Source organism: Rhizobium sp. LjRoot258 (assembly GCF_964254185.1).
In the GTDB taxonomy this organism is placed as follows: domain Bacteria; phylum Pseudomonadota; class Alphaproteobacteria; order Rhizobiales; family Rhizobiaceae; genus Rhizobium.
This window is the reverse complement of record NZ_CAXUST020000003.1, coordinates 678952-794294: the sequence shown is the minus strand read 5'-3', so window position 1 is coordinate 794294 and position 115343 is coordinate 678952. Positions and strand designations below refer to the sequence as shown.

The following is a 115343-nucleotide window of genomic DNA, read 5'->3' as shown; positions in this document are numbered from 1 at the left end:
CCTTATCTTCGATTTCGAATCCCAGATACTCGCTCAGCTTGTGACTACGATAGATCGGCGCACCGTCAGGCGCTAGGCAGTAGATCAACGCCGGCAGCGTCTCGACGAGTTGATGGAGCGAATGCTCACTATCACGCAACGACTGTTGAGTTCGCATCTCGTCATCGACATCGATGGATAGGCCATACCATTCCACTATCGCATCATCGGCATCGCGCAGCGCCTCGAACCGATCGTCAGTCCACCGAAATAAGCCATCCTTTCCGCGTCGGCGATATCTCATAGAAAATGCTTCGCCTGACCGAATGCACCGAATTGCCTGATCTCTCACTTGCTCGACATCGTCGGGATGGATCAAATCCAATGCCGCTTTGGCGAACTCAGCGAAGTCCGTCTTCGTCAATCCTGCTTGTTCCAGAAATCGCTTGCTGACGTAGGAGAGTGCTCCTTCAGGCGTCCAACTGCAGATGTTTACCGGCAGCGCATCGATCAGTCGTTGCAAGTGCCATTCGGATCGCTTGAAAGCTTCCTCTGTACGAACCTGGTCGTTGACGTCGTGACAGAGGCCGTACCACTGGACGATGCGGCCGTCGTGGTCCCGCATGGATTCCGCTCGGCTGGACATCCATCTGTAAACCCCGTCAAAACGACGTAGGCGGTATCTCATGAAGAAGCTTTCTCCCGTGACAAGGCTCTGATTCAGAGTGCTTCCGAATTCAGCCGCGTCGTCGGGATGAATTGCCATCTCGATCATGGCGTCCAGTCGGCTCAGACCGGGCCTTTCGATGTCTGTGACGTTTCGGCCGAGATAGTCGATCATTCTCCGGTTGAAGAAGATCGGCTCGCCCTCAGGTGTCAGACGCCACAAGTGGCCGGGAACCGTGTCGACGAGTTGCGAAAGTTCAAGCTCCCGGTCGTGCAACGTCTCAACGGTTGCCCGGAAGCTGTCGATGTCGATCGACGTGCCATACCATCCGAGAATCTCGCCGGTGCCATCCCGCACAGCCCTTCCGGAGCTTCGAACCCAACCGTAGCCGGCCCGGCGTCGGATACGAAACTCACTGTCGAAGGGTTGTCCGGAATGAATGGAGTGACGCCATTCTCCGGCAACGCGTTCATAGTCATCGGGATAGAGCAGTTGCTTCCAAGCGACCTCTCCCTCGCTCCAACAAGCGTTCAACTCGTCTGGCGTCTTGCCTAGAGCCGCTTGTAAGGCAGGTGAGAGGTAAATCCACCTGCCGCTCGCATCGAATGCCCAACCGACGCCGGTCAAGTTTTCAACGGTCTTTGCGGCCTCGATAGGCGAATTGCCAGCTGTGACAGTATCAGGCGTCATCGGTTGCTCTCCATCCGGAGCTTCGCTGTGATCGCTCGACATGTTTTACGCCCGCGCCGCGCTTCAGTCCAACGTAGGCACACGATTGGCTGACGACGCACAAGTTCCTTCCGCAACGGAAGGCCATCGACCGCGGGCATCCTTCGACAGGTCCAGGACAGAAAACGATGGGATCGCAAGGGGGCATCGAGGCGGCTGTCACCGATCAAACGTACGTATAGCTTTTGCGCCAACGTGGAGATGCTAGCGTTGCGGGCCGGTGTTTCGGCACTGGAACAAGACTTAGCAATAGGAGTTCGGAATGAACGTCAATTCCATAACCACGACATCCGAAGAGGCCGGGCATGGCTACGTGACATCGATGGACGGCACCCGCATCTTCTACAAGGACTGGGGGCCGAAGGAGGCGCAGCCGATCGTGTTCCATCATGGGTGGCCCCTCAGCGGCGACGACTGGGACGCCCAGATGCTCTTCTTTCTGGGAAAAGGCTACCGTGTTATCGCTCACGATCGTCGCGGACACGGCCGATCGGAACAGGTCGGCGGCGGCCATGATATGGATCATTACGCTGCCGATGTTGCCGCCGTCGTGGAACATCTGGACTTGCGGAACGCTGTTCATATCGGTCATTCGACGGGCGGTGGCGAAGCTACCCGCTATGTCGCCCGCTATGGCAAAGGCCGCGTTCTGAAGCTGGTACTCATCGGCGCAGTGCCGCCCATCATGGTGAAGACACCCGACAATCCAGGCGGACTTCCGACCGAGGCATTCGACGGATACCGTGCTGCGCTGGCGTCGAACAGAGCCCAGTTCTATTACGACGTAGCCAGCGGGCCTTTCTACGGTTTCAATCGGCCCGCCACCGTTGCCTCTGAGCCGATTATCCAGAATTGGGTGAGACAAAGCATGATGGGCGCGGCAAACGCTCACTACCTGGGTATCAAGGCTTTCTCGGAAACCGACTTTACGGAAGATCTGAAAACGATCGAGGTTCCGACTCTCGTTCTCCATGGTGATGACGATCAGGTCGTCCCGATTGATGATTCCGCCCCCCTCTCCGCCAAGCTTCTGAAGAACGCGACACTGAAGATCTACAAGGGACTGCCGCACGGGATGGTGACGACCCATGCAGATATCATCAATCTCGATCTGCTGAGATTCATTGCCGTATAATAATAATGCGGAGGGTGCTTCAAGCATCCTCCGCGCCATTCGGTTCAGCCCGCGCTTTGCGGGCGCCCTCAGTTCCTTTGCAGTTTTTCGGCCTTGCGAACCAGATCGGCAAGGGAACGGCTCTGCATTTTGCGCATCACGCTCATCCGATGCAGCTTCACGGTCATTTCGCTGATCCCGAGCTGATAGGCGACCTGCTTGTTCATAAGCCCGCTGACGACGCCGAACATCACTTCCTGCTCTCGCGGGGTCAGCGTATCGACCAGCGTCCGAATCTGCTCGCGTTCGGTTTCAACTTTGCGTCTCTCGCCGTCCAGGCGAATGGCGTGATCTACAGCGTCGAGCAGATCCCGCGTAACGAACGGTTTGGTGAGGAAATCGGTAGCGCCGGCTTTCATTGCCCTGACGCTGGCCGGAACGTCGGCATGGGCCGTCAGGAAAATGACCGGCATCTTACTTCCGAGCGAGATCAACTGGCTCTGGACATCGAGGCCGGTGCCTCCGGGCATTCGAAGGTCGACAACGATACAGCCAGGGGCGGTCGTATCGGCCGTGCTCATGAACTCAGGTCCACTGGAGTAAGCGGAAGCCCGCCTATTCGTTACCATGAAGAGGTCGAGAAGAGCGTCTCGCATGTGCTTGTCATCATCGATGACATAGACAATAGGTTCGGCGGACAAATCCTGTTTCGTATCTAGCTTTTCCATGATCGATCCTCCACTCGCTTGCGGCGCACTCTCCTATGAGGGGCGGAATGACGTCGATGCCAAGTGGGTGCCGCCGCTGGGGTCTAATTATCACGAACGCCAAGCCTAGTGATGATAAACCTTGGTTTACTTGCTCTCCACCGCCTGACCCATGCATGCGTGCAGCGACAGCGGAACTGTTCATCAACCGACCAACTCCGAAAAAGGAGTGACGCGCCGCGGTCCAATGGCGATGTTCTCCGTCAGGATCTCTCCGGTTTCCAGTTCCAGGGCCGGCACGTATCCTTTCGGGGTGACGGTACCGAAACCGCGCCCGCCTGCTGTCAGTTTCGTTGCGAGGTCGACGCGCTCAATCTCGAAATCGACATCGGCTTCCCTCAACGCGATGTGGTCTGCCAGGCTGCATGCCACAGGAGAGTAGTAGAGCTTCATCGGACGGTTCCTTTGTTGTTCGGTGAACGTGACGGGGCACGATTCAAGAACCGGGCGGCCTTGCTAGGATCGCTTCCACTAATATTTGTTGGGTGCGCCTGACCGAAAATGGGGGCTAGGAACTACCGTCCACGACGTCATTGAATTCCGGGTGCGTCTGCAGGAAGTTCTGCATGAACGAGCACCGGATCACGGCCTTTTGGCCTCTTTCCCGGAGATTATCGAAGACGCCTTTGATGAGGGCGGCACCGATGCCCTGCCCCTCGAATTCCGGAACCTCGACGTGGACGAAGACAAGTCGTTCGCCGTCCACCTCATAGTATGCCGCGGCCAACATTCCTGCATGTATCTGGCGCTCAAACCGATGCATTTCAGGGTTGTCTCTCACCTTGGAATCCATCGTTTTGTCCTTCCGAGCTGGTCTTATAGGGTCGCTGGGGTCACGAACCGTCTGGGGCTGGCGGGTGAGGATACAGTCCGATGAGCGAGGCCGTAATCCAAACGTAAGTTTACTTGCTGGCCATTCTCTCCCGCCGTACCTAGGCCGCGGGCGGACAGGTGGCTTCCGGGGGGCGCGTGCGCCGAATGGCCGACTGGGTGGCGCAGACAGACCGGTCGAGAGGCACGGATGTGTTCGGCCGGAAATCAGCGGAGAAGACGATCGTTAGACAAGTTCGACGTGGCGGCGTCGCTTTTTGAGATCGAGGCCGATGGGATGCCGCACGGTATGATTCGTCGCGCAACCGAGCCGTTTTCACGACTAAGACGACAGGACTGGGCGGACTTGGCCTGACAATCATGAGCCGCTTCGCAATGAAGCCGGAGGAAGCTTCCGTCTCGAGAGCAAGTTCGGCTTCGGGACGCGCGCAACGTGTCGCTGCCGGTAGTCTGAAGAGAGCAGCTTAAATCGACGTCTACCCCAAGTCACAGGTTTGATGGTGACTGCGTATCACACCCCCATAAAGTTTTGGGGCTGCACTTCTTACCAGAGGGGCTATAAACTCCGCATCCAGTGCGCCCTTAATTGTGTAGAATCGTGAGCGGGGCCGTAGGAAATTTGCCAGCAAACCAGCAACGGTGGATGGAGTAATCGACAACGCGGAGGATCGTATGTCGAGTAGACAGGCGCGAACGAGGACAATGTCCACTTCAACGGACTCCGGCGGCGGCACCTCAGATTTGACGGCGCAGCTCGCTGAGAGCATACCGGCGCATCTTTGGTCTGCTGATCCGCTTGGCAGGTTCACCTATATGAACCAGAGCATGCAAGCATACTTCGGCACGACACTTGATGAGGTCGCATTCTTCTTGCGAGGAGACCAATTCGGATGGCGGCGATATATTCATCCCGACGATTATGAGAGCGTTGCGGCGAAATGGGGGCACAGCCTAGAGACGGGGGCGCACTTCGACAGCGAGCACCGCCTGCGTCGGGACGATGGCGAATATCGTTGGTTTCGAGCATCGGGCAGACCGTCGTACGATGGCCGAGGTTTTATCAATGCATGGTTTGGGCAGACGATCGACATCGAAGAGCAGAGGCGCGCCGAGGAGGATCTGCGCAATCGGACGGCCGAGCTGTCATTGCTGGTCGATATGGTCCCGAGCAACTTGTGGCGACTTACACCAGACGGGACTACCACACTGGTGAACAAGCGCATGGCTGACTTTCTCGGTCTGGAAGTCTTGGACCAGACAACTCTCGAGACCGTGATGGATACAATCTTCCATCCGGACGACGCGGCACCCGTAGGGAATGAGTTGGGGCGTTGCCTGCTGACGGGCGAAAGCTTCGCCATGAGGTATCGACTCCTTCGGGCCGACGGCATGTACAGGTGGATGTCGGGCCGCGCTGAGCCGATGCGCGACAAGGATGGGCAGATCGTCACGTGGTTCGGCCTCTGCCACGAGATTCATGATCAGGTGCAAGCGGAAGACGCCTTGCGGCGCTCGGCCGCGAAGCTTGCCCATGCGACGCAAGCTGCAAACCTGGCCGAGCTGTCCGCCTCTATCGCACACGAGGTCAATCAGCCTTTGGCGGCGATTGCGGCCGATTCAGACGCCTGCACTCGCTGGCTTTGCGTCGATCCTCCGAACGTGGAGCGGGCAAAGCTCGCTGCCGAACGCATCACGACGGCGGCGGTATCCGCAGGGGATGTCGTCCGGCGGATCCGCGCCCTGTTCCAACACATTTCGCAACCTCGAACGCTTGAAAACGCAAACCTCCTCATAGAGGAAGTCTGCCGCCTCATGGCCGACGAAGTTGGCGCGAACGCCGTTCGGATCACAACGGATCTGGATCCGAATCCGCCGATGATCGCCCTTGATCGCGTACAGATACAACAGGTTCTGATGAACCTCATCCGGAACGGTATCCAGGCGATGGATAAGACGGAGGATGGCGCGCGTTCACTGGACATCCGCTCATGTCGCGATGGGTCCGGAGCTGTGCGAATTGAGGTTCGAGACGCCGGGAGCGGGTTCAGCGACATCGAGCGTGTCTTCGAGCCCTTCTTCACGACCAAAAAGGATGGCATGGGGATGGGGCTCGCGATCTGTCGTTCGATCGTGGAGTCCCATGGAGGCCAATTCCGGATGACCAACAACGACGCCAGGGGCGCGACCGTTGCCTTCACCCTTTCGATGGAAGAAGATCTGTCGTCCGGGCCCCAAGGCGGCCTCGGCTGATGACGATCATCGCAAGAATCCAGGCGACAGCCGTCATCGCGACGCAAACCGCACTAAGGCTCGTATAGCCGCTCGCCGCGATCACAACGCCGCCCAAGACCGGGCCGGCTGCGAAACCCAACAAGTAGGCTGATCCCGCCGCTGCTGCCCAACGCCCGCTACGGTCGATAGCCGCGGCAAGGCCGAAGAGGTAGGGCATCGAGAAGTAGTAAAGGATAACCGATCCCACGAGGGCGATCACATAAGCTGTGGAATTTTGCAAAAGGCACAGCACCAAGGCGATAAGCGCATAGCCGAGACAGAACGCGGAAATGGGCATCGCCCTTCCCAAGCGAACGTTCAGCGCCGTGGCCGCTGCGGCGCCGATGAGACCGACGAACGAGGCGATGGTCAACGTGTATCCGACTGCGGTGGTCTCCATTCCTGAACGCTCGCCCAAGGGAGCGCTGAAAGCGTAAAGAGCGGCGGACATTGCAACGAAGAGGAGGATAGCGGCTAAGAGCAATGTGCCGACCAGGGGTGAAATGGTCTCAGCATCCAAGGCAGCTTCCTCTTCCTTGAACGGTCGGGTATCCGGAACAAGGAGAAGCAGCGGAGCAAGTGCGAGGGTAACTCCGCCCAACAACGCAAAGACACCCCGATGCGCAAATGCGGCTGTCAGTTCGCCACCGATGCTGAAGAGTGGGACACTTCCAAGGGCCCAGGCCAGTTGGAAGAAACCGAAAACCTTTTCGGGATTGCGGCAGTGGGAGGCGACGATGCTTAATGACATCGCATAAAGCGCTCCTTCTCCGACGCCTGCCAGGGTCCGCAACAAAATCATGGCGGTCCATCCGCCAGCAATGATCGAAGCTCCTTGAGCCAACAACGTCAACCCTACAGCCGCAATGCAGACACGCCGATAGGAGAACCGGGGCAAAACGGGGGCGATCGAGATCGCGGTGAAAGCGAGCGCAAGAAGTTCCACGGAGGTGACAATGCCCGCGTCGCGCTCTGACAACGACAAACCGTCCATCAACCCGGCAATAACAAACGGCGACATTTGAGCGAACAGTCCGCCGATCACCTGGGCGGCAATGACGCCGACAACGAGGGCCGCTGGGTCGCGCGCCGCAGACGGGTTTGAGATATTGATCATGAAACGATTGCCATGCCGCCGGTCTACGAGTGAGAGCGGCAAATGTACGCGTTCGCGTTCAGCAGGTAAATCGTATTAAGGTCGCATGTCCGCCTAAGTCCGAGGCGCGGTCTTCCGCGCCCCGTCCCTAGCTATTCAAACTCAGGCAGCAGCTTTCGCGCGCTGCGCGAACCAGGTCTTGACGTCCAGCCGTCCGAGCTTGGCGGTGCCCAGCGGGACCAGGGATTGGTCGTCGACGAGTGAGCCGAAATACCTGGCTTCCTTGTCGACCACGACGGTCCGAGCGTCATGAGTGGCGGCAAGATAGCCGGTCAGGAAGTCGCTCATCGGCTTCTTGTCCGGACCTGCGATCTCGATCGTCTGGTTTGCCGCAATACCGGTGGCCGCCTCGGCGACGAAGCCGGCGACGTCGTCCGCCGCGATCGGCTGGAACGCTCCAGGTGAAGCGTGGACGGTCTTGTCGACCGTTGCGCTGTCGGCGATGCCGCCCAGGAATTCCATGAACTGCGTCGACCTGACGATCGTGTAGGGAACGCCGCCCTTCTTGACAATGTCTTCCTGAGCGACCTTTCCAGGGAAGTAGCCGTTGTCGGGTGATCTCTCGATGCCGACGATGGAAAGCGCGACGTGATGGCGAACACCCGTCGCCTTTTCTGCGTTGATGAGACTTGAGGTCGATTGTTTGAAGAACGAAAGCACGTCGGCGGGCGCGAATGAAGGCGAGTTGGCAAGATCGATCACCACCGCTGCACCGGCAAGTGCGCCGGAAAGCCCCTCGCCCGTCAGGGTGTTTACTCCGGTGGACGGAGAGGCCTGCACGACGTCATGTCCCTGGTTTCTCAGGAGAGCGGCAACTTTCGTTCCAATGAGGCCCGAGCCTCCGATGATGACGATTTTCATGTTTTCGACCTTTCGCTTCGTGATCCTTCGCGGATCATCCGGTTTTCGTAATCGGGTAGCGGCGAAGGGCTGCCGTGCCCCCCGCCGCATCGCAGCGACAACCTTAGTTGTCGGGATACACCAGCTTGGTTTCATCGGTGTCGACTACAAAGACTGCGAGAAGCTTCGCAGGCTCGGTTTCGCTAGCATTGGCGCTCACCTGGTGATGGTCGCCGGGGACTTCCATCCAGTTTTCACCAGTCTTGTAGACCTTCACCTCGCCACCGTTGACCTGGCTTTTGATTGAGCCCTCGATAACGGTTGCATAGATGAAGGCGCTCTTGGGGTGCATGTGCGAGGGGTTGTAGCCACCGGGGCCATACTCGACCAGAACGCCGCGCATGCTCTTGCCGGGGACGTTCGGAAGCTTGTGGTCGAACACCACGGTAACATTGGCATTGTGCGATTTATCCGCAGCCGCGGCGGGAACCGCGATCATAGCCGCGCATAGCAAACCGATTGCCAGCGTTCGCATGGATTATCTCCTTCTCGAGATGATTGATTACGCGCAGATCGTAGGCGATGCCCGCATCGGATGGATAGCTATACGAAGGTTAGCCGTGTCACCTGAACGTCACTTCGAACCTTGCGGATGGACCTCATCGAAGATGCGTACGAGATCTGCGACAGACCGGGCGTCAAGCTTCTTCATCATCCGACCACGGTGCAGTTTGACCATGATCTCGCTTATTCCCATCTCGTAGGCGATCTGCTTGTTCATCAGACCCTTGGACACGAATCCGAACACTTCCGCTTCCCGCGGCGTCAGGCTGGCAATGCTGTCTTGGGCATGAAGCAACGATGCATATTTGCCGCGCAGTTCGGCGTTGCGATCCAAAGCGAGTTTCGTTGCCTTGATCAGACTTTCCGAGCTGAACGGTTTCAATAGATAGTCGAAAGCGCCGGCCTTCATGGCAGATACGCTTGTCGCAACGCTGGCGTTTCCCGTCATGAAAATGATCGGAAGCGGATGACCGAGACCTGTCAGTTTTTCCTGAAGCTCTAAGCCTGTCATCCCAGGCATTCTAATGTCGAGGAGGATGCAGCCGGGCTGCGTCAGATCGGCGTGCTCGAGGAAATCGATGGCACTCTCGAACGCAGCCGCCCGCTGTCCTATCGAGTCAAAGAAATTGAGAAGCGACGCTCGCAAGTGAGCGTCATCGTCGATGATGTGAACCGTGGCGAGCGGGTGCTTCGAACTGCCAGTTTCAGGCATATGGGCCTCCCGATCGTTGCGCCGAGAGCAACAATCGCACCGAAAGACTATGTCAGGTCATGCAGCATTCGCATCCAATGACGCCGTCCTGTCAATGCATTTAGCTTCCCAAGGTGGTGAGCGAACCGATTAAGTCAGGTGTTCACATGGTTCCGATGTATCTGGAACATCGACCTTATTCGGTTGAGCAGGTCCAGACGCCGACGCTCATGCTGGATCGACGGCGTCGTCGATCTCTCTCCTATCCGCTCCCTGTGAGCCAGGTTCGCGGCCAGGTCTTCGGCAAGCTCCGGCCGATCCCGCAGCAGTGGAGCAAAGGCGTCCTTGTCGATCTCGTACACGATGACGCGCGTGACAGCTTGCAGCGTGTGGTTTTCCTCCATACCGGCAAGCGATCCCCGTTCGCCGAAAAAGTCTCCTGGTGCCAACCTGGCGATTTCGTCGTTATCCTTCTTCATTGCCACGATGCCTGCCTGCACAATCATGAGTGTCGCGAGTGCCTCGCCCTCCCGGACGATTTCGGTGCCGGGGGCAAATATTCGTCGGGTTGCGGAGGTTGCGAGAGCGACGCGCTCGTCACTGCTCAAGACAGAGAAGATGGGGATGGCCTCGATAAGGCCGAGCGCTGTTGGGGCCGTAGGCTGCTCCTCAAGTCGAGCGTTGCACCCCGCAAACACCGAGCTTTCCAGTGGCGTCGCCAGTTGCAAGCCGTTGGCCCTGCAATGACGATAAACGAGATCGATGACTTCGCTGCGGGCCTCGCCGCGCTGCGCCGGGCTCGTGACGCGGAACTGCAATTCGGCGGTGACTGCGCTGGCGTCGATACCGACGAGCACGACGTTCGGACGGGGTTGCTTCACGATCATGTTGCTGCTGTCGAGCACTGTGCGCATCACCTCCATGATTGTTCGAGGCATCCGCGTCGGAGCCACCCTCACCCGCAGCGTGATTTGATGGTTCTCGTCCGGCTGGCTGACATTGGTAAGGCCCAATTTGGCGAGAACGCTGTTTGGCAGGACGACGACATTGTGAGCGCCGGTAAGGAGGTAGGTCGAGCGCCAGTTGCTGGCCATCACCCTTCCCTCGGTACCGTCGCTCAACTCGATCCAGTCGCCGATCACGTACGGACGTCCAAGCGTTAGTGCGATGCCCGAGAACACGTCACCGAGGGTGTTTTGCAACGCCAGTCCGAGGATGATGGCGATGACCCCGGACGTCGCCATTAACGTTCCGATCGGGACGCCAAAGACGAAGGCCAGGATCGAAAGCAACACGCCGAGGTACACGACGGCCACGATCAGGTCCTGGATCAGCCTCGCCTCTCGCGGACGATGATCGAGGACGATGTAGATCCGCACGAAACCGATGACGGCCCAGGACAAATGGACCCACCAGAGGATCTTCGCCGAAACAAGCAGCGCGTTCGCCCCGTCGAGGCTGCCAGGCTCGTAATGGAAGGGAAAGGCATGAGCATAGGCCAGAACCGCCGTCATCACCGCAAAGAACGCGATCTGCACGATGAGCCGGGCGGTTGGGCGGGACGGGCCTTGCACATGCCACACGACAATCCCGGCGACGCCCAGGACACTGATAGCCAGCGGCAACAATGGAACTTCGTGACCCATATCAAATCTCGCGAGGAAATTCCCACCATACGCACGGCCTGCTGGGGAGGCTATCAAACGAAGGTTTGCCCCTATGGTCTCCGGGCGGCTGCCTGAGGCTGTCGATCACTGATGGCATGCGAGGAAGGTGCGAAGTCAATCGTTCCCTAAAGGTTTGGCTTTGGTGCGATCAATTACCTCTTGTGCCGCGCGTGCTTCGATCGCCATGGCTTGGTATCGCTCAAAGTACTGCAAGCCTGTCGGTTACCGAGAAACGGCGGGTCGAACGGTCAATCAGCCGGACACCCAATCTTTCTTCCAATGCGGCGATCCGACGGCAGAGCGTAGACCGCGGCATGCCAAGTTCCCGTTCGGCGGCAGCGAAACTTTTTGAACAGCCGACGGCGACAAATAGCCGGAGATCGTTCCAATCTCGCATACGATTTCTCCGACTTCAGACCGATTGGTCCGGTGACGGTCCACAGCCTGAGTATCCAAATCATTCGTTGGGTGTTTCGTCAGGAACCGAAATGGGAAGCGTGACCCGAAAATTCGCGCCTTTGACTTCATTGGCCACGCTGATGGTGCCGCCATGGTCATCGACGATGGATCGACATATCGCCAGGCCAATCCCCATGCTGTCCGTTTTCGTCGAGAAGAAGCCGTTGAAGATCCGATCAAGATGCCCGGAAGGAATGCCTCCACCGGTATCGCGTACAGACAGGGTCATGGTTCCTCGTTCGTCGATCGACGTTTCGACGAAGATCTCTCGCATTTCTGGGGCAGAGACGGAGATGGCTTGTATACTGTTGAGCAGTAGATTTACGACCACCTGCTGGAGCTGGATGCGGTCACCCAAGACAATAGGAAGCCGATCATCGAGGCGTGATGAAACGGCAATGGCTTGGACCTGACTTTCAGCCGCCACGATGGCCAAAGCCCCTTCGACAACGGCATTGACGTCGACTTGCTGTCGCACGGGATCCCGCTTGACGGTCATGTCCTGGATCCGGCTGATCACCTGGTTGGCTCGGTGCGAGTTCTCCATGATTCTTGCCATGATCGCCTTCACCTTGGCAATGTTCGGCTCGTCGCGATCCAGCCAACGTGTTCCGGTGTCCGCATCGGTGACGATCACCGACAGGGGTTGCCGCACCTCGTGCGCAATCGTCATGACCAGCTCACCAAGCGCCGAAACACGGGCTGCATGCGCGAAATCCGATTCGACTTTGCGGAGCTGCCGCTCGGCTCTGCGCTGCGCCGTGACATCGACCATCATTATCAGCGCGAGGTCCGGGTTGTCAGGTGTTTGAGGGAACGTCACGAAGAGCAGGACATCGAGGAGCCGGCCATCGAAAGCGCGGAGTTTCATCTCCTCGATATAATTGCAGCGCTCGTTGAAACGGGCCGCGATGATGCGCGTGGCGGTTTCCGGGCTCGCGGAAAACAGATATCGAACAGGCCCCAGGAGTTCTCCTTTCCCGGAAGCATTAAGCAGCCTGATCGCGCTGTCGTTGACGCCCGTCACGAGGACCGACTCCTTGGCCAGCTCCACGCACCCCGGCGTTTCTTTGCAATGACCAACGATATCGCCAACTCCCGACGCTTTCAGTCCTTCAAAGGCCTCGGCCATCATCCGCGCATCTATCTGCCAGAGTGGGAGCGGCACGTTGTTGATCAGATTACGATAGCGCGTTTCGCTGCCCTTCAGCTCCCGATAGACCTGAGGGTCGATCTGCAGGCAAGGCTCACTTGTGGCTTCGGGAGTGGCGGCGAGACGACCGCTTTCGACGATGCTGAGGATCGCCCCTGCCTGATCGCGATGTACCTGGACGCCCAGCCGCAGCTCAACGAATTCGCCGGCCGCCGTCTTTCTACGAGCCCTGCCCTGCCATAGGCTCTTTGCGACGACCGCAGACCAATCGACGCCGTCTTCGCCGACGAACTCAGCCAGCCGCCTGCCGACAACTTCGGTTTCAGCCCATCCGTAGGTAGTTTGCGAGGCCAAATTCCAATGGAGGATCCTGCGATCCGCACTGTAAACGATGACGCGCTCGCTCGTCATATCGGATACCGACGCCTGGAGCGGATCGACTGGGAGTGTTGCCGACTTGGAGTTCCGAGATGGCGCGTGATCCATGATACCTCACGATCTGGACGGGCGGCCACCCAGGTAGAAGGCGATACCGCTCAATCGGTTATCGGCGCAAGCCAGATCCGACCGTCGCGCGACTACGCTTCGACATCTGACTGCTTGGGTGAACAGGTACGGTACTATACCGTACCTGTCAAATCCACAAACTCTTCACAAGTTATCGCTAGAAAGTCTCAATCGGTCATTTCCTGCTGACCGCGCCGTGAAGAAATGTCTCGACTGCCTGGCTCACCACAATGACGAGATCCCTCCCACTCGGAATTGGGCCCCCTAGCAGGGCAGCGAAGTGGATCTGCCCTCGGACGAGAGCCAGAAACTGCCCTGCAGCCAGTTTGGGGTTACCGATCGGCTCCGCAGGCTGGCGCTGGTTCTGTTCTTCAAAATAGTCCGCCAAGAGTTGCGAAACGCGGTTCGTCGAGTCTTGTAGAAATCGTTCCCCGAGTTTCGGTAAATGTGGCGCTTCAGAGCTGACGGCGCGGAACAGCGACAAGCCGTCCGGCGAAATGACGGTGCGCAGATAGCCTTCTCCAAAAGTCATTAAGGTTTGACGAAGGTCGCGATTATGCTTGACCTTAAGCCCTTCCATCGTGCGGTCAGCGACACCTGTCACCACCGCAAAAAACAGTTCGTCTTTGCTCGGGAAATACCTGTAAAGGGTCCTTTTGGAGCCGCCGATGATCGCTATTACATCGTCCATCGACGTCCGGGAGAACCCTTTCTCGAAAAAGACCGAAGCGGAGGCGGCGATGATCTCCTCTCGCCTGCTTTCCTCTTTTGGTGACAGTGCATTATGGGCAGGCGTTTTCAAAAGAACTCTCTGAAAAAGGGAGCGCGGTACCGTTCAGTACCACACGATCGCAGGCAGACCAAGCCGTTGACCGGCTTGGTAGCGACGGCTTTCGGGAATTTGGACGATCACTCGAGGCGGCGTCGGAACAGCCAAGAGGCCGCACCCAGCGTCACGATGGCAATCGCCAGGAGGGGCAAGGTCTGCCGCACCACTTCGGACAACGGAATGTCCTTCAGGAATATGCCTTTCACGATGACGAGAAAGTACCGCAGCGGATTGACGACGGTGATCGGTTGTAACCAATCCGGCATGTTTTCGATGGGTGTCGCGAAGCCGGATAGAAGCGTCGCGGGGACAAGAAAGAGAAATGCGCCGAGGATCGCCTGTTGCTGGGTCATCGACAGCGCGGAGATGAAAAGACCGATCCCCGCGATCGAGGCGAGATAGAACAGCGAACTTGCGTAAAGCAGGATGAGCGATCCGCGCAACGGAACCGCGAAGATGAAGACAGCCGCGAGAATGTAGACGGTCATGTGAAAGAGCCCGATCAGCATCGGTGGGGTGAGCTTGCCGATCACGATCTCATGCGTGCGGAGCGGAGAGACCATCAACTGGTCGAAGGTGCCGAGCTCCCGCTCGCGCGCAATGGACAGCGCGGTCACAATCAGTCCGATCAGAAGCGCGATGTTGGCAATGAGATTGGGTACCATGAACCACTGATAGATCAGGTTTGGATTGAACCAATAGCGCGGTACGGTTTCTATCACTGTCGCCGCCTTCCGCTGGCCCGCCGGTGTCTCGGCTGCCAGGCCGAGCACGATCTGGGTGATGTAGCCGGAAACGATCTGGGCAGCATTCGAGCGACGTCCGTCCAACAGAACCTGCAGGTCCGCGGGCTCACCGGCTTCGATAGCACGAGAGAAATCCGGGCCGACGGTTATGGCGGCCGTCACCCTCTGGCGGTCGATCGCCTCGCGTACCACCTGCGGACTGTCCGTGAGCATGACCTGCCTGAAACGTGGCGACCCCTGGATGCGTGCGACAAGCTCCTCGCTCCAATGTCCTGCATCTCGATTGAGCAGCATCACGTCGACATTGCGAACCTCCAGCGTCGCCGCATAGGAGAACACCACGAGCTGCACGATTGGCGGCCCGATCAGAATGGCACGGCCCTTCGGGTCACGAAGCACCGCCAGCAACTCCTTCAGCACGAGGGCTATCAGTCTCGACCACCACATCTCAGGCAATCCTTTTGCGCGTGCTGCGGGCAGCGAGGATGAAAAAGACAGAGCCGATCAGGAACATTGCTCCGATGGAGCGAAAGAACATCGGCCATATGTCACCGGCCAGGAAAACCGTCTGCAGACAAGGGATCAGATAGCGGGTGGGCACCACGAAGGTGATCCACTGGATGACTTGTGGCATCGAATTGATCTCGAACAGAAATCCGGACAGCAAGAAGGACGGCAGGAACGCCGTTATCAGCGCCATCTGCGAGGCCAGGAACTGGTTCTTCGTCACTGCCGAGATCAGCAGCCCCTGCCCCAGCGCCGGAACGAGGAAGACTGCAGACAGCAGGTAGAGCGCGCCTATGGAGCCGCGAAACGGGACGCCGAAAACGAACACCGCGAGAAGGACACACAGCGTCATCGATGCGAGCGCGAGCACGAAATATGGAAGGATCTTGCCAGCGAGGAGTTCGATTGCCGTAACAGGGGTCGCCATGATCGCCTCCATCGTGCCGCGCTCCCACTCGCGGGCGACAACCAGCGACGTCAGCAAGGTCCCGACAAGCGTCATGATGATCGCGATGGAGCCGGGAACGAGAAAGGAGCGGCTCGTCAATTCAGGATTGAACCAGAAACGCTGTTCGACCTTGATAGGCGGTCCATCAGCCGCAGTCTCCGACTGTCGAAGCTGCCGCCACGTCGCCACAGCCCCCTGGACGTAGTTCTGCACGAAATTCGCCGTGTTCGGATCGGAGCCGTCGACGATCACCTGGATCTGAGGATGGGTTCCGGCCGTGTATTTGTCCGTAAAATCAGCCGGGATGACGATGATGCCTCGAATCCGCGCGAGGACCAGATCTTCCTCGAATTCGCGGCGGTCGCGTCCCGTCGTCACCGAAAAATAGCGCGAAGCCTGGAAGCTCGCTGCAAGATCGCTGGTGACGGGCGTCACATCCTCAATGACGGCCCCGACGCGCGTCTCCTTCGTGTCTAGGGAGATGCCGTAGCCGAACAGGAAGAGCAGGATCAGCGGCAGCACGAACGCGATCAGAATGCTGCTCGGATCTCGGATGACCTGAAGGCTTTCCTTTCGAACAAGCGCGACAAATCGAAGGGCGCGGCCCGATTGCGGTGCGTTGCGGTGGCCGGTCATTTGGCGTCCCTCGTTTCCGAGCCTTGCACGAGTGCGATGAAGGCGTCTTCCATCGTCGGATCGGGGTTTTCCTCCGTGACGACGCTGGCCTTGAGCTCGTCCGGGGAGCCGAGAGCGATCGATCGGCCGCGATAGATCAGGGAGATGCGGTCGCAGTATTCGGCTTCGTCCATGAAATGCGTCGTGACGAGGACGGTCACGCCTTTTTCGACCAGACCGTTGATATGGGTCCAGAACTCGCGCCGGGTAATAGGATCGACACCCGAGGTGGGTTCGTCGAGAAACAGGGCCTGCGGTTCGTGCATCACCGCACATGCAAGCGCCAGCCGCTGCTTCAGACCGAGGGGAAGGTCCTTTGCCGACATCGACAGGCGCGGTCCGAAGTCGAAAATCGACGTCATCAACTCGATACGCTCACGCTTCTTGCTACCTGTGAGACCGTAAACCCCCGCGAAGAACTGAAGGTTCTGCCGAACGCTCAGATCGCCGTACAGAGAGAACTTCTGCGCCATGTATCCCAGACGGTTGCGCGCCTGCGCGGCATCACGGCGCAGATCGAAGCCCGCCACACGTCCCTCGCCGCCCGTTGGCTTCAACAGACCGCAGAGCATCTTGAAGGTGGTCGATTTGCCGGCACCGTTCGGTCCAAGCAGCCCGAATATCTCACCGCTCGGAATGTCGAAGGTGATGTTGTCGGCTGCGGTGAAGTCGCCGAACCGCTTGACCAGTCCCTTGGCTTCGATGACCGGCCCCTCTCGCCTGGCGACCAGGGAAGCCTGAGCCTCCGCGAGCCTGGAGCGTCCGCCCGGCCCTCCACCCAGCATGTCCACAAAGGCGTCTTCGAAGCGGGGCTCGGCGGGGCCCACTTTGGCGTCACCACTGGCCGCAAATCGCGCTTCACGACCCGGCGTCGTTACCAGCCTTATCGCCTCGCCCTGGATCCCGCCATCGACAATGCCGTCTTCATCGAGCAGCTTTGCCAGCATCGTGCGCCTTCGCCCGGAGACGCCGGTCACCCTGAACACGCGACCCTTAACCCGATCAGTCATTTGCTGCGGCTTGCCCGAGAACAGCAGCTTGCCCTCGTTCAGCAGTAGAACGCGATCACAGGCTTCCGCTTCATCGAGATAGGCGGTCGACCAGACGACGCCCACGCCCTCCTTGATCAGGTCTTCGACCATCTTCCAGAGGTCGCGCCGGGAGATGGGATCGACGCCGACGCCAGGCTCGTCGAGAAGCAACAAGCGAGGCTTCTTCAAGAGAGCGCAAGCAAGACCGAGTTTCTGCTTCATTCCTCCGGAGAGCTTTCCGGACAGGCGTGTTGAAAAACGCTTCAGGTCGGTAAATGTGAGCAGTTCGTCGAAAATGGTCGCCCTGTCCTGCTTCGCAAGACCGCGCAAGTCGGCATAGAGCTCGAGGTTTTCCTGGACCGAGAGGTCCTCATACAGGCCGAAGCGCTGCGGCATGTAGCCGATGGCCGCCTGGATGTCGGCCGAGCGTTCGCGCGTGCCGAAGCCCAGAACTTCGACCCCTCCGCTGTCCGGCACCATCAGGCCGGTCATCAAGCGGATCAGGGTCGTCTTTCCAGCGCCGTCCGGCCCCACCAGCCCTGTGATCTCACCGCCACGAATGGAGCCAGACACCTGGTCGAGCGCCGGCTTTCCCTGCCCGAAGCGCTTGGTCACACCGTCGAGGCGGACGAAGTCGGCAGCAAGGGTGGTTTCGGCTACGACGTTCATTTCGTCGCCGCCTTGATTTCCGGAAAGCGAAGTGTCACAGGCATGCCCTGGCGAAGATCCTTGCCGGGCGCGTCGATGACGACGCGCAGTCGATAGACGAGATCGGTACGTAGCTCGGGTGTCTCCACGGACTTCGGAGTGAATTCCGCGACTGGAGAAATGAAGCCGATCGTTCCATCGTAGGTCTTATCGGGATCGGTATCGGACGCGGTTTTGACCTTCATCCCCGGATAGATCCGGCCGAGATCGACTTCGCCGATGTAGCTACGCACCCAGACAGGCGCTGTCAGCGACAGGACGTACACCGGATCGGATGACGATACGATTGCGCCCGGCTCCTTGATGCGCGACAGGATGACGCCGTCATTGGGTGCGCGCAGCTCGGTATCCGATAGAGAAGTTCTGGCCGTGAGAAGTGCGGCCTCCGCTGCCTTCACCTGTGCGGCGGCAGTGGCGATGTCTTCGACGCGACTACCCTCTTGCAGGAAGGCAAGCGCCTGCTTCGTCATATCCGAACGCGCTGCAGCCATCGCTCTCGCTGCAGTCGCCTCGTCCAGTCCGGCCTCGGAAATGGTCCCTTGCGGCCGTAGTCGCCGCGCCCGGTCGTAGGCCAAACTTGCCTTTTCGAGGTCCGCCACGCTTGCGTCATGAGTGGCCCGTGCCTGCGCGATCTCGGTCTGACGTGGGCCAGCGACCAGTTTCTCGTGCGTCGCGCGCAGGGCGGCGACGTTCGCTTCCCCCGAGCTCACGGCATGATCGTACGTATCCTTGTCGAGGCGCGCCAGAATGTCGCCGCGCTTTATGACGTCGCCTTCATCGACCATCGCTTCCTCGATGCGACCATTTACGCGGAACGCAAGCGAGACCTGGCGGATGTCGATGTTGCCGTAGAGGACCAGTTCCTCGTCAGCGTTACGCGCAATCCCTAGGGCGGCGGGGACGTCGTACTTCCAGGCGGCAGCTCCCAAGGCGGCCAACACGATCACGATCGGTATGGCTTTGTTCATTTCTTTCTCCTGTGGCGAAGCCGATGATGCAACTCGCAAAAGCTCGTCGCAGCTTTATCCCGACCTTCCGGAGGATGAGGTCCCCAAGCGTCTATCCATAGGACGAGGCATGGTTTTCGCGTCGGGAGTGCAACGGGTACTTAGCTCTCGAAGCGATCTCCCCTGCTAGCCCAACGTTGGTTTACGTTGACGGGGTCTGGCCAAGAAAACGGACGGTCGGCACGTCCCAAAACCCATTGACGCCAAAGATTGTTGCGGTTGCAACATTGGAACGTCATGCACGCAGCGCGATCCTGCAATTGGCGAACGGCATGGGCGAAGCTCGACCCTACCGGCTCACTGGACGAAACCGAGCTTCGCGAGGGTCTTGAGAGACTCCTTACCGGTCAGTGTAGGTAACCTTGACGCCAACTATGCCGAACGTCTCCGGACAAAACAGACGTCCGGCTGATCCGCGTACGGTATGGGTTGCCGATCCCGCATCCGTTGAGCGAGCGGCAGGCCGGACAGTCGGCCTCCGTGCTGGCAGTCGAGACCGATTGAAGGGAGGCTTCTCTATTCCGCAATCGTGAATAGCTCGATCGGATCGGCAAAACCCTTCAGGCGGTGAAATTTGGTGGAGACAATGTTGTCGGCCCCGGAGCTACGACGGAACGTGTCGGACATGAGAACCGACTTTCCGAGCCCCCCGCAGGCAGTCTGTATCCTGCTGAGCAGATTGACGTCCGAACCGATGACCGTGAAATCCAGCCTCCGTCCGGAGCCGATGTTCCCATAGCTCACCTTGCCATAGTGCAATCCCACTGTTGCATCGACGCGGGCACCGTTCTGTTCGAATCCGGCAAGATTGGCGAAGATCTCAGCGGTTGCTGCCAACGCGTGTCGACACGCAACCACAGCGTCGGATGTCGGGAAGAATGCGAGTGCCGCATCCCCCATGAACTTCAGCACTTCCCCGCCGTTGCCCGTGATCGCAGGGATCACCGCATCGAAGTAGGCGTTGAGCAGTTCCAGCACCTTTTCGTCAGGCAGACGGTTCGAGAGTTCGGTGAATCCCTTCATGTCGCAAAGCAGAAGTGCTGCCTGCATCGTCTCGATCTCGCCTTGACGGATTTTGCCGGCGAGGATTCGTTGAGCCGTCATCGGCCCGATGTACGTATCGAGCAAGGACAGCTCGGCGTGACGCATGACCCGCATTTCGCAGGTATTGCGCAACGAAGGCAGGATCCGCTCGATGACACGGATTTCGGACAGCGTGAAGCCGCCTGGCCGCTTCGTCCCAAATCCCGCCGCACTCACCGGTCCGTCGACGTTGCAGAGCGGCGCAATCATGAGCTGGACCAAATTCCGTCCCGCGAACACGTCGATATGCTGCCATGGAGACTGTCGGTCGCCCGCATCAACGATCATCGGCTCACGTGACTCCATCACCTTGACCAGTGGGCTTGAGGCGAACTCGACCTTGATCCCGTGATCCCTGTCATGGATCTCGACGGGTTCGGAAGGAGCCCATGCGACCGTTCGGCCGAGGATCTCGGGATGAAGGGTCATCAGATGGAGCGTAAGTCTGTCGATCGGGAGGCCGATCTGCCGTAACCTGAGACCCAGACCCGCAACCAGGCCGGCTTCGTCGATCGAATGGCACTCGTCGCCGGCGAGCCATTCCAGGACGGCAAGGATGGAGCCAGGATCGACATTGGGCCCGACGCTCCCGCGGTGTCTCCGGGAAATCGGTTCTCGTGTGATCGTGTTCATGGTGATCTCCAATGAAAGAACACAAGGGGTAAAACACCAGCATTTGCGGGCTTTTCCTTGGGTTCTGTTGTTATTTGACCGGCATTTTCGCCGATCGGCTAAATCTCTTCCCTCCGCCGGACAGTTGTTTGCGTCCTTCGGTTCTCGAACCATTCTCCAATGCGTGACCCTGATGCTTGTGGCTTCGGTCACAGAGTGGCGTTCGGCTCCCGGCTTCCCATTCTCCTTGAGGAGCGCAGCCCAGATCCTGCCGGGCTCGCTAAAACACCATCAGGACAGCCGGGATATCGTCGACGCGCCTTCCGTGGTGCCAGTGCCGCGCGGCTCGTAAGCGCGCTGGTCACGCAGAATCTGGAAGGCGATCGTCAAAAGCTTGCGCGCGATGGCAACTCGCGCCTTGTTCACTCCTCTGATCTTCAATTGTTCATACTGGGCGCGAAGCTGCGCATCGGTGGCGATGGCGGGGGTGACGGCTTCGACGAAGGCCCAGCGCAGCCACTTGTTGCCCTGCTTGATGATCTTGCCGTGGAAGGTCTTGCCGCCGGAGGAATAGGTCGAGGGCACGAGCCCGGCATAGGCGGCAAGCTTCTTCGGGTTGCGGAAGCGCGATATGTCGTCGATCTCGGCATCGATCAGCCGGGCGAAGAACTCGCCAATGCCGGGGATCGTCTTCAACAGCTTGACGTTGGCATTGGCCTTGGTCATCGCCCGGATCGTTGCTTCCGACTGCTTGATCCTGATGTCAATGTCGCCGATGAAGTCGAGGCCACGGTCGATCTGGATGCGGTCGATCTCTGAGACGTTGACCTGCGCTAGCTGGACACGGCCGGCCCTGCCGAACAGATCGCCGAGCTTCTTGAGCTGGGCTGTCTGCTCCGGATAGCGATCAAACACCGTGACGATGCGGTTCTTCGTCATTGTGCGCAGCCGCACGTAAAACATCCGTTCGCGCAGCGCGACGCGAAGCTCCCGAGATTTTTCGCCGGGTGCCCAGGCCTCCGGCACCAGGTCGGCTCTAAGCAGATGCGCCAGCACCGTCGCATCGATCTTGTCGGTCTTGATCTTGGCGTCGGCAATCGCCTTGACCTTCCACGGATGGGCGAGAACGACATCATCACAAATGTCGTCGAGCCAGTCATACATCACCATCCAGTTGCGGGTGGCCTCGACCACGGCATGCGAGTTCTCCCGATACCGCTCCAAAAAGCCGCCAAGCGACTGACGGTCATTCTTCACACGGCCAGAGCGCAGCGTTTTACCCGCCGAATCCTGCACCACCAGATGGCTGTAGGATTTGTGGTAGTCGACGCCGATATGGTATTCATAAGAGGCAGTCATGCTTCCAACTCCCTTATTGAGATCTTCGAAACCCCAATAAGGTAAGCCGAAAGGCTGGAAGTGTGACTGTCCCTCGATCATCACCTGCATCTCAGTGATCCGTTCTCTCAGCGGGCGCGGCCTCTTTCATGCCACCTCCTTGAGAATTGCTGTTCAGTGTGCGCCGCCGCCAGACATCTGGCCGCTTGGCTTTTTGAGGAGAAGCGTTGCGAACAAAGCAACGACGAGACCCGCGCCAAGCAGAAAGAACGCATCGCTGAAAGCCATGATGTTGGCCTGCTTACGCACGCTGGACGCAATGGCGACAATGGCTTTATGGGTGGCTGTGGCCTGGTCGCTGACGCCGTGATTCATGAAGTAAGTTGTCAGTTTGGCGACGCGATTTCGCGTGGCTTCTTCGAAGATGCTGATCGAGTTCGTGAGGATGTTGGAATGGAACTGCTCACGCTTCGATATGAAGGTCTGAAGCGAGGCGATTCCGACCGCGCCACCGAGGTTGCGCATCATGTTGAACAACGCCGATGCGGAGCCTGCATTCTCCTGTTCGATGCCAGCAGTCGCAACGACCGAGAGCGGCGCGAAGACAAGGGCTTGCCCGATGGCACGGATGACATTCGGCCAGAAAAGCTGGTCGGCCGCATAGTCTCCGGTCATGTGGACGTTCATGAAATTCGAGGCAGCGAAGAGGGCGAAGCCAATGGCGATCAGCAACCGGACGTCGATCAGCTTCATCAGCTTGGGAACGAGCGGAATGAGAATTAGCTGCGGGATACCGGTCCAGGCAAGCACCATGCCGATCTGTTCTGAATTGTAGCCCTGGATTCTCGCCAGATAGATCGGCAGCACGAACGCAGACCCATAGAGCGCGATGCCGAGCATAGTGTTCGCCAAGATGCCGAAGCCGAAGTTACGGCGCGCGAGGAGCCTCAGATTCAGAAGCGGGTTAGCGGTCTTGAACTCGATGATCAGGAAAAGCGTCAGAGAGACTGCGGCGACGATCGAGAGCTTGACGATGAACTCGGATCCGAACCAATCTTCCTTGTTGCCCTCCTCCAACACCGTTTGAAGGGCGGCAAGGCCAATCGCCAAGGTGGCGATGCCGGGCCAGTCCCCTTTGGCAAGCAGGCCTAGATTCATAGGAGCTTCGTCGAGCGAGGCCCAGAGCAGAGCGACCATCAGCAAACCGGGGACGAGGTTCACGTAGAAGATGAATTCCCAGCCGTAATTCTCCGTCAGATATCCGCCAATGGTCGGCCCGATCGCTGGAGCGAACGTGGCCGAAAGCGCAAAGAGTGCCAATCCGATCGGTTGCTTCGGTTTCGGCAGTAGGGTGATGATGATCGTGAAGGCCATGGGGATCAGGACACCACCAGCAAAGCCCTGGATGGCACGGAGCACGATCATCTGTTCGAGGTTTGTGGCGAACGCACAAGCAACGGAAAAGACCAGGAACAGGAGGGCGTTGGTCAGGAGATACTTCCGGAGGGAGAAGACCTGAGCGAGCCAGCCGCTGAGGGGGATGACCACGATTTCCGCAATGAGATATGAAGTCGAGATCCAGCCGCCGTCATCCTTGCCGGCACCGATCGCGCCCTGAATGTCGGCGAGCGACGCGTTGACGATCTGGATATTGAGGACGGCCATGAACGCGCCCAAGGTCGATCCGACGACCGCGCACCACATCCGGAGAGGGCTCATCCCGGTTTTGGCGGATTGAGACGATACAGCCTGCGACGGCTCTTTGTTGTTCGCTACGAGCTTAAGTGTAGCCATGACATTGCTCCTTCCGCAGTTGCGGAATCTTCACCACGGTATTTCTGTGATCGGAAAAGAGAGACGGTTACCCGCCAGCGCCCGTTACTTCGCTTCCGAGAGTCGCGCGAGTCTTGTGTTGATTTCCGGCTCTACGGACATTCCGGACCGGAGCTGAGCCGCGCGGGCTTCGTCATCGATGATGATCTTCACCGGGATTCGCTGGACGATCTTTGTGAAGTTGCCCGTCGCATTGTCCGGGGGAAGCAGGGAGAACTCGAGGCCGCTCGCTGGCGAGACGCTGTCCACGTGCCCTTTCACTTCGAGGCCTGGAAAGCTATCCACCTTGATGTCCACCGGCTGCCCCGCCCGAACGTAGGTGAGTTGCGTTTCCTTGAAGTTGGCAACGACATAGACTGAATGCAGGGGCACCACCGCCATCAACTGCGTGCCAGCGGTGACATACTGTCCAACGCGGATCGAGCGTGCGCCGACTGTTCCGTCGACCGCTGCGACGATACTCGTGTAAGAGAGGTTCAGTTCGGCCTGTTGTGCCGCCGCGGCGGCTCGTTCCCGTTGAGCGACCGCCTGGTCGCGCTGGCTCTTGAGAACCGGCACCCTGTCGTGCGCGGCAATCAACGCAGCCTGGTCGCGTTGGACTGCGGCGGTCGCCTGATCCATCAGAGAGCGGCTCTGTTCCGCACGCGACTGCGTCCCCGCCCCGGTGCTGATCAGGCGCGTATTCCTCTGGGCCTCGGACTTTGCAAAGACAAGCGAAGCATTCGATGCATCGACCGACGCCTGAGCCTGACCGATGACCGATCTCTGCAGTTCGATCTGAGCGTCGATATTCGTGATCGCAGCCTCCGACGCCTTCACGTCGGCCCGCGCCTGATTCAGTGCCGCCTGGAAGTCACGATCGTCGATCCGCGCAAGAACCTGCCCTGCAGTTACGGCGTCGTTGTCATTAACGAGCACCTCCTTGACGTAGCCGGCCACCTTCGGAGCAACCGTCGTGTAGTCTGCCTTTACATAGGCGTTATCGGTGGACTCGATAAATCGGCCGACGGTCCAGTAGTGGTGGCCGAAGTGGACGCCATACGCCCCTCCGGCTAGCAGGACCAAGGCAAGCACACCCTTCTTGACGGCAGATTTCCGGCGGGGAGCGGCAACAGGCGTGGACGCGACCTGTTCGGCGGGTGTTGCTGCGGGATCGTCTCCGTTTATGCCGGGATCCGTGGACTCGAATTCTTCCTTACGGGGTAGTTCAACCATTGCAATCTCCTGCGATCATCGCTCGCGAGCAATCTCTCGCGTCCTAAGTGCCCTATGTCGCAGCCATTTATAATTCCCATCTCACTTTAAAGATTATCCGCTCAGAGTGGATAATCCTCGGATCTCTTCTGCTCGGCCGAGGTTGAGGACGCGCGCCACTTTTTGATTTTCGTTGATCACGGGCTCGGACGAATTTGGGCGCGAGGCCGAACCAGGCTGATGAAAAGGGCCGTCGTCTAAAGGCTGGCTGATCTCGAACAGATGCACCCGCGCTGCCGGAGAACCAGCCGGCGCGGCGCGGGCGCGAGATGATCCGACCTGCTAGCGGTACTGAAAACCGAGGTCTAAGTCGGCGAGGATACAGGCGATGAGGCAGCGATCGACTGGCTGTTCAAACGCATGCAGTCGTCTAGTTCGGCCCTAACCCAATAAGCGGTCAGTAGTCCCAGAAGACTGGCACCCAACGAAAGTGGTCGCCGGTGACCGCCACATGGCCGACGGACGGGAACGGCAGATGAGTGGCCACCAGCAGTTCACCGTTCGCCGCCAACTCCCGCAAAAGACGCACCCGGACGCGGGCTGCCTCCTCGGGGTCATGTTCGAAGCCGTTGTACCAGTCGGGGTGTTCGAACCCGACCGCGAACACGGCGTCGCCGGCGAAGGTCAGTCGTTCGCCGCCGGACGCCAGGCGGACCACGCTGTGCCCTGGGGTGTGGCCGCCGGTGCGATGGACGACTACCCCCGGTGCCACCTCGTATTCCTCATCGAATAGCCGTAGCTGACCACGGTACTCCTTCGAGAACTGCTTGGCGGCCGCCCGAAGCGCGTCCGGGAACCCCGGCGGCATGGAGACGTGAGAAAAATCGGGAGCCTCCCAGAACTTGATTTCGGCGGCCGCCACGTGGATGCGCAGGTCCGGACGCAGGCTGTCCTTCACCCCGTCGATGAGCAGCCCGCCAATGTGGTCCATGTGCAGGTGGGTAAGCACCACGTCGGTCACGGACGCAAGATCGATGCCGGCGGCCTCCAGCCGTTTGATCAACTGCCCGGCCCGCGGCAAGTTCAGGTCCGGGTCCAACCCTAGCCCAGCGTCGATGAGTATGGTCTGCTCGCCGCTGCGCACCACGACGACGTTCAGCGCCCAATCATAAGCGTCCGGCGGCAGGAACATATCGTCCAACCAGGCAGCCCGGTCCGCGGCGTCGGCATTGTGTCCCAACATCTTGGTTGGCAGCGGCAGCACCCCGTCGCTGACCACCAGGACATCGATTTCGCCGATCCGCAGCGCGTAGCGCGATGGAACCAACTCGCCAGTTCCCGGCTTGCCGAGATGAAAGGTGTTTTCCAAGCTGCTATTTGTCTGCTGCGGATTCTTACGGGGTCTTGTTTCTGCCTGCGACATGACGCGCTCCTGTTTTGCGTGAAGACTAGCCTGTCACTCTCCACCCGGTAGGACGCTGATGTCACATACCGTCATGGATCCGGCGCTCGAACCTATGTTTCTGAAAGTGTGGCTGTCGAGCGCTCCTTGGTGGCGGCTCCAGCAACCCTACAACCACCCTCAAACGCCTGTAATCCAAACTTAGGTTTGGGATTGGCCGCTCACCGCAGGCGCTGGGGCAAGACTAGGATCGGGCGTGGCTAGCTCCGTTTGGCGTTGATAGCCAGGCCAACGATGGCACGTTCAACTGTTAGGACTGAACGAACGCAGGCCTGCGTCAAGATCCCAGGAACTGTGCCGACGCATGATGGAAAGCCGGCTTGACCGTACCGCCGATCGTGCGTTTCATTCAGCCGAAGGACCATCCGGATGACTGGCTACGTCGCCGCGCGTCGGCCGTATCGGCACGGTCATTTCTCGCCTTCCCGGCAGCAAGGATTTGATGCGGCTAAGCAGCCATTTCCGCTGTTCGATCCCACTAAATTTTGTGTATGTGTCGGGCCGGGAGACACCTCCCTCAAAGCGTCCGGGTTCGACCGAAAGTCCGAAGCAGAAGGTTGATCGAGACCGCGACTTTGTCAATGTCACGAACGTCCTGGGAGTATCGCCCGGTATAAAGCTTGACGATCATCTTATCGCGGGCCGAACCGCTAAGATCGAAATGGAGGTGCAAGTAGAAGGCCTCCTTGTCGCCCAGGCGAGCAATGCTCCTTCGTCTTTGGGTGACCATCCTTAATTCCGTTTTGAAAGGCGAAAAACCCTCGAGCGACAGCGTGACATCGGCGGATGCAAAGCGCGTCTCCGGCGGCACGGCAACAACTGCCTTGTCGAGCGCCAGACTGACCATGCGGCCGGGAACGCCGTCGACGTGAACCGCTTCATCAAGTTTGAACGCATCGAAGAGCCGTCGCGGTTTCTCGAAGCAGATCAAGGACGCGATAGCGAGAACGACAATGTTGATGCCCGACCAGCAAGCCGCAATCGGTGAGAACTGCGCCTCGACATGGGAGGTCTCAGGCACAATATTGATGACAAGACCGATGGCCGTCGCCAATATCAACACCGCTATCCAGGCAAGGCTGTATCCATCATATCCAATCGCCTCGTTGCCGCTGCCCTTCGGGGTCACCCTGAACGGTTTGCCGAAGGGACGCACCACACTGGAAATGACAGTTGGCAACATCCGAAACGTCGCAAAAGCTCCGACTGCACTCGATACGACGGGCAAATACCGCGTCGGTGTTATCCAGAGCATTAAAAGGAAATAGGCCGTCAGCAACGGCACCTGATTGGAGATATAGTCCGCAGCGTTGGTGAAGTAGAGCGGCAACAAGCCGAACCAGAGATATATGATCGGGATGATCAATATCGCAAAGCGCACCAGATACTGCACCAACCACGACAGCGGAAGGAACATGATGCGTTGAAAAAGTGACAGACCAGGGCCGCGCAGTGGGCCGTTGTGAAGATAGAGTGTTTGAATTCCCCCCTGGCACCAGCGCTCGCGCTGTACGAAATAGCCAGTCAAATTCTCAGCGGCCAATCCCATCGACAGGCGCTCATTGAGGTAACGGGTCTTGTAACCCTTGTTGAGCATGGAAAGGGTGGTCAACAGATCCTCTGTGATGGATTCCGTCGGAAAACCCCCAATCTCATCGATCGCCTTGCGTCGCGCGATCGAGCATGACCCACAGCAGAAACTGACGTCCCAGATATCTCGGCTCGGTGCAATTTCATCAAAGAACAAACGCTGCTCGTCCGGCCAGATATTTTCCAGACCGAGATTTGACTGCACCGGATCGGTATTGAAGAAATGCTGCGGCGTTTGGACGATGCCGATGGTCGCATCGGAAAAGAAGGGCAGCGTGCGGCGCAGGAAGTGACGATAGGGCACGAAGTCAGCATCGAATATCGCGATGAAGTCGCCGGAGCTGACCTTCAGACCGTTGTTCATGTTGCCGGCTTTGGCATGGCTGTTGTCGGGGCGTGTGACATGGATTGCTCCCCTCTCCCTGCAGTACGCCTTGAGCCAATCACGACGCTGATCGTCGAGCACGTAGACTTTCAGCTTGTCTTGCGGATAATCGAGCGCAAGCGCCCCAATGATCGTCCGTTCCAGGACGTCGAGCGGCTCGTTATAGGTAGGAATGAACACATCCACCGTGGGCAATTCATCCTCGTCACCTCTAAAGAAGTCTCGCGCGAGACCGTCCGCTTCTGCGCTCCGGTCCACGTATCGACTCATCAAGACCAGGAAGAGCACGACTTCAAAGAACGCGAGAATTTCTACGATGAACAGAAACCAGACCCAGTAGAAGTTGAGGCCATCGTTGGGATAAGGGAGTACCGTCTCGAATAGCCGCCAGAGTATATAGCGCAATGCGATGGCGCCAACGACAGCGCATGTGATTGCACGCGTCCAGCTCTGGTTACGAGACCAGTTGAAAGGTCCAAGCAAAAAGAACCCCAAAACCAAAAACGTCGGCGCCAGTGCTATAAGATACTGAACCACAAGCCTTCCACCCAGTGCCATATGCCGATGTTAGGTTTGGGCAGGCGTACCTGAACAGAACGCCCCACCTGGCAAAAGTTCGGAAAATCCGTATTGAGAGCGGAGGGAGCCAGGCCCACGCGTATTCGATCGTTGCGTTTGGTAGTTTCGGGCTGATTGGCTGCCAGCGTGTCCTTCTCGGCGACCGCGGAGCTGCCTCTTACCGATAACACCACGCCTTTGAAGACGTCGCCTGCGCCTAGCAAGCGCACCTCTGCAGCAAGGCCAGGATAAATCTCTTGGTAGTCGACTTCCGGAACAAGGATATCGACGAACAGATCGCTGCAATCGAGGATGCGCATCAGCTCGGTATTGAGGATGACGTTCGAGCCGTTGACGATGTTGCTACTCCACACCACTCCATCGAAAGGCGATGGAACTGATGCCGAAGTGAGACTGCGGACGCGGTTTTCCTCCTCAATCAGCTGCTTTTGCACCTGTGCGGCCCGTGTTTCGTTTTCGGCGATGCGCGTGTTGAGATCGTTGATACGAACAATCACCTCATCCTGTCGCTGGCGGGAATAGGGCACGTCGTTCTGGCCGTCACCGAGAACGAAAACACCTTGGCGAACGGCTTCCAGCTTTTGTTCGAGCTGCGCTACGGTCAAGCCACTGATTTCGAGTTCGCCCCCCGCCGCTTTCCAGGCGGCTCGGGCGGCTTCGACCATCTTGGTGGACAGGATACCCTTCGCCTCAAGCGCCAGCCGCCGGTCAAAGTCGACTTGCGCGACGTTGTCCTGCGCCTCGGAAACCTTGACCCGTTTGTTTAGGATCTCAACTTGCCGCTCCAAGTCGGCAATGGTTGTGCGTGTGAAGACTTCCATGCGTGCAGCCAGCTGATCACGAAGTCGTGCAAGCTCATCGCGTTCCCGCTTTAGCGCCGTAGCATGTTCGACAGCAGTCATCTGGTCGGCTTGCAGCGAAGTCAGTATTGCGCGGTTCACGCGGGCGTTGTGTATCAAGGCGAGCGGCTCTCCTGCCAACACGCGTGCACCAACTTTTGGGGGCGTTTCTGCGACCTCGCCGTCGATAGGCGCATTCACGATCGCAAATCGCGCGTTGACTGTACCGTCGAGGCTTGTAAAGCCGGTCAGGCCGGGCAGCAGAAGAACGATCGCAACCGCGAACAGGGATATGCCGACCAGAATACGGGTGATGCGATGGTTCCAGATCATTGGCAATTCCGAAAATTATCAACCGAAAGGCACTCATGCGAGGCCCAGTGCAAAGTGAATGCAACCCTTTCTTGTATTGATCTAGGCGCACTGTGGCCATGGACAAGGGGCAACCTGGCTGCGCTCGATACGTGCAGTAAAATGTTGCAATAAGGCTAACCTTGGATCAGCTATGTACTGCAGCGGAGGCTCGTTTTGTGTCATGAAGGATCGTTGACGCGTCTCTTGACGAGTTGCCGGTCGTTCCGTGGTCCGCAATGCTATGACGTTCACGGCGAGGACGATCGCAACCGCTTCCGCGAGCGTGAACGGCAGGCTAAACGCGCCGAGGCGCGCCGCGAAATGCAAATCGGTACTTGATCTCAATCCAAAGGAAAAGCCATGTTCGAAACCCTTGACCTCGCCCCGCCGGACAAGATCCTCAGCCTCTCGATTCTGTACAAGAACGACGCGCGGCCGACGAAAATGGATCTCGGCGTCGGCGTCTACAAGAATTCGCAGGGCGCGACCGTCATCATGCGAGCCGTGCGCGAGGCCGAGAAACGCCTTTATGAAAGCCAGACGACAAAGACCTATGTCGGCATGGCAGGCGATGAAGGCTTCAACAAGGCTATGCTGCAGCTGGTCTTTGGCGAGAGGGCCGATCTGTCGCGCATGTTCGCCTGCCAGACGGCGGGCGGCTCAGGCGCGCTGCGCACGATCGCCGACTTGCTCGCAAAGGCCCGGCCTGACGCCACCATCTGGCTCTCCGATCCGACCTGGCCGAACCATGTGCCGATCCTGAAGGCTGCAGGGTTCAAAACCGCGACCTATCCCTATTTCGATCCCGCAAGCGGCACGGTGAAGGCCGATGCGATGCTAGAGGGATTGAAGCAGGCGAAGGCCGGTGACATCACTCTGCTGCATGGCTGCTGCCACAACCCGACCGGCGCCAATCTGACGATCCAGCAGTGGGCTCCGGTCGTGGATCTTCTCGTCGAACGCGACCTCTTCCCCTTCGTCGATCTTGCCTATCAGGGCTTTGGCGATGGTCTGGAGGAAGACGCCGCCGCCGTTCGCCTGCTCGCGAGCAAGGTGCCGGAAATGGCTGTCGCCACATCCTGCTCGAAAAACTTCTCGGTCTACCGCGACCGCGTCGGCGCCGTCATCCTGATGGGCAAGGACGCAGAAGGCGTAAAGATCGCCGGCAGCCAGGCGCTCGCCACGACCCGCGTGCTGTATTCCATGCCGCCGGACCATGCCGCCGCCGCCGTCCGCATCATCCTCGAGGACGATGCACTGCGCGCCGACTGGAAGTCCGAACTCGAGGCCATGCGGCTTCGCATGCTCAACCTGCGTAAAGGCTTTGCCGAGGCGCTCCGTCGCCAGTCCAACTCCTCGCGCTTCGACTTCATCGCCGACCACCGCGGCATGTTCTCGCGCCTCGGCCTGACCGAAGCGCAGGTCGACCGCCTGCGAGACGAGTTCGGCATCTACATGGTCGGCGATTCCCGCTTCAACGTCGCGGGCCTCAGGGAAGACCGGCTCGACGACCTCGCCAAGGCTGTTGTTTCGGTGCTCTGAGCCTGAGACCTTTGCCGGCTCAGTTGATGAAGGTATGGCGCGTATTCTGCTGATTAGAACGGATACCTCAGCAAATTGAAGCGTCAACGCCATTCGATATCGTGGCAACGAGCTCTGAAAGCGAGGGATCGTCTTAAGTAGATTTGAAGTTCCGACTCTCCATATCGTTGAACGACGAGCATCTGCGATGCGCCGCAACCCACGCTCTTGAAGCGATCGGAACCTGCGACCACCTCTTTCCCAACTATCTGAAATCCCACATCTTCACCTTGATCGCACCGATGTGAAGCTGAAAGCCATCCACAATCGGGCGTTTGATTCGATCGGCAGATCCTGGGCAATCAATCTCAAACCCAATGATTGTCTCTGCGGCTGCCGATCGGGATTTCTGAGCGTAATGTCCTGTGGCAACTTTTGCCATGGCGCGTCTTTCAGGCACAAATCGGAATGTCTCTCTTTGTCAATACATGTATAGACATTATTGTTGAACGGTGGTTCTATCCTGCAAAAGCAAGGGGATCATCATGGCCAATACGATGTTCGATCTGGCAGGAAGAGTGGCAGTTGTGACCGGTGCGAGCCGCGGCCTGGGCCAATGGATTGCGCTGGCGCTTGCCGAAGCGGGTGCCGATGTTTGCGTTACGGCGCGCGATCAAAATTCGCTAAGCGAAACCAAAGGGAGGATCGAGGCCCTTGGCAGGACCTGCATCACGAGCGCCCAGGATGTGACAGACATCTCGTCCATCGACGAAACGCTAAGCAAGTTCGAAAACATCACTGGCGCTGTCGATATCCTTGTCAATAATGCCGGCTACGAACAGGTATCTCCCTCGCTCGACGTCGATGAACAGATCTGGGACAAGATCATCGGCACCAACCTCAAGGGCGCGTTCTTCTGGTCGCAAGGCGCGGCGCGGCGGATGTCAAAACAGCCCCGGGGCGGAAGCATCATAAACCTTTGCTCACTTACCTCCTATATCGGCATTCCGACCGCCGTGCCCTATGGCTCCTCGAAGTCGGGACTGCTCGGTATGACCCGAGCGCTTTCGGCCGAATGGGCACCGCTGGGCATCCGCGTGAATGCAGTGGCACCGGGCTATTTCCGCACAGCGATGACCGAGGGTTTTTATCAGGACGAGGGCTGGTCGGCCAAAATGCTGGACAAGATCCCACAGAAACGGTTCGGTGATGGTGTCGACATCGGCGGCGCCGTCGTCTTCCTCGCAAGTGGCGCATCGGCCTACATCACCGGCCAATGCATTCCTGTCGACGGCGGTTTTTTGGCGTCGATCTAGAAACGGAAGATGACGCTTGACAGCACACGAATGATCATATTGTCTATAGATGTATAGACAACTATAGACAATAAAAACGGGAACGAAGTCTTCGACTTCCTGGGAATGTGCCGGATAGCCATATCCGGCGTCCTCGCACGAATAGCTTGCAGGGTATTGCGCCGGTGGCCACCGACGTGCGGTGCGTTCCAGCATGACCTGTGGGCAACTTGGATCGTCGTGCCGTCAGCGCGCGGACGACTGCGACTGTGTGCGCCACTGTGCGCCAAGAAGGATATGAGCAATGACCGAAGTCACTTTTCATGAATATTCCAATCTTGGACCGGATGAGAAGGCCGCGCTCTTTCGACGGTCCGAAACAGACATCTCCGGCTTCATCGAGAAAGTGGCACCAATCCTTGAGGCCGTACGCACCGAGGGTGACCGTGCCGTTGCCCGCTTCGGCCGTGACCTCGACAAGGCAAATATTACAGAAGCAACGATCAAGGCAACGGAAGCGGAATTCGACGCCGCCTTCAAACTCGTTAGCGAGGATGTGATCGAGGCCATCACCTTCGGCATCGAGAATATTCGTCATTTTCATGAAGAGCAGAAGCCGGAAGCCATGTGGCTGAAGGAGATCAAGCCAGGCGCCTTTGCCGGCGACCGCTTCACCCCGATCAAGTCCGCCGCCCTCTACGTTCCGCGCGGCAAAGGTTCGTTTCCGTCGGTCACGATGATGACCTCCGTCCCCGCCGTCGTGGCAGGTGTTCCGAACCTGGCGATCGTCACTCCGCCTGCCCCGGACGGTAGCGTGGACGCCGCAACGCTTGTGGCAGCGCGTCTGGCCGGCGTGCAAACTGTCTACAAGGTAGGCGGCGCTCAGGCAGTCGCAGCTGTTGCCTACGGGACGGAAACAATCAAGCCGGCACTGAAGATCGTTGGGCCGGGAAGCCCTTGGGTGGTCGCAGCCAAGCGGAGCCTGTCAGGCATCATCGACACGGGCCTGCCTGCTGGCCCTTCGGAAGCAATCATTTTCGCGGACGACACTGTCCATGGCGGCCTTGCCGCGCTCGATCTCCTGATCGAGGCCGAGCATGGTCCCGACTCTTCCGCCTATCTCGTGACCCATAGCCGCCGCGTGGCCGAGGAGGCCCTCGCCGCTCTGCCTGAGCATTGGGCACGTATGACCGAACAGAGGGTTCAGTTCTCGAGCGCTGTCCTTTCAGGCAAATGCGGTGGGATCATCCTCACCTCCTCGATCGAGGAAAGCTACGACTTCGTCAACGCCTACGCGCCCGAGCATCTCGAAATCCTGTCGCAGGATGCCTTCGCCCATCTCGGTCACATCACCGAGGCTGCGGAAATCCTCATGGGTCCGCATACGCCTGTCAGCATCGCCAATTTCTGCCTCGGTCCAAATGCCGTGCTGCCGACGAGCCGCTGGGCGCGCACGTTCGGCCCGCTGTCGGTGACCGATTTTGTGAAGCGCAGTTCGATCGGCTACGTGACAGCGTCGGCCTATCCCGAGTTTGCGAAGCGTGCCCATACGCTTGCGGAGTATGAAGGCTTCTCATCTCACGCGTATGCGGTCTCGGCGGTCCGCGACAACTATCTGCCAAAGCGGGGCTGATAGGATGAAGGCGGTCCGGCTTTACGACGCGCTTGATCTTAGGGTCGAAGAAGTCGACAGACCTCTGTCGCCCCCGGCAGGTTACGTGACGATCGATGTTCGCGCCGCGGGCATCTGCGGCTCGGACCTTCACAACTACAGAACCGGCCAGTGGATCAGCAGGCATCCATCCACCGCTGGACACGAGTTCTGCGGTCGCGTCTCCGCAATTGGTGAGGGCGTCGAAGGTCTCGCGATCGGTGACCTCGTCGCAGCTGACTCCCGCTTTTACTGTGGCCAATGTGAAGCATGCAGATCAGGCCGCACCAATATCTGCGAACATCTCGGTTTCGTCGGCGAGGTATGCGACGGAGGAATTGCGGAGCAGGCCCAACTACCCGCTCGTCTGGTTTTCAAGCACGAGCCGTCACTTGACCCTGCAGTGGCGGCCATGGCCGAACCTTTGGCCGTCGCCCTTCATGCGATACGACGGCTTAACCCACCCCAAGGCGAGGCGATTCTCCTAGTCGGCTGCGGGACGATAGGCGGTCTCTGCGGTTTGCTGCTTTCACATCTCCACGATGGGAAGCTGTTGTTTACGGATTTGAATGGCAGCCGTGCCGAGATGGTGGCCGCAATTTGCGGAGGATCGGTGGTCGCGCTGGATAAGTCGCAAGCAAGGACTGCACTCGGCGACGCGCGACTGCGTTATGCGGTGGATGCAACGGGAAGTACAAAAGCCATCGCGCGAGGAATCGAACTGCTGGAGGGGGGCGGCGCCTTCGCTCTCGTCGGCATCAGTCACGAAAAGCTGGATCTGGATCCCAATGTCCTCGTCGAGCGCGAGATTTCCCTGGTTGGCTGCCATGCCTTTGGAGGCGAACTCGCCGACGCCATTGCGCTGTTGCCAAAGCTGCAGTCCTCACTTCTGCAATTTAGCGAGATCCTGGACTCACTCGACGAAGTCCCTGATGCGTACCGCCGACTGCTCGATGGTCGCTCAACCAAATTAAAAACGATCATTCGAATAGCCGATTGATCAAGCACACGCCTCGGCGTGAAACGGAGATAGAAATTGCCCGGTCTTTCAAACACCGCGCTACCGCTCTACGAAAAGGTCAAGGACTTCGTCCTTGACAATATCGGAAACGGCAACTGGCCACAGAACGAGAGGCTTCCGTCCGAGCACGAGTTGACGTCTTCGCTCGGCGTTTCTCGCATGACGGTCCATCGCGCGCTTCGTGAACTGACCGCCGAAGGCTATCTGCGCAGGGTCCAGGGCGTCGGGACATTCGTGTCGCCTCCCAAGGCGCAATCGACCCTCATCGAGATCAGCAACATCATCACCGAGATCAAAGCGCGTGGAAGCCAACACCGCGCGGAGGTGATCCTGCTCGAGCGGATCGAGCGGCCGGATCAAATGCTATTGGACGCGTTCGAGTTCAAAAAGCTTTGCCCCATCGATCACTCGCTGGTCGTTCACAACGAAAATGGCGTCCCTGTTCAACTTGAGGAGCGTTACGTCAATACAGAGCTGGTCAAGAACTATCTCGATCAGGATTTTACGTCCATCGGCACCTACGATTACCTTCAGCACAGCACACCCCTAACCGAAGTCGAGCATCTTATCAGCGCCATCCCGGCGACTGAGAAACATGCACGCCTCCTGCACATTCGTGAGCGCGACAGCTGCCTGGTCCTCAACCGAAAAACGTGGACGGGGCAGGCGATCGCAACGGTCAATACCTTCACCTATGTCGGCAGCCGCTACTCGCTCGGCAGCAGATACTTGCCGCCCAAAAAATGAAAACCTTCGCGTCATTCCAGGAGTGAGAGATCATGGGGCAGCCCAACAGTCGGACCGCAGCCATCCGGGAAAAAGCCAACAAGCGCGACGGCAGTGCCGAAGCTCTTCTTGCCGACCTGTTGCGAGATCTGTTTGGGATCGAAGCACGTGATCTAGCGATCAACCACGACCAATACAGCCTCAATTCGCTGAATGGCTTCTTTGAGGCCGACGGAAAGCCGTACTTCTTCAAATTCCATCAGGAGGAAAATGAGGAGGAGATGAGCGGCGAGTACTATCGCGCCGATATCCTTGCCAAAGCCGGCCTGCCGGTAGACCAGCCGATCATGATGTCGACTCTTCCGGGCGAACAGATCCTCGTCTACAGACGCAGGACGGATCCGCGCTTTTCTGATGTTCTGCGCGCGCTCGACGAGCTTCATGATAAGGAAATGGCAAGCGAGGCCGTGGATGCGGAGCGCCGGCTCAATGAGGCCGTCCTGTCCGTCTACCTGAAGACGCTGCATCCGGTCACGCTTGAGCAGGTCGCAAAGGAGCCGGTCCACCGGCTGTTCTACGACCGGCTGGTCACTGCGCCCAACGGGACGTACCCCGGTGGTCGGCTGGCGAGCTTTTATGTCGGTAAGGCGTTTGAATTTCCCGGCGTCACGCTTTTCTGGGATGCGCTCTCGAAAGCCCGCTTTGTCATCAATGGCATCGAATACCGCAACACGCTTGGGGAGCTGTTCGACGCCGCTCATGAAAGACTGAACCCTGTCCGCCTGGCAGACGGTGGCGGGGTGACGGCACATGGCGATGCCCATAACGCTAATGTCTGGTTCGAACGGCAGGAAGGGCGCGCGAGCCTGTCATTCTTTGATCCGGCCTTTGCCGGCGAGCACATGCCGACGCTTCTTGCAGAGGTGAAGACGACCTTCCACAATATCCTTGCCCATCCCTACTGGCTCTATGATCCGGCTCTTGCCGAACAGAAATTCAACGCGACAGCCAAATACGAGAACGGCCGTCTCTTTGCGGGTTTCGACTGGACACTAAGCCCGGTTCGAGCCGCGCTTCTGGAAACGAAGGCCGAGGCAATGTGGAAGCCGTTGCTTGTAGCCCTCAAGCAGCGGGACATGCTTCCCTCCGACTGGCGAGAGGTCGTCCGACTCGGGCTTTTCCTCTGCCCGACACTCGTCATGAACCTGCGGGCCGGTGCTACAAGCCACAATCCGACATCCTCCCTGATCGGTCTTTCTGTGGCTATGATGGTAGGCTCGGAGCCTGACGATGGCGCGGACCTGGTAACCCGCTTCCTCGCAACGATAGATCCGGAGGGGTAGATTGTGACGATCGTCAATATCGATGACCTCCGGCCGGCCGCTCGCCGGCGATTGCCTAAGCTCTTCTTCGATTACATCGACGGTGGCTCCTTTGCGGAGGAAATCTATCGTCGAAACAAGGACGATTTCTCACTTTTGCGGCTGCGTCAGCACGTTCTCGTCGACTATGCCGAGCCTGATCTGTCGACCGAATACCTCGGACGACGACATTCTCTTCCCTTTATGCTGGGACTGGTCGGTCTCCTGGGGTCGAGCCTATGCTTACGCTCTTGCAGCTGCAGGCCAGGCCCGCGTCGACCGTGCGATCGAGACATTGCGTCGCGTGTTCTCGATTACCTTGGCTTTGATGGATGTGAGCTCGATCGCCGACCTAAAGGAACGTGGCTCGCACCTTATATTCAAACAGTGACCACTAACGCCGGTGAAAGGAAATAAGCACCCACACGCGATACCCGCCCACCACGACCTTCATGGTTGGGCGTAAAGCTTCAGAAAATGCAAGCTATGTGATCCATGAAATCATCAAAAGAGGGGTTCCCAATGAACTACAAATCCATCAGCAAGCAGTTTTCCCGCGCAGCGATCGCGCTCGGGATTGTTGGCGTCCTCGCTACCGGGCAGGCCGGCGCTCAGGATCAAATCCCATCCAAACCGGAGCCGGGCACCTTCAAGATCGGCATCGAGCCATGGCTCGGTTACGGTCAGTGGCACGTCGCCGCCAGCAAAGACCTGTTCAAGAAAGCCGGCCTTGAGGATGTCGAGCTTGTCAACTTCAGCGAAGACAAAGACATCAACGCAGCACTTGCCAGCGGTCAGCTCGACGCTGCCAATATCGCCACGCACACGGCCATGGGCATGGTCGCCGCCGGCCTGCCGGTGAAGATCGTCTCACTTCTCGATTTCAGCCTGAAGGCGGACGCAATCCTTGCCGGAAGCGACATCAAGAGCGTCGCTGACCTCAAGGGTAAGAACATCGCCTTCGAGGAAGGCACGACAAGCGACATCCTGCTGAACTACGCGCTTGCAAGCAACGGCATGACGATCAACGATATCGTCCGTGTGCCAATGCCCGCAGCTGATGCCGGAACGGCATTGATTGCAGGCCGTGTTCCCGTCGCTGTCACCTACGAGCCTTACATTTCAACGGCGCTGGCCCAGGACAAGAATATCAAGCTGCTTTTTGAAGCCGGCAAGGATCCGGGCCTTGTCTCGGACGTCCTCGTCGTTCGCGAGGAGGTGCTGAAGCAGAAGCCTGGGCAGGTTCTGGCCATGATCAAAGCCTGGGATGCGGCTCTGGCCGACTACAAGGTCAATACCGAGGAGGACCGCGCCATCATCTCGAAGGCCGTGGGCGCCTCCCCGGATGATCTGAAAACGGCCTTCGACGGTGTCCAATACTATACCTCTGCTGAAGCAGCCAAGGCCTTTGCCGGTGACTTCAAGACCAAGACCTTCGCCGACGTTCTGAAGGCGGCCAAAACAGCCGGCCTCGTGACCCAGGACGTTTCCGCCGACAGCATGATCGACACATCGTTTGTCGATGCAGCGAACAAGTGACCTCTGGCCACCAACGGGACCGTAATGTCTAGCTCAGAATTGTCGTCGACAACGAAGGAAAGGCCCCGCGCGCAATCGCGCGCGGGCGTCGGTAGACCACCCAGTGCCTTTCGGATCGGGGATCCGATCAGCGGTCAGTCGTTTTTCCTGATTGCGGTTGCTGTTTTTGCCCTGCTCTTCGCCGTGTGGTGGGTTGCTACCGTCACCGGTTGGGTGAAACCGATTTTCCTGCCCTCGCCGGGAGCGGTGTGGGTAAAGATGGTAGAACTGGCGATGGATGGCACGCTGTGGACCGATGCGGGGATCAGCATCTATCGCATGCTCGTCGGTTTTCTTATTGCATCGGCCCTGGCGATCCCGATCGGGATCTTGATCGGCTGTTTCAAGACCTGGGAAGCGGCCATCGAGCCCTTCGTGGACTTCGTCCGCTATATGCCAGTCGTCGCCTTTGTTCCGCTGACCATTCTGTGGGCCGGAACAAGCGATATCCAAAAGTTCGTTATCATCTTTATCGGAACCTTCTTCCAGCAGGTGCTGATGGTCATGGACAGCGTCAAGCGTGTGCCAACCGACTTCGTCGGACTAGGCCGCACGCTCGGCATGTCGGAGACCAAGATCCTGCGCCGCATCGTCCTGCCGTCCGCCCTCCCCGGCATCTGGGACACGCTGCGCATCAGCCTTGGTTGGGCCTGGACCTGGCTTGTGCTGGCAGAACTTGTCGCGGCGACATCCGGCCTCGGCTATCGCATCGTCGTCTCTCAGCGATATTTCCAGACGCAGACGATCATTGGTTACATCTTGCTCCTTGGCTTGCTCGGTCTGATCACAGACCAGAGCATGAAGGCCCTCGAGCGTGTCTTCTTCCGTTACGCTTCGAGGCATTGAGATGAGCGAATCCAAACTTAAGATTGAGGGTCTCGACAAGTGGTATGGTGGCAGGAAGAACCGCGTTCATGCCCTCAGCAGTATCGACCTGGAACTCGCCGACAACGAGTTCGTCTCCCTGGTCGGCGCATCCGGTTGCGGCAAGAGTACGCTGCTGTCTATCGTCGCCGGACTTCAGGGCTTCGACAATGGCGTTCTTCTGACGGACGGTGCGCCGATCGTCGGCCCGGGGCTCGATCGCGGCGTTGTCTTCCAATCCTACACACTGCTGCCGTGGCTGACTGCACAACAGAATGTGGAATTTGCCCTGCAGGCGGCCGGACTACCGACAGCTGAGTGCCGGGATGTCGCCCGTCATCACATTGAACTGGTAAAGCTCACCAAGTTCGCCGATGCATTTCCATCTCAACTGTCGGGCGGGATGAAACAGCGTGTCGCCATCGCGCGTGCCCTATCCTATCGCCCAAAAATGCTGTTGATGGATGAGCCGTTTGGCGCGCTCGACGCTCTGACCCGTCACCAGATGCAGGAGCTCCTGACCCAAATCTGGGAAGAGCATCGGCTGACCGTTCTCTTTGTCACCCACGATGTCGAAGAAGCCGTCTATCTATCCGACCGTATCGTGGCGATGAGCATCAATCCAGGACGCATCAACGCGACCTTCCATGTCGGCCTCGCCCGCCCACGCAGCCAGGATATGATCGCCTCGTCAGAATTCGTTGCGCTTCAAAAGAAGGTGCTTGCTGCAATCCGCGCCGGATCGCAAAGCGAATTGGAACATTGATTCCGCCAATGTGGGACGCTGAAGCAGCTCCGCATTTGACCTCAATCCAAAGGAAAAGCCATGTTCGAAACCCTTGACCTCGCCCCGCCGGACAAGATCCTCAGCCTCTCGATTCTGTACAAGAACGACGCGCGGCCGACGAAAATGGATCTCGGCGTCGGCGTCTACAAGAATTCGCAGGGCGCGACCGTCATCATGCGAGCCGTGCGCGAGGCCGAGAAACGCCTTTATGAAAGCCAGACGACAAAGACCTATGTCGGCATGGCAGGCGATGAAGGTTTCAACAAGGCTATGCTGCAGCTGGTCTTTGGCGAGAGGGCCGATCTGTCGCGCATGTTCGCCTGCCAGACGGCGGGCGGCTCGGGCGCGCTGCGCACGATCGCCGACCTGCTCTCAAAGGCCCGGCCTGACGCCACCATCTGGCTCTCCAATCCGACCTGGCCGAACCATGTGCCGATCCTGAAGGCTGCAGGGTTCAAAACCGCGACCTATCCCTATTTCGATCCCGCAAGCGGCACGGTGAAGGCCGATGCGATGCTAGAGGGATTGAAGCAGGCGAAGGCCGGTGACATCATTCTGCTGCATGGCTGCTGCCACAACCCGACCGGCGCCAATCTGACGATCCAGCAGTGGGCTCCGGTCGTGGATCTTCTCGTCGAACGCGACCTCTTCCCCTTCGTCGATCTTGCCTATCAGGGCTTCGGCGATGGTCTGGAGGAAGACGCCGCCGCCGTTCGCCTGCTCGCGAGCAAGGTGCCGGAAATGGCTGTCGCCACATCCTGCTCGAAAAACTTTTCGGTCTACCGCGACCGCGTCGGCGCCGTCATCCTGATGGGCAAGGACGCAGAAGGCGTAAAGATCGCCGGCAGCCAGGCGCTCGCCACGACCCGCGTTCTGTATTCCATGCCGCCGGACCATGCCGCCGCCGCCGTCCGCATCATCCTCGAGGACGATGCACTGCGCGCCGACTGGAAGTCTGAACTCGAGGCCATGCGGCTTCGCATGCTCAACCTGCGTAAAGGCTTTGCCGAGGCGCTCCGTCGCCAGTCCAACTCCTCGCGCTTCGACTTCATCGCCGACCACCGCGGCATGTTCTCGCGCCTCGGCCTGACCGAAGCGCAGGTCGACCGCCTGCGAGACGAGTTCGGCATCTACATGGTCGGCGATTCCCGCTTCAACGTCGCGGGCCTCAGGGAAGACCGGCTCGACGACCTCGCCAAGGCTGTTGTTTCGGTGCTCTGAGGGAAATTAAAGCAAATGCGGGCTGGAGCGCGATCCGGCCTGCCAACGACAAGAGGTGCGTGGATGCGCCAAACGACGCTTGCCGATAAAACCTATGACAGCAATGCTTGACCAGATCATTGCCCACACCGGCACCGGGGAGGTCATCCCCGGCAACCATTCGCGTAAGATCCCCATCCTCCCCGGTCCCGGCATCTACGAGATGCGCAACTGCCGAGGATAAATTAAGTGACGGGAAAATATCGGTTTTGCCTCCGCCTTGCGCTATCCTGGCAGTTGGAAAATCCAATTAGCGATCAGCACAATGGCGAGGCCGCCGGCAAGCGCCAGATACGGCAGAATACCCGCCTTCTTCACACCTAGATCCAGTCCGACCAGGCCGAGATCCTCCATCGCCCCGGCTGGAAACTTGCCGCCGTCGCGCACATAGTGCCTGTAGGCGAAAACCGGCAGGATCAACGCGGCGAAAGCGAAGCCGATCCAGAGCGCGTTCGCGTAACCCCAGACCTTGGCACCGGCACCGAGGAACAGCGCATTGACGAAAGCGAGAACGGTGTTGAGGCCGATGAGCCAGGCGGGCGCCTTCCACGGACGCTCGATATGGCCGGAATCGATGCGGTGGATCCAGCCGGAATTGAGATTGAGGAAGTTGAAGATGATGTAACCGACGTTGGAGACGGCGAGCACGAAGAAATAGCCGCTGGTGTCAGATGCAATGGCGAGAAGCGCGAGGTTAAAGGCGAAGTCCGTCCACATTGCCCTGGTCGGTGCGCCATTTTCGTTCACGTGGTCGAGATATTTCGGCAGCCATCCGTCCTTCGAGCCCTGATAGAGCGTGCGTGACGAACCGGCCATGGCGGTCATGATCGCGAGGAACAGCGCCAGGATCATCAGGATGACGAGCATCTGCGTGACGATCCTGCCGGCACCGATCAGGCCACCGAGCGCTTCGCCGACACCGGTGCCATCGACGATGCCAGGCGCCAACATGCCGGCATGGCCCAGCACGCCCTGGAAGGCGAACGGCACGAGGAAGAAGAATATGCAGCAGGCAAGACCGGAATAGAAAATCGCCTTGAACGTGTCGGTCTTCGGATTCTTGAGCTCGCGCGTATAGCAGACGGCGGTCTCAAAACCATAGGTCGACCAGGCAGCGATATAGAGGCCGCCGAGGAAGAGCGTCCAGCCACCATTGCTCCAGGTACCATCGGTGCCGGCATAGGCGGCTGTCGGCGGCACGAGGCCGGTGACGTTGGAGGCAACGATCTGGCCACTGACGATCGGATAGACACCGATGATCAGCAACGGCACGAGAACGATGATCGCGAGCCATTTCTGTACGCTTGCCGTCTCGGAAATGCCGCGATGCTGGATCGCGAAGATGATCAGCATCAGGATACCGCCGATGAAGAAGGTGGCGTTGATGTTGGCGGTCGCGAGGAATGGAATATTGAAGCTGACGAGAGACCAGTTGCGGATGGCTGGTGTCAGCGCAGCAACGCCATCGGCGCTGAGCAACGCGCTGATGGCGTCCTGCGGCGACGTGCCGGCGTGAGCCGCAATATATTCGGCAACACGGGGGCTATCGGCCGCTATGGACGTGGCATGCGCGCTGATCCAGGTGATGACGGCCTGCGAATCCGCCGCCGGGATCGGGAAAAAGGCATTGAGAATATAGCCGGCTGCGATGGCGCAACCCAGCGACAGCACCGGCGACCAAGCGAACCAATTGCACCAGACCGAGAGCGGCGCGATGAACTTCGAATAGCGAAGCCAGGCAGTCGCGCCGTAGACGGAGGCGCCGCCGGACTTGTTGGCGAACATACCAGCGATTTCCGCGTAGGTGAAAGATTGCAGAAATCCCATGATCATCGAGATGATCCACACGGCGAAGGCGAGCTTGCCCGTTGTGCCGGCGATGCCGCCGATGGAGAAAAGAACGAGCGGCGGCACGCCCGCAGCCACCCAGAACGCACCCTTCCAGTCGAGCGCGCGTATAAGCTTGCCTTCGATGCCAGCGGAAACGCCGGCGTCCACAATATCAGTCATCGATGAAGTTCCCCAATTTTGTTCCGGACGTATCTCTCGTACGTCTCCCTGAACGTGCCTCCCATGGCATTTCAGGCTTGCTGGATGTTTTCGCGAGCCGCGTCTGTGCGCGGATTTCCAAATACAAACCCTTTATGCATAGTGAAGATATTTTCTTTCTAGTCAATATCCCTTTACTTTCCGATGGCATTTTGTCAGCATGATTCCGGTGCCGTAACGCACCTCGTTTTCCCGAGAGGGCCACATGCGAGAACTCCATCCGCCGATCGCCGGAATACGGCCTGTTTCGGCGAGCATCGTCCGTTATCCGGGCATTCCGGCGCTGCAGACAGATACCGAACGCTATCGTTGCAAGGGCGGCGGAACGTTAGTCGTTCGTGTCGAGGCAGGCGATCGGGTCACGTTGATCGACTGCGAAGGCGGCCAGGCCTGCGAGCTCTCTTTCCTCGACGAGAAGGGCCGCTTTCAATCCGCCGGACTGGGTATTGCCTTCACCTGTACCGCCGAAGGATTGAAATCCGTCCTGTCCTCGAAAGAGGAAAGCGCTTCGCGCGTGGGCGCGGCATTGCAGCGGCGCGGCGCGGATCTCGCCCTGGCCGGCGCTCTGCGCATCTTTGGCGAAGCATCACCGCCCGGCAGCACCACGGAATTCACCATCGCATCAAAAGGCCTGCTGATCGCCTGCGCGCCTGGCGCAGCCATGTCGCCAGAGGCACAGGATACGGCAACGCCGGTGGAAATCAGGATCCGGCGCGCGACGATCCTGCGCGACTATGCCTCGGCCTTGCCCGAGCCTTTGGCCGATCCGATCGAGGATATCCGTATCAAGGCGGCCACCGCTTCGGCCTATTTCGTTCGGGCCGGCGAATTCATCCAGATCATCGATGTCTATGGGCGGCAGTGCACGGATTTCCAGGCCTTTGCCGCCCGCAAGGTGGATAAGGGACTCGATCTCGCGCTCGATTCCACCGTCACCCGTACCCTGCTTGGCCGGAGCTATCCCTCGCCCGGCCTGCCCTCGAAAGCCTTCGATCGCGACTTCGAGCCGCTGGTGGAGATCGTGCAGGATACGGTCGGGCGCCACGACGCCTTCGCAACCGCCTGCAATTCACGCTATTACGACGACATGGGCTATCCGGGCCACATCAACTGCACGGACAATTTCAACGCGGCGCTAGCGCCCTACGGCATTGCCGGCCGCAAGGGCTGGGAAGCGCTCAACTACTTCTACAACACCAATATCGACCACAATAATCAGCTCTATCTCGACGAACCCTGGTCACGACCGGGAGACTATGTGCTGATGCGGGCGCTGACCGATCTCGTCTGCGTCTCCTCCTCCTGTCCGGACGATATCGACGCGGCCAATGGCTGGGACCCGACTGACATCCATGTCCGCACCTTTTCCGGCAAAGAGAAATTCACACGAGCGGTAGCCTATCGCATGACCCCTGACGCTGACGCCGAACTGACGCGGGAGACCGCGTTCCACCCTCGCCTCTCCGCGCTGACGCGCGATTACAGCGAATATCGCGGCTACTGGCTGCCAAACCGCTTCTCCTCAGAGGGACCGGTCGAGGAATACTGGGCCTGTCGCGAAAGGGCGGTCGTCATCGACCTCTCGCCGCTGCGCAAATTCGAGGTGACGGGGCCGGATGCGGAGGACCTGCTGCAATATTGCTTGACACGCGACGTCCGCAAGCTATCGACCGGCCAGGTCGTCTATTCCGCCATGTGCTACGAAAATGGTGGCATGATCGATGACGGCACGCTTTTCCGCCTCGGCGACAAGAATTTCCGCTGGATCGGCGGTGATGACTATAGCGGCATCTGGCTTCGCGAGCAGGCGGAGAAGAAAGGCTTCAAGGCGTGGGTCCGCTCATCCACGGACCAGATGCACAATATCGCGCTGCAAGGGCCGAAGAGCCGCGATATCCTGAAGGACATCATCTGGACGGCGCCGCGTCAGCCGACGATTGGCGAACTTGAATGGTTCCGCTTCGCCGTCGGCCGCATCGGCCATTTCGAAGGAGCGCCAGTCGTCGTGTCACGCACCGGCTATACCGGCGAACTCGGCTATGAAATCTTCTGTCATCCGAAGGACGCAGTCGCCGTCTTCGACGCCGTCTGGAAGGCCGGTGAACCATATGGCCTGAAGCCGATGGGGCTGGAGGCACTGGACATGGTGCGCATCGAGGCAGGACTGATCTTTGCCCATCACGAGTTCACCGACCAGACCGATCCCTTCGAGGCCGGTATCGGCTTCACCGTACCATTGAAGTCCAAGCAGGACGATTTCATCGGCCGCGAAGCGCTGATAAGGCGTAAGGAAAATCCGCGCCACGTGATGGTCGGGCTCGACATCGAGGCCAACGAAGCCGTCGGGCATGGCGACAGCATTCATATCGGCCGCGCGCAAGTCGGGGTGGTCACCAGTGCGACACGTTCACCGATCCTCGGCAAGACGATCGCGCTTGCCCGCATCGACGTCCAGCATGCGGGCGTCGGCAACAGGGTCGAGATCGGCAAGCTTGACGGCCACCAGAAGCGCCTGCCAGTTGTTATCGTGCCGCTGTCGCACTACGATCCCCAGAAGACGCGGCCGCGTTCGTAGGTTATTGCTTACTCCGCCTTGCGCTGAGCGTTCGAGATCGCCCGCGCGGCCTCCTCCGAAGAGTTGGCGAGAGAGCGCATCTCCGCTGCGAGCACGGCAAAGCCGGACCCTGCCGTTCCGGCTCTTGCTGCCTCGATACCGGCATTGACCGCAAGCAGCTTCAGGTAGCGTAGGGACTGCAGGATTTCGCTGGTCTTCGACGCGGTGATCCGCATGTCGGCCGTCTGCTCGTCTATGCGCTGGTAGAGCGACTCGATGTTGATGATGCTGCCTTCGAGATAGAGCAGGTCTCCTGCCTCATCCCATACGCCGCCGCCGGTCTCCGTTACCCAGATGAAGTGTCCGTCGGCGTGGCGGACGCGATATTCCATCGTCCAATCTGTGCGGCTTTCCAGCGCCTTGCCGACAACCTGGTCCATGAGCGGCACATCCTCCTCGCACATGATCGAGGTGAAGGTCCGTGTCCGATTGCCGATGATCTCATCGGCACGATAGCCGAAGACACGTTCGATGCCGTCGGTCATCTCCAGCATCGTATAGTTCTCATCGGCGCGGCAGCGATAGAGAAAGCCGCTCATGCGGCCGAGAACGCTTGCTTGAAAATCCATGAAGACCATGCCCGAAGAAAAAGGAATTGCGGATCAAATTGCTTCGTCTCGTCTCAAACATGCCGGCAAAGGGGCACACGCCCCTTGCCGGTTACACAACATGCGTGTGGACATTAATTGCGCAGATATTCCTCCATGGAATCGTCAAGCGCATCGACCCAGGGCGTATGATGTTTCGGCGATATGTTACCCGTCATCAGCGAGCGATAGGCGTGGTCGCGAAAGCCCATGATGTTCTCCGCCTTGTGATGCTCCCATTCCATGAAGGTCCTGTTCGTGCCTTCGATGTCGAAGCTCGGATAGTCGGTTTCGGCAAGCAATTCCTTCACATAGTCGCCCTGATACCAGATCATCTGCTCGGCATCTTCCAGCGTTTCCTCGCGGGCGCGCCACATGTCGAAATTCGCCTTCAGTTCCTCTTCCTTTGGCAGCTCGATGCGGCCCATCATCACGTCGCGCGCCCACCAGGCCTGCACATCAAACATGTTGAAAGTGTAGAATTGGTCCTGCATGCCGATGTAGAAGAGCCGCGGATTCTTGTCGAAGATCACGCCCTTATAGAGGTGATCGGCCCAGAGCCGGTTGGCTGTCTTCAGGCGCAATTCATCGGGCAGGAAGGGAAAATGATGCTGATAACCGGTGCAAAGGATCAGCGCGTCGACATCCTTGGATGAGCCGTCGAGGAAATAGGCCGTCTTGTTCTCAAGCCGCGTCAGCAACGGCCGCTCCTCGAAATTTCCGGGCCATTTGAAGCCCATCGGCTTCGAGCGATAGCTCGTGGTGACTGATTTGGCACCGTATTTCCAGCATTGCGACCCGATGTCCTCGGCCGAATAGCTGCGGCCGACGATGAGGATGTCCTTGCCCTTGAACTCCAGCGCATCGCGGAAGTCGTGGGCATGCAGCACGCGGCCGTTGAAGGTCTTCACGCCCTCGAAATAGGGGACGTTCGGCGTCGAAAAATGGCCGCTCGCGACCACGACATAATCGAACTCCTCGTCATACATCCGGTCTTGGGCGCGGTCATGCGCCGTCACGGTGAACTTCTTCGTCTCCTCATCGAAGCGGACCATGCGCACCGGTGTGCTGAACCGCACCCACTTGCGCACATCCGCCTTCTCGACGCGACCCTTGATATAGTCCCAGAGCACGGCGCGCGGCGGATAGGAGGCAATCGGCTTGCCGAAATGCTCCTCGAACGAATAATCGGCGAATTCCAGGCATTCCTTCGGGCCGTTCGACCAAAGATATCGATACATGCTGCCATGGACCGGTTCGCCATATTCGTCCAGGCCGGTGCGCCAGGTGTAATTCCAAAGTCCGCCCCAATCGGACTGCTTTTCGTAGCAGACGACTTCCGGAATCGCGGCGCCTTTTTTCGCCGCCGATTGGAAGGCTCGCAACTGGGCCAGTCCCGAAGGACCGGCGCCGATAACGGCAACTCTTGTCATGAAGCATTCCCCTCTCGATTATATCGAAATTCTTGTCGAGTGTGGTCCGTCTGGCGCGTCGTTCCAGCGTCAATCCGGGAAGAAGCCGGGGCTGGTCGAGGCCCCGTCGTCGTATTTTGAAAGCCAGTCGATTGTGGTTTCGCGGAACCGTGTCAGCCCCTTGTAGTCGATGAGTTCCGGCGGCAGCGTGGCCAACACCCGCGGAAACCGTCGCGCCCATTTCGGGACAGTGACGAGCTCGCTCATGTTCATCAGATAGCAGCGGATGACGAACAGGATTGCATTCGAGCGCGGCAGGCGCCAGAGGCTCTGCAGTTCGACACGAAGATGCACCTTCTCGCCGACATTTTCCGGCGTCACCGTCGTTCGGTCCGGACCCCATTTCGGATAGTTTTCCGGGCTGGTGTCGAGGCGCGGATTGATGGTCATCGTCCAGTTGAAGCGTCGCGTCGGCTTGCCCTGCTGCAGGTTCAGGAGGAACTTCAGCGCACGGTCGAAGACGCCGATCTGATGGGCGAGTGGCACCGGTCCGTGCCATTCCATGAAATTCATGCCGATGTCGAAATCGAGCGACCAGTCGGCCTGGGTCGTGACCATGCCGGCATCCATCCAGAGGTTGCCATCGCGCTGGTCGACGATGCAGAAGTCGCCCTGGGCCTGACGGGTGATGTATTCAAAGGGCTCATAGGGCAGCGTCGAGCGGTCGCCGAAGGTGAAGGTATCATCGATGCCGAGCGGGCGATTGATCCATCGCCACTGGTCACCGTTCTTGATGAGCGTAAAATGCTCGGGATAACCGGCGGCCTGTTCCTCCATCAAGAGTTCCAGCGTATCCCATTGTGCCGACATCATGTGCGGCAGCGCCTGGTAGCGTAGCGGATCCTCCTTCAGCACCAGCGCCCGATCACGCATCTCCGCGATGTAATGTTCATCGACGTCGATCAGGCTTTCATAGACCGTGCCCGCCTGCCCCTTCACATGCGGTTCCATGTTGACGGAATACATGTAGTCGTCGCGATCGAAGGGGAATGGGAAGCGCCGAATGTTCTCCGGGCTGTTGCGATAGCTGAAATCGTCCCGGAACGTTTCCTGCTTGAAGGAGATTGCCATGTCCGTTCTCCTGGTTCGGCCCGGTGCCTAGAGGTCGAGATGCAAGGTGTTTCCCTCGAAGCGGGAAACACAGATCATCACCTTGCGGCCGGAAGCCTTTTCTTCGTCAGTCAGATAGACGTCTTGGTGCAAAAGCTTGCCATCGCAGACGGCAACACCAGTCTCGCATTGTCCGCAGGCGCCGCCACGGCAGAGGAAGGGGGCATCGACGCCCGCCGCCTCGATCGCTTCCAGCATGCTCTCGTGATGGCCGACATGGACTGTCTTGCCGGAGCGGGTGAGCTCGATCGAGAAGGGTTTGCCGGGTTGCGAGGACAGGAAGCGTTCGGAATGCAGGTTCTGCTTCGGCCAGCCGGCCTCATGGCCCGCTCGCAGCACGCCGTCGATCATGCCGGCTGGCCCGCAGACATAGAGATGCGTGCCGAGCGGCTGGGTCTCGAGGAGCCGGGCAACGGGGATAAAGTTGCGGTCGGCGTCACAATAAATCCTGACCCGCTGCGCGCCATACCGCTCAACAAGGTCCCGGCAATAGGCACCGCGATCCAGGGAGCGCACGGCATAATGCAGCTCGAAATTGGTGCCATCGCGCGAAAACTGCTCCATCATCGCAATGAAGGGCGTGATGCCGATACCGCCAGCAATCAATAGATGCTTGCGGCCGCGCCAGTCCGGCTGGAAGAGATTGACCGGATAGCTGACCCTGAGTTCGTCGCCTTCGATCACTTTTTCATGCATGAAAGCCGAACCACCGCGAGACGCCTCGACACGCAGCACGCTGATCTCATAGGCCGAACAGTCATGCGGCGGCGAGATCAGTGAATAAGCATTGCGTCGGACATGCCCCTCATCGTTCATCGAGACGATCACATGGGCGCCGCCGGAAAAGTAAGGCATCGGCTTGCCGTCCAGCCGTTCGAAGCGGAAGCGCTTGATACGATCGGCGACCGGCGTCACCCTCGCAACGCGGACCGGAATTTCTGTACCACCGCTCACAGGAACAACTCCTCCGGATCAGCTGCGCTGCCGGGTTCTTCCGCATCGATATTGACGCCCTGAAAGGCGCCGAGGCGGCGCGAATAATGATCGCGCACCAGAAGCGGAAGCCCGCAATGGCTGCAGACAAACGGACTATGGCTGACATCCTCGGTGATGCCCTTGCAATGAACGCATTGAACACGGCGCGCCAGGGAGCCGCGATGCTCCGTGATGATCGAGGCATGATCCATGCCGCAGTCCAGCGCCACTATCATCGCCTGGCCGATGAAACCCTCGGTGCCGGCGATATAAAGCCGCGTGCCCATATGGGCGGTCGAAAGCGACCGTTTCAGGCGGAAGAGTAGCGTTGCGATCGTCGGCGCGGTGAAGAACATGTCGGCGCTAAGCCTGCGCAGGGTCTCGTCATGGCCCTTGGCCTGCGAGCCGCGCGCGACATAGAGGATTTCGCTGCGCGAGAGGATCATCTCGTCGAGCGCGGTCATCTGGGTGAGGAGAGCATCGGCCCCCTCGCCTTCTAGCGCAAAGATGTGCCGCCGGGCGTGCGGCTGGATGGAGAGGCCCTTATAGACCGGTCGGCTCTTGATGCCTTCGACAAGCATGAGCGCCTCCTAACCGATAGCCGTCCTCTTCTTCTTTTCCGGGTCGTCGAACGGTAGCGTATGGGCAACCGCGCTCGCTTTGAGGCTCTTGCCGCGCACTTCGAGCTTCGTGCCCTGAACCGCCTTGTCGACGTCGAGGCGGGCGATCGCCATGGATTTTTTCGTCAGCGCCGAATAGCACGGGCAGGTGATGACACCCACTTGTCTGTCATCAGCAAACACCTCGTCGCCGAGGTCGGCCGGTCCCTCGGCATCGATGAGCATGCCGAAAATCTTGAAGCGCTCCTTGCCCTTGAGGCGGGCATGTTCCTCGGCGCCTCTGAAGCCGGTCTTGCCGGGGCTGACGGTGAAATCGAGGCCGAGTTCCCAGAGACTGTCGCCGGGCGGTTGATCGGCGAAGGGATACATCTGCGAATTATCGTAGGGATAAAAGAGCAGATAGCTTTCGACACGCAACATGTCGAGAACGCTGAAGCAGCAGGGGATGATCCCCATCTCCTTGCCTTCCGTGACGATGCGGTCCCAGACCATGGGGGCGTCCTGGCCGCGCACGAAGATCTCGTAACCGCGCTCACCGGTATAGCCGGTGCGGGAAATCATCACGGGGGCCCCGAACAGCGTCGTCTGGATGTGATGGAAATATTTGAGGTCACGGATGCCGGGCACATATTTGGCAAGGTAATCAACTGCCAGAGGTCCCTGGAGTGAGAGATCATGCAGGTCATCGTCGAAGAGGACGGCGCAGTTGCGCCCCGCCGCCTGCTTGACGAGCTCCTCGTGGCCGGAGCCTGAGCCATGGACCAGCATCCAGGAATTTGGCCCGGTGCGGTAAACGATGCAGTCGTCGGTGAAGTAGCCGCGATCGTTCAGCATTGCGGCATAGACGGAGCGGCCGGGATAGATCTTCGTCATGTCGCGGGTGGTGATATAGTCAAGCACGGCAATAGCGTGGGGGCCGACCAGATGCACTTTCTTGAGGCCGGAAACATCCATGATACCGGCCTTGGTGCGGATGGCGACATGCTCTTCCGACATGTCCTTGTCATAGGTCCAGGCGGTTCCCATGCCGCTCCAGTCCTCAAGTTTCGATCCGAGAGCACGGTGCCGGTCCGCCAAGGCGGAGAAACGCCATGATAATGCCATTCTCGTTCCCTCATTTTCTTCTACGGAATATTTATTTCCTGACTATAATCGTCTTTCACGCCTTGGCAAGCCGATCCGAATGGTTTTTTGTCATCGCTCTGTTGGCATTTCGCTCAAAATCTCGGCGGTTGTTTTCCCGCGGCACGATGGGCGGCAATGACGGTATTGGCCATCAACATGGCGATTGTCATCGGCCCGACGCCGCCCGGAACCGGCGTGATGGCGCCGGCGACATCTGCGGCTTCCAGATAGGCGACATCGCCGACCAGCCGGCTCTTGCCCTTGCCCCGCTCCGGTGCATGAATGCGGTTGATGCCGACGTCGATCACCGTTACGCCCGGCTTGAGCCAATCCGCTTTCACCATCTCCGGCCGGCCGACGGCCGCCACCAGGATATCGGCGCCGCACGCCACCGCAGGCAGGTCCTTCGTCTTCGAATGCGCGGTCGTCACCGTCGCATTGGCGGCAAGCAGCAATTGCGCCATCGGCTTGCCAAACAAGTTGGAGCGGCCGATGACAACGGCATCCAGGCCCGACAGGTCGTCGCCGTGGATGGAGCGCACCAGAAGCATCGCGCCGGCCGGCGTACACGAGATCAGGCCGCTCGTCAGATCGCCGGTCGCAAGCTTGCCCGCATTGACGACATGCAGGCCGTCGACATCCTTGTCCGGCCGGATCGACTGGATGATCGCATCGGCATTCAAATGCGTCGGCAGCGGCAGTTGCACCAGGATGCCATGAATGGCGGCATCCTCATTCAGCGAGGCCACCAGCTTTGCCAGCTCGTTCTGCGTCGTCTCGGCCGGCAGCGTTTGCTGGATGGAGTTGAAGCCGCATTCCTTGGCCATGCGGCCCTTGGCACCGACATAGGTGTGGCTGGCCGGATCGTCGCCGACAATGACGACCGCAAGCCCAGTCCTCACGCCGGTCTCCTTCTCGAGCCCTGCCGCCGCAATCTTCACCGCCTCGATCACTGAAGTCGCTGCACTCTTCCCGTCGATTACTGTCGCGAGGGCCATCACTCACCCCATCCGCTCGGATGCGTAGCTTCCCGGGCTTGCCGGGAAGACGATGGTGCGGTTGCCGTTGAGGAAGGTACGGTAATGGATATGCGCGTGAATGGCACGGGCCAGCACCTGGCTTTCCACATCGCGGCCGATCGACACGTAATCGTCGGCCGACTGCGCATGGGTGATGCGCGCCGTGTCCTGCTCGATGATCGGCCCCTCGTCCAGATCGGCTGTGACATAGTGCGCCGTCGCCCCGATCAGCTTCACGCCGCGCTCATAGGCCTGCTTGTAGGGATTAGCCCCCTTGAAGCTTGGCAGGAAGGAATGATGGATGTTGATGATCCGACCCGACATCTTCTTGCAGAGCGCATCCGACAGCACCTGCATGTAGCGGGCGAGCACGATCAGTTCGGTACCGGTCTGCTCGACGAGCTCCAGCAACTGTGCTTCGGCCTGTGGCTTGTTCTCCTTCGTCACCTTGATGTGGTGGAAGGGGATGTCGTGGTTGACCACCACCTTCTGGTAATCGAAATGGTTGGAGACGACGCCGACGATGTCGATCGGCAATGCCCCGATCTTCCAGCGGTAGAGCAGGTCGTTGAGGCAATGGCCGAAGCGCGAGACCATCAGGAGCACCTTCATGCGCTTCTTGGCATCATGGATCTCGGCGTCCATCTTAAACTTGGCCGCGATCGGCCTGAAGCCTTCCGCCAGTACTGCCTCGCCCACCCCCTCCTCGGAGATGAAGGAGACGCGCATGAAGAACATGCCTGTGTCGAGGTCGTCGAACTGGCTGGAGTCGACGATGTTGCAGCCCTGTTCAGCGAGATAGTTCGATATCGCCGCAACGATCCCGCGCGTCGATTTGCACGTCACAGTCAGTACATAGTTCTTCATGCTGATCTTCCTTCGCCGTCCAAGGCCAAAAAGCCGCGCCCGCGCCGGAGCGTGGCAATCCGGCACATGAGCTTATTCAGGCAATCGTCCGCTCCGCGCTCAGATATCGAGCGTGCTGTCGCGCTCCCACTGCGTGAAATGCGAGCAGTAGGCGTTCCATTCCTGGTGCTTGAGCTTCAGGTAGGCAGCTGAAAACTCGGAGCCGATCGCCTCCTTCAAGCCCTCGTCCTCATCATAGGCACGCAGCGCATCAAGCAGATTGAGCGGCAGGCGCGGCGCATCCTTCACCAGATGGCCCTGCGCATACATGTCGATGTCGTGATGCGGGCCGGGATCGGCCCTGCTGCGCAAGCCATCGAGGCCGGCGGCGATGATGATCGCCTGCAGCAGATAGGGATTGACCGCACCGTCAGGCAGGCGCAGTTCGAAGCGGCCGGGACCGGGCACGCGGACCATATGCGTCCGGTTGTTACCGGTCCAGGTCACCGTGTTCGGCGACCAAGTGGCGCCCGATGTCGTGCGCGGCGCGTTGATGCGTTTGTAGGAATTAACCGTCGGATTGGTGATCGCAGCCAGTGACGAGGCGTGCTTCATGATGCCACCGAGGAAGTGCCGACCTTGCGCCGAGAGGCCGAATTCCGCTTCCCTGTCGGCAAAGACGTTGGTCTTGCCGTCATTGCTCCACACCGAGATATGGCAATGGCAGCCATTTCCGGTCAGCCCCTTGAAGGGCTTCGGCATGAAGGTGGCGCGCAGCCCGTGCTTCTCGGCGATCGACTTGACCATGAACTTGAAGAAGGAGTGCTTGTCTGCGGTCTTCAAGGCATCGTCGAACTCCCAGTTCATTTCGAACTGGCCGTTGGCGTCCTCGTGGTCGTTCTGATAAGCACCCCAGCCGAGTTCCAGCATATAGTCGCAGATCTCGGCGATGACGTCGTAGCGGCGCATGACGGCCTGCTGATCGTAGCAGGGCTTTTCGGCAGTATCGTATTCGTCTGAAATCTTCGAGCCATCGGCTGTGATCAGGAAGAACTCGGCTTCGACGCCGGTCTTTACCCGCTTGCCTTCCGTTTCTGCTTCCTTGACGAGTTTCTTCAGCACGTTGCGCGGCGCCTGGGCGACCAACTCGCCTTCCATCATGCAATCAGCCGCAACCCAAGCAACCTCCTTCTTCCATGGGAGCTGGATAACGGATGATGCATCCGGCACGGCGAAAAGATCGGGATGCGCGGGCGTCATGTCGAGCCAGGTGGCAAAACCGGCGAAGCCCGCGCCCTCTTCCTGCATGCCGGCAATCGCCTGGGCAGGCACCAGCTTGGCCCGCTGGCCGGAGAAAAGATCGGTATAACTGATCATGAAGTATTTGATGCCTTTGTCTTTGGCAAAAGCAGCAAGGTCCAGTGTCATTCTCGTTCCCCTTTGGATTTCTTCGAGACACTTCGATTTATGCATGCAGCCGCCGGGCTCTTCGGCCCGGTCGGAGAATTAGTACCCCCCCTTCCCTGGGTACCAGCTTGTGCCGGCCAGCGGAATCTGTGCCATGGCGGCTGCTTCCATCGTCAGCGCGCACAGATCTTCCGGCTCCAGATTGTGAAGGTGGTTCTTTCCGCAGGCGCGCGCGATCGTCTGTGCTTCGAGCGTCATGACCTTCAGGAAGTTGGCCAGGCGTCGACCAGCTGCGATCGGATCGAGGCGCCCGGCGAGCTCGGGATCCTGGGTGGTGATGCCAGCCGGATCCTTGCCTTCGTGCCAGTCGTCGTAGGCACCGGCGGTCGTGCCGAGCTTCTGGTACTCGTCTTCCCAGCGAGGATCGTTGTCGCCGATCGCCACCAGCGCCGCCGTGCCGATCGCAACAGCGTCGGCGCCGAGCGCGAGCGCCTTTGCCACGTCTGCCCCGGAACGAATGCCGCCAGAGATGATCAACTGTACCTTGCGATGCATACCGAGATCCTGCAGCGCCTGAACGGCCGGGCGGATGCAGGCAAGCGTCGGCATGCCAACGTTTTCAATGAACACGTCCTGGGTCGCAGCCGTGCCGCCCTGCATGCCGTCGAGCACCACAACGTCGGCGCCAGCTTTTACCGCTAACGCGGTGTCGTAGTAAGGGCGCGCGCCGCCAACCTTGACGTAGATCGGCTTCTCCCAATCGGTGATTTCGCGCAGCTCCATGATCTTGATTTCGAGGTCGTCAGGTCCGGTCCAGTCCGGATGGCGGCAGGCCGAGCGCTGATCGATGCCCTTCGGCAGGTTGCGCATGTTCGCCACCCGATCGGAGATCTTCTGGCCGAGCAGCATGCCGCCGCCCCCGGGTTTTGCACCCTGGCCAACCACCACTTCAATCGCATCTGCCCGACGCAGATCTTTCGGATTCATGCCGTAGCGCGACGGAAGGTACTGATAGACAAGCGTCTGGGAATGACCGCGTTCCTCGTCGGTCATGCCGCCGTCACCGGTCGTCGTCGACGTGCCTGCAAGCGTGGCGCCGCGTCCGAGTGCTTCCTTTGCATTGCCCGACAATGCTCCGAAGCTCATGCCAGCAATGGTAATCGGTGTCTTCAGGACGATTGGCTTGCGGGCAAAGCGGCTGCCGAGAACGACCGACGTATCGCACTTCTCGCGATAGCCTTCGAGCGGATAGCGCGAGATTGAGGCACCGAGAAAAAGAAGGTCATCGAAATGCGGTACCTTGCGTTTCGTGCCGGCGCCGCGGATGTCGTAGATGCCGGTTGCCGCTGCGCGGCGGATTTCGGCCAGCGTGTAATCGTCAAAGGTCGCAGACTTGCGCGGTGGCGTAAAAGGATTGTGATAGCTCATGATGTTTCCTTCGCCTCAGTACGCGTCGGCGTTGTCGATGTTGAAGTTGTAGAGCTTGCGCGCTGAACCGTACCGCTTGAATTCTTCTGGCCTGACGCCACTGACGCCTGCCTTGTCGAGGAGCACAGAAAGCTTTTCGAGATGCTCCGGCCGCATCTCCTTTTCGATGCAGTCGGCGCCGAGGCTTTTGACCGAGCCACGCACGAAAAGCTTTGCTTCGTACAGGCTGTCGCCAAGAGCGTCGCCGGCGTCCCCGAGCACAACCAGATGGCCGGACTGCCCCATGAAGGCAGACATATGGCCAACACTGCCGTGCACGACGATATCGATGCCCTTCATCGAGATGCCGCAGCGCGAGGCTGCGTTGCCCTTGATCACCAAGAGTCCACCGCGTCCGGTCGCCCCTGCATACTGGCTCGCATCGCCTTCGATGACGACGGTGCCCGACATCATGTTTTCGGCAACACCGGGGCCAGCCGAGCCAAGGACGGTAACTTTGCCGCCGTCGTTCATGCCGGCGCAATAGTAGCCCACAGATCCTTTGACATCGACCGTGACGGGAGCGTCGATACCGACGGCCACAGCGTGATGGCCGCGCGGATTGACAACCTCGAAGGCGGTATCGTTGGCGCCCGCCACAAGGCCGTGGAGCGCACTGTTGAGTTCACGCAGTGGCGTGACGGAAAGGTCGAAAACTGGCATGAAAGAACTCTCTCGATTGCGCCAAGACTGGATTAGGCGGCCTTTTCGTGATCCCAAAAATAGACGGTGGCCGGTTCGGGTTCCCAGATGCGGGCATTCTCGATGCCCGGCAGATTTACGAGCGCCCGATATTCGGAGCCGAAAGCGACATACTGATCGGTTTCAGCCATGACCGCTGGCTTGCAGGCGATAGGATCACGAACGACGCCAAAGCCGGACTTTGTGCCGACGACGAAGGTGAAGAAACCGTCGAGGTCGCTGAGCGCACCGGTCAGCGCCTCGCCGAGGTCCTTGCCCTTGGCCATCTCGGCCGTCAGATAGGCGGCGGCGACTTCGGTATCGTTCTGCGTCCCGAAGGTCATGCCCTCACGCACGAGTTCACGGCGAAGATTATTGTGGTTGGAAAGCGAACCGTTGTGGACCAGGCATTGGTCAGCACCCGTTGAAAACGGATGGGCGCCGAGCGTTGTAACGGCCGATTCCGTTGCCATGCGGGTATGGCCGATACCATGCGTTCCGGACATGGAGGTGACTCCGAAACGCGAGATGACGTCCTTCGGCAGGCCGACTTCCTTATAGATCTCGATCGTGTCGCCGCTGCTCATTATGCGAACGTCGGGGCGAAGTTCGGCAATTGCCGTTCGGCCTTCGTCGAGCCGATCCTTTGGCAGGGTGACAATCGCATGTGTGCTCTTGATCTCGATCGAAAGATAGCTCTCGAGCGCGCTCATGAGCTCCGCTTCGAGGCCACCGAAATCCCTCATCGGATCGGCGGACTGGATTGTGATCTTCGCCTTGTCGCCATTGCCGTTGCCATAGATTGCGATGCCTGCACTGTCCGGCCCACGGTCCGTCATGGTCACTAGCATGGATGACAGGAGCGCTCCGAGCTGAGGTTCGAGGCTTTTATCTTTCAGGAAGAGACCCACAATTCCGCACATGACCAGACCCTCCATTTCGCGTCTGCAAAAATGGCTATCAGGTCTATCTTGGGATTTCAACCCAAAAGAATATTTCTTTCTTTTAAGGCAAGTTATCCATTCTTGCCGCGCTGTGGATAGCTAATGATCGACAGGTATTTGCTCGGCAGTTTCACCAACACTTCCGGGCCATGCGGTGCGTCGGCGTCGAAGAACAGGCTGTCGCCTGGCTGCATCGGAAAGAGCTGATCGCCGTGGCGATAGACTACTTCGCCTTCCAGCATGTAGAGGAACTCCATTCCCTCATGCTGAAAGGTCGGGAACACGTCGGAATCGGCAGTCAGCGTGATGAGGTAAGGTTCTACGATGACGCCGCTCGAGTTGTTGTCGATATGGCCAAGCAGATTATACTGATGGCCGGCGCGCGTGCCTCGGCGTTCGAGTTCGACGCCCTGCCCTGCCTTGACGAAGACGGCGTCGTGGGGCTCCTCATAACGGCGGAAGAAGGCGGTGAGCGGCACGCCCAGGGCGCGGGACAGCGATTGCAGTGTCGTCAGCGACGGCGAGATATTGCCGTTTTCGATTTTCGAGAGCATGCCGAGCGAGATTCCGGTTGCCGCGGCCAGGTCCGTCACCGTGATGCCGAGCTTCTTCCGATAAGCGCGCACCTCGTGGCCGATCGCCATTTCGAGGTTGTTTTCCTTCGGTTCCCGAACGGCGTGCGGATCCTGAGAAAAGGGAGCGCGTTCGCCCTGCGCCTGTTCCGGTTGCCCTGCCGCTTCACGCTTGGATTTCATGGGTTTTCCACCGCCGCCTTCTCTTTGTCTAAAGGCAACCCTATCGTCATAGTGAAATTTCCTCAACCGTGAAGAAAACCTATTCCCAAAGACCTGCGTGCCCAACGCAAGCAAGCCAATCCCTGGATTTTCCACGACCAACCTGTAAAGGGTCCGCTAGCTGCGGCCGCTTCGCGTCGCGTCGCGGTGAGCGCGGCCGGTCCCAAGCTCGAGCGGGAATGGCTCGCTCGCGAAGCAGCCTCTCAAATGTCGCGCGAGGCGTTATCACAACGGAATAGCCCACGTCCTGCGGGTTGGTTGCCCATGACGGGTATGGGCGGACGATATGGCAAGTAGAATCGGTTGTGTCCGCTTTCGCCGATGAGCGGAACAGGGAAAATCCACGCCCGCGCAGACGGTCAGGGACGGCCGTTCGGGGCAAGTGCGAGCACAGACGATCTTCCGCGAGATTCACGAAGATGAAGCCGAAGGCTATTACGCGTGCCATTTTTTTCGCCGGAAAGGATCAAATCCACTTTTTCAAAATGCGGGTCAGACGCTGCAGGGATCGCTTGGTCAAGGGTTTGCGGCTACGTGGCATCGATACGATCGAGGCGGCGAATGCTTTGCTTATGCACGAACGTCGCGTGATTGCGAGCCTCCCCTTTATTCCGACGCTGCCTCCGCATACAAATCTGGGTAGTAGCTATTGTCTTTACAACCGCCGAGCCTTATCAATGGTCGCCCTGCGGTCGGTACTGCGCCGCCGATCGCGGTGGGTAGCGCTCTTTCAGAGAAGGATTGCCTTCGTGGAACAGTTCCTGATGAACATCCTTTTTGAGTTTCTGGCTGCCGGCGAAAAAGCTCGCGACAAAGCCGAGCTAGCTGGAGCCGTCGAACGGGTGACTTGCCATCTGGGAATGAATCATTTTGCCATGGCATTTCTGCCCTTGGCTCACGAGCGTCTTGACTCCTACTTCGTATGGGAGCGATGGCCCCGCGGCTGGTTCGAACGTTATCTTGCACTGAACTATTTCCACGCCGATCCTGTTGCCCACTACGTGCGGCAGACCGGCCAGCCGGCTGTGTGGTCTAAGGCGCTGGACAACCGCGTACTGAGTTCTAAAGCTAGGAAAATTATGAGTGAGGCTGGAGAATTTGGCTTGGTCGACGGGCTCACCATTCCTCTGTATTCGCGAGTTGGTGTTAATGGACTTTTTTCCGTCGCCGGGACGCGCGAACCTATGGAACCGCTAGAAGTCCAGCTTTTTTCGATTGTTGCTTCCACTGCCCACGCGCGTTTGCTCGGATGGACAGCGCCCTCCCATCGTATTCTGCCGGAGATTTTCATCACAAAACGCGAAAGCGAATTCCTGAGCTTGTGCGCGGCAGGAAAAACTGACCGGGAGATTGGCGAGTTCACCGGGCGGTCGCAGCGTACAGTGCAGGCTCATATCCGGAACCTTCAGAAAAAGCTCTCAGCCGTGAATAGGGCTCAACTCATTGCCGAAGCGTTCCGCCAGGGTTGGCAACGCTAAAATTACGACATTTTACGAATAGATTTCGCTGATCACCGGTTGCATCCTTTTGGCATGCACACGGAGGTAGTCATATGTTGCGAATACTGTTTGAGCACGAGGATCGCGATCTCACGGAGCGCGTTTGGGCATTCCGGCATCTGCGGTTTGTCGAACAGTTAGGGTGGGAGGAGCTGCGCCGCGACGATGGCCGCGAACGCGACCGCTTCGATACGCCTTCGGCGATACATGCCGTCCTAACGCTTCACGGCGAAGTCATTGGATACTCAAGACTCGTCCCGACAATCGCTCCACACTTCGCCGGCGAAGTGGCTGACGCGCTTCGCATCGACCTTCCCAAGGGGCCGCAAGTATACGAATGGACAAGATGCGCAACGGCCCTCGGTGCGCCCTCAATCGCGGGCATTGACGCATCCGACCTGTTGATGACCGGCGTGCTCGAATGTCTGCTTCATCTCGGCGCACGACAAATCCTATTTGTGACCTATACGCCGCTTGTCGAAATGATGAGGCGCAGAGGCTACTTGGTGCGCGCCCTGGCAAGCCTGCCGCTCGAGCGCGACGGACCTGTAACGCTGGCGTCGGCTGACATCTCGCTTAACCTTCTTCACCAACACCGGAGAACCTACGGGGTGTGCGGCACGCTGCTTTCGTGGAACGGCGCGCGTGAATCGATCGCGGAACGGTCCCCGGCCGCGGCATAAAAGGGAGGGGCCGACTATGGCCCGTCGCAGCAAATCGCTAATGGGTGCAGCCGACGCCCATCGCTTTGTTCTAACGACGGTGCACGATGAAACGTCGGCTTTGCTCAAAGCTGTCGAGGAGATCTGCCGCCGTTACCCACCGAACGAGGACCTCTATTTCGTCCGGTATCTTTTGCGAATGGTCGTGTTGGAAACCCGTCGGCACCGGCTGGATTAAGCGGCTCAAACCGCCCCATGTTAAGACACCGTCTTAAAGTTCTTTGCAAACGTGAAATGGCTTGATAGGGTACAACTTAGACGGATATCCGTCTTGGGGCGTCGAAACCCCATTTTGATTGTTGTGCGCTTTAGGCGACTACCTCGCGACCATTATCGGTCGGGGAGCCCGTGGAGTATGCAAGAGGCGTTCGCGCTAAAGTCCACGGGGGCTGGTAATCAACGGCATTTCGAACTCCCCGGCTTCTGGTTGCCAGACGATCTGGCCAGCGGGAGCGCTTTTATGCAGCATATTGTTTCGGTAAGGACCAACGGGTTCGGTGCGGATTCGAAGGACAAAACTAGCGACGGGCATATCGTCGATACAGAGGTCGGAAAGCGGATCAAGAAGCGGAGGCAGCAACTCCGGATCTCCCAAACTGCCCTCGGTGTTGCCGTCGGCGTCTCGTTTCAGCAGATCCAGAAGTACGAGCGCGGCTCCAATCGGGTCAGTTCCTCGATTCTCTACCAGGTCGCGCAGATACTCGGCGTTCCGATTACATATTTCTTCGAGAGCCTACCCACAGCATCCAGCACAGATAATGCAGCACTGAACCAGAAAGCGCTCCTGCGCGAGGAATTTGTCGCGACCGAGGAGGGTCAGCGCCTCGTCGATGCCTTCTTGTCTGTTCCGAAAAAGATGAGGCCGAAATTCATCGCGCTTTTGGCCAGTTTTGCGGCCAATGACTAATTTGAGAAAGCCATCGATCGCGATTGGTCATCGTATGGGACGGAATAGCCGCTAAGAAGCGAATTCAAGGTTCCGGTATCTTCTGCAAAGCACCCCGGGCGACGCCCTATTCTTCGTGCGGCCGGAGTTTTGTCATGGCTTCTACGAGCGCCAAGAGTGACTCCACCGCGTCAGCGGGAAGCGATTCAACCACCTTGATGAGCTTTCGGCGCTTGGCCGCCTCGGCGGGTGTGTTTCCAAACCGATAAGGAGCAACGGCCATGATCAAGTCGATTGGTGAGAAATCCAGAACTTCGCTCAGATGGATGAGCCGGGTGACGTGCATCTTCGTCTCGTTGTGCTCGTAGCGGCCGTAGACTTGCTCGTGCAGGCCGAGAAACGGCGCCACCTCGGCCCTGGTCAACCCGGTCCTGTCGCGCGCCTCCCGGAGCGCTTCGGAGATGCGGCGATCGAGCTCGCCAAGTTCGGGTGCCCCCTCGAAGCCGGGACAACGATAGATGGCTTTATCGATCTCCGGATCGGTCGTCTCAACGAGACGTTTGTCCTCGACGTACTTGTCAAATTTTGTCGTCATAAAAGGCAGCCTATCATTGTCCCACCTCCCTCTTACATCACCCTCACCGCGTCTGGCTACCGTGGACGCCGCCAACCATCTGCGGGCGACGGACATCGGAAAATAGGAGCACAGGTCAAGAAATGGCAGACGATATTCGACCGCAGCTCGCCAATCTGATTTCGCGTCATCGCTCCCTCGTCGTCTTGCTTGGCCCTATCCTGCGCGAGGCATCGCGGCGAGACCATATACGCACGGATATCGGCGAGCTCAGCAACGAAGAGCGACGGCTGAGGGCTGACATCATTGCCTGGTCACCAAGAAACGAACCGGAGGCCCGCGAGAAGCTCATATACTTGGCGAGTTTTGTCGCGGCCACCGGCGTGAGCTTTGAGGCCGAATCTCTCGACGCAATTCTCAAGTCGGTTGAGCGCTTCTTTTAGCTGAAGGACGCTTCGCAGCCTCTCAATGCCTCAGGTCGAAATAGTGCCGCTCCGTAGAACCCGCCTGCGTGCTGTTGATATCGAAATAATACGGCTGCGCCCGCAACGGCCGGTCGACATATTCGCGATATTCGCAACTGTTTCGCCCTGAATATTCCCGGGCAACGCCATCACGCTCGGTTTCTTGACGATCGCTGTCGAAACGCCGCGGCATGCGCCCATTGCAAATGCTGACGGTCCGGCTACAGCGCGACAATTCCTCGTTCCGCCCATGATCGTTATCCTGATCGCCTGCGGCTGGCTGCCAGCCTGCCGGGCAATCGGCATACCGATCATATCCGGGCTTTCCGGCCCCGCCTTCGGGGCATGTCGGCCAGGAGAAGCCGGGGCGTTTCATCGCCGCGATCAATCGCTTCATCGGCGGATGGCAGGATTCAACACCATGCCATGAGGGGTTATTCGAGGCCGCACAGAGCAACACCTCGCAGCCCCAATCGCTCGCTTGGGCGTGGTGGTGTCGGAGGCCGAACACCGAAAGGGCAAGGAGAATTATCAGGATCTGCCTCATCGATGTCTCCTCATCATCGGTCGGTCCTGCGCGGTCTGTTGCGCCAATCCGCAAATGGCGGTGTAAGCTCGCTCTTATGCTCGGCTAGAAGATTCCAATCGGCGACTGGCCGACGTCTGGTGCTTTGATCGACGGCGTTTCGCCGCCATTCCGCCATGTCGAGCACGTAGGTGCCCCACAGCCCGTATCGGGCCGAGCGCGCATACCGTTCGGCGGCGCTGTATTCGGGATCCGACCTGCCGATCGTGCGCGCCAATCCGACGCGAAGCATTTCCGAAGAAAGATCACGCCCACGCGCAAAGCATCGGGCTATCAGATCGTCGGAGGCCAGATAACGCGAAGGTGCACCGCCCGGCGATCGACAGGTGCATATCGAAGAAAAGCTGTTGCCGACCGGCACTCGCTTAAGAGCAGTGATTGCTGCGTCACTCGCCGCGGCGCCGGAGATGTCGCCGCCTCGACGGAAGAACATCCAGGAGATCTTGGCACAGACCGTTCCTGATCCTGCCGAAATCGGCCTGGAATAAGCCATGCCTCCGCAGGAGGCTGCCAAATTGGCCAAGGAGCGCCCGAGACCTGACCGCATATGGCAAGCTCCTCGACGCGTAACGCTCTTCACATTGCGCCTTCATTAAGGGCGGAAGTCAAATCACAACCATCCTACTTCGCGTCGCTTCTAACGGACCCCGACCTTGCAATCGAAGCGTGCCACATTCCAATCCAAGCGCGTGAGGACCTCGACTCCCCACCATGTGTCCGTACGCTCTGGAAGATTTGGGCTGCCCAAAAAAAGAAAAAGCAAAACGCCTCGACTTCCACGACAAAGCCGGCTTTAACGAGATGGTTACGGAACTTACCCAAGCTCGAAACGAAAATCGGTCAGATCAGCAATCTGCGCCTCAGACCCAGCAAGTAAAGGATAATATTAACATTGTTGTGGGGGTTGCTCGAAGCGAACTTAAAGATAACAACGTTATCCAATGCTTGGCAGCAATCAGATATCGAAACGATTCATCAAGCCCATACTGCGACTACACGTTCGCGCTGCTAAACCTCTCGCTCTTTGCGTCAACTGATATCCCGCGCATAAAGATGCAGAGGGAGGATATGGCTTCAGTGCTGGCCTGCCGGTAAAGTGACGACCGCGGGAAACCGATTGTTTGTCCGCTCCTGGCGCGATCCGGCCGAGGGCGTCGTCGCCTGCCGGCCAAAAGTGTTCTGAATTCTTTGGCCCAAAGAGGAGTCTGCACTGTGATCGACACCACCGCCCTTAATGGGGCGACGATCGCTTTTGACCTTGACGGAACCCTAGTCGAGTCGGCCCCCGACCTGATCGGAGCGGTGAACGCAATCCTGATCGCGGAGGGCTTCGAACCCCTGGCGTACAACGAGGGTCGCCCCTTCATCAGCCGTGGTGCCCGCTGGCTGCTGCAATGGGGTCTTGAGATCGCCGGAGAGCAAGAAGCAAACGCCCGTACTGCTGCCCTTTTCGGCCGCTTCATCGGCTATTATAGCGCCCATATCGCAGACGAGAGCCTGCCGTTTCCAGGGGTGATCGACGCCCTGAAAGCCCTGAGGGCAGGAGGTGCAAAGCTGGTAGTCTGCACCAATAAGCCGACCGACCTATCGCTTAGTCTGTTGACCAAGCTCGGCATGGCGGGACTGTTCGACGGCGTGGTGGGCACTGACGCCGTCACCGCGGCAAAGCCCAATGCCGCTCACCTGATCGAAGCTGTGGAGGCCGTAGGCGGCGATCTGGCGCGCACTGTCATGGTTGGTGATGCAGACACCGATGTCGGGGCCGCACGTGCTGCTGGGACGCCGTTGATCCTGGTTGACTTCGGCTACACCGAAATTCCGGCTGTCGAACTCGCGCCCGACATTCTCCTGCATCATTTCGATGACTTGGTGGACGCATGCGCCGCCCTGCTCAATGGGCCGTGTCCTGTTCATCCGCTCTATCAAACTACTTCCTAGCACAGCGGTGACCTGATCGACAAACCAGGCTCCAATGTCCACCATTGGCGGTGGGCTCAATTGGTGAGCGCAACACACTAGTTTTTTGTCAAAGATGGAGTGTGGGCCATGAAGCATCGACGTCGGATGTATTTTTCTGCTGCTCAGCGATCGGAAATCCGGGCGTTTTCATACAGGCTCGGTGGAAAAGCGGTCGTGCGCGGGGCCATCTGATAGACCGCTCATATGCGCCAGGAACGGCCTACGCTCTAGGTTGGTTTCGGGGACACGTGGGTATTCGGCTTGCGGGTAAGCGTCGGCCCATAGAGGACAGCAACGACCAGCGCAGTCACACACCACGTCGCGACCAGCAGCATGATGTGGCGTTCGCTGTCGATCGCGTTCAGGCCGAGATTGCCGGTGATGACCAAGCCGTCTGCGGCGTGGGCGATCAAGGTCATGAGCACACTGCCCTTGGTGTTGATGAAGAGCCAGCCGAACACGATTGTGAAGGCGAAGGTCCCAAACAGCGCATAAGCTGGCAGCATGTCGAGGAAGACGAGCGGCACGTGCCAGATGACAACCAGCACGCCGAGGATGGCGCTCGCGACGAGCGGCAAGTGCCGTTCCTGCAAACGCGGGAGGGCGAAGCCACGCCAGCCGAGTTCTTCCTGCATCGGTCCGTCGAGGGGATTGACGAGGCGAATGGCGAACATCATCAGAATGGTCGGCACTGAAGCGATCAACGCCGCCGTGGGGTTCGGCCCACCGAAGACCATGTTCAGATAAGCGGGCGTCACGCCGATCACCGGCGCGATGAGCAGGGCGACCGCAAACCATCCCCAGCCCACCCGCCAGATGGTGAACTTCTTAAGGAGCGCGACGACGCCGGGCTCGCCTCCGGTGATCGCGGTCACGATCAGAGCCGCGTAAAGCGGACCGGGCACCATGAGGAGGAAAGGCAAGGCGAGCGCGCCGGAGAGGAGCGTGCCGGCATAGATCCGCTCCGGCAGGGTCCAGCCGAGCCAGGTCAGGATGCAGGCGATGGCGAAAAACGCAATGAGCGGGTAGCGGCTGATAAGCCTGCGGATGGAGGTCATGTCGGTTCCTCTGCTGCAGCACTCGGAATTAACGGCCCAGCCGCGAAATCGATGTCGACCAGTTGGTGGAGCGAGGCGTACCCCTCGGTGCAGAGCGAATGGAAGTTTACCAGCACCCGACCAATCCGCAGCATCAATCTCAGATCAGCCCCCGCATAGGGACTGCATGATCATAGCCGACCCCGCCAATCAGAGAGGATCGATCGATTCTCACACAGCCTGGACCGTCGCGGGCTTTCGATCGTTGTGGATGTCTGTTAGCTCAGACCATCCACGCTAACACCCCAATGCGGGCCAAAGCGTAATGTCCGCTCTGGGCCTATATTGTTGAAGAAAAAGTCCCAAATCGGGGCTCGCCGAAAAGTCCGCCATTTCGCGGTCTGAGCGAATGTTGCCGCTCGATACCGTCCCAATTTGGCTATGCGCCTCACGCGTTGCTTGATCGCAAAATTGGTAGGTTCCCCCAGCCAATTTTCAGTATCGGCCTCTACGGCCCCCAAAAAATCAGACGTTATAGAAAACCGACTTTTCCAACAATATCGGCCATAAGTGAGCGTTTGCCCGGATCAAACGAACTTCCGCTTCGGGTGGAGCCTTTGTGGAAACGCGCCGTTTTCGCACAGGCTCGGTGGATTGCAGTCGTTGGTTGGTCAAACCTGAGCTAGCAATATCTCGGTCAGAGCCTCGGGCTTCAGCCGTGCTACATTGTGCCCGCAATCGAAGGCAAAGGTCGACCACTCCGGCTCGCCGTTTAAGCGTTGATAAAGGTCAAGGAACGGACTTCCTTCCCATCCAAATGCGCCGATGAAGGTCTTGCCCGGCACTTCACGCCAACGTCCGCTGAGATTGATTGATTGGAGAAACGTCCCAATCGGATGCGGTCGGCATCGCGGGTCAAGATTGGGAGGCGGCGCGCAAGTTAGTCCGTCAGCCTTCGCGCCAGCGACGAAGACATCTCGAAAACGAGGCGTCGTCAGGGACCAGACAGAGTCACCGGAATCAGGCACATAGGCGTCTACATAGACCAACGCCCGGATTTGCGATGGCGCAGCATCAGCTGCGCCGCTCACGACCATCCCGCCGTAGGATTGTCCAACAAGGACCAGGTCGTCGCCATGCGACTTCACAGCGCTAACGACCTCATCTATGTGATCTTCAAGATTGGCCGTTGGGGCGGGAGCATCGCCGAGCCCCGAAAGAGTGATCGGTAAGGCTTTGTGCCCATGCGCAGTAAGTATATCTGCCACCTTTTGGTAGACCCAACCGCCCTGCCAGCCTCCGGGTATAAGGATAAAGGTGGCCATATTATTCATCCCTGACTTTGACGCCTACGGAGCTTCGACACCTGCTTCGCCGAAATTAGACCACTGTGCCGGCTGACTGTGCTGAGTGTCCGTAAAGGCCGAAAGCGGTCAATGACCTTTCGCAGAAGATGGGGTAATCGGCCGGCCGTGCCCCGCTCTCAGGTCTTTGGGTGCTGCGCTTCAGGCTGATGGTAAAACGGGGTCTACGTAACATAGCCCCAAGCATCAGATGGAGAAGCGCAGCATGGAATATTTTGCTGGATTGGACGTCTCGGTCAAGGAAACAAGCGTTTGCATCATAGATGGAGCCGGCAAGGTCGTTCGCGAGGCCAAGGTTGCCAGCGAGCCTGAGGACTTGCTTGCGGTGCTCTGCGATCCCGCTTATCCGCTCAAGCGGGTGGGATTGGAGGCCGGTCCGCTTGGCACCTGGCTCTGGAACGGGCTGACCGAGGCCGGCCTACCGGCGATCTGCGTCGAAACTCGGCAGATGCGCGCCATGATCAGGGCGCAGTCTCCGGTGAACAAGACCGACCGCAACGATGCGCGTGGCATCGCCGCCATGATGCGGGTCGGCTTGTATCGTCCGGTGCATGTGAAAACCGTCCGCAGCCAAAAGATCCGAATGCTGCTGACTCACCGCAAGATTTTGCAGGCGAAAGCCATCGACATCGAAAACGATCTGCGCGGGACGCTGCGCAACTTTGGCCTGAAGGTTGGGATCGCACGAGGGAACAGCTTCGAGCCTCGTGTGCGAGAGCTGGTCGAGCGGATGCCGGATATTGCTGCCTCCGTCGAGCCGATGCTGATCGTGCGCAGGGTTCTGCGAGAACAATTGGCGGCTTTGCATCGGCAGGTTCTTGCCCTTGCCCGCGACAACGACCTCGTCCGGCGTTTCATGACCGTGCCCGGCGTCGGGCCGATCGTCGCTCTCGCCTTCGTCGCCTGCATCGATGTTCCGGCTCGCTTCGCCAAATCGAAGGCTGTCGGCGCCGCGTTGGGCCTGACGCCGTCGCAATATCAGTCGGGTGAGATAAGACGACAGGGAAAGATATCATGCTGCGGAGACGACATGATGCGGACGCTGCTCTACGAAGCTGCACAGGCAATGCTGTTTCGCTCACAGAAATGGTCGTGGTTGAAGGCCTGGGCGATGAAGATCGCGAAACTTCGGGGCGTAAGGAAAGCCATCGTGGCGCTGGCGCGCCGCCTGGCCGTGGTGCTGCACAGAATGTGGGTGAATGGCAGCGACTTCCAGTTCTCGCGGAAGGATATGCCGACCGCAGCATAAACGCGGATGCACGGAAATAGGTACGGTAGGTAACAGTTTCGCCGCTGGCGAAAGATGTCCCTCGCGGGACGACGGGTGGGGCAAGCACGAAATCGGGATTGCCTTCGAAAAGGCGAGCAAAAGATTGTGCTGCCCCATCCTCCTGACCCTAACATGAGAGGGCCGACGTGCCGATCTCGGAGAGAAGCAAGGGTCCGCGAGCGATATCCAACCGGCGGAGAAAACAGGTTTGAAGGGCTTGACCCGTGAGGGCCGATTAGAGAAGTCCCGATTAAAACGACACTTGTTTTCCTGACTTTTGCGACATCGCAGAATAGGGAATTCTGCAACGGTCGCAATGGCCGCGCAAAGCGGCCTTCAATTCCCGTAGATTTCTATCGGCTAATATTTTGCGTTCAGGCCGGCTCACGTTCGGAGGTACGGTTCTCGAACCGTTCTGAGACAGCCCTTGCCACCGTCGCAAAGTTGGGTTTTTTCAGCGGTTTGTCGGTTCTTGTGCTTTGGTCGACAGCTGCTTCAACACATCTACGAAGTCATCGAAGCGCTCCTTTCCAACCTCTTTGGACCATTGCTCATGCAACAGCCGAAGACATCCGAAAATGGCTGCGACTACTTCATGTCCCCGTAGCGTTAGATAGACCAGTCGGCGATCGCTGCCGACGGCTGCGCGCCGCTCGACGTAGCCCAGTTCTTCAAGCTGGCTGAGCAGATAGTTCACAGCTTGTCGCGACATCCGCTTCTGACGCGCGAGCTCGGACGGTCTCATCCCATCCGGCAGCGGAAACGAGAACACGGCAAAATGCGCCTCCTGGAAGTCAACAAACCCCGCCTCGTGAATGGCTTGCAGCATACGGTCGCGCACATGCTGCCAGACAACGCGCAGCAGCGCGCCGAAGAACGGCGGACCGGGCAACGCGTCGGGAATTGAATCCGGGGGCAATAGGATTGACATGTATGTAAAGTCACTTTACTTGTTGATGTAAAGTTACTTTACATTGTGGAGACCTCATATGGAAGCGGTACGAAACGATATTGTGCGGATCGGGCAACTCGAACTGCGTTTTCTCATCAGCGAAGTCGGCGCGACGGTGTTCGAATTCACAGTGCCATCTCGGGCGCGCGTCCCCGCTCCGCATAATCATCGGGATGCCGACGAATTCCTCTACGGCCTTGAAGGCGCGCTCACTGTCATCGTCGACGGGCAAATGCACGAGATTCGCGCCGGCGACGCCATATTCATTCCGCGAGGGGCGGTGCACCATCACGAGAACCTGCATGATGGCACAGCAAAGGTCTTGGCGACCATCACGCCGGGTACAATTGGACGGCGTTATTTCGAGGAAATTGCCGAGGTGGTGAACGTGCCCGGCAAACCGGACCTCGCGAATGCCAATGAGATCATGCTCCGCCACGGACTGGTCCCGGTCTGATCAGCTCACCTAAGCCTCGCAATTTTCCAGTTGATTGCGCAAGGAAATAAGAGCGTGACTAAGGCCGCTGTTGGCGCAAAGCGGAAGCCAATTGGCGTCAGCATTTGGCCCAATCCGGAACCTTCAGCGGATCCTTGTATCTACCTCGGAAGCAGCAGACCTTTGCCGCTGGTCGGGAACGTCTCAGCCTGACAGATGAACCCACGATGGGACTGGCAGGTGGCTAGGATTGTTCCGGTTCCCTCAACGAAGTTCCTGGCATTCGATCAGTTCGATCCGACCCTTGCCCTTGATTTCTACGAAGCCCAGGGAGCGCCCGCGACCCCGCTCGCGAATGCGATGCCACGTGGCCCCGCTGGTCGCTACAGTCCCAGGGCTAGCATGGGCTGCGATCCGGGAGGCCATATTTACCGTGTCGCCCCACAGGTCGAACACGAGTTGGCGCTGCCCGATGATTCCCGCCACAACTGGACCGAAATGAACGCCGACTCGCACCTCCCATTTGGGCTCGATGCAACGTGATGCTGTCACCATGGCGAGTCCGCATCGCAAGCTGGCAAAAACCGGATCTGGCATGGGATCAAACAGGCCGGCCGTAGCCATAAAGGCGTCGCCGATAGTCTTGATCTTCTCCATCCCATGCTGACGGACGATTCGTTCGTATTCGCCGATCAGCGCCTGAAGATCCTCCACCACTTTCTCCGGCGGGTTCTCATCGCAATAGGCTGTGAAGCCAACGATATCGCAGAATAGCACCGCGACTTCGTTGTAGCGGCGGGGCCGGACCTCATTGGTCGCTTTGAGCTCGCGCACCGCGCCGGCGGGTAGGATGGCGTACAGAAGCTCGTCCGCTCGGCGCTTTTCGTTTTCGATTTGCTGCGTGTATACCGCCTCTTGGTCGCGCAGCCTCTTCTTTTCCAGGCACGCGGCCACGCGGGCGCGCAGCAGAACCGCGTTGAACGGTTTGGCCAGATAATCCTCGGCGCCGAGGCTGATGCAGCGCGCCACACTGTCGATCTCATCGACCGCCGATATCATGACAACCGGAATGTTGCGCAGCGTTGTGTCGGCCTTCAGGTGCTCGAGCACCTGGTAGCCGTCCATTTCCGGCATCGTAATGTCGAGCAGCACGAGATCGAACGATCTCGTTGCCAGCATTTCGAGCGCCTCCCGTCCATTGCTGGCGCATGCCACGTTTCCGTAGCCTTCTCGCTTCAACCGCTCGGTCAGCGTAAAGCGATTGTCCTCGTTATCGTCGACGACGAGCAGGGCGGGTGCAACCTCGCTCATGACATCGACCCCTTTGGAAGTTGGGCCCTGATCTTTCCAAGCAGACGCGCGAAATCGACGGGCTTGGTATCGAAGTCATCGCACCCGGCTGCCAGCGCTGCTTCGCGGTCGCCAGCCATCGCGTGCGACGAGAGCGCGATCACGGGAATATCCCGCGTCTCAGGCAATGTCTTGAGACGTCTTGTCGCCTCCCAGCCGTCGAGGACGGGAAGGCTTAAGTCCATCAGGATCAGCGCCGGCGCGTCCGATCGCGCACGCGCCACGCCCTGATCGCCATCGGTGGCGACGATCACCTCGTAGCCTTTGCGTCTTAGCCGCGCGGACAGCATATAGATGTTGTCCTCATTGTCTTCGACATAGAGGATCCTAACCATCACGGCGATCCTTGTCAGGCGAGTTTCGTTTGGGAATATATCTTGCAACCATCTTGCGCAATTCCTCCAGAAGCTCGTTGCGGCTGAAGGCGGTCTTGGCGAGCACGCGCTCGACGCCACCGTTCAGGCGCCGGTGGTCTTCCTCGCTGAGGGTCGCCGCCGTCACAACCACGACCGGCATCGCCTTGAAGGCGGGTTGCTTGCGCAGTTCGATGAGAAACTCGAAGCCGTCCATTTCCGGCATAAGGAGGTCGAGAATGATGAGGTCTGGAGGCGCGCTGATGAGTCGTTCCAGCGCGACCCGGCCATTCTCGGCCTCGTCCACATCGCAACCCTCTGTGCTCAATATGCGACGCCATTGCTGGCGCGTGTTCTCATCATCCTCGACGATCAGAACACGAAGCGCTGGGCCAGGCGCGCCGGACCAGAATTTCGTGATTAGTTTCCGGAGCGCGTCGCGCTCGATCGGCTTAACCATGTAATCGGCGGCACCGAGCGCGTACCCCCGGTTCCTCTCATCGGCCATGGTGAGCATCACGACAGGGACATTCGCGAGCTCAGGATCCGCCTTCAGTTCCTGCAGGACGCTCCAGCCGTCGCAGCCCGGCATCAGCACGTCAAGCGTGATGAGCGCTGGCTTCACCTGCCGGGCCAATTTAAGCCCTTCCGCACCGTCCTTGGCGGTCACTACATCGCAACCCTCGCGGGCGAGAAACCGGCGCATCTGGTCCCGCACCGCCTCATCGTCATCAACGACGAGGACCACGTTCGAGACGGGGCGAACACGATCATCAGCGGCGACCCCGGCGCCAGGGGCCGGCTGCTCCAGCGTGGGGCCTACGTCGATTGCCGACGGCAGCCACACCGTGAACCTGGTGCCGGCGCCAGGAGTGCTGTCCACAGTGACCTCGCCATCCATCGCGCGGCACAGGCGTTGGCTGATGGCAAGCCCTAGCCCAGTGCCGCCGTACTTGCGGGTGGTGGAACTATCGGCCTGACTAAATTCCTGGAACAGGTTCGTCATCTGCTGCGGCGTCATGCCGATGCCGGTGTCGGCGACGGTAAATATCACGCCATCGCCTCCATCATGCTTCGCGCAGCTCGCCCCAATCGTCACTTGGCCGTTCTCCGTGAACTTGCAGGCGTTACTCAACAGGTTGAGGAGGATCTGGCGCACCCGAAGCTGATCGGCGCGCATGCTGCCAATGTCATCCGGGCAGCGGATGATGATCCGGTTGCGGTTTTTCTGTGCAAGTGGCTGCGCGGTTGTCGCGGCATCTTGAACCATGCCTGCGATATCGAACTCCTCGATATGCAATTCCAGGCGGCCGGCCTCGATCTTGGAAAGATCGAGGACCTCATTAATGAGCTTGAGCAGATGCTTGCCGGCGCGCGCGACCCGCTGAAGCGGTTCGATCAGTTCGCCTTGGCCAGCTTCGCTGGCATCTTCCTGCAGCATTTCGGTAATGCCCAGGATGGCGTTCAGCGGCGTGCGCAACTCGTGGCTCATGCTGGCCAGGAACTTGCTCTTGGCCTGTGTCGCCGCCATGGCCGCGTCGCGGGCGATCTCGAGCTCCGTTTCATGCCGCTTTAGCTTGCTGATATCGGTGTAGACGGCGACGGTGCCGCCGCCAGTAATGCGCCGCTCATTGACCTGAATCCAGCGGTCCTGGCTGCGAAGTTGAACCAGCGTCAGCTTAGGATTGCGATGTGCCGCAAGCCGTGCGGCGAGCCATTCCTCCTCTTGGCCTTTCGCATCTTCGACGAGGCCCTGTTCCACTGCCTTCCGGACAATCGTCTCAAATTGTGCACCCGGCACGACTGCATCGGCGACGCCGGGATAAAGGATTTCCCTATAGCGGCTGTTGCACAGAACAAGCCGGTCCTCGGAATCGTAAAGGGCGAAGCCCTCGGAGATGCTCTCGATTGCATCGACGAGTCGCTGGCGCGCTTCGGCAACCTCGCGCAGGTTTTTTTCCTCGACCTCGACCGCAGTGTCACGGAACAGCAGAAGCGCCTTGGCCATGCGGCCGATCTCGTCGCGGCCCGTGGCAGGCAGTGGTGCCCGAAGATTGCCGCCAGCGATGGCAAGCATGCTTTGGCTCAGCCCCGACAAGCGGGCAAGAAGATTGCGGTCGACATACAACCAGACGATCAGAACTGAACTCAGGAGGCTCAGAACGACTGAGCCAAGAACAACTCCGGTACCGTAGCGCTGGACGGTCGCAGCTTCACGACCAGCCTCGGTGATGTCACGGTTAGCCGCAGCTACGAGGCGATCCACGGCAACGGTTAAATTGCGCGAGAGCTGAGCGTTCTCGACCAAAAGCTTCCCGCCCTTTGCGAGTAATGCGAGCTCATCCTCACGCGCCTGTGCAATGCTCTTCGGACCGTCGATCAGCCCCTCGAACTCGTCAACACGTTGGCGGAATCGCGTCCGCAGCTTCTCATCCATCTCGGGCATCACCGCCGCAAGCGATTCGGCCGAGCGGCGCAGCGGAAAGGACATCAGTGCCAGGTCGCCGGGCGTCGGCGCAACCGCCGTCTTGAGCAGCGCGTCGTTGATCGCCGAAATCTCCCGTTGTGCCTTCTGTTGCGGGATGTAAGAGGCGATTGCCTGCGCAAGGTCTGTCGTAGCCGCCGCGCGTGCTTCGGGTGGTACGGCGGCATCCGCCACGGCTGCACGCCACTGGGGGACCTTGGAGTTCATCACGAGGATGCCCGGCGCCACAAGACGTTGGCTTGCGTTTGTCGTAGCCGACAAGCGGCGCAACAGCTCCTCTTTGCGCGCAACCACGGTGAGGCGAGCGGCGACAAGATCGTCGAGAGTGTTGAGGTTGCGCCGCAGACCGATCACCGCGGCTTCGATCTCAGCCACCGCCGCCGTGCTAACCGCGGTGCCTTTGAGCGCGGCAAGCAATTCTTCGAGGCGCGACATCTCCACCCCGATCGCAGCCGAGACCTGGTTGTGCTGAACCGTGCTGGTCGTAGCAAGTACGGCCGGCGCAGTGGCGGCGACCCGCTCCGCTTGGCGGGAGAGCTCGAGCGATGCAAGCGCGGACGGGACCCGGCGCTCCGTGATCCGCTCGACGACCTCGCCCACTTGGAGGAAGGCATACACGGCCGCGGCAGTTGCGAGCACCGCGAAGGTGCTGATACCAAAGAAAGCGAAGAGTAAGCGGCCACGTATTCCGAGACGTTCAAACATCGCGGCGACCATCGATCCGGCTGATGTGGTCAACATGGCCCGCACAGCTTTTTTCTCGAACGCGATCCGCAGTGATCAGCGTTGTGTTATTCCAACGGCACGTATTCGCCGCCATTCCAGATATACCATACCCAGCTCTGAACAGTGAGGTCGCCTTTGTCGTCAAAGTCGATACGGCCCAGTACAGTATCAAATGAATTGGCGCGCAACGAAGCAATCACCTCGCGCAGCTTCAGCGAGCCGGCTTTCGTGACCGCCTGCGCCCAGGCTTGCACGGCGCTGTAGCTCAGCAGCGTGTAGCCTGCAGGTTCGAAGTTTTCTGCACGGAAACGCTCCACGACTGGGCCTGCTTCGGGGTTTCGCCGTGCGTCCGCGGAGAACGTGAAGAGGGTTCCCTCAGCGGCTGGACCGGCGATCAGGGCAAATTCCTCGGTCGCCAGGGCATCGCCAGAGATGAACTGAACCGCGTAGCCTTGGTCGTGTGCAGCGCGAACCATCAGCGCAACCTCAGCATGATAACCGCCGACATATACCACGGTGACCTTCGCAGCCTTTAGTGCAGCGATTTCAGCCGAATAGTCGTTCTTCGCAGGAGTGTACGCCTGGTAGATCGCTTCGGTCACACCTCGCTTGTTCAACTGCTTTCTGGTCTCATCGGCAAGGCCCCTACCATAGGTGGTGCCATCGTGAAGAATCGCAATCTTCTTGTCGCTCCAATGATCGGCCAGGTAGTTGCCGGCCACGACGCCCTGCGCATCGTCGCGACCAATGACGCGGAACACGTTGGCACGGCCTTGTTCGGTCAGCAGCGGGTTGGTTGACCCTGGTGAAATCTGCAGAACTCCCGCAGCCTCATACACTTTTGATGCCGGGATCGAGGCTCCAGAGCAGTAGTGCCCGACGACGAGCACGACACCGTCAGCCACGAGTTTTTTGGCGACGGCCACCGCTTGCTCTGGATCGCAGAAGTCGTCGACCGCGATGAGCCGAACCTGCTGGCCTAGAACGCCGCCCGCCGCATTGATATCGGCCACAGCCATCTCTGCGCCACGCTGCCCCTGTTCCCCGATCCACGCGAGCCGTCCGGTCATCGCGGCTGAAACGCCGATCAGCACCTCAGCGTGCGCGGAATAGCTGATCAAGGCTGCAAGTGCGAGAATAGCGACGGCGACGATGCGGTGCATGAAACAGCCTTCCGCCTTGATACCGGATTTTTGTGCACGAGAGCGGTACCGCAACTGCGCCAGCGGGGCGCGGGGTCATGATGTGGCAACGCGACCCGCCGTGATCAGCAATCTGCTATTCCAGCGGCGCCTAATCGCCATCCCTCAAAATATACCATGCGGCGCTGAGGAGTGATATGGCCTTTAGTGTCGATGGCGCTGAGCAGAGCGCGTTCATGGCGAGCGCATGAGCGGCTCCGTCGCGAAGAGGGCTGTCGGCGGGGCTTGCCGAGCGGCGACCGGACGGAGGATGGTCTGCCAATGGTCAGTTCTTCGATGATCCCGACAGCGACATCGCCGACGGTCGCGACATTGTAAGGTGCGAAGTCACCATGACATACAATCCGCACGGCTCTCGCGGCTCTAGCATCCATGTCTGGGCTTTGCGGTCGGCCTCCAGAAATCCATGTGAGGCTGAGTGGAATTTGCGCAGGAGCTTACCTGCAGAACGCAGCATATGCTTTGAACCTACAATTTGATCGGACAGATGCTCACACACGCGCCCTTCGACGTAACTCACGATCTCCTGATGTTGAGTTAGTTCAAGAGGAAAAGGTGCACCAGAAAAACTGTTGTTTTTCAGATGTCATAAAACCGATGCACCGTCGGGAAGCGAGTTCGGGCGGCATCTGCATCAGCGATGCCGCATATGCTCAGGTTAAAAGAACTGCGCATTCACTATTCAAGGACGGGGGAGATATTCGACTGAAGAATATCGCCAAACAGGTCCATGTTTGGCATTGGCCTCAGGCTCCCGTTCCGCGAGCCTCCGGGAGACCGGTCGTAGCGGTGTTGCCCTTCCGAAACCTAAGGGAAGCTGATGATCAGCCTTTTGTTGCCGATGGTTTCACAGAAGACATCATAGGAGGTCTAGCCCGCTTTCGAAGTCTATCGGTGATCGCAGCCGCTTCGTCGTTCGCGGCCCAGGACTTGTCCGAAGATACAACCGAGGTCGCTCGGAAATTGGGCGCAACCTATCTCGTCACGGGCGATCTCAGGCTTGCTGGAGGTGTGATCAGGGTAACCGTCCGCTTGATCGAGGCGGCGAACGCTCGGCTCATCTGGTCGGAGAAATATGACCGCTGCGCCGGGGATATCTTCGACATTCAGGACGAAATCGTCAGAATGCTCGTTTCAAGTCTCGTGGGTCAAATTCACAACATCGATTACCAGGAGTCGTTTCGTAAGGCACCCGACAATCTCGCGGCTTACGAATTCTACCTGCGTGGCCTCGCGCATCTTCGAGGGTATGAATCCGATGACAATCTCAAGGCCTGCGAGATGTTCGAAGCTGCTGTCCATCGCGACAACGGGTTTGCTCTCGCCCACGCTTATCTCGCTCTGTCGCAAATCGCGGTACACGGATACGCCAAGGCTCCGCCTGATGTGCTTCGGGATTGCACTTCCCTTGCGAGAAGGGCAGTTCTCCTTGATGAAGCAGAGTCAAGTTCACACCGCGTGCTCGGTCTCGCCCGTCTATATTTGAAGGACTTCGATGGTGCGGAAGGGGAGCTTCGACGGGCATGCGCACTCAATCCAAGCGATGCGAACGCCGCCGTTCAATTGGGCGGACTCCTGGCGCGGCGCAACCGCGTTGAGGAGGGTGTTCGATGGATCGATGAGGGTATGCGGCTCAATCCATTTCCGCCGCACTGGTATTATGCAGTGCTAGGGAATGTGATGTATTTGGGGGGTGCCTATGAAGAGGCTTTGGCCGCACTTCGTCGGCTTCCCAATCCAGGCAAGTTTACTTGGGGACGGATAGTAGCTTGCCTCAATCGAGCGGGACGGTCGAAGGAGGCAGCCGACGAAGCACGACTTCTTCTTGCCGCCCATCCTGATTTCACTATCAATGAATTCTTACGGCATGGCGTAGTGGTCGAGACCGAGGGGCAGCTTCTGCAGTTCCGAGAAGGTTTCGACCACCTTGACCTACCCAACTAGCTGGGCAAACGGCGGTGCTATCGGCTCGATTAAGGAGGGGAGCCTTGGTTCCGTGTGGGTCCGATCCACAAATGCCAAGCTCCCGCCGCGTCCTCGCAGAGAGGGGCTAACAAATCCTAATCCATTCGTTGTAAGGCTAGTCGGACCAAGGTTCGACCCCCAAGCAACGCCACCTGGTAATACCCACCAAGCTTTCGGCATTTGGCACGGCGAACGTTTCGGTCCGGAAAAAGAGGTCGCTACACCTGGCGAAAGGTCGTTCTGACTGTCTCCCGGAAGCGAGCGGGCTTCCGCTTTCGGCCCCAAAGCGGAAGTGCGTCTGATGCGATCGAACTCCTACTGACGTTGCCCTGTAATCCTTGCCATCAGCCATCAAAGTCATCCCCGCCTGATGACGTGAAAACACGCCTGACGAATGTCAGGCAGCATGCTGGCTAGATCATGTTTCAAAAACGCAAGATGCGACGCCTTCAGTGTCGCAGGCTGCCGGCAGCGGCGAGCATCTCCGCCGCGTTTGGAAAGATGGAGAGGCTGTTCGGCCCGTCGCGCGCTTCAATTTGCACCCAGCGAACGATGCCGTCGGCGTCGATCAGGAAGTGCCCGACAAGTTGTGTGGGATGGCTAGCGAGGATCGCATGATCGGTTTCATTAAGCTCGAAGCCGTCCTGGGCGTTGAGTACGGGATTGGCCGCCATTGGATGTAGCGCTTCCGGCAATTCGCCCGTCGGGTTAATGCGAGCTGCTTCGAATTGCGCCATGCTTGCCCGATAGGGCCATGCAGGCTGCTCGCGGCTGTCCTCGGGCAGGAACTCGGCGCGCGGTACGCCGAAGGCCCGGTGCGTGGAGCAATCCTGGTCACATAGGAGCAAGGCCGGCGTCGGCCGGTGCCCAAAATACATGCGGGCGCGCTCCACCGGCGTGTTAATCACCGCAACAGTTTCCACCCCCGCCGCGCGCAGGGCAGGCTGTAAGCCACCGAGCTGTCCCACTTGACGCCGGCAGAACGGGCAGTGCAGCCCGCGGAAGAAGGCGATCAGAAACGGGTGACCGTGGAGACTGGCAAGAGAAACCGTTCCTTCTTGATTTGCCGAGGGAAGCGCGAATGCGGGTGCGTATTCCCCTGGTTGCAGCGGGCGTATCTGGTCTCCCATGGCATCTGTCCTTTGCTAGGTGTTCAGGTGAATGCTGGGCTTGATCCAAGTCCAATACCTAACACGCCACGGCACCACTCGCTATGTTCACGGAGTAAATCAGCTCATGGCGCGAACCTCCAGAAGTTTTGCGACGGCGGCAACATCCCCCTTTTGGTCTGCAATCCGGCCAAGGCCGCCTTCCGCTATCTGCCGCCCAAAGCGGTCGCTCGACGAGAGCTTGGAGCATTTCCTATGCTGCTCACTCGGCCTTCTACGGACAGTCTTAGAAGTCTGGAGAGAGCCAAGGCGGACTTTTGTGCTCTGGACGCGGTCTGAGTCGAAGTCAAATGACCGCTTCAATGCGAAACGGTCGACGCATTGTAACCATCCTCTGGTCATCCGAAACGCATGACCCATGTTCTCAATCTCTACTTGGACAAGACCGACGAGCAAAGGAGGTCGACTTGCCGGGCCGCATCGAGGACTACGCGCTCATAGGGGATTGCGAGACCGCCGCGCTTGTGTCGAAGGATGGATCGATCGACTGGCTTTGCTTTCCGCGCTTCGACTCTCCTGCCTGCTTCGCCGCCCTCCTTGGCAACGAAGGCCATGGTCACTGGTCGATCAGACCTGCGAGCGAGAACCATGTGGTGAAACGCCATTACAGGGAGGACACACTCGTTCTCGAGACGGAGTTCAAGACCGAAACCGGTACCGCGGTGGTTTGCGACTTCATGCCCTTGCGCGATAGTACAAGCGATCTGATGCGTCTCGTCGAGGGCAAGAGCGGCACCTTGACGTTCGACCTGGAATTCGTCCTTCGCTTCGACTACGGCCGAACCGTGCCATGGGTAACCAGCAGCGAGGACGGCACCATCACAGCGATTGCCGGACCCGACAGGCTGACCCTGACGTCGTCCGTTCCTCTGCACGGGGACGAGATGCGAACCGTGGGCACGTTTTCCGTCTCCGCTGGGGAACAGCAGTCATTTACGCTGACATGGAACCCGTCGCACTTGGCTCGGCCGGCCGCGAAATCCATCTATACTGCCTTAGAGGACACCGAATCCTATTGGAGATCATTCGCGAAGAACTGCCCGCAGGTGGGCGGATGGACGGCGCAGGTCAAACGATCTCTGATTACGCTGAAGGCACTGACGTACATGCCCACAGGCGGCATTGTTGCCGCTGCGACGACCTCACTCCCCGAACAACTCGGCGGACCGCGCAACTGGGACTACAGATATTGCTGGCTTCGTGACGCCACGCTGACGCTTCTCGCGCTCATGAAGCTCGGCTACTACGAGGAAGCCGGCGCATGGCGCGACTGGCTTTTGCGAGCTGTCGCGGGCGCCCCTGCACAGATGCAGATCATGTACGGTGTCGCGGGCGAGCGGAACCTGCTCGAGTGGGAGGTCCCTTGGCTTCCGGGTTACGAAGGATCTCGCCCGGTCCGGATCGGCAACGCAGCCTCAGAACAGGTTCAGCTCGACGTCTATGGCGAAGTCGCCGACGCGATGCTGCAAGCGCGCAAGGGAGGACTGCCGCCTCACCGCCGCGGGCGCGAGCTCGCAGCCGCCATTCTTCCCTTCCTGGAGAAGATATGGACAGAACCGGACGAAGGGATTTGGGAGGTGCGCGGTCAACGCCAGCATTTCACATATTCGAAGGTCATGGCATGGGTCGCCTTCGACCGTGCGGCAACGACTGCGCGAGACGAAGGCAATCCAGAGGCTACCTTGCATTGGCAAGCCGTGGCCGATCAAATTCACGAAGAGGTCTGCCGAAAGGCATTCGACGCCGAGCTTGGCTGCTTCGTGCAGGCCTACGGCTCCAAGGCTCTCGACGCCAGCCTGCTGCAGATTGGCATGGTCGGATTCCTTCCTCCCGAGGACCCGCGCTACATCGCCACCGTCGAGGCCGTCCAACACAAGCTCCTGCGAGACGGCCTCTTGCTCCGGTACGAGACCCGTGAAGTGGACGACGGACTGCCACCTGGGGAAGGTGCATTCCTTGCATGCAGCTTTTGGCTGGCCGACGCGCTGGTCTTGATCGGCCGAAGGGACGACGCTCGGCGTCTCTTCGAAAGGTTGCTGTCACTTTGCAACGACGTCGGCCTCCTGGCGGAGGAGTACGATCCTCACGCCGAGCGGATGGTTGGAAACTTCCCTCAAGCGTTCAGTCATGTCGGACTGATCAACAGTGCGCTCAATCTCTCCCGAGCGGAGGGACCGGCGGAACAGCGGGCTGAATGAAGGGTCGCCGAGTCGCATTCAGTGGAAATTTCTGGACCGGACTTTCAAGGTATCGATGTGAAGATCCGGGACTTATCCCGAGCCCGAGACTATGCCGAGCCAGTTCCCTAAAGCCCGAGATTTCCGATAGGGCCAGATTCTAAGCTCGGCATAATAATACTCATTCTGCGATCGTCCGGATTGCGCCAAGAAGGGACCTTGCGCTGCGTCTCCCTCCGTCGTCGAATGATTTGAGACGAATTGGATTTGGCAAGAGTTTCCGGCTCGGTTTGCGGTGTGATTTAAGCGGCTTTCTGTCGGTTCATCAACCTGCGCTGTTTGATGGTGTCGCGTTTGACCGCAAGGCGCTCCACCACGATACCCACCAAACCGACACCGAATGGGGCAAGCATCACGGCTGGCCCACCGAAATAACGCTGCAGGTTCAGCGCAATTCATTTAAAACGGGCGATCAATATCTCGTAAGGAGCTGGTCAAGAACATGTTCGTATCTGAAAAATACGCAGCCCGTGCTTTCCATTTCATAGATTTGATCGACATGGCCGGCTGGCGCATAAAGCTTTATGGAATTCGCTACCGAGCAGACACAGTGGACCAGGCACTGGTTGAGGCTGCGTTGCCGGTTATCGAGGCGAGGCTCAGAGAAGTTGGTCCTAAGTCCAACCACTATTCTGTGGGATTTGCTGCTGTTCACCAAGGAAAGTCCGGCAACTTTGTATTTGTGGACTGGTGGGCTGACGAAAACGAGTTGCATCACCATGTGTACGTCTCCGCTTCCGACCGCCCACACGAGTTCCGCTATATGACGCCGACTGGCCTTACGGCTTGCGCCTGGGATTTGAAGCTAATGTGGTTTGAGCGTGAAGCCTGGGTCGATAGCGTGCTCGACCAAGCGGAGAACCCAGATTTGGAAGCCTATCTCGCAAGACGGCTAAATGCTGACTGCTAGTGCGACGCCGCGAGGATCATTCGTCGCTGGCGGCTGGCATAAAGTTCCCGCCTTTATAAGTTCTGCCCGCAAACGGTGGAGGGCGCGACGCTCGCCGTGGCGAAGCATGCCCCCAGCGACGAGACCTGAGATGAAACGATCAATATCGTCGTAGACGAGCTGCGCTGGATCGCCGTTGCTGCGATCATTCTTCCATTCAATGAAAGCACTGATGATCCTGATTGTCGAACGGATGCTCTTAGTCGCGTAGCCTTCGTCAGTCATCGCTTTGATCAGGGAACTGACGCAGGCTCGATGCGGCCAATCTTCGATCGGCTGCCAGAGCGCCGAGTTCTCCCATAGAGTCGTAGTCATGGATGTCTCCGTTAGGTTTGCTAAACGGAGCGCTTATTGTGCCGAGCTTGCGATCTGGACCTACCGGAAATCGCGGGCCTTAGGGAACTGGCTCGGCTAGTCTCGGGCTCGGGGGCCGAACTCGGCATAACGGGACGAACATGTCCCGAGGTTGCACGGGAGACAGATTGGGCCGATCACGTGGATCCCGCCCACCTCCATGCACGAACTCGTCGCCCCTGCCGTTCGGCAACCGACCTTCGCGAGATGAGCATTTACGCTCGCGGCGCGGTCAGTCTGCTCGTCGGTGGGAGAAAAGTTCGGGGTCTAGTTTATGATGTTCCCTAATGCCCACCACGTCTGGCTTCCACTAGAGTATGCCAAACCACAGCGGCCAAAATAAGTGTGCCACCGGCGAAAGTCGCTGCAGGCGGACGTTCCGCAAACAAGAGCCATACCCACATCGGAGTGAGGACGATCTCCAATGTTCCGATAAGCGCAGCTTTCGCTGGGGGCATACGTCTTGCGCCGGCGAGGAAGAGTACGAGAGCGATGGAGAAATTGGTTGCGCCAAAGGCAGCGAGTACGATCCAGTTGTGGAGATCGAGGGAACCGACCGAGCCGAAGGGTGCAAAGATTGCGAGAGTCAGAAAGGCGCTGACGATGGTGGGAGGGAGGCTCGGCACTCCTGGACTGATCCTAGGGATGACGATGATCATCGCAAAAGAGGCCGTCATGCCCAGCGCCAGCAGATCGCCAAGGCCAGTACCGCCTCCGATCGATGAGGCGACGATGATGAGTACGCCAAGCAGGCACACGCCGCCTGCTGCCAGCGTGCGCCTTGCCGCGCGCTCCCCCAGCAAGAGCCAGCCGAGAAGGGCCGCGATGAACGGGGCTGTCGCGTAAATGACCGCGACATTCGCCACGCTCGTTGTGTAAAGCGCGCCGATGAAACATGCCTGGCTGAAGGTTTGACAAGCAATCATCGTAAGACCCGACGGGTGCAGGACGGAGCGCCACTGCTGCTTCGACATTCCGCCCTCGAGGAAGAAGCTCGGAATGAGAAGGAACAGTCCCCCGAACAACGACCGCCACGCGATCGCAGTCCAGGCATCGGTCGTCAGCAGGCGGGAGTAGACGCCGCTCACGCTCCAAGCGAGCGTCGCGGCGACGACAAGGATCACGCCCTTCTCATGCTCGCTGAAGCCGAGCGGGCGGGCGCCTGTTTGGAATGACATTGGTTTTCCCGAACCAGAGGTCTGATGCCTCTGTTTGCGCCTGTTCTTGACATCAGACAAACGAATAGTTGAGATAGCTGCCATCGGAATTTTTTGTGGCTCACATGCGTCAACCCATCGAAAGCGATCTGCTGCGTACATTTCTCGTCGTCGTCGAGACATCAAATTTCTCTGCCGCCGCACAGGCCATCGGCCGGACACAATCGGCCGTCAGCGCGCAGATCAAGAAGCTTGAGGAAACGATCGGGGAGACCCTTTTCGAGCGGGGCGCGCGCGGTGTAATCCCAACGCGCCTCGGCCTGCAGCTGCTTCCCTATGCGCGGCGTGTGATTGACCTTTTGGATGAAGCGGCCGCGACCATACGGACCAAACCGCTCAATGGCCCGGTGCGCATCGGGATACCGGAGGAATACAGCCAGACTGTGCTGCCTGCCGCACTTGCCGCCTTCGCCGTCCGCCATCCAGCCGTGGAGGTTACGGTTTCATGCGACTATACGGCGCGCAATCTCGCGGCCCTGGACCGCGACGAGTTGGATCTCGCCGTCGTCTTCGACTGGAGCAATCAGGCGGCAGGCGAAATCCTCTGTATCGATCCGACAGTGTGGGTCACATCCCAGGTTCACCGGCTCCACGACCTCGAACCGCTGCCGATCGCCGTCTACCGCAATTCCACCTGGGCGCGGGATTTCGCCTTCCGATCACTGGAATTGCAGGGGCGGAAGTACCGTGTCGCCTTCGTTGCCGATACCAGCTCGGGGCTTAAGAACGCCGCCTCCGCGGGCCTTGCCGTCACCACGCTCTCGCGCAGCAACATTCCATCGGGCTGCCGCGAACTGACCGCAGAGGAAGGATTTCCACCGGTCGATGCATCCAGGGTGGTCCTGCGCCGAAACCCTTATCATTCCAGCGAGGCCGTGCGCGAACTCGCCGACATGGTACGGGACGCATTTCAGCCTATGGCTGTTCCTCCGATGCTGTGACCGGCCTGCGGAGGCGACGCCTTGTGTCCGAGGGGCTTTCAGAGAAACTGGCGCGATAGCTTCTCGTAAAAGCTGAAGCCGAATTGAAGCCGGTCGCGGCCGCGATATCGGCGAAAGGCGCCTTGGTTTCGATCACCTTCCGCCGCGCTGCGTTCAGCCGCAGTGCCAGATAATGGACGTGCGGCGGGGCGCCGGTGCTCTGCTGAAAGAGGCCCTGCAGGTGGCGCGCACTGATGCCCACCCTGCGGGCCAGCCGCGTCAGCACGATGGGCTGCTCGATATTCTCCTCCATCAGCCGTACAGCCTGGGCCACTCGCGGATCGCGCATGTGCAGACCCGTCCCCGAAGGTGAAGGCTGGGTCTCGCTGTGGACGGAGTCCTGCTCGTAGCTGAAGAGCCGGCTGACCTCAAGCGCCAGCGTGTATCCCTGCCTTTGCCTTATGATCTCCAGCATCAGGTCAACGGTCGGGAGCGAACCCGCCGTGGTGATGCGCTTGCTTGTGATGACGAAACGGTCCTTCACCGCCCGCACGTGCGGATAGGCAAGGGAGAAGTCGTCGAAATCTTCCCAGTGAATGGTCGCCGATAGCCTATCGAGAAGGCTGGCTTCGGCAAGCAGCCATGTTCCGGATTCGATGCCCGCGATCATGCTTCGGTAACGCGCCGCCTGAGAAAGGCGCATCTTCAACGCCGGCGTCGAGCTGCGGCGCCAATTATAGCTTGCAAGCACGAAGAGCGGTGTCTCTTCCTGCTCCATCCCAAAACCACCGGCGGCGGGCACGGGAATGCCGCTGGTCGTCAGCACAGGCGAACCATCGGGCGTCAAAAGCCGCCATCGATAAAGTTCGCTGCCGGAAATCCGGTTGGCACCACGCATGGGCTCGATCACCGAAGCGAGCAGAATGAGGTTCGTCTCCGGCATGACAAGAAGATCGACATCCAGCCGATCGTTGGATCGCGTCAGCATTAGGCCTCCATCACTTCCGACAAAGTATCAACTGCTTCCGTTAATGCAAAGCATGATGAGCCATCTTCCCCCGTAATGGGCCTAACACGAGGGAGAACAAAATGCCTCTTGCGATAAACCGCGATGTCTTCATCACCTGTGCCGTCACCGGTGCCGGCGATACAGTTTCGAAATCCAGCCACGTTCCCATCACTCCCAAGCAGATCGCAGATTCCGCGATCGACGCCGCCAAGGCTGGGGCGGCAGTTGTCCACTGTCACGTCCGCGATCCGGAAACGGGTGCCGCGAGCCGCCGCAACGACCTCTACAAGGAAGTTACTGAGCGTATTCGCTCTGCCGATATCGACGTCGTCTTGAACCTGACGGCCGGTATGGGCGGTGATCTGATCTTCGGTGATGTCGAACGGCCGCTACCGCTCAATCCGCAAGGTACCGACATGGCAGGTGCGACGGAGCGCGTTTCCCACATCGCCGAGTGCCTGCCGGAAATCTGCACGCTGGATTGCGGCACGATGAACTTCAGCCTCGGCGACTACGTCATGACCAACACGCCGGCGATGCTCCGGGCAATGGCGAAGAAAATGACAGATCTCGGCGTACGTCCGGAAATCGAGGCCTTCGACACGGGTCATCTGCGGTTTGCCAAACAACTTGCTGAAGAGGGCCTGATCGAGGACCCGGTGCTGATCCAGCTCTGCATGGGCATTCCGTGGGGCGCACCTGATGACCTGAATACTTTCATGGCGATGGTGAACAATGTTCCCAAAAGCTGGACCTTCTCCGCCTTCTCGATCGGCCGCAACGCGGTGGCTTACCCGGCTGCGGCGGTGCTTGCCGGTGGCAACGTCCGAGTCGGCCTTGAAGACAATCTCTATGCCGGAAAGGGCATGCTCGCGACGAACGCACAGCTGGTCGAAAAGGCCGTGCAGGTGGTCGAAGGCATGGGCGCGCGCATCATCGGACCGGAAGACGTGCGCAAGAAACTGAAGCTGGCGAAGCGCTGAGGGCCGCATGATCAAGATCAACAAGGCAGCTTGTGTTGGTGGCGGCGTCATCGGTGGCGGATGGATCGCCCGTTTTCTGCTTGCAGGCATTGATGTCGACGTCTTCGACCCGCATCCGGAGGCGGGCCGCATCGTCGGCGAAGTCATCGCCAATGCCGAGCGTGCCTACGCCATGCTGACCGGAGCGCCTCTGCCGCCGCGCGGCAAGCTCACTTTTTGCAGAACTCTTGAAGAAGCGGTCGTTGATGCCGACTGGATCCAGGAGAGCGTTCCGGAAAGACTGGATCTCAAACGCAAGGTGTTGATGGAGATCGATGCGGCTTGCCGCCCGGATGCGCTGATCGGTTCCTCCACGTCGGGCCTGCTTCCGAGCGACCTGCAGCGCGACATGCAGTTTCCGGAACGCCTCTTCGTGGCGCATCCCTATAACCCCGTCTATCTCCTGCCGCTCGTCGAGATCGTCGGTGGCGAAAAGACCAGCCACGCCACCATCAAGGCAGCGATCGAGAAACTGCCGCCGATCGGCATGAAGGGCGTGCACATCACCAAGGAAATCGAGGCCTTCGTCGGCGATCGCCTGCTGGAGGCTCTTTGGCGCGAGGCGTTGTGGCTGATCCATGACGACATCTGCACCGTCGAAACGCTGGACGATGTGATCCGCTATTCCTTCGGCCTGCGCTGGGCGCAGATGGGGTTGTTCCAGACCTATCGCATCGCTGGCGGCGAAGCGGGAATGCGCCATTTCCTGGCACAGTTCGGCCCCTGTCTCGCCTGGCCCTGGACGAAGCTCACCGACGTGGTCGATCTCGACGATGCGCTAGTCGAAAAGATTGGCCAGCAATCCGACGAACAGGCCGCCGGCCTTTCCATCCGCGAGCTCGAGCGCATCCGTGACGAAAACCTGGCCGGCATCCTTCAGGCCCTTAAAGCCGGCAATGGCGGCCAGGGCTGGGGCGCGGGCGAGTTGCTCAAGGATTTCGAGCATTCGCTTTGGGCCGGCGCCAAGCAAACCGCACCCGCCGATCATTCGGCACCGCTGAAGCTCGTGGAGGCCAAGGTCAGCCCGGCCTGGGTCGACTATAACGGCCACATGACCGAGCATCGGTACTTGCAGGTCTTCGGCGACACGACGGACGCCCTGCTGCGGCTGATCGGTGCCGATCTCGCCTATGTCGAGGCGGGGCACAGCTATTACACCGTCGAAACCCATATCCGCCATCTGGGCGAAGCCAAGCTTGGGCAGGCGATTTCTTCAGCTTGTCAGCTGCTGTCAGTCGATGACAAACGGCTTCATGTCTTCCACACGATGTCTGACGCCGTAAGCGGCGAGACGCTCGCGACCGCCGAGCAGATGCTGCTTCATGTGGATTCGAAAGCGGGAAAATCGAGCCCGGCTGCACCTGATGTGTTGGCCAAGGCCCGGGCGATCATAGAAGCTCACGCGTCGCTGCCATTGCCGGACGGTGCCGGGCGCCATGTGGGGCAAAAACGGCAGGTTGAGACGGCATGATGGGCTCAAGGATTGCTCGACCTCAGGCAACGGCTTCCAGAGACCTGGCGCACCGCCGGCGGCTGGGATGCGGAGCAATCCATCCAGTGATCGAAAGCAGACCATCCATTCATTGCAGCCACAGCGATGTGGGCAAGCCGCCCGCTAGCCCAGGAGGTCTTGCAGCGGTAACCGAGGCAGCTTTGCCGCCCATTCCTACCGCGCCGGGTTTGCGGCAGGACGGCCCATCTGTCGCATACGACGTAGCTGATGTCGCTTCATCGGCCGCGCGACGACGGAAAGTGACCACTAATTCAATTTCATCCATTTTCGATGTTCGTGCAGCCGATGCCGGCTATTCGATCAAAACGCGGAGGCAGCCTAGGTTGAACGCACATGGGTTGACCGCACTCCGACGGCCAAATTTAGAGTTGGTCTCGGCATGCCTTCGCACGCTTGGCGAAAACTGTTGCCCGCGCCTTCAGAAGGCCGCCGCCGTGCGCGCGTTCTACCTTCCGGAAAACAGCCAGGCAATAAAAACAGCCGGCGTTCCCAATCGTCCCGCCGCAAAGAGCGGGCCAATGCTCACGCACCATCGTCATATCGAGAAAGGAAGATAGAGGCGGCGGCAACCGCGACGTTTTCCCGAATAAACGTGGACCTGGCACCGGAAGAGGAAACCGGTTCTGCGGTCCACTTGCCTATTCTTCAATTGAAACGAGAAGGAACAGGGGAATGAACGACTACACGAAATATCTTGCAAGCCGCGTGACGGCAGGCGGCCTGAACCGCCGCGAATTCCTGGGACGTGCGATGGCCGCGGGCCTGACGCTCGCCGTCGCCGACAAGCTCTTCACCGAAAGTGCCGAGGCTGCCGAACCCAAGCGCGGTGGTCATCTGAAGCTCGGCCTGGAGGGCGGTGCTGCCACCGACTCCAAGGACCCGGCAAAATTCCTGTCGCAATTCATGTTCTGTGTCGGCCGTTGCTGGGGGGACATGCTGGTCGAATCCGATCCGCTGACTGGTGCCGCCGTCCCGGCGCTCGCCGAATCCTGGGAGCCGTCCAAGGACGCTGCGACCTGGACCTTCAAGATCCGTAAGGGTGTGAAGTTCCACGATGGCAAGGAACTCACCATCAACGACGTGGTCGCAACCTTGAAGCGCCACACCGACAAAAAGTCGGAATCCGGTGCGCTCGGCGTTCTCGGTTCGATCAAAGATATCAAGGCCGACGGCGACAACCTCGTGCTGACGCTGACCGAGGGCAATGCGGATATGCCGCTGCTGCTCACTGACTACCACCTGGTGATCCAGCCGAACGGCGGCAATGACGATCCCCTCGCCTCGATCGGTACCGGCCCCTACAAGCTGACAAGCTTCGAACCCGGTGTACGCGCAACCTTCGAGAAGAATGCAGACGACTGGCGTTCCGACCGCGGTTATGTCGACTCGATCGAGATCATCGGCATGAACGACGCTACGGCCCGAATCGCGGCGCTGTCTTCCGGCCAGGTTCACTACATCAACCGTGTCGATCCAAAGACCGTCAGTCTCCTCAAGCGCGCTCCGACAGTCGAAATCCTTTCGACCTCCGGCCGCGGCCACTACGTCTTCATCATGCATTGCGACAAGGCGCCGTTCGACAACAACGACCTTCGCCTCGCGCTGAAATATGCCATGGACCGCGAAACGATGGTCAAGAAGATCCTCGGCGGCTACGGCAAGGTCGGCAACGACTTCCCAATCAACAACACCTACGCGCTCTTCCCGGAAGGGATCGAGCAGCGCACCTACGATCCGGACAAGGCCGCCTTCCATTACAAGAAGTCCGGCCATAGCGGCTCCGTGCTGCTGCGTACGTCCGAAGTCGCCTTCCCCGGTGGCGTCGATGCGGCGGTTCTCTATCAGGAAAGCTGCAAGAAGGCCGGCATCGAGATCGAGGTCAAGCGCGAGCCGGGCGACGGCTACTGGACCAATGTCTGGAATGTCCAGCCCTTCTCGACCTCTTACTGGGGTGGGCGTCCGACGCAGGATCAGATGTATTCCACGGCCTATCTCTCGACGGCCGACTGGAACGACACGCGCTTCAAGCGTCCGGATTTCGACAAGCTGCTGCTCGAAGCGCGTTCGGAACTCGACGAGACCAAGCGCAAGGACATCTACCGGACCATGGCGATGATGGTGCGCGACGAGGGCGGCCTGATCCTGCCGATGTTCAACGACTTCGTGAATGCCTGCACCAAACAGGTGAAGGGCTATGTCCACGATATCGGCAACGACATGTCGAACGGCTACGTCGCGACCCGCGTCTGGCTTGATGCCTGACGGCGTTGGGGACCTCCCCCGCCATCTCTGACTGGACCAGGACCGCAGGGTGAAGCCTTGCGGTCCCCCTGACGTTTCAGCGCGAGGCTTCGCCATGTCCAATTCATCGACCGGCACTTCGTTGCCGGGTCTGAGGTTCAGACAGCGTTTTCCGCTGCTTGCCCTCATCGTCGAGCGCTTCGTGCTCTCGCTCGTCCTGCTTTTTGCGGTGTCCATCCTGATCTTCGGCGGGCTCGAAGCCCTGCCAGGCGATTTTGCCACGACCTATCTCGGCCAGTCGGCCACGCCGCAGGCGGTTGCCAATATCCGCGAGGATCTCGGCCTCAATAGGCCAGTGACGACGCGCTACCTAGAGTGGCTCGGCAACGCTGTCCAGGGCGATTTCGGAACGTCGTGGGCGAGCAAGAATTCGGTCAGCGAACAGATCGGCAAACGTCTCGGAAACTCGCTCTTTCTGGCCTGCTTCGCGGCGCTGATCTCGGTCCCGCTGGCAATCGCCCTCGGTATGCTGTCGGTGCATTTCAGGAACCGCATGCCCGACAAGGCCATCAACGTGATCTCGCTTGCAGCGATCTCCCTGCCCGAGTTCTTCGTCGGCTACCTGCTCATCCTCTTCTTTGCCGTGAAACTCGGTGTCGCGACCTTTCCGGCAACGGTCTACGACAGCATGGGCTTTGCCGAGCGGCTCAACGCGATCGCTCTACCGACGGCAACGCTGGTGCTTGTCGTTCTGGCCCACATGATGCGCATGACCCGTGCCGCGATCCTCTCGGTGATGTCGTCCGCCTATATGGAAACGGCAGAGCTCAAGGGCCTCGGAGCCTTCCGCTCGATCGTCAAGCATGCAGCACCCAATGCGCTCGCCCCGATCATCAACGTCGTGGCGCTCAATCTCGCCTATCTCGTCGTCGGTGTCGTCGTCGTCGAGGTGGTCTTCGTCTATCCAGGCATGGGCCAATACATGGTGGATGCCGTGACGGTGCGCGACATGCCGGTGGTGCAGGCTTGCGGCCTGATCTTTGCCGCCGTCTACATCTTCCTGAACATGATCGCCGACATGCTGGCCATCGTTGCCAATCCAAGACTGAGGCACCCGCGATGAGATTGAGAGATATCCCCATCACCGCCTGGTTGGGCATCATCGGTATCGCGATCGCCTTCATCTTCGCGATCTTTGCCCCTTGGCTTGCGCCCTACGGCGAAACCGAAGTCGTCGGCGATGTCTGGCAAATGGCGGACAATCAGTATTTCTTCGGCCTCGACAACCTCGGCCGCGATATCCTTTCGCGGCTGATCTATGGTGCCCGCACGACGCTCTTCGTGGCGCTCGGCGCGACGCTTATATCCTTCTCGCTGGGCATTCTCCTCAGCTTTACGGCCGCCGTCTCGCGCGGCATCATCGATATGGTCTTCTCCCGCTTTAACGACCTGATGATGTCGATCCCGACGCTGATCTTCGCGCTGGTCGTTCTTGCGGTCCTGCCGCAGAACATCATCATCCTGATCCTCGTCATGGCGATCCTCGATTCCACCCGCGTCTATCGCCTCGGCCGCGCCGTGGCGCTCGATGTTGCAGTCATGGAATTCGTCGAGGCGGCCAAGCTGCGTGGTGAAGGCAAGGTCTGGATCATCTTCCGCGAGATCTTGCCAAATACGCTCTCGCCGTTGCTGGCCGAGTTCGGCCTGCGTTTTGCTTTCTCGATCCTGTTCCTCTCCACCCTGTCCTTCCTCGGCCTCGGCATCCAACCGCCGGCGGCCGACTGGGGCGGCATGGTGAAGGACAACAAGGACGGGATCATCTTCGGCATCTCGGCGGCGCTGGTGCCGGGTTCGGCGATTGCCGCACTTGCCGTCTGCGTCAATCTCGTCGTCGACTGGCTTTTGAAACGCACATCCAGCCTCAAGGGAGGGCGCGGCGATGCCTGAGCTTCTTTCCGTTCGCAACCTCAAGATCGAAGCGACCAGCTATCCGCCCGGCGAACCGCCGAAGCGGGTGACGATCGTCGATGGCGTCTCCTTCGACCTGCAGAAGGGCAAAGTCCTCGGTCTGATCGGCGAGTCCGGCGCCGGTAAGTCGACGATCGGCCTCTCTGCCCTCGCTTACGGCCGCGGCGGCGCCGAGATCACTGGCGGCCAAGTGCTCCTTGATGGCACCGACATCCTGACGCTTGGCAAGGGAGGCATCCGGCAGATACGCGGCGTCCGCGTCTGCTACGTCGCGCAGTCGGCGGCTGCCGCCTTCAACCCGGCGCACAAGCTCGGCGACCAGGTGATCGAGGCCTCCGTCAAGCACGGCCTGATGAGCAAGGAGGAGGCCCGCAAGCGCGCGCTCTACCTCTTCCAGGTGCTCGGTTTGCCGAGCCCGGAGACATTCGGCGACCGCTACCCGCATCAGGTCTCCGGTGGACAGCTTCAGCGCGCCATGACCGCCATGGCACTCTGCTCCAATCCGTCGCTGATCGTTTTCGACGAACCGACGACGGCGCTCGACGTCACAACCCAGATCGATGTGCTGGCAGCGATCAAACACGCGATCGAGGCAACGCATACGGCTGCTCTCTACATCACCCATGACCTTGCGGTGGTCGCCCAGATTTCCGACGACATCATGGTTCTTCGGCATGGCAAGACAGTAGAATACGGCAGCGTTCAGCAGATCACCGAGGCACCGCGACAGGACTACACGCGTGCCCTGGTGAATGTCAGGCAAGCGGTGCGCGACGAGGCGCCCGATCAGTCGGGCGCGCTTCTCAAGGTCGAGAACATCAGCGCCGAATATTCCAACGGCTTCAAGGTCCTGCACGACGTTTCTCTGCATGTGCCGAAGGGACAGACGCTTGCGGTCGTCGGAGAATCGGGTTCGGGAAAGTCGACGCTCGCCCGGGTCATCACCGGCCTGCTCCCGCCAAACGAAGGCCGTGTGGTGTTTGGCGGCAAGGCGCTGACGCCGGGCTTGAAAAACCGGCCGAACGACGATCTGCGTCGTATCCAGCTGATTTACCAGATGGCCGACACGGCCATGAACCCGCGCCAAACCGTCCGCGACATTATCGGCCGCCCTCTCACCTTCTACTACGGCCTGAGGGGTGCCCAGAAAACGGCGCGGGTGAAGGAACTGCTCGACCAGATCGAAATGGGCAACGGTTTCATTGACCGCTACCCGGCGGAACTCTCCGGCGGCCAGAAGCAGCGCGTGGCGATCGCAAGGGCGCTGGCGGCAAAGCCGGAGCTCATCCTCTGCGACGAGCCGACCTCGGCTCTCGACCCGCTGGTGGCCGAAGGTATCCTCAAGCTTCTCCTGCGTCTGCAGGAGGAGGAGCAGCTCTCCTACATCTTCATCACCCACGATATCGCAATCGTCAGGGCGATCGCCGATAGCGTCGCCGTGATGCATCGCGGCAAGCTGGTGCGGTTCGGGCCGAAATCCAAGGCGCTGTCGCCGCCGTTTGACGACTATACCGACTTGCTGCTCAAGTCCGTGCCGGAGATGGAGATCGGCTGGCTCGAGCGCGTACTCGTAACACGGCGCATGGAAAGCGCCGGCAACTGAGACAACAAGAGGCGGGCAGGCTCCGCCTCGCCTCATGACAACTGCATCAAGGAACAGGCATGACCTCGCGCGGCTTCATCACCATCGAAAATCAATGGATCACGCTTAAGGACGGCACGCGGCTTGCGGCCCGTATCTGGATGCCGGATGGTGCGCAAAACGATCCCGTGCCTGCCGTCTTTGAATTCCTGCCCTATCGAAAGCGGGACGGAACAAGCCTTCGCGACGAATCCACTTATCCGGTCTTCGCAGCTGCAGGCATTGCCGGCGTCCGCGTCGATATCCGCGGCTCCGGCGAATCCGATGGCGTCATCGATGGCGAATATACAGAACTGGAACTCGCCAACGCTTGCGAACTGATCGCCTGGATTGCCGCCCAGCCCTGGTCGAACGGTTCGGTCGGCATGATGGGCATTTCCTGGGGCGGCTTCAACAGCCTGCAGGTGGCAGCGCTCCGGCCGCCGGCGCTGAAGGCCGTGATCTCGATCGCCTCCACCGTCGACCGCTACAATGACGATATCCACTATAAGAATGGCTGCCATCTCTCCGCGCAACTCTCCTGGGCAGCAACCATGCTTGGCTATCAATCCCGTTCGCCCGATCCGGCTCTGGTCGGCGAACGCTGGAAGGAGATGTGGCTGGAGCGGCTGGAGCACGAACCTTTCTTCATGGAAGAGTGGCTGACGCATCAGCGCCGCGACGCGTTCTGGCGCCACGGCTCGATCTCAGAGGACTTTTCGAACGTCGACATTCCCGCGCTGGTGATCGCAGGGTGGGCGGACGGCTATCGCAATACCCCTCTGATGGCCGTCGAAGGGCTGGGGGAGAAAGCGAGAGCCCTGATCGGCCCGTGGGTTCACAAATACCCGCATTTCGCCTGGCCGAAGCCGCGGACCGACTTTCACGGTGAGGCAATCGCCTGGTGGAACAAGTGGCTGCTTGGCGAGGACAACGGCATCGAAAACCTTCCGCAGGTCCGTGCCTATATTCTTGACGCCGTCCGCCCGGCTCCACGGCGCGAGTTCGATCCGGGTTTCTGGGTCGCCAAGGATGGTTGGAAGCCGCCGGAAATGCAATGCTTCTATGTGGAGCAATTCGGCAGCCTGACCGAGGGCATGCCGATCCCGCAGGCACCAGAACACATAGCTTATCTGCGTTCACCGCTGGATACTGGCACCGCATCGGGCGAATATTTCACGCTGAAGCCCGATGCGGAGATGGCGATCGACCAACGCTCCGACGACGCCGGTTCGCTCACCTTCGATACCACGCCGCTTGCCGCAGACCATGACTATCTCGGCCGCCCGGTCCTCACTGTTTCGCTCCGATCGGAAGCGCTCACTGGCAATCTTTGCGCCCGCCTCGTCGATATCCATCCGGACGGAACGGCAACACGCGTCGCCTTCGGCGTCATCAATCTCACCCATCGTCACGGCAACGCCGAACCCGCTCCGCTTCCGCCCGGCGAGAAAATCTCGATCCGGCTCGTGCTCGATGCCTGTGGCTACCGCTTCCGCAAGGGACATCGCATCCGCTTGTCGCTGTCCACCGCATACTGGCCGATGATCCTGCCGCCGCCGGAAGACCGTGGTGTGGAGATCGATATCGCCTCGCTTGGCCTGGCGCTACCGATACTTGGCGAGCATCAGCGAATCGATATTCCCGAACCGGCCAACTCCGATCCCCTGCCGAAATACATCGAACATGCACCTGCAGCGACCACACGGCAGGTCGTGCGCGATCTTGCGGCCAATCGCACGGACTATCGCATCCACGAGGATACCGGCCTCTACGAACATCCTGAAACCCGCCTTTCGACGCGGCAACTCCGCGAGGAGGTCTGGTCGATCTCACCCGGCGATCCGCTATCGATGACAGGCAACTCCACCTGGACCTGCGACATGCGCCGCCCCGGCTGGTTCGTGCGAACCATTGCGACGGCGAAGATCGCTTGTACGAAGACCGACTGGGTCATCAATGCCCTGGTAATGGCCTATGAAGACGACGTTCTGATTTTCGAGAAGACTTTCGTGGAGAAGCGCATCCCCCGCGACCTGATGTGAGCGTCACGCCGCTGCAAAACGGCGCACCGCCTCGCAGACAGCGAGGAAACCAGCTCGCGCGCCGTCGCTCATATGGCGCGCGCGCAACCAGGCATGCACCATCTGCGGTTCCTCGCGGAACCAGACTTCGACACCGGCTTGCGCCAGCCGCGCGGCATACTGTCGAGAGTCGTCGCGCAGGGGGTCGAAGGCCGCGCCGGTGATAAAGGCTGGAGGCAGTCCACCAACAGAGACAGACTTGAGCGGTGCTGCTACCGGATCGTCTTGCGGTGCCTGCAGGATTTCCCGGTAATAGGCCACATCGGCCGTCGTCAGTCCTGGCGCTTCGCTCATCTCGACATAGGATCCGGCCGTCAGATCACCGCCCAGCGCCGGGTAAATCAGAACCTGACCGGCGATGTCGGAAAGCCCTGCCTCCATTGCCCGCATGGCAAGCCCCGCTGCGAGATTGCCGCCGGCACTGTCGCCGATGAGAACGATCCTGCGGCCGCTCGAGGCAAGCTCGGAAAGCACAGCGAAGCCATCGTCGGTCTGCGCCGGCCAGCAATGTTCTGGTGCCAGCCGGTAGTCGAGGGCGACCAGTTCGGCACCCGCAAAGTCAGCGATTTCCGCACAGATCGCGTGGTGGCTCTCAAGCGAGCCAACGACGAAACCGCCGCCATGCAGATAGAGCAGCAAGGTCTCACTCGTCACATGCCGTGGCCTGTAGCGCCTTGTCGGCACGGTCCGGATCGGACCGTCAGCGAAAATCAGGCCAGCCGGAATCGGCGGGCTGAAACGGGCACACAGCGCGTCATATTGGGCCCGCTGAGCTTCAATCGATTGCGATACCGCATCGTCCGAATAGACGCTGTTACAGATGGAAAGAAATTCAAGGATACCCGTCTCTTCGGGCGTCGGGCGGTTGGCCGTCATGTTGCATCCGGTAATGTGTGAATACCTAGTTCATGACAATAGGATTTGCCGGAATGAGAGCGCAAGCGCGGTTCTGCGGATGAACTCAAATCGCCGCTTTCGCTTGTTCCCCGAAGGGCGCCGCGTCATCACGAAAATAGTTCGATGACGAACGCAACCAAGCCCGCCACCAACTCGGGAAACCCTCGAAGAAAGTGCCCTCGCCCACCTCCCAACGGCATCCAAATGAACGTCTTCGATCGCGATCAACTGCGAAGAGACAGCATCTGTAATAATCGCGGAGCCGCAAGGTGGACGGGTGCCGGACGCCTATCTCGCATCCGAGAATTCGTGTCGCAAACATTACAACTCCGCCGGCATGCTACCAGGCGGGAAACGGATCTTCGAGAGCGGACCAGTCGCGCGGATCCGAGCTCGCCAGACAGTCATCCAACGCTGCACGGACGCTTGTCTCGTCCATGCCCACACCGATGAACACGAGCTCCTGCCGACGGTCCCCCCACGCGCTGTCCCACCGGCTCTGCAACTGCTGACGAAACTGCGGATGGCTCGGCCAATCTTGCCGGGGAACGGCCGCCCACCAAAGCCCCATGGGTTCGCAGCGCCGTTGCACCCCGGCAGCCGACATTAGACCCACGTGACGCGGGCGCGTGGCAAGCCAGAAATGGCCCTTGGCGCGGATTACCCCCGGCCAAGGCTCGTCCAGAAATGCGCGAAACCGTACCGGATCGAAGGGACGCCTCGTGCGATAGACAAAGCTCGAGACCCCGTATTCCTCTGTCTCTGGAACATGGGCGCCCGGGCTGTACAGTTCTTTGTGCCACAACGGGTGCGCGGCAGCTTTTGCTTCATTGAAGAGAGCGGTATTGAGGACGGTTGCAAGAGGAACCTTGCCGAAATCCGTCTCCACCTGGCGTGCATCCGGGTTGAGTGCGGCAACCACCTTGCGGACTTCCGCGCGGATCTCCTCTGTCGCGTCCGAGATCTTGTTGATCACGACAATGTCGGCAAATTCGATCTGGTCGACCAGGAGGTCAATGAGTGTCCGCCGGTCCTCATCGTCACTCTGCAGGCCACGGTCGCGGAGCAGATCAGCACTGCTGTAGTCGGCCAGAAGGCTTGCAGCGTCGACGACGGTCACCATGGTGTCGAGTTTCGCAAAATCGGAAAGCGAAACACCGTTCTCGTCGCAGAAGGAAAAGGTTGCCGCGATAGGGCGTGGCTCCGCAATGCCAGTCCCTTCGATCAACAGATAGTCGTATCGCCCTTCCTCGGCCAGTCGCCGCACTTCCGTCAGGAGGTCGTTGCGCAGGGTGCAGCATATGCAGCCATTGCTGAGCTCAACCAATGCCTCCGTTGTACGCGACAGGTTGCAGCCGCCGTCTCGAATGAGACTGGCGTCTATGTTCACTTCGCTCATGTCGTTGACAATGACGGCTACCCGAAGGCCCTCACGATTGGTCAGCACGTGGCTGAGAAGCGTCGTCTTGCCAGCGCCAAGAAAACCGGCAAGTACTGTCACCGGTAGCCGGTCGATCGTGTTCATCGGCACCCCTTGAATGTGGGCATTCGGAGCGATCGCCTCTGTGACAAGCATCTGCTTCGTATTGGCCTCATCCCAAACCCATCCGTAACCTCCTTCGATGCTTCACGCGGCGAGCTGCGGCCGGAAGACCACATCGGCCCAATAGTTCGCTGAATCGTAGGTGCTGGTCGGGAAGAGACCTGTAGTGGCGGATCCGCCATACGCATAGACGCCGTTGCCACCGGCGGCGGCGCTTGACAGCGCCGACAGCGGGCCGTTGGTGACGGCGCTGGTATAGAAATTGTTGGTCGCCACGTAGGCACCGGTCGTGTGATACGACGCGACATAGGTGGTGTTGGCGGCGATGGAGACCGCCGTCGCAAAGTTCACCGTCTGCCAGCCACTCGCCGAGGTGTTGGTGAAGGTGGCGGTGGCGAGCTTGGTGCCTGCGGTGGTCCACAGGTCGACGACGTTCTGGCCGTTGTCGTTGGCGCTGCGGTAGAACTTGATGCCGGTAATATCACCGACAACGTTCGACTGGAACTTGACGCCGAGCTCGATTTGCTGACCATCGTTGAGGTTCGTCTGGGCCGGCGTGTTGGAGGCGCTGAACAGGCTATAGGTCGTGGGCGCCGTCGACGCGGCGATGTTGAAGGTTTCGTTGGCGGCGAGGCCGCCGAGGTCGGTTGCCGTCACTTGGACGCCGTACGTGCCGGCTGTCGTCGGCGTGCCGCTGAAGGTCCGCGTCGTGGCGTTGAAGCTCAGCCAGGCCGGAAGCGCCGAGCCGTCGGCGGCGGTTGCCGCGTAGGTGAAGGTTTCGCCGCTGTCGACATCGGTGAAGGTGTTGGCCGGCAGCACAAACGAAAAGGCAGTGCCGACGGTGGCGTTCTGGGTGGCGGTCTGCGCCGCGAGCACCGGTGCATCGTTGGCGCCGTGAATGGTGACGGTGAGGTTTGCCGTGGCGGTGGCACCGGCGGTGTCACGCATGGTGTAGCTGAAGGCGTCGCTCAGCGTGTTGGTGGACTGCCGCAACGCCTGCACGGCGGCATTGTTCTCGTTGACGGCATAGGTATAGGTGCCCGATGCATTGAGCACGAGACTGCCGTACGTGCCGTTCAGCGCCGAGCCGAGCGTGCCGGCCGTCGCGCCGAAGCTGACCGCCGTGACGGTCTTGGTGTCACCGGCATCCGGATCGGTGTCATTGGTGAGCACGTTGCCGCTGGCGGCCGCGCCACCCGAGCCATTGGCGACGCCGCCCTTCTCGGTCGCATCCCCCGCGTCGGCAACCGCCGTCGGCGTCGTGTTGCCCGGTGTCGTCGACGCGGCGATATTGAAGGTCTCGTTGGCGGCGAGGCCGCCGAGGTCGGTCGCCGTTACCTTGACGCCGTACGTGCCGGCTGTCGTCGGCGTGCCGCTGAAGGTCCGCGTCGTGGCGTTGAAGCTCAGCCAGGCCGGAAGCGCCGAGCCATCGGCGGCGGTTGCCGCGTAGGTGAAGGTTTCGCCGCTGTCGACATCGGTGAAGGTGTTGGCCGGCAGCACAAATGAAAAGGCAGTGCCGACGGTGGCGTTCTGGGTGACTGTCTGCACCGCGAGCACCGGTGCATCGTTGGCGCCGTGAATGGTGACGGTGAGGTTTGCCGTGGCGGTGGCACCGGCGGTGTCACGCATGGTGTAGCTGAAGGCGTCGCTCAGCGTGTTGGTGGACTGCCGCAACGCCTGCACGGCGGCATTGTTCTCGTTGACGGCATAGGTATAGGTGCCCGATGCATTGAGCACGAGACTGCCGTACGTGCCGTTCAGCGCCGAGCCGAGCGTGCCGGCCGTCGCGCCGAAGCTGACCGCCGTGACGGTCTTGGTGTCACCGGCATCCGGATCGGTGTCGTTGGTGAGTACGTTGCCGCTGGCGACCACGCCGCCCGAGCCGTTGGCGACGCCGCCCTTCTCGGTCGCATCCCCCGCGTCGGCAACCGCCGTCGGCGTCGTGTTGCCCGAGGTCGACGGACGGAAGACCACATCGGCCCAATAGTTGGCAGCGTTGTAGGTGGCATTCGGGAAAATGCCTGTGGTGGCGGATCCACCATAGCGGTAGACGCCGTTGCCACCGGCGGCGGCGCTTGACAGCGCCGACAGCGGGCCGTTGGTGACGGCGCTGGTATAGAAATTGTTGGTCGCCACGTAGGCACCGGTCGTGTGATACGACGCGACATAGGTGGTGTTGGCGGCGATGGAGACCGCCGTCGCAAAGTTCACCGTCTGCCAGCCACTCGCCGAGGTGTTGGTGAAGGTGGCGGTGGCGAGCTTGGTGCCTGCGGTGGTCCACAGGTCGACGACGTTCTGGCCGTTGTCGTTGGCGCTGCGGTAGAACTTGATGCCGGTAATATCACCGACAACGTTCGACTGGAACTTGACGCCGAGCTCGATTTGCTGACCATCGTTGAGGTTCGTCTGGGCCGGCGTGTTGGAGGCGCTGAACAGGCTATAGGTCGTGGGCGCCGTCGACGCGGCGATGTTGAAGGTTTCGTTGGCGGCGAGGCCGCCGAGGTCGGTTGCCGTCACTTGGACGCCGTACGTGCCGGCTGTCGTCGGCGTGCCGCTGAAGGTCCGCGTCGTGGCGTTGAAGCTCAGCCAGGCCGGAAGCGCCGAGCCGTCGGCGGCGGTTGCCGCGTAGGTGAAGGTTTCGCCGCTGTCGACATCGGTGAAGGTGTTGGCCGGCAGCACAAACGAAAAGGCAGTGCCGACGGTGGCGTTCTGGGTGGCGGTCTGCGCCGCGAGCACCGGTGCATCGTTGGCGCCGTGAATGGTGACGGTGAGGTTTGCCGTGGCGGTGGCACCGGCGGTGTCACGCATGGTGTAGCTGAAGGCGTCGCTCAGCGTGTTGGTGGACTGCCGCAACGCCTGCACGGCGGCATTGTTCTCGTTGACGGCATAGGTATAGGTGCCCGATGCATTGAGCACGAGACTGCCGTACGTGCCGTTCAGCGCCGAGCCGAGCGTGCCGGCCGTCGCGCCGAAGCTGACCGCCGTGACGGTCTTGGTGTCACCGGCATCCGGATCGGTGTCATTGGTGAGCACGTTGCCGCTGGCGGCCGCGCCACCCGAGCCATTGGCGACGCCGCCCTTCTCGGTCGCATCCCCCGCGTCGGCAACCGCCGTCGGCGTCGTGTTGCCCGGTGTCGTCGACGCGGCGATATTGAAGGTCTCGTTGGCGGCGAGGCCGCCGAGGTCGGTCGCCGTTACCTTGACGCCGTACGTGCCGGCTGTCGTCGGCGTGCCGCTGAAGGTCCGCGTCGTGGCGTTGAAGCTCAGCCAGGCCGGAAGCGCCGAGCCATCGGCGGCGGTTGCCGCGTAGGTGAAGGTTTCGCCGCTGTCGACATCGGTGAAGGTGTTGGCCGGCAGCACAAATGAAAAGGCAGTGCCGACGGTGGCGTTCTGGGTGACTGTCTGCACCGCGAGCACCGGTGCATCGTTGGCGCCGTGAATGGTGACGGTGAGGTTTGCCGTGGCGGTGGCACCGGCGGTGTCACGCATGGTGTAGCTGAAGGCGTCGCTCAGCGTGTTGGTGGACTGCCGCAACGCCTGCACGGCGGCATTGTTCTCGTTGACGGCATAGGTATAGGTGCCCGATGCATTGAGCACGAGACTGCCGTACGTGCCGTTCAGCGCCGAGCCGAGCGTGCCGGCCGTCGCGCCGAAGCTGACCGCCGTGACGGTCTTGGTGTCACCGGCATCCGGATCGGTGTCGTTGGTGAGTACGTTGCCGCTGGCGACCACGCCGCCCGAGCCGTTGGCGACGCCGCCCTTCTCGGTCGCATCCCCCGCGTCGGCAACCGCCGTCGGCGTCGTGTTGCCCGAGGTCGACGGGGTGAACATGACATCGACCCAGTAGTTCTCTGCCTGGAAGGTGGCGGACGGAAACTGGCTGGTGCTGCCGTAGCGGTAGACGCCGTTGCCGCTGGCGGGTGCCGTCAACGGACCGCTCGTGACATCTGCGGTGAAGTAGTTGGCAGTGGTGGAGTAATGGCCGACATTGGTGTGGTAGGAGGCAGTGTAGGTGGCACCCGGGGTCAGCGTCACCGGGCTGGAGAAGGTCGCGCTCTGCCAGCCGCTGGCCGTTTCGTTGGTGAATGTGAGGGTCGCCAGCTGCGTGCCGGTGCTCGACCACAGCGAGCCGGTATGGGTGCCGGTATCCTGGCTGCCCTTATAGAACCGGATACCACTGAGGGTGCCAGCGACCGAGGTCCGGAATTTGACCCCGAGTTCGACGGCTGACGTATCGTTGGTGTTTACGATGGCAGGTGTCGCCGACCCGAACAGCGAGACAAAACTCGGCCCGGTTACGGTGACCGTTTGTCCTGCCGATGGTGATTCCAAATTGATGCTATCATCGACGGCACGGGAGCGAATCGTATAGGTCCCAGCAGCCTGCGGCGTCCACGTGTACGTCCAGTTCTCATCACCCGCCGCCGGATGCCAGCTCGCACCGTTGTCCGTCGAAACCTCTACGCCAGCGATCACACCGCCGACATCCGAGGCGGTGCCCGTAATCGTCACCGTGCTTCCAGCGGAGACACTTGCGGGCACCGTGATCGTAGAGGTTGGGGCGGTCTGGTCGGTCGAACCAGTCGCCGTGACAAGCCCGGATTGCAGCGTTCCCGGCTGGATGCCCATGTCGGCGAGCAGGTTCACCATTGCCTGTTGCACGCGTGGGTCGGTCGCCGTCGTCTGGAGATCGTGGTTGTCGCTGAGACCCCACGCCCAGTAGACCGTGCCAGCGCCGAAGACGAGCGCCCCGCTCGGCGCGCGGTAAAGCGTCAGATTGTGGGTCGAGACGCCGTTGCCTGTCGTGTTTCCATAGTCGAGCAGGTAAGTGCTCACCGGAAGCGTCGTCGACGACAGCTTCACGAGGCCAGCCGGATCGAAGCCGTTATCAGTCGCTTCGTCCCACTCATAACCAAGATAGTTCTTGGTGAGCGTTGCCGTTTGGCCGGGCTGAAGATTGGCAACGCTCGTACTGCGCCAGAAGCGCAAGTTGGCGTCATCATAGGGAACGGTAATCGACTGAAGATTATTGCCGACATCGTCGACCATAAACAACTGGCCGGTCAATGAGTTTTCCGGATTTCCGCCACCGATAGCGGGTGGACTGAGGCGGGGATCGCGGAAAGTGCCTGTCCATTCGTTGGAGGGGTCGATGCTGGCGCTGGGCGACCATGTCTCCTTGTAGGAGATAAGGGTGCGATAGGCCGTGGCGTCGCTGCTGTAGCTGTTGCCCCAACGGGTGCGCCAGTACACCTCGTTACCGCTCCAAAACTGCAGGTTAACGCCCGCGTCGCGTGCCGCTTCGACATTGGCTCGCTGCTGTCCAGACCAGTATTCGTCGTGCCCAGCATCCAAATACATCTTATGATTGAGTAATAGACTGCCATAACGGTCGACGTCGACGCCCGACATGTAGGAAACATCATAGCCGTTCTGTTCCAACCAGTAGATGCCTGCGTACTCGGCGCCGAACAGATAGTCTTGGGGACCGGCATAGGTGCCAACCCCGCCGCGGGTCGCGATCGGTCTATTGTAGCTGACGGCATAGGCGCGACCGGCACCTTGCCCCGTCGCCGGGCCGTTGCCGCCATAGAAGTTTGCGCCACCCCAGCCGTTGTAGGCCTGCCAGGTCTCATCTGAGGTCTGGAAGACGATGTCACTGTGGCTGTCGTCGTCGCGCACGATAAACGGGATATGGTTCTCGCCGAAGGTGCCATCCTGACGCACGAGCTTGGCGATATAGACACCTGAGGCTGCGTCCTCGGGTACGGTCCATGACGCAGAGACTGCCCAGTTGCCGGCATCGACCGTGCCGGTCGAGGCATTGCGCAACGGATCGGGCTGCGCCTGAAGTCCGGTGTGCTGCAGGGTGGTGACCTTGCGCGCGCCCATGCCGCCATAATAGCCCAGCCGGTAGATATCGATTCGATAGTTGGTGGAATCCGTATCGATCTTGAAGCTAATCGTCTTGCCGTTGTCGACGCTAATGTCGGTCGCGAATCCCTCGATGTTGGAGCTACCCGCACCGTCGATGCCCCACTCGCTCTCTGGATTACCCTGCTTCTGGTTTTCGAGCACGGTCGGGTTGACGACCGTCGCCGCGGCCGCCAGATTTTGCGCCAATGTCCGCTGCGTGCCCAACGGTGTGGTGACCGAGCCGGAAAGGATGCCGATGCCCTTAGAGTTAGCGGTTCCCGTTCCGATCTCTCCGCCGCCTGGCAATGATCCGTTCCAGACCGTTGCTTCTGTCCACCTTGCGGTTCCGCGCCAGCCCGAAAGAGGGGACAAGTCACGATCCAGAAGCGGGTCGCTGATCGAGGCACCGAATGTCCGCTTGACTGTCGTCACATAGTCCGGACCCTCGGTCAGCCTGGTCCCCGGCAATTGACCGTCCTGTTGAAGCATACCCCCGCGCTGGGCCCAATCGAGAATCCGCGTGGGAGAGGTAAAGTAGCCGCACCCGCAGACGCCAAAGGGCATGCCAACAGCCAATGAATGAGATCCAGCACCGTGCGCAGTCGCCTGCGCTGACGGAGTCGATTCGAGGATGACGACTTTGCCCGAAGCAGCGGGCGCGCCCGCCACAGTGGTCAAACCTCGCCCTAACGCTGTCGGAGCTGGGTTTTGCGGCAGAAACGGAGCCAAAGGATCGTCGCCTATCGGGCCCATTTCAGCGTGGACGCCATGGAATGACGATGCAATCCCGAATGTAGCCTTACTCTCACCGCGCGAGAAAGGTGCAAAACGAGGTCCGCGAATCGTTGCGAAAGTGTCGGTCAACGACGGCAGTACATGGTCGATATTGACGTCCGCGTCGCAGACCAGGTCGCCTCGCTGCCCACTGTCATACTCGTTGAGCGCAGAGTTGCTGACGGGACTGTCGACAAAGGCGCCGTACTTGTTCGCGTCTGTAGTTTGTACGGATGACGCAAGTTGAGAAGATTCTTCGCGCCTATAGGTAGTATTGCGCGGCCTCACCTTTCCACCGGCGGCCAACCACCGGGGAACCAAAGAATCCAATAGTATTGAGCGGGAAGCCCACCGGCGAGCTTTGCGATACATGGCATACCCCTCTCGCGAAATTGCCAAGATCAAATCTATGAGGATCGTTCAATGCGTGCCTTCCGGAATTATAGTCGAAAAGAAAAGATTATATTCTACCCACTTCGATCTAAGGCAGGTGAATATCCTTTTGGCGAATGCGTTTTGCTGTAGAGCACGACCTCCCTTTTGCGGGATACCAAGTAACACAATCGAAGGATCCGCCTCGTATCAAGGAAATCTGCCGCGCCTGCCTTTAACGAAGATGCGATGGGTTTGTGGCCCGTCTTTTCGCCCCGTCTCGGACGCCCTCAGGGGACCGGCGGACCGGCGCAATTCGACGTCGTACTCCCTTTCGGTAGCGAGCGCCGGTCCTCCAAAAGGCGCAAAAGCAAGTTCCGTTTTCTCTTGCGCTGAACAAGATCAATATCACTGACAAGCTTTGCGCCGCCCTCGCGCCGCTCCAAGGTAATCTTGCGGCTATGGAAGGCTTCCAGCTCGGCTCGATGCGCTACGCTTATGATGGTGACCTTCGGCAATTCATGGATCACCATCTCCATCATCTTGTCCTGACTCTTCTCATCGAGTGCTGACGTTGCTTCATCCAGTACAATGATATCGGGATTGTGTAACAGGAGACGCGCAAACGCGAGCCGCTGCTTTTCGCCACCCGACAACGTCTGGTCCCATGGCGCGTCTTCCTCGATCTTGTCGTTCAGATAATCGAGTCCCACCTTGTCGAGGGACTCCTTGATCGTATCCAGCGTCCAGCTATCGGCGGCACGGGGATAGGCGACTGCACGGCGAAGCGTCCCGGAAGGGATATAAGGCCGCTGCGGTAACATGAACAGTCGTCTCTCGGCGTGGAAATTGACGCTGCCGTCACCCCACGGCCAAAGACCTGCGATGGCCCGCACCAGCGTGCTCTTGCCTGAACCGGATTCTCCGGCGACGAGCACCCGCTCGCCGAGTTCGATCACCACCTGGGTTTCCTTGACCACGGCGGTGCCGTCGTCAAGCGATACGGAGAGATCGTTTAGGCTGAGTATCGCATCGCCTTCAGTCTCACCGCGCTTGATGCGTCCCAAGGCGTTGCTCTGTTCCGCGCGCTCGAGCCCGTCGAGCGAGATCATCAGCGAAGCGATGCGCCGTGCGCAGGCGTTCCAATCGGCTAGACGGGGGTAGTTATCGACCAGCCATCCGAACGCACTCTGAACGATGGCGAAGGCAGAGGCAGCCTGCATTACCTGTCCAAGGGTCATGCTGCCTTCAAGAAACTTTGGAGCACAAAGTAAAACCGGCACGACCGGCGCAAACAGGCTCGACCCCTGCGACACAAGTGTTGTGCGCATGTGCTGGCTTGCAAGGAGCGCCCATTGCCTGAGCACATTTGCGAACGTCTTGTCGAGGTCTCTACGCTCCTCCTCTTCACCGCCGAGCAATGCGATGCTCTCGCCGTTTTCCCGCACGTGCGTCAGCGTGTAGCGAAATTCGGCTTCCGCCTGATTTTTGGCTTCAGAGACGTGGACGAAATGACGGCCGATGACCGCTATCGAGCTGGACGTGATCGTGGCATAGAGTACCGCAGTGATAACGAGAAAGCCGGGAACAGTGACGGTCGAACCTGCGATTGTTAGAGTCAGGGCCCCGCCGATCGTCCAGAGCACCACGATGAAGGTCGATGCCGACAGAAATGCAGAAATGACCCCGGCGATGAAATCGACAGGTGCTTCGGTGGCAATCCGCAAATCCTCCGAAATGCGCGCTTCGGGGTTCTTGTGGTCGCCGCCGATGAGGTTCAACTGATAGTAACGGCCGTTCGCGAGCCAGCGCGCGATGACTGCGGTAGTGAGCCAGGAACGCCAGCGTCGCTGAATCATCATACGAAGCGCGACTTGTGCAGTGACAATGACTACGCTTCCGAGCACGAGTGGCAGGAACACGGCGCTCAGGAAATATACGGTGCGGGCATTGTGTTGCTCTATGGCGTCAAAAATTGCGCGATTCCAGACATTGATTCCATACTGGAAGCCGACATTGATGCCGATCAGGGTCAATAGCCCGATTGAGCACGGCCAAGCGAGCCTGTCGCCGCCGCGGCCCCAGTAACGGCGCGCGCTGATCCAGAAACGCGTCAGCAAATACCTCCTGCGCGCCTGCTCGGCCTCCTCAGGCGTCAACTCTCGATCCGGTTCAATGATATTTGGCGGCGGCACGACCTCGACAGTCGATGCCTCCTCTTGGTGCGACTTCGCGGCACCTTGCGGTTTGGTGCCGTCGGATTTCGGATTGGATTTAGCGCCGGTCATAGCGCGACAACGACTTAAAAATCAAAAGGTTTCATGATGCCGGTGTCGAACATGGCATCGGAGGGCTTGCCGAGAAAATGAGGCAGTCGCCGCTCGAACTCACAAGGCCTCCTTATCGTTCACGGTCGTCGCGTTCGCGCTCTTGCCGTTCATCGGTCTCGCGCTGGAGCTGCTCGAGCCTCGGAATGTGTTGCTGGGCTGGATCGGTGCGCGTCGCGTCACCTGATGGAGGGCTTGCGCGATCCCGGCTCGGCCGCGTCCCGTCGGCCACCGGTCTGTTCCGCTGCTCCTCGGTTCGAACACGGCTTAGCTCATCGTCGCGATCTCGGAATATCTCCTGAGCTGCAGGTACAGCCGGGATGCCCGAGGAGCCGCTCGTTTCCGATGTCAACTTGCCACCGCGCTCCCGCGCCCGCTCGGCCGCTTCGATCGCAATCCTGAGGTCGTGATCCACCTCCGCGATTTCTCGGATCAATGTATTGCCGGAGGCACCGAGCTCACCCACACGTGCCAATACAAGGTCCAGGCTTGCCTGCAACGACGCTTTATTGGCACTGATTTCGCCCGCGTCCGCGAGGTCGATCGCTTCACGGTAGTGCTCCACCTCGAGCATGATCTCGTTCGCTGCTTCGACGGTCCGCAGCCCATGGCACGCAACCGCCTTGTCCCAGCGTACGTTGGCATCGTTGTCACCTTCGCGCAGCCTTGGCTCATCGCTGGCGATCCGCTCACCGTTTTGCTCCTGCAGTTCCATCAGTTCGCGCCGCACACTCACATGCTCACGGGCTGCAGAGGCAATCTCGTCAAAATTCGCGCGCTCGTCGGCGGGCGTGACGCGTTCCGCCTGGAACAGGGCGACCTCGACACGCTTCTCATAGGCTTCGAATTCCGATCGGCTCATTTGACGCATTGGCTCATCCCTCGAAACGATCTCTTCCAACGATACCAGATGCGTTATGAATTGCGAGCGCAATCGTTCCGTCTTACGCCCACCATGCGGTCGGGGATGATCACTCATCACTTCTGATTCTAAACGGATAACCTGTGATCGAGCGAAGCCTTCGACTCTTTTGTCGTCATGTTCCGTGGCCAAAGCCTCCCATTGACGCCTAGCGAAATCAGTATAGCGTCGGCTACGCTCTGTTTGAGTGAAGCTATGTCTGTCCGACCGCTTTGCATCATATCTTCGCTGCGCTACCTCGCTCGTTCCCTTGTGTTCCGTTCGCCCGTGGCGGTTTGTCGGACGTACCTGGTTCTTGCTATAGGCGGAGGCACTCGCCCGCTCACGCCGATCGGTCATTTCCATATTGATGCCGTGCGCGCGTGCCTTTTCCGCCATGGTCACCCGCCAGCGACGAAACACCGCGATGGTCGTTTCGATCCGATCGCCGGCATCCGAACGCATGGCAACGATCGCATGGACATGCACATGTGGCCGTTTGCCGCCCGCCTCCTCGGCTTTGGGGTCCTTCGAAGGGTCATGCAGGGAAGACACATAGCGGTAACCGGCAAATTCCTGGGCCAGGAACTCTCGAGCGGCGGCATGGAAAGCCTGGACATCCGTTCCGGCCCGTGCGGAGAGGATGACATGCATGATGTCGCGCGGCTTGCGGCTATGCAGGCCCCCGCGCCATTTGAGCTGCACGACATCGCCGGCCTGCTTGGCATCCGCGATCACACCCCCTTGCTCGTCCTGAACGGCACCTTGATGCCGACCAATAAGGTCACGAAGCCGGGCGGAGCCGTAGTCTGTGCCGTTGCCATAGCCGGTGAAGCGAAACGTCGTTGCCACAATCTGCTCGCCCTCGTCACCATCCAGACGACCTTGCACGATCGCCGATGCTTTCCCGTCACCGGTGAGGCGCTCACCCATGCTGTCGCGCAAGACAGTGACGCCCTCGACGGTAAAGCCCTTGTCATCATTGCGAGGCGATGCGGCAAAGGCGAACATCCGGTCACCAAGCCCGCGTTTGAGGATCGCCCGCGCCTGCTCGTGAATATCCCCGGCCGGATCGACCTGGTCCTTCACCTCCACCACGAAAGACCCGATATCGCGGCTTTCGGCGCGATTCTTCATCAGGTGGTCCCACTCGCCCCGGACCGTGGACAGTTCATTGCGGCCCCGCAACTGTTCCCCACGCTCGTTCTCGACGGCGACGTCGCCGTTGCGCGAGATATAGCCGATCATCGCTCCAAGCCTGTTGCCGCCGCCGAATGACGCCATCTTGACCACGGCCGGTTGGCTGCCGGACGCGAGTGATGCAAACCGGGACCGCATGGAAGGTTCGCGGGCGCCAAATCCATCCCCAGCCCTGAACCCGGCCGAACGTCGGCCGCGTTTGGCACCACCATGCTTTCGGCCGGCGGTAAGAGATGCGGTCGGGACCGCTCCTCCGCGGCGCCGGCGCTCCTCTTCCTCCGAATTCTTGCCCCGACCCAGCGACCGCTCGTGTAGCAGCGCTGCCCTACGCCGCTCCCACTCACTCTCGAACGCACCGAGGAAGAACTCCATCAGGCGGTTCCTCGCCGCCGTTGGGCGCCGCGCGCCGCGAAACGTCTGAGCTCGAGCATGACGGCGGCTACGATCTTCTGAATATCGGCCGTTTGAGCAGAGATCGCCTTGGCATCAACGTGACCGCTGCTGTTTGCGGCGCGCGCCAGCTGATTGAGGTTTACGCCAATCGCCCGCATGTCCGACAAAAGCAGATCCAGAATTGCGCGGTCGTCATCGGTGAAGAAGGGTCTGACGCCTGCTCCTTCCAATGTCAGCGACCGCATAAAGGCCGAGGTGGTCATCCCGGCCTCTTCGGAAACGCGAGCGATGGCAGCGATTTCGGACGGGCTGAAACGCGCGTGCACGACCCGATCCTTCCGCTCGGCTGGTTCGATCGCCCTGCGGTGGCTTGCCACCATTTCATCCTCTTCGAAACAATCGCCGCAGGCGGCATCGACGGCTTGTCCGTCGATCGTCAGCAAATTTGTATCACAAATTTGCGTATCCTGCCAAACACCACTACACGAATTTAGTATTCTTTTTCAAACCGCCATCGGAGAACTTTGATGGGAGCCTGACCACGAACCAAAGAAGGTTCGCAGGGACAACGGCCATGTGCACAATTTGAGCAATCACATCGAGCATTCACACGATATTTCAATATAATAAGTGCGAGTAAACACCTCGTGCAATCACCTCGTTTGCCATTGGCATGTGACCACATTCTGCGGGCCATCGCCCATGGAATGTGTTTGATCGCCAGCATTTTGGTTGACGGTTGCTATACTCATAGAGTTATATTCACAGAGACACAGTGCACGTCAGCTTTCAAAGGATCAATCAAGATGAGCCGGATCTATGCCGCGGTGAGCAATAAGGGTGGCGCTGGCAAGACCACGCTCGTCACCTTGGCGGCCGGGGAGTATGCGCTCAGAAACGAGCGCGTGCTTCTGATCGACGCCGATAGCAGGCAGAACCTTTCGGGATGGTGGCGACTGTGCCACAACAAGCAAAATGTGCCCGAAAACATTGAAGTCGCGACAGCATCGACATCACGAACGCTCGAGACGGCCATCGAGCGGTTTGCAGCGTCCTTCGACCTCATCGTGATCGATGCACCTGGCGTCGACAGCTCACTTCAGACGAGCATCATTCGCGCCTCGCAATTGGTGATTTCTCCCATCCAGCCGGCGATCAAGGAGATCGAGGCGGCTGGACAGGCCGTCGCCATGGTCAACGAGATAAACGACCAAGCGGGCACGAAAATTCAGCATCTGAATGTGAGAACGCGCGTGACTATCCCGGGGCGCAACCTCGAAGCCTATCGCTATATCCGGCCATTCGTTGCCGGCTTGCAGCAAGCCGCCTATCGCACTGCACTTCTCGACACGGAGTTGTTCGAGCGCAATATCTATCGCGAGATTCAAAACGGCCTCGGCACATTGCAGATGCAGGACTTGACCGACAGTGTGCGAAAGGCCCGTGCCGAAGTTCAGGCGCTCGTCACGGAAATCGAGAGCAAACGATCGATCCACCGTAAGGGCATTGCCGCATGAACAAGCCGAGCCTGGGCCTTGACGACTTCATCATCGCATCGAAGGCCGGCAACAATGCGCGGAGTGTGGATGCGAAATCAATCGAACATAGCGCCGAAGAAGGATCTGCGCAGTCGGTCGAGGCCCCTATCCTGCCCAAGCCTTCGCAGAATGTGCGCCGGCAGAAGGCAACCACGCGGGCTATTGCCGGGGAAGGAGCGCGACTTGCGCTCAAGAACCTGAAGCGCGCCAAAGAGCGCGACGCGAAGTTCTATGTCAACGTTGCGCTGAACTACGAGACCAAGATGCGCCTGAAGACAGCAGCGCATGAGAACGATGTGAAGATGACGGTGATCATGGAGGCGGCGATCGACTGTTATCTGAAGGAAAACGGTTATTGAGTGTCGTCCAAGATGATCCGGCCGGTCGATCAGGCAGGGTCATCTCCACCAAATGCGAATGCCCCCTAGACAGGGGGCAGGTTCTCGATTTCGGCGATGAGCTGCTCGATCGCGGCGTTGAGTTCCGCTTCGATCTGCCGGCGCTCTTCGAGGGTCGGGGCGTTTCGGGCCTCAGTGCGCAGTTCCTCGATGTGCTGTTCGGTCGTCATCTTCGTCTCCTTGACGTTTGTGAAAGATGACCGGCGCGGCTGTGAGGGGAGAAGACGGGTCAAGGTTCGCGTCAGCGACCGGCTGAGCCGGCGCGTGGAGGAGCCGATTTTGTCGGAGCGCAAGCGCAGGCAAAATTGGAGGGGTCGCGCGACCTTGAGGCGGCTTTTCCGCTCGCGGCACAATCGCAGTTCCGAGCAGACAGGGTTTGGTCTCGTGTGGCACCGGAACGAGGGTTCGATACACTCAAGGAGACATTGCAGGAATGAGGCGTTTCCAAATCGGCAACACAGTCGTCGAGGAGCAATCGGCAGGCTTTCAGCAAAACCTGGCGATGGCCTATCGATCCAAGCTGCGCCCGGTCTGTCTTTGTCAGGCGACTGGCGTGGCAAT

At 59.4% G+C, this 115343-nt stretch carries 94 protein-coding genes and 4 pseudogenes (2 of these 98 only partly in view); 39 read left to right on the top strand and 59 right to left on the bottom strand.

Features of this window, described 5'->3' with window-relative positions; genetic code table 11:
• Nucleotides 1-1336, bottom strand: partial view of a PAS domain-containing sensor histidine kinase gene (locus tag ACSQ9D_RS32225; RefSeq protein WP_436285819.1) — the 5' portion only. The gene continues 977 nt to the left of window position 1, outside the view; 1336 of the gene's 2313 nt are visible here — the first part of the coding sequence; the start codon lies at nt 1334-1336; its stop codon lies beyond the left edge, outside the window.
• Nucleotides 1337-1637: 301 nt separating this feature from the next.
• Here ACSQ9D_RS32225 and ACSQ9D_RS32220 point away from each other — a divergent pair, with 301 nt between their 5' ends.
• Nucleotides 1638-2510, top strand: a complete 873-nt coding sequence (locus ACSQ9D_RS32220) for an alpha/beta fold hydrolase (protein ID WP_436285818.1) — start codon at nt 1638-1640, stop codon at nt 2508-2510.
• A 68-nt stretch (nt 2511-2578) separates the two neighbouring features.
• Here ACSQ9D_RS32220 and ACSQ9D_RS32215 read toward each other — a convergent pair whose 3' ends face one another.
• The 3 genes from ACSQ9D_RS32215 to ACSQ9D_RS32205 form a co-directional block, all read right to left on the bottom strand.
• Entirely contained in the window at nt 2579-3217 is a 639-nt protein-coding gene (locus ACSQ9D_RS32215; protein WP_072378858.1) for a response regulator transcription factor, read from the bottom strand.
• Between the two features lie 183 nt (nt 3218-3400).
• Nucleotides 3401-3649: a hypothetical protein gene (locus tag ACSQ9D_RS32210; protein WP_436285817.1), complete on the bottom strand. Its 249-nt coding sequence runs from the start codon at nt 3647-3649 to the stop codon at nt 3401-3403.
• Between the two features lie 115 nt (nt 3650-3764).
• On the bottom strand, nt 3765-4049 hold the full coding sequence (locus tag ACSQ9D_RS32205; protein WP_436285816.1) for a GNAT family N-acetyltransferase: 285 nt from the start codon (nt 4047-4049) through the stop codon (nt 3765-3767).
• 740 nt (nt 4050-4789) lie between these two features.
• On the opposite strand from ACSQ9D_RS32205, the gene ACSQ9D_RS32200 reads away from it, so the two are divergent.
• A complete protein-coding gene (locus ACSQ9D_RS32200; RefSeq protein ID WP_436285815.1) occupies nt 4790-6337 on the top strand; it encodes a PAS domain-containing sensor histidine kinase in 1548 nt (515 codons plus the stop codon).
• Here the strand turns inward: ACSQ9D_RS32200 and ACSQ9D_RS32195 are convergent.
• From ACSQ9D_RS32195 to ACSQ9D_RS32165, 7 genes are all read right to left on the bottom strand, one after another.
• Complete coding sequence (locus ACSQ9D_RS32195; RefSeq protein WP_436285814.1) at nt 6282-7475, bottom strand: MFS transporter; 1194 nt, start codon at nt 7473-7475, stop codon at nt 6282-6284. The genes ACSQ9D_RS32200 and ACSQ9D_RS32195 overlap by 56 nt on opposite strands.
• A gap of 141 nt (nt 7476-7616) precedes the next feature.
• Complete coding sequence (locus tag ACSQ9D_RS32190) at nt 7617-8375, bottom strand: SDR family oxidoreductase (protein WP_436285813.1); 759 nt, start codon at nt 8373-8375, stop codon at nt 7617-7619.
• A gap of 103 nt (nt 8376-8478) precedes the next feature.
• Nucleotides 8479-8889 (bottom strand): cupin domain-containing protein, encoded by a 411-nt coding sequence (locus ACSQ9D_RS32185; protein ID WP_436285812.1) that lies wholly within the window; start codon nt 8887-8889, stop codon nt 8479-8481.
• Nucleotides 8890-8988: 99 nt separating this feature from the next.
• Complete coding sequence (locus ACSQ9D_RS32180) at nt 8989-9630, bottom strand: response regulator transcription factor (RefSeq protein WP_436285811.1); 642 nt, start codon at nt 9628-9630, stop codon at nt 8989-8991.
• 134 nt (nt 9631-9764) lie between these two features.
• Nucleotides 9765-11255 (bottom strand): mechanosensitive ion channel family protein, encoded by a 1491-nt coding sequence (locus tag ACSQ9D_RS32175; protein WP_436285810.1) that lies wholly within the window; start codon nt 11253-11255, stop codon nt 9765-9767.
• 220 nt (nt 11256-11475) lie between these two features.
• Nucleotides 11476-11673 (bottom strand): LysR family transcriptional regulator, encoded by a 198-nt coding sequence (locus ACSQ9D_RS32170; RefSeq protein WP_436285809.1) that lies wholly within the window; start codon nt 11671-11673, stop codon nt 11476-11478.
• 60 nt (nt 11674-11733) lie between these two features.
• Complete coding sequence (locus tag ACSQ9D_RS32165; protein WP_436285808.1) at nt 11734-12762, bottom strand: sensor histidine kinase; 1029 nt, start codon at nt 12760-12762, stop codon at nt 11734-11736.
• Between the two features lie 48 nt (nt 12763-12810).
• Here ACSQ9D_RS32165 and ACSQ9D_RS32160 point away from each other — a divergent pair, with 48 nt between their 5' ends.
• On the top strand, nt 12811-13131 hold the full coding sequence (locus ACSQ9D_RS32160; RefSeq protein ID WP_436285807.1) for a hypothetical protein: 321 nt from the start codon (nt 12811-12813) through the stop codon (nt 13129-13131).
• Between the two features lie 439 nt (nt 13132-13570).
• Here the strand turns inward: ACSQ9D_RS32160 and ACSQ9D_RS32155 are convergent, their stop codons facing one another.
• The 12 genes from ACSQ9D_RS32155 to ACSQ9D_RS32100 all read right to left on the bottom strand — a co-directional run bounded on the left by ACSQ9D_RS32155 (nt 13571) and on the right by ACSQ9D_RS32100 (nt 30594).
• A complete protein-coding gene (locus ACSQ9D_RS32155) occupies nt 13571-14197 on the bottom strand; it encodes a TetR/AcrR family transcriptional regulator (RefSeq protein WP_037081662.1) in 627 nt (208 codons plus the stop codon).
• 107 nt (nt 14198-14304) lie between these two features.
• Entirely contained in the window at nt 14305-15417 is a 1113-nt protein-coding gene (locus ACSQ9D_RS32150) for an ABC transporter permease (RefSeq protein ID WP_436285806.1), read from the bottom strand.
• A gap of 1 nt (nt 15418) precedes the next feature.
• Nucleotides 15419-16561 (bottom strand): ABC transporter permease, encoded by a 1143-nt coding sequence (locus ACSQ9D_RS32145; RefSeq protein ID WP_436285805.1) that lies wholly within the window; start codon nt 16559-16561, stop codon nt 15419-15421.
• Nucleotides 16558-18300, bottom strand: coding sequence for an ATP-binding cassette domain-containing protein (locus tag ACSQ9D_RS32140; RefSeq protein WP_436285804.1), 1743 nt, complete (start codon nt 18298-18300; stop codon nt 16558-16560). Before ACSQ9D_RS32140 ends, ACSQ9D_RS32145 begins: the two co-directional genes overlap by 4 nt.
• Nucleotides 18297-19307, bottom strand: coding sequence for a secretion protein HlyD (gene hlyD / locus ACSQ9D_RS32135; protein ID WP_436285803.1), 1011 nt, complete (start codon nt 19305-19307; stop codon nt 18297-18299). The genes ACSQ9D_RS32140 and hlyD overlap by 4 nt, the downstream gene beginning before the upstream one ends.
• Nucleotides 19308-19862: 555 nt before the next feature.
• Nucleotides 19863-21062, bottom strand: a complete 1200-nt coding sequence (locus ACSQ9D_RS32130) for an adenylate/guanylate cyclase domain-containing protein (RefSeq protein WP_436285802.1) — start codon at nt 21060-21062, stop codon at nt 19863-19865.
• Nucleotides 21063-21332: 270 nt separating this feature from the next.
• Complete coding sequence (locus tag ACSQ9D_RS32125; protein ID WP_436283783.1) at nt 21333-22400, bottom strand: IS110 family transposase; 1068 nt, start codon at nt 22398-22400, stop codon at nt 21333-21335.
• Nucleotides 22401-22553: 153 nt separating this feature from the next.
• Nucleotides 22554-24173, bottom strand: coding sequence for an MDR family MFS transporter (locus tag ACSQ9D_RS32120; protein ID WP_436285801.1), 1620 nt, complete (start codon nt 24171-24173; stop codon nt 22554-22556).
• A gap of 84 nt (nt 24174-24257) precedes the next feature.
• Nucleotides 24258-25427 carry an HlyD family secretion protein gene (locus ACSQ9D_RS32115; RefSeq protein WP_436285800.1) on the bottom strand — a complete coding sequence of 390 codons (1170 nt, stop codon included), beginning with the start codon at nt 25425-25427 and terminating at the stop codon, nt 24258-24260.
• 436 nt (nt 25428-25863) lie between these two features.
• On the bottom strand, nt 25864-26829 hold the full coding sequence (locus tag ACSQ9D_RS32110) for an MBL fold metallo-hydrolase (RefSeq protein WP_436285799.1): 966 nt from the start codon (nt 26827-26829) through the stop codon (nt 25864-25866).
• A gap of 556 nt (nt 26830-27385) precedes the next feature.
• Nucleotides 27386-29380, bottom strand: coding sequence for a glycosyltransferase (locus ACSQ9D_RS32105; RefSeq protein ID WP_436285798.1), 1995 nt, complete (start codon nt 29378-29380; stop codon nt 27386-27388).
• On the bottom strand, nt 29362-30594 hold the full coding sequence (locus ACSQ9D_RS32100) for an HlyD family secretion protein (RefSeq protein ID WP_436285797.1): 1233 nt from the start codon (nt 30592-30594) through the stop codon (nt 29362-29364). Before ACSQ9D_RS32100 ends, ACSQ9D_RS32105 begins: the two co-directional genes overlap by 19 nt.
• Before the next feature lie 381 nt (nt 30595-30975).
• On the opposite strand from ACSQ9D_RS32100, the gene ACSQ9D_RS32095 reads away from it, so the two are divergent.
• The 13 genes and pseudogenes from ACSQ9D_RS32095 to ACSQ9D_RS32035 all read left to right on the top strand — a co-directional run bounded on the left by ACSQ9D_RS32095 (nt 30976) and on the right by ACSQ9D_RS32035 (nt 42863).
• Entirely contained in the window at nt 30976-32157 is a 1182-nt protein-coding gene (locus ACSQ9D_RS32095; RefSeq protein WP_436285796.1) for an aromatic amino acid transaminase, read from the top strand.
• Nucleotides 32158-32681: 524 nt separating this feature from the next.
• Nucleotides 32682-33452, top strand: coding sequence for an SDR family NAD(P)-dependent oxidoreductase (locus tag ACSQ9D_RS32090; RefSeq protein WP_436285795.1), 771 nt, complete (start codon nt 32682-32684; stop codon nt 33450-33452).
• Nucleotides 33453-33735: 283 nt separating this feature from the next.
• A complete protein-coding gene (gene hisD, locus ACSQ9D_RS32085) occupies nt 33736-35064 on the top strand; it encodes a histidinol dehydrogenase (protein WP_436285794.1) in 1329 nt (442 codons plus the stop codon).
• Nucleotides 35065-35068: 4 nt separating this feature from the next.
• Nucleotides 35069-36082, top strand: coding sequence for a zinc-dependent alcohol dehydrogenase (locus ACSQ9D_RS32080; RefSeq protein ID WP_436285793.1), 1014 nt, complete (start codon nt 35069-35071; stop codon nt 36080-36082).
• A 36-nt stretch (nt 36083-36118) separates the two neighbouring features.
• Entirely contained in the window at nt 36119-36850 is a 732-nt protein-coding gene (gene hutC / locus ACSQ9D_RS32075; RefSeq protein WP_436285792.1) for a histidine utilization repressor, read from the top strand.
• 32 nt (nt 36851-36882) lie between these two features.
• A complete protein-coding gene (locus ACSQ9D_RS32070; protein WP_436285791.1) occupies nt 36883-38172 on the top strand; it encodes a hypothetical protein in 1290 nt (429 codons plus the stop codon).
• Between the two features lie 3 nt (nt 38173-38175).
• A pseudogene (locus ACSQ9D_RS32065) lies at nt 38176-38406 on the top strand (alpha-hydroxy-acid oxidizing protein); the annotation flags it as partial.
• Nucleotides 38339-38581, top strand: a complete 243-nt coding sequence (locus ACSQ9D_RS32060; protein ID WP_436285973.1) for an alpha-hydroxy-acid oxidizing protein — start codon at nt 38339-38341, stop codon at nt 38579-38581. The pseudogene ACSQ9D_RS32065 and the gene ACSQ9D_RS32060, both read left to right, overlap by 68 nt.
• A 131-nt stretch (nt 38582-38712) precedes the next feature.
• Nucleotides 38713-39729 (top strand): ABC transporter substrate-binding protein, encoded by a 1017-nt coding sequence (locus ACSQ9D_RS32055; protein WP_436285790.1) that lies wholly within the window; start codon nt 38713-38715, stop codon nt 39727-39729.
• 24 nt (nt 39730-39753) lie between these two features.
• Nucleotides 39754-40614 (top strand): ABC transporter permease, encoded by an 861-nt coding sequence (locus ACSQ9D_RS32050; protein WP_436285789.1) that lies wholly within the window; start codon nt 39754-39756, stop codon nt 40612-40614.
• A gap of 1 nt (nt 40615) precedes the next feature.
• A complete protein-coding gene (locus tag ACSQ9D_RS32045; protein WP_436285788.1) occupies nt 40616-41398 on the top strand; it encodes an ABC transporter ATP-binding protein in 783 nt (260 codons plus the stop codon).
• Nucleotides 41399-41458: 60 nt separating this feature from the next.
• Complete coding sequence (locus ACSQ9D_RS32040) at nt 41459-42640, top strand: aromatic amino acid transaminase (protein WP_436285787.1); 1182 nt, start codon at nt 41459-41461, stop codon at nt 42638-42640.
• 94 nt (nt 42641-42734) lie between these two features.
• Complete coding sequence (locus tag ACSQ9D_RS32035) at nt 42735-42863, top strand: hypothetical protein (RefSeq protein WP_436285786.1); 129 nt, start codon at nt 42735-42737, stop codon at nt 42861-42863.
• Between the two features lie 41 nt (nt 42864-42904).
• Here the strand turns inward: ACSQ9D_RS32035 and ACSQ9D_RS32030 are convergent, their stop codons facing one another.
• Entirely contained in the window at nt 42905-44689 is a 1785-nt protein-coding gene (locus tag ACSQ9D_RS32030) for an APC family permease (RefSeq protein WP_436285785.1), read from the bottom strand.
• A 244-nt stretch (nt 44690-44933) separates the two neighbouring features.
• Between ACSQ9D_RS32030 and ACSQ9D_RS32025 the strand changes: the two genes are divergently transcribed.
• A complete protein-coding gene (locus ACSQ9D_RS32025) occupies nt 44934-47303 on the top strand; it encodes a DUF1989 domain-containing protein (protein WP_436285784.1) in 2370 nt (789 codons plus the stop codon).
• Between the two features lie 8 nt (nt 47304-47311).
• Here the strand turns inward: ACSQ9D_RS32025 and ACSQ9D_RS32020 are convergent, their stop codons facing one another.
• The 13 genes from ACSQ9D_RS32020 to ACSQ9D_RS31960 form a co-directional block, all read right to left on the bottom strand.
• Complete coding sequence (locus ACSQ9D_RS32020; RefSeq protein ID WP_037124728.1) at nt 47312-47911, bottom strand: methyl-accepting chemotaxis protein; 600 nt, start codon at nt 47909-47911, stop codon at nt 47312-47314.
• Between the two features lie 113 nt (nt 47912-48024).
• A complete protein-coding gene (locus ACSQ9D_RS32015; RefSeq protein WP_436285783.1) occupies nt 48025-49362 on the bottom strand; it encodes an NAD(P)-binding domain-containing protein in 1338 nt (445 codons plus the stop codon).
• A gap of 69 nt (nt 49363-49431) precedes the next feature.
• Nucleotides 49432-50472: a heme-dependent oxidative N-demethylase family protein gene (locus ACSQ9D_RS32010; RefSeq protein ID WP_436285782.1), complete on the bottom strand. Its 1041-nt coding sequence runs from the start codon at nt 50470-50472 to the stop codon at nt 49432-49434.
• Nucleotides 50473-50499: 27 nt separating this feature from the next.
• Complete coding sequence (locus ACSQ9D_RS32005; protein ID WP_436285781.1) at nt 50500-51465, bottom strand: PDR/VanB family oxidoreductase; 966 nt, start codon at nt 51463-51465, stop codon at nt 50500-50502.
• The gene (locus ACSQ9D_RS32000) at nt 51462-52067 is read right to left on the bottom strand and encodes a dimethylamine monooxygenase subunit DmmA family protein (RefSeq protein ID WP_436285780.1); all 606 of its coding nucleotides are present in this window, start codon (nt 52065-52067) and stop codon (nt 51462-51464) included. Before ACSQ9D_RS32000 ends, ACSQ9D_RS32005 begins: the two co-directional genes overlap by 4 nt.
• 9 nt (nt 52068-52076) lie before the next feature.
• Entirely contained in the window at nt 52077-53210 is a 1134-nt protein-coding gene (locus tag ACSQ9D_RS31995) for an aminomethyltransferase family protein (RefSeq protein ID WP_436285779.1), read from the bottom strand.
• A 113-nt stretch (nt 53211-53323) separates the two neighbouring features.
• Nucleotides 53324-54229 (bottom strand): bifunctional methylenetetrahydrofolate dehydrogenase/methenyltetrahydrofolate cyclohydrolase FolD, encoded by a 906-nt coding sequence (gene folD / locus ACSQ9D_RS31990; RefSeq protein ID WP_436285778.1) that lies wholly within the window; start codon nt 54227-54229, stop codon nt 53324-53326.
• Nucleotides 54230-54232: 3 nt separating this feature from the next.
• The gene (gene purU / locus ACSQ9D_RS31985; protein ID WP_436285777.1) at nt 54233-55117 is read right to left on the bottom strand and encodes a formyltetrahydrofolate deformylase; all 885 of its coding nucleotides are present in this window, start codon (nt 55115-55117) and stop codon (nt 54233-54235) included.
• A 99-nt stretch (nt 55118-55216) separates the two neighbouring features.
• Entirely contained in the window at nt 55217-56524 is a 1308-nt protein-coding gene (gene glnT / locus ACSQ9D_RS31980) for a type III glutamate--ammonia ligase (RefSeq protein WP_436285776.1), read from the bottom strand.
• A 78-nt stretch (nt 56525-56602) separates the two neighbouring features.
• Nucleotides 56603-57931 (bottom strand): FMN-binding glutamate synthase family protein, encoded by a 1329-nt coding sequence (locus ACSQ9D_RS31975; RefSeq protein WP_037124647.1) that lies wholly within the window; start codon nt 57929-57931, stop codon nt 56603-56605.
• 15 nt (nt 57932-57946) lie between these two features.
• Nucleotides 57947-58633 (bottom strand): protein GlxC, encoded by a 687-nt coding sequence (locus ACSQ9D_RS31970; protein ID WP_436285775.1) that lies wholly within the window; start codon nt 58631-58633, stop codon nt 57947-57949.
• Nucleotides 58634-58665: 32 nt separating this feature from the next.
• Nucleotides 58666-59574, bottom strand: coding sequence for a class II glutamine amidotransferase (locus ACSQ9D_RS31965; protein ID WP_436285774.1), 909 nt, complete (start codon nt 59572-59574; stop codon nt 58666-58668).
• A 92-nt stretch (nt 59575-59666) separates the two neighbouring features.
• Entirely contained in the window at nt 59667-60350 is a 684-nt protein-coding gene (locus tag ACSQ9D_RS31960; protein WP_037124651.1) for a helix-turn-helix domain-containing protein, read from the bottom strand.
• A 458-nt stretch (nt 60351-60808) separates the two neighbouring features.
• On the opposite strand from ACSQ9D_RS31960, the gene ACSQ9D_RS31955 reads away from it, so the two are divergent.
• From ACSQ9D_RS31955 to ACSQ9D_RS31945, 3 genes are all read left to right on the top strand, one after another.
• Entirely contained in the window at nt 60809-61867 is a 1059-nt protein-coding gene (locus ACSQ9D_RS31955; RefSeq protein ID WP_436285773.1) for an autoinducer binding domain-containing protein, read from the top strand.
• A 74-nt stretch (nt 61868-61941) separates the two neighbouring features.
• The gene (locus tag ACSQ9D_RS31950; RefSeq protein ID WP_436285772.1) at nt 61942-62571 is read left to right on the top strand and encodes an acyl-homoserine-lactone synthase; all 630 of its coding nucleotides are present in this window, start codon (nt 61942-61944) and stop codon (nt 62569-62571) included.
• A 499-nt stretch (nt 62572-63070) separates the two neighbouring features.
• On the top strand, nt 63071-63517 hold the full coding sequence (locus tag ACSQ9D_RS31945; RefSeq protein WP_436285771.1) for a helix-turn-helix domain-containing protein: 447 nt from the start codon (nt 63071-63073) through the stop codon (nt 63515-63517).
• 106 nt (nt 63518-63623) lie between these two features.
• Here the strand turns inward: ACSQ9D_RS31945 and ACSQ9D_RS31940 are convergent, their stop codons facing one another.
• Nucleotides 63624-64091 (bottom strand): helix-turn-helix domain-containing protein, encoded by a 468-nt coding sequence (locus tag ACSQ9D_RS31940; protein WP_436285770.1) that lies wholly within the window; start codon nt 64089-64091, stop codon nt 63624-63626.
• Between the two features lie 122 nt (nt 64092-64213).
• Between ACSQ9D_RS31940 and ACSQ9D_RS31935 the strand changes: the two genes are divergently transcribed.
• Nucleotides 64214-64513, top strand: coding sequence for a hypothetical protein (locus ACSQ9D_RS31935; protein ID WP_436285769.1), 300 nt, complete (start codon nt 64214-64216; stop codon nt 64511-64513).
• A gap of 22 nt (nt 64514-64535) precedes the next feature.
• Here ACSQ9D_RS31935 and ACSQ9D_RS31930 read toward each other — a convergent pair whose 3' ends face one another.
• Nucleotides 64536-65081: a hypothetical protein gene (locus ACSQ9D_RS31930; protein ID WP_436285768.1), complete on the bottom strand. Its 546-nt coding sequence runs from the start codon at nt 65079-65081 to the stop codon at nt 64536-64538.
• A gap of 365 nt (nt 65082-65446) precedes the next feature.
• Between ACSQ9D_RS31930 and ACSQ9D_RS31925 the strand changes: the two genes are divergently transcribed.
• Together ACSQ9D_RS31925 and gph are read left to right on the top strand one after the other, a co-directional pair.
• Complete coding sequence (locus ACSQ9D_RS31925) at nt 65447-65608, top strand: hypothetical protein (protein ID WP_436285767.1); 162 nt, start codon at nt 65447-65449, stop codon at nt 65606-65608.
• Between the two features lie 724 nt (nt 65609-66332).
• Nucleotides 66333-67058: a phosphoglycolate phosphatase gene (gene gph, locus ACSQ9D_RS31920; protein WP_436285766.1), complete on the top strand. Its 726-nt coding sequence runs from the start codon at nt 66333-66335 to the stop codon at nt 67056-67058.
• Nucleotides 67059-67306: 248 nt separating this feature from the next.
• Here gph and ACSQ9D_RS31915 read toward each other — a convergent pair whose 3' ends face one another.
• Both ACSQ9D_RS31915 and ACSQ9D_RS31910 read right to left on the bottom strand, forming a co-directional pair.
• Nucleotides 67307-68137, bottom strand: a complete 831-nt coding sequence (locus ACSQ9D_RS31915) for a CPBP family intramembrane glutamic endopeptidase (RefSeq protein WP_436285765.1) — start codon at nt 68135-68137, stop codon at nt 67307-67309.
• Between the two features lie 650 nt (nt 68138-68787).
• A complete protein-coding gene (locus ACSQ9D_RS31910; protein ID WP_436285764.1) occupies nt 68788-69441 on the bottom strand; it encodes an alpha/beta fold hydrolase in 654 nt (217 codons plus the stop codon).
• Between the two features lie 244 nt (nt 69442-69685).
• Here ACSQ9D_RS31910 and ACSQ9D_RS31905 point away from each other — a divergent pair, with 244 nt between their 5' ends.
• Entirely contained in the window at nt 69686-70729 is a 1044-nt protein-coding gene (locus ACSQ9D_RS31905; RefSeq protein ID WP_436284985.1) for an IS110 family transposase, read from the top strand.
• Between the two features lie 475 nt (nt 70730-71204).
• Here the strand turns inward: ACSQ9D_RS31905 and ACSQ9D_RS31900 are convergent, their stop codons facing one another.
• Nucleotides 71205-71681, bottom strand: coding sequence for a MarR family winged helix-turn-helix transcriptional regulator (locus ACSQ9D_RS31900; RefSeq protein WP_436285763.1), 477 nt, complete (start codon nt 71679-71681; stop codon nt 71205-71207).
• Nucleotides 71682-71739: 58 nt separating this feature from the next.
• Here ACSQ9D_RS31900 and ACSQ9D_RS31895 point away from each other — a divergent pair, with 58 nt between their 5' ends.
• Nucleotides 71740-72159: a cupin domain-containing protein gene (locus ACSQ9D_RS31895; protein ID WP_436285762.1), complete on the top strand. Its 420-nt coding sequence runs from the start codon at nt 71740-71742 to the stop codon at nt 72157-72159.
• 243 nt (nt 72160-72402) lie between these two features.
• Here ACSQ9D_RS31895 and ACSQ9D_RS31890 read toward each other — a convergent pair whose 3' ends face one another.
• The 6 genes and pseudogenes from ACSQ9D_RS31890 to ACSQ9D_RS31865 form a co-directional block, all read right to left on the bottom strand.
• Nucleotides 72403-73449, bottom strand: coding sequence for an adenylate/guanylate cyclase domain-containing protein (locus ACSQ9D_RS31890; protein WP_436285761.1), 1047 nt, complete (start codon nt 73447-73449; stop codon nt 72403-72405).
• On the bottom strand, nt 73446-73823 hold the full coding sequence (locus tag ACSQ9D_RS31885; protein WP_436285760.1) for a response regulator: 378 nt from the start codon (nt 73821-73823) through the stop codon (nt 73446-73448). Before ACSQ9D_RS31885 ends, ACSQ9D_RS31890 begins: the two co-directional genes overlap by 4 nt.
• Nucleotides 73816-75000, bottom strand: a pseudogene (locus tag ACSQ9D_RS31880) (response regulator); the annotation flags it as partial. The gene ACSQ9D_RS31885 and the pseudogene ACSQ9D_RS31880, both read right to left, overlap by 8 nt.
• A 162-nt stretch (nt 75001-75162) precedes the next feature.
• A pseudogene (locus ACSQ9D_RS31875) lies at nt 75163-77031 on the bottom strand (PAS-domain containing protein); the annotation flags it as partial.
• Nucleotides 77032-77117: 86 nt separating this feature from the next.
• Nucleotides 77118-78215 (bottom strand): branched-chain amino acid ABC transporter substrate-binding protein, encoded by a 1098-nt coding sequence (locus ACSQ9D_RS31870; protein WP_436285759.1) that lies wholly within the window; start codon nt 78213-78215, stop codon nt 77118-77120.
• Nucleotides 78216-78526: 311 nt separating this feature from the next.
• Nucleotides 78527-78863: pseudogene (locus tag ACSQ9D_RS31865) on the bottom strand (aminoglycoside phosphotransferase family protein); the annotation flags it as partial.
• Here ACSQ9D_RS31865 and ACSQ9D_RS31860 point away from each other — a divergent pair.
• On the top strand, nt 78852-80198 hold the full coding sequence (locus tag ACSQ9D_RS31860; RefSeq protein WP_436285972.1) for a tetratricopeptide repeat protein: 1347 nt from the start codon (nt 78852-78854) through the stop codon (nt 80196-80198). The pseudogene ACSQ9D_RS31865 and the gene ACSQ9D_RS31860 sit on opposite strands and share 12 nt — an antisense overlap.
• Before the next feature lie 470 nt (nt 80199-80668).
• Here the strand turns inward: ACSQ9D_RS31860 and ACSQ9D_RS31855 are convergent, their stop codons facing one another.
• Entirely contained in the window at nt 80669-81349 is a 681-nt protein-coding gene (locus ACSQ9D_RS31855; protein ID WP_436285758.1) for a peroxiredoxin-like family protein, read from the bottom strand.
• A gap of 446 nt (nt 81350-81795) precedes the next feature.
• Here ACSQ9D_RS31855 and ACSQ9D_RS31850 point away from each other — a divergent pair, with 446 nt between their 5' ends.
• Both ACSQ9D_RS31850 and ACSQ9D_RS31845 read left to right on the top strand, forming a co-directional pair.
• Nucleotides 81796-83586: a glycoside hydrolase family 15 protein gene (locus ACSQ9D_RS31850; protein ID WP_436285757.1), complete on the top strand. Its 1791-nt coding sequence runs from the start codon at nt 81796-81798 to the stop codon at nt 83584-83586.
• 481 nt (nt 83587-84067) lie between these two features.
• Nucleotides 84068-84535: a hypothetical protein gene (locus ACSQ9D_RS31845; RefSeq protein ID WP_436285756.1), complete on the top strand. Its 468-nt coding sequence runs from the start codon at nt 84068-84070 to the stop codon at nt 84533-84535.
• On the opposite strand, the gene ACSQ9D_RS31840 is transcribed toward ACSQ9D_RS31845, so the two are convergent.
• The gene (locus ACSQ9D_RS31840; protein WP_436285755.1) at nt 84518-84889 is read right to left on the bottom strand and encodes a hypothetical protein; all 372 of its coding nucleotides are present in this window, start codon (nt 84887-84889) and stop codon (nt 84518-84520) included. The two genes, ACSQ9D_RS31845 and ACSQ9D_RS31840, sit on opposite strands and share 18 nt — an antisense overlap.
• Before the next feature lie 323 nt (nt 84890-85212).
• Nucleotides 85213-86106 (bottom strand): DMT family transporter, encoded by an 894-nt coding sequence (locus tag ACSQ9D_RS31835; RefSeq protein WP_436285754.1) that lies wholly within the window; start codon nt 86104-86106, stop codon nt 85213-85215.
• Nucleotides 86107-86210: 104 nt separating this feature from the next.
• On the opposite strand from ACSQ9D_RS31835, the gene ACSQ9D_RS31830 reads away from it, so the two are divergent.
• Nucleotides 86211-87086: a LysR substrate-binding domain-containing protein gene (locus tag ACSQ9D_RS31830; protein WP_436285753.1), complete on the top strand. Its 876-nt coding sequence runs from the start codon at nt 86211-86213 to the stop codon at nt 87084-87086.
• On the opposite strand, the gene ACSQ9D_RS31825 is transcribed toward ACSQ9D_RS31830, so the two are convergent.
• On the bottom strand, nt 87061-88053 hold the full coding sequence (locus ACSQ9D_RS31825; protein ID WP_436285752.1) for a GlxA family transcriptional regulator: 993 nt from the start codon (nt 88051-88053) through the stop codon (nt 87061-87063). The genes ACSQ9D_RS31830 and ACSQ9D_RS31825 overlap by 26 nt on opposite strands.
• A 101-nt stretch (nt 88054-88154) precedes the next feature.
• Here ACSQ9D_RS31825 and ACSQ9D_RS31820 point away from each other — a divergent pair, with 101 nt between their 5' ends.
• The 7 genes from ACSQ9D_RS31820 (at nt 88155) to ACSQ9D_RS31790 (ending at nt 98484) form a co-directional block, all read left to right on the top strand.
• Entirely contained in the window at nt 88155-89057 is a 903-nt protein-coding gene (locus ACSQ9D_RS31820) for a 3-keto-5-aminohexanoate cleavage protein (protein ID WP_436285751.1), read from the top strand.
• 7 nt (nt 89058-89064) lie between these two features.
• Nucleotides 89065-90567 (top strand): carnitine 3-dehydrogenase, encoded by a 1503-nt coding sequence (locus ACSQ9D_RS31815; protein WP_436285750.1) that lies wholly within the window; start codon nt 89065-89067, stop codon nt 90565-90567.
• 714 nt (nt 90568-91281) lie between these two features.
• Nucleotides 91282-92871, top strand: a complete 1590-nt coding sequence (locus ACSQ9D_RS31810) for an ABC transporter substrate-binding protein (protein ID WP_436285749.1) — start codon at nt 91282-91284, stop codon at nt 92869-92871.
• Between the two features lie 94 nt (nt 92872-92965).
• Entirely contained in the window at nt 92966-93973 is a 1008-nt protein-coding gene (locus tag ACSQ9D_RS31805; protein ID WP_436285748.1) for an ABC transporter permease, read from the top strand.
• Entirely contained in the window at nt 93970-94797 is an 828-nt protein-coding gene (locus ACSQ9D_RS31800; RefSeq protein WP_436285747.1) for an ABC transporter permease, read from the top strand. The genes ACSQ9D_RS31805 and ACSQ9D_RS31800 overlap by 4 nt, the downstream gene beginning before the upstream one ends.
• The gene (locus tag ACSQ9D_RS31795; RefSeq protein ID WP_436285746.1) at nt 94790-96421 is read left to right on the top strand and encodes an ABC transporter ATP-binding protein; all 1632 of its coding nucleotides are present in this window, start codon (nt 94790-94792) and stop codon (nt 96419-96421) included. The genes ACSQ9D_RS31800 and ACSQ9D_RS31795 overlap by 8 nt, the downstream gene beginning before the upstream one ends.
• Before the next feature lie 59 nt (nt 96422-96480).
• On the top strand, nt 96481-98484 hold the full coding sequence (locus ACSQ9D_RS31790; RefSeq protein ID WP_436285745.1) for a CocE/NonD family hydrolase: 2004 nt from the start codon (nt 96481-96483) through the stop codon (nt 98482-98484).
• A 3-nt stretch (nt 98485-98487) separates the two neighbouring features.
• On the opposite strand, the gene ACSQ9D_RS31785 is transcribed toward ACSQ9D_RS31790, so the two are convergent.
• The 6 genes from ACSQ9D_RS31785 to ACSQ9D_RS31760 form a co-directional block, all read right to left on the bottom strand.
• On the bottom strand, nt 98488-99399 hold the full coding sequence (locus ACSQ9D_RS31785; protein ID WP_436285744.1) for an alpha/beta hydrolase: 912 nt from the start codon (nt 99397-99399) through the stop codon (nt 98488-98490).
• A gap of 361 nt (nt 99400-99760) precedes the next feature.
• Nucleotides 99761-100945: a GTP-binding protein gene (locus ACSQ9D_RS31780; RefSeq protein ID WP_436285743.1), complete on the bottom strand. Its 1185-nt coding sequence runs from the start codon at nt 100943-100945 to the stop codon at nt 99761-99763.
• A 102-nt stretch (nt 100946-101047) separates the two neighbouring features.
• Nucleotides 101048-108025 (bottom strand): DUF4082 domain-containing protein, encoded by a 6978-nt coding sequence (locus ACSQ9D_RS31775; protein ID WP_436285742.1) that lies wholly within the window; start codon nt 108023-108025, stop codon nt 101048-101050.
• A 290-nt stretch (nt 108026-108315) separates the two neighbouring features.
• On the bottom strand, nt 108316-110313 hold the full coding sequence (locus ACSQ9D_RS31770) for an ABC transporter ATP-binding protein/permease (RefSeq protein ID WP_436285741.1): 1998 nt from the start codon (nt 110311-110313) through the stop codon (nt 108316-108318).
• Nucleotides 110314-110425: 112 nt separating this feature from the next.
• Nucleotides 110426-112825, bottom strand: a complete 2400-nt coding sequence (locus ACSQ9D_RS31765; protein ID WP_436285740.1) for a conjugal transfer protein TraA — start codon at nt 112823-112825, stop codon at nt 110426-110428.
• The gene (locus tag ACSQ9D_RS31760; protein WP_436285739.1) at nt 112825-113289 is read right to left on the bottom strand and encodes a plasmid mobilization protein; all 465 of its coding nucleotides are present in this window, start codon (nt 113287-113289) and stop codon (nt 112825-112827) included. Before ACSQ9D_RS31760 ends, ACSQ9D_RS31765 begins: the two co-directional genes overlap by 1 nt.
• Before the next feature lie 363 nt (nt 113290-113652).
• On the opposite strand from ACSQ9D_RS31760, the gene ACSQ9D_RS31755 reads away from it, so the two are divergent.
• The gene (locus tag ACSQ9D_RS31755; RefSeq protein WP_436285738.1) at nt 113653-114363 is read left to right on the top strand and encodes a ParA family protein; all 711 of its coding nucleotides are present in this window, start codon (nt 113653-113655) and stop codon (nt 114361-114363) included.
• Nucleotides 114360-114743, top strand: coding sequence for a hypothetical protein (locus tag ACSQ9D_RS31750; protein ID WP_436285737.1), 384 nt, complete (start codon nt 114360-114362; stop codon nt 114741-114743). Before ACSQ9D_RS31755 ends, ACSQ9D_RS31750 begins: the two co-directional genes overlap by 4 nt.
• 65 nt (nt 114744-114808) lie before the next feature.
• Here ACSQ9D_RS31750 and ACSQ9D_RS31745 read toward each other — a convergent pair whose 3' ends face one another.
• Complete coding sequence (locus ACSQ9D_RS31745; protein WP_436285736.1) at nt 114809-114952, bottom strand: hypothetical protein; 144 nt, start codon at nt 114950-114952, stop codon at nt 114809-114811.
• A 263-nt stretch (nt 114953-115215) separates the two neighbouring features.
• On the opposite strand from ACSQ9D_RS31745, the gene ACSQ9D_RS31740 reads away from it, so the two are divergent.
• Nucleotides 115216-115343 carry the 5' portion of a DUF1173 domain-containing protein gene (locus ACSQ9D_RS31740; RefSeq protein ID WP_436285735.1) on the top strand. Its footprint extends 1066 nt past the window's final position, so 128 of the gene's 1194 nt are visible here — the first part of the coding sequence; it begins with the start codon at nt 115216-115218; the stop codon falls past the right edge of the window.

Bases quoted from the DNA above. Each gene is read 5' to 3' on its own strand.
- ACSQ9D_RS32070 (WP_436285791.1), top strand. From the start codon at position 36,883: ATGGGGCAGCCCAACAGTCGGACCGCAGCCATCCGGGAAAAAGCCAAC.
- ACSQ9D_RS31945 (WP_436285771.1), top strand. From the start codon at position 63,071: ATGCAGCATATTGTTTCGGTAAGGACCAACGGGTTCGGTGCGGATTCG.
- ACSQ9D_RS31775 (WP_436285742.1), bottom strand. From the start codon at position 108,025: ATGTATCGCAAAGCTCGCCGGTGGGCTTCCCGCTCAATACTATTGGAT.
- ACSQ9D_RS32185 (WP_436285812.1), bottom strand. From the start codon at position 8,889: ATGCGAACGCTGGCAATCGGTTTGCTATGCGCGGCTATGATCGCGGTT.
- ACSQ9D_RS32000 (WP_436285780.1), bottom strand. From the start codon at position 52,067: ATGCTTGTCGAAGGCATCAAGAGCCGACCGGTCTATAAGGGCCTCTCC.
- ACSQ9D_RS31910 (WP_436285764.1), bottom strand. From the start codon at position 69,441: ATGGCCACCTTTATCCTTATACCCGGAGGCTGGCAGGGCGGTTGGGTC.
- ACSQ9D_RS31960 (WP_037124651.1), bottom strand. From the start codon at position 60,350: ATGAAATCCAAGCGTGAAGCGGCAGGGCAACCGGAACAGGCGCAGGGC.
- ACSQ9D_RS31815 (WP_436285750.1), top strand. From the start codon at position 89,065: ATGATCAAGATCAACAAGGCAGCTTGTGTTGGTGGCGGCGTCATCGGT.
- ACSQ9D_RS32030 (WP_436285785.1), bottom strand. From the start codon at position 44,689: ATGACTGATATTGTGGACGCCGGCGTTTCCGCTGGCATCGAAGGCAAG.
- ACSQ9D_RS31770 (WP_436285741.1), bottom strand. From the start codon at position 110,313: ATGACCGGCGCTAAATCCAATCCGAAATCCGACGGCACCAAACCGCAA.
- ACSQ9D_RS31835 (WP_436285754.1), bottom strand. From the start codon at position 86,106: ATGTCATTCCAAACAGGCGCCCGCCCGCTCGGCTTCAGCGAGCATGAG.
- ACSQ9D_RS31810 (WP_436285749.1), top strand. From the start codon at position 91,282: ATGAACGACTACACGAAATATCTTGCAAGCCGCGTGACGGCAGGCGGC.
- ACSQ9D_RS31900 (WP_436285763.1), bottom strand. From the start codon at position 71,681: ATGTCAATCCTATTGCCCCCGGATTCAATTCCCGACGCGTTGCCCGGT.
- ACSQ9D_RS31965 (WP_436285774.1), bottom strand. From the start codon at position 59,574: ATGTGCGGAATTGTGGGTCTCTTCCTGAAAGATAAAAGCCTCGAACCT.
- ACSQ9D_RS32095 (WP_436285796.1), top strand. From the start codon at position 30,976: ATGTTCGAAACCCTTGACCTCGCCCCGCCGGACAAGATCCTCAGCCTC.
- ACSQ9D_RS32140 (WP_436285804.1), bottom strand. From the start codon at position 18,300: ATGAACGTCGTAGCCGAAACCACCCTTGCTGCCGACTTCGTCCGCCTC.
- ACSQ9D_RS32060 (WP_436285973.1), top strand. From the start codon at position 38,339: ATGCCGAGCCTGATCTGTCGACCGAATACCTCGGACGACGACATTCTC.
- ACSQ9D_RS31785 (WP_436285744.1), bottom strand. From the start codon at position 99,399: ATGACGGCCAACCGCCCGACGCCCGAAGAGACGGGTATCCTTGAATTT.
- ACSQ9D_RS32170 (WP_436285809.1), bottom strand. From the start codon at position 11,673: ATGCGAGATTGGAACGATCTCCGGCTATTTGTCGCCGTCGGCTGTTCA.
- folD (WP_436285778.1), bottom strand. From the start codon at position 54,229: ATGGCCCTCGCGACAGTAATCGACGGGAAGAGTGCAGCGACTTCAGTG.
- ACSQ9D_RS32195 (WP_436285814.1), bottom strand. From the start codon at position 7,475: ATGATCAATATCTCAAACCCGTCTGCGGCGCGCGACCCAGCGGCCCTC.
- ACSQ9D_RS31755 (WP_436285738.1), top strand. From the start codon at position 113,653: ATGAGCCGGATCTATGCCGCGGTGAGCAATAAGGGTGGCGCTGGCAAG.
- ACSQ9D_RS32010 (WP_436285782.1), bottom strand. From the start codon at position 50,472: ATGGCAATCTCCTTCAAGCAGGAAACGTTCCGGGACGATTTCAGCTAT.
- ACSQ9D_RS31840 (WP_436285755.1), bottom strand. From the start codon at position 84,889: ATGACTACGACTCTATGGGAGAACTCGGCGCTCTGGCAGCCGATCGAA.
- ACSQ9D_RS31765 (WP_436285740.1), bottom strand. From the start codon at position 112,825: ATGGAGTTCTTCCTCGGTGCGTTCGAGAGTGAGTGGGAGCGGCGTAGG.
- ACSQ9D_RS31915 (WP_436285765.1), bottom strand. From the start codon at position 68,137: ATGACCTCCATCCGCAGGCTTATCAGCCGCTACCCGCTCATTGCGTTT.
- ACSQ9D_RS31940 (WP_436285770.1), bottom strand. From the start codon at position 64,091: ATGACGACAAAATTTGACAAGTACGTCGAGGACAAACGTCTCGTTGAG.
- ACSQ9D_RS32200 (WP_436285815.1), top strand. From the start codon at position 4,790: ATGTCCACTTCAACGGACTCCGGCGGCGGCACCTCAGATTTGACGGCG.
- ACSQ9D_RS32175 (WP_436285810.1), bottom strand. From the start codon at position 11,255: ATGGGTCACGAAGTTCCATTGTTGCCGCTGGCTATCAGTGTCCTGGGC.
- ACSQ9D_RS32015 (WP_436285783.1), bottom strand. From the start codon at position 49,362: ATGACAAGAGTTGCCGTTATCGGCGCCGGTCCTTCGGGACTGGCCCAG.
- ACSQ9D_RS31790 (WP_436285745.1), top strand. From the start codon at position 96,481: ATGACCTCGCGCGGCTTCATCACCATCGAAAATCAATGGATCACGCTT.
- ACSQ9D_RS32145 (WP_436285805.1), bottom strand. From the start codon at position 16,561: ATGACCGGCCACCGCAACGCACCGCAATCGGGCCGCGCCCTTCGATTT.
- hisD (WP_436285794.1), top strand. From the start codon at position 33,736: ATGACCGAAGTCACTTTTCATGAATATTCCAATCTTGGACCGGATGAG.
- ACSQ9D_RS32100 (WP_436285797.1), bottom strand. From the start codon at position 30,594: ATGATCTGGAACCATCGCATCACCCGTATTCTGGTCGGCATATCCCTG.
- ACSQ9D_RS32020 (WP_037124728.1), bottom strand. From the start codon at position 47,911: ATGGATTTTCAAGCAAGCGTTCTCGGCCGCATGAGCGGCTTTCTCTAT.
- ACSQ9D_RS31885 (WP_436285760.1), bottom strand. From the start codon at position 73,823: ATGGTTAGGATCCTCTATGTCGAAGACAATGAGGACAACATCTATATG.
- ACSQ9D_RS32125 (WP_436283783.1), bottom strand. From the start codon at position 22,400: ATGACTGCCTCTTATGAATACCATATCGGCGTCGACTACCACAAATCC.
- ACSQ9D_RS31745 (WP_436285736.1), bottom strand. From the start codon at position 114,952: ATGACGACCGAACAGCACATCGAGGAACTGCGCACTGAGGCCCGAAAC.
- ACSQ9D_RS31820 (WP_436285751.1), top strand. From the start codon at position 88,155: ATGCCTCTTGCGATAAACCGCGATGTCTTCATCACCTGTGCCGTCACC.
- ACSQ9D_RS31890 (WP_436285761.1), bottom strand. From the start codon at position 73,449: ATGAGCGAGGTTGCACCCGCCCTGCTCGTCGTCGACGATAACGAGGAC.
- ACSQ9D_RS31970 (WP_436285775.1), bottom strand. From the start codon at position 58,633: ATGCCAGTTTTCGACCTTTCCGTCACGCCACTGCGTGAACTCAACAGT.
- ACSQ9D_RS32160 (WP_436285807.1), top strand. From the start codon at position 12,811: ATGACCAACGATATCGCCAACTCCCGACGCTTTCAGTCCTTCAAAGGC.
- ACSQ9D_RS32120 (WP_436285801.1), bottom strand. From the start codon at position 24,173: ATGGCTACACTTAAGCTCGTAGCGAACAACAAAGAGCCGTCGCAGGCT.
- ACSQ9D_RS32210 (WP_436285817.1), bottom strand. From the start codon at position 3,649: ATGAAGCTCTACTACTCTCCTGTGGCATGCAGCCTGGCAGACCACATC.
- ACSQ9D_RS32130 (WP_436285802.1), bottom strand. From the start codon at position 21,062: ATGAACACGATCACACGAGAACCGATTTCCCGGAGACACCGCGGGAGC.
- ACSQ9D_RS31995 (WP_436285779.1), bottom strand. From the start codon at position 53,210: ATGGCATTATCATGGCGTTTCTCCGCCTTGGCGGACCGGCACCGTGCT.
- ACSQ9D_RS31935 (WP_436285769.1), top strand. From the start codon at position 64,214: ATGGCAGACGATATTCGACCGCAGCTCGCCAATCTGATTTCGCGTCAT.
- ACSQ9D_RS31800 (WP_436285747.1), top strand. From the start codon at position 93,970: ATGAGATTGAGAGATATCCCCATCACCGCCTGGTTGGGCATCATCGGT.
- ACSQ9D_RS31975 (WP_037124647.1), bottom strand. From the start codon at position 57,931: ATGAGCTATCACAATCCTTTTACGCCACCGCGCAAGTCTGCGACCTTT.
- ACSQ9D_RS32180 (WP_436285811.1), bottom strand. From the start codon at position 9,630: ATGCCTGAAACTGGCAGTTCGAAGCACCCGCTCGCCACGGTTCACATC.
- ACSQ9D_RS31855 (WP_436285758.1), bottom strand. From the start codon at position 81,349: ATGGGAGACCAGATACGCCCGCTGCAACCAGGGGAATACGCACCCGCA.
- ACSQ9D_RS32090 (WP_436285795.1), top strand. From the start codon at position 32,682: ATGGCCAATACGATGTTCGATCTGGCAGGAAGAGTGGCAGTTGTGACC.
- purU (WP_436285777.1), bottom strand. From the start codon at position 55,117: ATGAAGAACTATGTACTGACTGTGACGTGCAAATCGACGCGCGGGATC.
- ACSQ9D_RS32050 (WP_436285789.1), top strand. From the start codon at position 39,754: ATGTCTAGCTCAGAATTGTCGTCGACAACGAAGGAAAGGCCCCGCGCG.
- ACSQ9D_RS31845 (WP_436285756.1), top strand. From the start codon at position 84,068: ATGTTCGTATCTGAAAAATACGCAGCCCGTGCTTTCCATTTCATAGAT.
- ACSQ9D_RS31955 (WP_436285773.1), top strand. From the start codon at position 60,809: ATGAAGCCGAAGGCTATTACGCGTGCCATTTTTTTCGCCGGAAAGGAT.
- ACSQ9D_RS31870 (WP_436285759.1), bottom strand. From the start codon at position 78,215: ATGCACCGCATCGTCGCCGTCGCTATTCTCGCACTTGCAGCCTTGATC.
- ACSQ9D_RS32215 (WP_072378858.1), bottom strand. From the start codon at position 3,217: ATGGAAAAGCTAGATACGAAACAGGATTTGTCCGCCGAACCTATTGTC.
- ACSQ9D_RS31950 (WP_436285772.1), top strand. From the start codon at position 61,942: ATGTTGCGAATACTGTTTGAGCACGAGGATCGCGATCTCACGGAGCGC.
- ACSQ9D_RS32035 (WP_436285786.1), top strand. From the start codon at position 42,735: ATGACAGCAATGCTTGACCAGATCATTGCCCACACCGGCACCGGGGAG.
- ACSQ9D_RS31825 (WP_436285752.1), bottom strand. From the start codon at position 88,053: ATGCTGACGCGATCCAACGATCGGCTGGATGTCGATCTTCTTGTCATG.
- ACSQ9D_RS32040 (WP_436285787.1), top strand. From the start codon at position 41,459: ATGTTCGAAACCCTTGACCTCGCCCCGCCGGACAAGATCCTCAGCCTC.
- ACSQ9D_RS32055 (WP_436285790.1), top strand. From the start codon at position 38,713: ATGAACTACAAATCCATCAGCAAGCAGTTTTCCCGCGCAGCGATCGCG.
- ACSQ9D_RS31860 (WP_436285972.1), top strand. From the start codon at position 78,852: ATGCACCGTCGGGAAGCGAGTTCGGGCGGCATCTGCATCAGCGATGCC.
- ACSQ9D_RS32190 (WP_436285813.1), bottom strand. From the start codon at position 8,375: ATGAAAATCGTCATCATCGGAGGCTCGGGCCTCATTGGAACGAAAGTT.
- hlyD (WP_436285803.1), bottom strand. From the start codon at position 19,307: ATGAACAAAGCCATACCGATCGTGATCGTGTTGGCCGCCTTGGGAGCT.
- ACSQ9D_RS31830 (WP_436285753.1), top strand. From the start codon at position 86,211: ATGCGTCAACCCATCGAAAGCGATCTGCTGCGTACATTTCTCGTCGTC.
- ACSQ9D_RS31780 (WP_436285743.1), bottom strand. From the start codon at position 100,945: ATGAACACGATCGACCGGCTACCGGTGACAGTACTTGCCGGTTTTCTT.
- ACSQ9D_RS32115 (WP_436285800.1), bottom strand. From the start codon at position 25,427: ATGGTTGAACTACCCCGTAAGGAAGAATTCGAGTCCACGGATCCCGGC.
- ACSQ9D_RS32150 (WP_436285806.1), bottom strand. From the start codon at position 15,417: ATGTGGTGGTCGAGACTGATAGCCCTCGTGCTGAAGGAGTTGCTGGCG.
- ACSQ9D_RS32045 (WP_436285788.1), top strand. From the start codon at position 40,616: ATGAGCGAATCCAAACTTAAGATTGAGGGTCTCGACAAGTGGTATGGT.
- ACSQ9D_RS31805 (WP_436285748.1), top strand. From the start codon at position 92,966: ATGTCCAATTCATCGACCGGCACTTCGTTGCCGGGTCTGAGGTTCAGA.
- ACSQ9D_RS32080 (WP_436285793.1), top strand. From the start codon at position 35,069: ATGAAGGCGGTCCGGCTTTACGACGCGCTTGATCTTAGGGTCGAAGAA.
- ACSQ9D_RS32110 (WP_436285799.1), bottom strand. From the start codon at position 26,829: ATGTCGCAGGCAGAAACAAGACCCCGTAAGAATCCGCAGCAGACAAAT.
- ACSQ9D_RS32205 (WP_436285816.1), bottom strand. From the start codon at position 4,049: ATGGATTCCAAGGTGAGAGACAACCCTGAAATGCATCGGTTTGAGCGC.
- ACSQ9D_RS31905 (WP_436284985.1), top strand. From the start codon at position 69,686: ATGGAATATTTTGCTGGATTGGACGTCTCGGTCAAGGAAACAAGCGTT.
- ACSQ9D_RS31750 (WP_436285737.1), top strand. From the start codon at position 114,360: ATGAACAAGCCGAGCCTGGGCCTTGACGACTTCATCATCGCATCGAAG.
- glnT (WP_436285776.1), bottom strand. From the start codon at position 56,524: ATGACACTGGACCTTGCTGCTTTTGCCAAAGACAAAGGCATCAAATAC.
- ACSQ9D_RS31895 (WP_436285762.1), top strand. From the start codon at position 71,740: ATGGAAGCGGTACGAAACGATATTGTGCGGATCGGGCAACTCGAACTG.
- ACSQ9D_RS31930 (WP_436285768.1), bottom strand. From the start codon at position 65,081: ATGAGGCAGATCCTGATAATTCTCCTTGCCCTTTCGGTGTTCGGCCTC.
- ACSQ9D_RS32025 (WP_436285784.1), top strand. From the start codon at position 44,934: ATGCGAGAACTCCATCCGCCGATCGCCGGAATACGGCCTGTTTCGGCG.
- ACSQ9D_RS32220 (WP_436285818.1), top strand. From the start codon at position 1,638: ATGAACGTCAATTCCATAACCACGACATCCGAAGAGGCCGGGCATGGC.
- ACSQ9D_RS31795 (WP_436285746.1), top strand. From the start codon at position 94,790: ATGCCTGAGCTTCTTTCCGTTCGCAACCTCAAGATCGAAGCGACCAGC.